Origin of the sequence: Oceaniovalibus guishaninsula JLT2003, from assembly GCF_000299575.1 — a bacterium.
Lineage (GTDB): Bacteria > Pseudomonadota > Alphaproteobacteria > Rhodobacterales > Rhodobacteraceae > Palleronia > Palleronia guishaninsula.
The window spans coordinates 280,210-374,197 of the sequence record NZ_AMGO01000021.1; the positions used below are offsets into that span (position 1 = coordinate 280,210).

Genomic DNA, 93,988 nt, shown 5'->3' on the forward strand with positions numbered 1-93,988 from the left:
TGTTCCAGCGTCGTCGCCGCCCCCACCGCGGCGCGCTTGTCGCGCGCGGCATTGGCGCGGTATTCGGCGATCTCGCGCGCCTGCGCCTCGGTCTCGACCACGTTCAGCACATCGCCCGCTTCGGGCGTGCCGCTGAGGCCCAGAACCTCGACCGGAACGGACGGACCGGCTTCGGTCACGCGCTCGCCCTGGTCGTTCTCCATCGCGCGGACCTTGCCCCATTGCTCGCCGACGACAAAGATGTCGCCCTTGCGCAGGGTGCCGTTCTGCACCAGCACCGTCGCCACCGGCCCGCGGCCGACATCGAGCTGCGCTTCGATCACCGCGCCGCTGGCGGCACGGTCGGGGTTGGCCTTCAGCTCCAGCACCTCGGATTGCAGCGCGATGGCTTCCAGCAGGTTGTCCAGCCCCTTGCCGGTGGTCGCCGAAACCTCGACATCCTGCACGTCGCCGGACATCTTCTCGACGATGACCTCGTGCTGAAGCAGATCGGTGCGCACCTTGTCGGGATTGGCCGACGGCTTGTCGATCTTGTTGATCGCCACGATCATCGGCACCTTGGCGGCCTTGGCGTGGTTGATCGCCTCGATCGTCTGCGGCATCACGGCATCGTCGGCCGCGACCACCAGCACCACGATATCCGTGACCTGCGCGCCCCGTGCCCGCATCGACGTGAACGCGGCGTGACCCGGCGTGTCGAGGAACGTCAGTTCCTGACCGCCATCGGTCGTCACCTGATAGGCGCCGATATGCTGGGTGATGCCGCCCGCCTCGCCGGTGGCGACGCGCGCATGGCGGATCGCGTCCAGCAGCGACGTCTTGCCGTGATCGACATGGCCCATGACGGTGATGATCGGCGCGCGCGGCTTCAGATCGGCGGCCTTGTCCTCGACCTGGTCGATGACCTGCTCGACATCGGCATCGCTGACGCGGACGACCTTATGGCCAAAATCCTCGATGATCAGTTCGGCGGTATCGGCGTCGATGGTCTGGGTCTGGGTTGCCATGATGCCGTTCTGCATCAGCGCCTTGACCACATCGGCCACGCGTTCGGCCATCCGGTTGGCCAGTTCGCTGACGGTGATCGCCTCGGGCAGGTTGACGTTGCGCACGACCTTCTCGCGCTCGACCTTGCCGCCCATCGCCTTCTGGCGCGCGCGATCCTGCTTGCGGCGCATCTGCGCCAGCGACCGCTGCCGGCCGCCCTCGCCGCCAGCAAGCGCTTGGTTCACGGTCAGCTTGCCGGACCGCCGCTTGTCGCCATCGCTCTTGCCGGGTTTGGCCACGCGGTCGCGCTCGCGGTCCTCGGTGGGCTTGCGCGTCGGCACCGGGCCCTTGGCGGCGCGCGCTTCGGCATCGGCGGGGGTGGGCTGGGGTTGCGCCGCGCGTTCGCGGGCCGCGGCCTCGTCGGCCAGACGGCGGGCATCTTCTTCGGCCTTGGCGCGCAGGGCATCCTCGCGCTCGCGCTCCTCGGCTTCCTTCGCCTCGATCTCGGCGCGGCGGCGCTCGCGCTCTTCGGCGCGGGCCTTCTCCTCGGCCTCGCGCTGCGCGGCTTCCTCGCCCTCGCGCGCCCTGGCGGCGGCAAGGGCCTTCATCCGCCGTTCGAGTTCGGCATCGGTGATCCCGGCGGGCCTGCGGGACGGATCGCCCTTGATCGGTCCGGCGGCGCCCGTGGGCTTGGCACCGGCCGCGGGCTTGGGGGCCACCACGCGCTTGCGCTTGACCTCGACCGCGACGTTCTTCGTCCGCCCGTGGCTGAAGCTTTGCTTCACCTGACCGGAACGCGGGCCGCCGGGGCCACGGACACCGAGGGTCTTCTTGCCGTCACTATCGCTCATCGAGTCTTCTTCACCTTTCCGGCAACCCCGTCGGAAGGGACACCGTCGCCTGCGCGAACGCCTGAAAGCCGCACGGCGTCGTCCCTGAATAGATCAGCGAGTCTGCCTGCGGCGAGCGCCGCATGTATCACATGTTCACGTCCGAATGCCAAACCCAATTCCCGGGCCGACAGAATGTCGAAATACGATCCCCGACCGCCCGGCCGGTGCAGCTTGCCCTTGCCGCGTTCGGACCCGTCCGAAGCCTGCAACAGGATCCCCGCCTGATCCTTGCCCAGCCAGTCCTTCACCTTCTCGTAGCCGGCGATCGCGGCACCGGCCTTGCGCGCAAGGGACAGCCGGTCGATCACCCGGCGCACCAGCGCCGCCTCGACCGAGGCGACCAGATCGTCGGGCACGACCACCTGCCGCTTGGCGCCTTTCGAGAACAGGCGCTTCTTCACCGCCATGTCCAGCGCCTCGCGCTCGGCCGCGACATACATGCCCCGGCCCGGCAGCTTGTTGGCCACATCGGGCCAGACGGCATCGTCCGGCCCCACGACAAAGCGAATCAGGCCGCGCCTGGGATTGACCTCGCCCGTTGCCAGACAGCGACGTTCGGGTTCGTCCGGCGCCGGCGCCGGCTTGCCGCGGGTCATGGCGGGACTCTCCGTTCTCAGGCCTGCGCCTCCTCGACTTCGCCGTCTTCCTCGGCCGCGTCCAGATCGGCGGGATCGACCCAGCCAAGCTGGATCCGCGCCGACATGACCATCGCCTGCGCTTCTTCGAGGCTGACCTCGAACGGCTCCAGCACGCCGTCGTCCTTCTTGCGCTCGCCGTTCTCGACCGTCCAGCCGCCGGCCAGTTCCCAGTCGGCGCAAGTGGCGAAATCTTCCAGCGTCTTCACGCCGTCCTTGGCCAGCGCCTCGATCATCTGGGGTGTCAGCCCCTCGAATTCAACCAGGCTGTCCTCGACGCCCAGCGCACGGGCCGCTTCCAGCGCCTTGCGGTTCTGTTCGTCCAGATAGTCGCGGGCGCGGGCCTGCAATTCGCCCGCCGTGTCGGCATCGACGCCGTCGATCACCAGCAGCTCGTCCGCCTCGACATAGGCCACCTCCTCGAGCGAGGTGAAGCCTTCGCTGACCAGAAGCTGCGCAAAGAACTCGTCCAGATCCAGCGTATCCATGAACAGCTTGGTGCGTTCCTCGAACTCGGCCTGGCGGCGCTGGCTTTCCTGTTCCTCGGTCATGATGTCGATATCCAGCCCGGTCAGCTGCGACGCCAGACGCACGTTCTGTCCGCGCCGTCCGATGGCCAGCGAAAGCTGCTCGTCGGGAACCACCACCTCGATGCGCTCGGCCTCCTCGTCCAGGACGACCTTGCTGACCTCGGCGGGTTGCAGCGCGTTCACCAGGAAGGTCGGCACGTCCTCGTTCCAGGGGATGATGTCGATCTTCTCGCCCTGCAACTCGTTCACCACGGCCTGCACGCGGCTGCCGCGCATGCCGACGCAGGCGCCCACGGGGTCGATACTGCTGTCATAGGAAATGACGGCGATCTTGGCACGCGACCCCGGATCGCGGGCGACGGCCTTGATCTCGATGATGCCCTCGTAGATTTCGGGCACTTCCATGCGGAACAATTCGGCCATGAATTGCGGATCGGTCCGCGACAGGAAGATTTGCGGCCCCCGCACCTCGCGCCGCACGTCCTTGATATAGACGCGGATCCGGTCGTTCGGACGATAGCTTTCGCGGCCGATCTTGTCGTTGCGGCGCAGCACGCCCTCGCCGGGGTTCAGATCGACGATGACGTTGCCGTATTCCTCGCGCTTGACCAGCACGTTGATGATCGTGCCGACGCGGTCCTTGTATTCCTCGAACTGCTTGTCGCGCTCGGCCTCGCGGATCTTCTGCAAGATGACCTGCTTGGCCGATTGCGCGGCGATGCGCCCCATCTCGACGGGCGGCACTTCCTCGGCGAAGACGTCGCCGACCTTGGGATCGTCCAGATAGGTGCGGGCCTGTTCGACGGTGAACTCGGCCTGGTAATTCTCGACCGCATCGTCCTCGACCACGGTGCGCACGCGGGTGAAGGTCGCCCGCCCGGTCTTGCGGTCGATCTTCACGCGGATATCCATCTCGGCGCCGTAACGTGACTTGGCGGCACGGGCGAGGCTTTCCTCCATCGCCTCGACGACCAACGCGGGGTCGATCATCTTCTCGCGCGCCACGGCCTCGGCTGTCTGCAAAAGCTCGAGCTGGTTGGCGGATGTGATGGCCATGGGGCTTCAGTCCTTCTGGTCGGGAAGACGGGCATCGTCTTCGCTGTCGATTATCGTCTCGATCTCGTCGAACTGGCTTTCGTCGATCTCGCCCGCGTTCTTGCGCGCGCGCAGAACCTCGCGGATCAGGTCGTCGGTCAGCACCAGCTTGGCGTCGCTCAGCCAGTCGAAGCGCAGCCCGATGGTGCCCTCGTCGATCTCGATCAGCACCTCGTCGCCCTCGACCCCGGCCAGCACGCCCTTGAAGCGGCGGCGGCCGTCGATCATCTCGGTCGTCTCGATCTTGGCGACATGGCCCTGCCAGTCGTCGAAATCCTTCAGCCGGGTCAGCGGCCTGTCGATGCCGGGGCTCGACACTTCCAGCGTATAGGCGTCCTCGATGGGATCCTCGACATCCAGATGCGCCGAAGCGGCAGTCGAGATGCGGCCGCATTCGTCCACCTCGATCCCGCCGCCGGGACGGTCGGCCATGATCTGAACCGTGGGCGTCTTGCCGCCCATATAGCGCACGCGCACCAGCTCGAATCCCAGATCCTCGATCACGGGGGTCAGAATTTCGGCAAGCCGTCGGTCGATGCTGGCCTTGGCGATCAGGTCGGACATGGGCATTCCCGAGATTCAAAGCACAAAAAAAGGGCCAGCGGCCCGTCATGCTATCCGGTGGGTATCGGGTTTGGACCCCGACGCGCCGCTGTCAGACGATCAGATAAGGAATTGCCCTGCCGGATGCAAGTCCGCGATTGCCGGCGAAAGACACGCGATCTTAACGCATCGCCCCTAGACCCGGCGTGATGGGCAACAGGTGGACATTCAAGGCGCGGCCGTCCGACCCGGACACGACCCGCCTGCAAATCGCGGCGATCGTGCGCGAACGGCCCAAACGCCTTGCGGCCATCGCCGCGGCGTCCATCGTTGCGATGCCCTTTCTGCCGCCTCATTGGCCCGCAACCTTCGGCCTTCTCTATTTCGCGATCGACCTCGGCGGCATCGCGGTGGAACGGCGCATGCTGTCATCGGGACGGCGGCGGTATTTCCTGCTGCATTCGCTGATGATCTTCGTAATCTCGGGCATCACCATCGCGACCCCCGTCATGCTGATGTCGGACGGGCGCCTTGCCCCCTTCGTCGTCGGCAGCACGATCATGTGGGGCATCGTGATCCATTGCGTCGTGATCCGCTCGTGGAACGTGCAGCTTTACGTTCTGGCGACCTTGCCGATTCTCGCCGGCTTTGCCGCGATGGTGCCGCCGGTCATCGGGACGGTCGGCAGGGTCGAGATGCTGGCCGTCATCGGCAGCCTGCTGGGCGGCATCGCCTATATCGGCGCGGTAACGCGCGACGCCTTTCTTCTCAAGGCCGACCTGATCGGCGCCAAGCGGCAGGCCGATGCCGCGAACCGCGTCAAGGACCGCTTCCTGACGGCGATCAGCCACGAACTGCGCACACCGCTGAACGGGATCCTCGGCATCGCGCAGATGATGGCCGATGACGCCCGCGACCGGGCCGAGGCCGAGCGGGCCGAGATCCTGATCGCATCCGGCACGATGCTGAAATCGCTGCTCGACGATATCCTCGATCATGCCAAGATGCAGGCGGGCGGATTCACCGTTTCGCCCGCGCCTGCCGATATTCGGCATATCGTCCGCTCGGTCCAGCGCCTGTTCAGAGATACCGCCGCGGCCAAGGGTCTGGTGCTGGAAACCGTCACGCACCATGCCGTCCCTCCCGCGTTAATGCTTGACACCCTGCGGGTAAAGCAGGTGGTCTCGAACCTGGTGGCGAACGCGATCGAACATACCGAACTGGGCTGCGTCGAAATTGGCGTCGCGTGGGACGCCGAAACGGGACGCCTGACGGTCGGGGTGCGGGACAGCGGCGCCGGCATCGCGCCCGACGACCTGCCGCTGCTGTTCCGGTCCTTCGCGCAGCTCGACGACGCATCGGCCCGGCGCGGCATCGGCACAGGGTTGGGGCTGTCGATATCGCGCGATCTGGCGCGGCTGATGGGCGGCGATGTCACGGTGACGTCCGAATTGGGGCAAGGGTCGGACTTCACGCTGTCGCTGCCCGCGCCGAAGGCAGCGGATGGGCAAACGACCGCCGCATCGCCGGCCCCTCTGGCCGGTCTGCGGGTTCTGGTGGTGGACGACAATGCCACGAACCGCCTGATCGCCGGATCCTTTCTGGAAAGAATGGGCGCGCGGCCCGTCTTCGCCGCCGATGGCCGCGAGGCGCTCAAAGCCCTCGATCCGGCGCGTATGGACGTCGTGCTGATGGACATCCAGATGCCGGTTCTCGACGGACATGCGGCCACCGCCGCCATCCGCGCCGATCGCGCCTTCGACGCCATCCCTGTCATCGCGCTGACGGCGGGGGGTGGGCCGAACGAAGGTGACGGCTATCTCGGGCGGGGCTTCGACGGCTTTCTGCCCAAACCGCTGGGACGCAAGGCGATGGAGCGAGAGATCCTGCGCGTCCTGTCGTCGCGCCTTCCAGGTATCGCCGCCGAATGACGGTCAGTCCCCGGCGCGCAGGCGGTCCATCGTGCGCACCAGTTCCGCGCTGATGCCAGGCTCGCTCAGCGCGTGGCCGGCGCGCGGCACCATCACCAGCGTCGAGGCGGGCCATGCGGCATGCAGCGCATGCGCGGCCGCCGGCGGGCAGATCATGTCATAGCGGCCCTGCACGATCGTGCCCGGCACCTGCGCGATCCGCCCCGCATCGCGCAGGATCTGCCCGTCCGTGTCGAGAAACCCGGCATGGGTGAAATAGTGGTTCTCCAGCCGGGCAAAGGCGCGGGCATATTCCGCCGGGCTGTCGCCGCCCGGCCCTTCGTTCGCCATGCTGGCCAGCGAGTTTTCCCAACTCGCCCAGGCACGCGCGAACCGCGTCTCGATCTGCGGATCGCCCGAAAACAGCCGGCGGTGATAGGCGGCGATCAGGTCGCCGCGCTCGTCCTCGGGAACCAGCTCGACGAAGCGGCGCCAGATGTCGGGCCAGAACCGTCCCGCACCACCGCCATAGAACCAGGCCAGCTCCGCCTGCGTCATCAGGAACACGCCGCGCAGCACCAGATGCGCCACGCGGTCGGCATGCGCCTCGGCATAGATCAGCGCCAGCGTGGCACCCCAGCTTCCGCCGAAGACGATCCAGCGGTCGATCCCCAGGGTCGCGCGGATCAGCTCGATGTCGCGCACCAGATGCCAGGTCGTATTCGCCTCGACCGACGCATGGGGCCGCGACCGGCCGCAGCCGCGCTGGTCGAACAGCACGACGCGATAGACGGACGGATCGAAATAGCGCCGCATCGACGGCGAACAGCCGCCCCCCGGCCCCCCGTGCAGCACCACGACCGGCACGCCGTCGGGCCGTCCGCATTGTTCGACATAGACGCGATGGCCGTCGCCCACGTCCAGCATCCGCTGGTCGAACGGGTCGATCCGGGGATAGAGCAGCGCCGCCGCGCCGTTTTGTCCTGCCGCCTTGTCCATGACCGGACTATATAAGCGGCAATTCCGCCCCGCCATGCCCGCAAAGGATAAAACTATGCCGACCACCACCATCGACCCCGCCGAGATCGACAAGTTCAGCGCCATGGCGGCCGAATGGTGGGATCCGCAGGGCAAGTTCAAACCGCTGCACATGATGAATCCGTGCCGGCTGGACTATATCCGCACCCAGATCGCCGCCGAGTTCGACCGCGACCTGACCGCGCCCCGTCCGTTCGCGGGGCTGCGCATCCTCGACATCGGCTGCGGCGGCGGGCTCCTGTCGGAACCGATGGCGCGGCTGGGGGCCGATGTGGTGGGTGCCGATGCAGCGGAACGCAACATCCCCGTGGCGCAGGTTCACGCGCGCGAACAGGGCCTCGACATCGACTATCGCCACACCACCGCCGAGGCGCTGGCCGAGGCGGGCGAACGGTTCGACATCGTCCTGAACATGGAGGTGGTCGAGCATGTGTCCGACCCGCAGGCCTATCTGACCGCCTGTCACGATCTGCTGAAACCCGGCGGGTTTATGGTCTGCTCGACCATCAACCGCAATCCTCGCAGCTTCGCCTATGCGATCCTGGGGGCCGAATGGATCATGCGCTGGTTACCCAAGGGCACGCATGACTGGTCGAAGTTCATCACCCCGGACGAGCTTTGCGCGATGATCGAACGCGCGGGCCTGACGCCGGTGGACCGAACGGGCTTCGTCTTCGACTTCGTGCGCTGGTCGTGGTCGCTGTCCGACCGCGACCTGGCCGTGAACTACGTCACCGCCTCGACCAGACCCGCCTGAAAGGCACTCAGCCCAGCAGCGCGTCCAGCTTGCCGGCGCGGTCCAGCGCCGCCAGATCGTCGTAACCGCCGACATGCCGCCCGTCGATGAAGATCTGCGGCACCGTGCGCCGGCCAGATCGCTGCACCATCGCCTGCTTCTGATCGGCATCGCGCGACACATCGGTTTCGGCGTATCCCGCGCCCTTGGCATCCAGCAGCCGCTTGGCCGCGTGGCAATAGCCGCAGGTGGGGCTGGTATAGATCTCGATGCTGGCCATCTAGCACTCCTTCATTCCTTGCCGACGATCTAGGCGTCCTTCACCACCCGCGCCAGTACGGTCATGTCCACCCGCGCGGCACCCGCCGCAAGACACGCATCGGCGGCGGCGGCCAGCGTCGCGCCCGAGGTCATCACATCGTCCACCAGCAGCACCTCGGCCCCGTTCAGCGCGCGGCCGTGGCGGGGATGGGCCGCGATGGCGTCGCGCAGGTTCTCGAACCGAGCGGCCACGCCGCGCCCGTCCTGCAACGGCGTCCGCCTGCGCCGCACCAGCGCCTGCGGCAGACAGACCAGGCCCTGCGCCCTTGCGATCTCGTGCGACAGGATCGCGGCCTGGTTGTATCTGCGCCGAACCATCCGCGTCCAGTGGATCGGCACCGGCACGACGACCTGACCGGGCCGCAGGGGCGCGACCTTGCGCATCCAGGCGGCGGCCGGGCGGGCGAAATCCAGCCGGTCGCCGTGCTTCAGCCCCAGCACCATCCGCCGCGCCTTGTCGCGATAGATCAGCGCGGCACGTCCCTGCGACCAGGGCCGCGCCATCGCCAGGCAATCGTCGCACGATTCGGCCCGGTCGGACTGGCCCGGCAGGGGCGCGCCGCATCGGTCGCAGCACAGTCCCAGGATGAACGGGGTCTGCCGCCAGCACGGGCCGCACAAGCCGCCCGCATCCTCGACCTGCGCTTCGCACATCACGCATTGATGCGGATAGACGAAATCCAGCACCGTTTGCATTCGCATCCGCGTCTCCTAAATGCGACCCATGCCGACCGCCCCCCGCATGACCGATACCGCCGCGCTGGCCCGCCACCGCGCCCGCAGCGACCCCGCGGCCCTGTTCCTGCACGACGCCGCCGCGCTGGAAATCGAGGAAAGGCTGACAGAGGTTAACAGGTCGTTTACCCGACCCGCTGTTGTGACCGGACACCCCGCCTTCTGGTCCGCGCGTTTCCCGCAGGCCACTATCGTCCCCGACGACGAGGTGCTGGCGCTGACGCCAGGCGCGCATGACCTCGTCATTCATGCGATGGCGCTGCATTGGGCGAACGACCCGGTGGGACAGATCGTCCAGTGCCGCCACGCGCTGCGGCCCGACGGGCTGTTTCTGGGCGCGGCGCTTGGCGGGCAGACCCTGGCCGAACTGCGCGCGGCGCTGGCCGAGGGCGAATCGCGCGTCGCCGGCGGGTTATCGCCGCGCGTCGCCCCGATGGCCGAAATCCGCGATTGGGGCGGTCTGCTGCAACGGGCCGGGATGGCGCTGCCGGTGGCCGACACGCTGCCGCTGACGGCCAGTTACGGCGACATGATGGGCCTGCTGCGCGACCTTCGGGCCATGGGCGAAACCAACGCGATGCAGGATCGCCTGCGCCGCCCGACGCGCCGCGCCGTCTTTGCGGCCGCGTCCGACATCTATGCGCGCGCTTTCCCCGATCCCGACGATCCCGCCCGCATCCGCGCCACGTTCGAGCTGGCCTTCCTGACCGGCTGGGCGCCCTCCGACAGCCAGCAAAAGCCGCTGCGCCCCGGTTCGGCCAAGGCGCGTCTAGCGGATGCCCTGGGCACCCCTGAACGGCCCGCGGGCGATCCTGCGTCGTCCGGTCCGGTTTGACGCGCGGGCGCTGTCGTATATCAGACCCCGATGCGTTCCCTGACGCCGTATTCGGAAAGGCCCCCCATGCTGGATGCAAGATCGACCCACCGCGCCGTCCGGCCCGAGCATGCCCCCGCCGACCATCCGCCGGTCCCGCCCGCGCGCACCGGCGTCCTGCTGGCCAATCTCGGCACGCCGGACGGGCACGATTACTGGTCGATGCGGCGCTATCTGAACGAGTTTCTCAGCGACAAACGGGTCATCGACTATCCCGCCTGGAAATGGCAGCCCCTGCTTCAGGCCGTCATCCTCAGCAAGCGGCCCTTCTCCAGCGGGGCGAACTATCGCCTGATCTGGAACGAGGAGCTGAACGAAAGCCCGCTGCTGACCATCACCAAGGCGCAGACCGCCGCGATCCGCGAGACCCTGGCCGATTGGTATGGCGATGACGTCGTAGTCGATTTCTGCATGCGCTACGGCAATCCCTCGACCGCCTCGAAGGTGCGCCAGATGATCGACGCGGGTTGCCAGCGGATCCTGTTCTTCCCGCTCTATCCGCAATATGCCGGCGCCACGACCGCCACCGCCAACGACCAGTTCTTTCGCGCCCTCACCGCCGAAAAGTGGCAGCCCGCGATCCGTACCGTTCCGGCCTATTTCGACCGCCCCGATTTCATCGACGCGCTGGCGCAGTCGGTCGAACGAAGCTGGGCCGACCAGCCGACGCCGCCCGACCTGCTGGTCGCGTCCTATCACGGAATGCCGCGGCGTTATCTTATGGAGGGCGATCCCTATCATTGCCAGTGCCAGAAGACGACGCGCCTGCTGCGCGAAAGGCTGGGCTGGCCGGCCGACCGCATCGTCACCGCCTTCCAGTCCCGCTTCGGACCCGAGGAATGGCTGAAACCCTATACCGTCGAAGAGGTCGCGCGCTTGGCCGAAAAGGGCGTGAAACGTATCGCCGTCATCGCGCCCGCCTTTTCCGCCGACTGCATCGAGACGCTGGAGGAGATCAACGGCGAGATCCGCGAAAGTTTTGAAGAGGCGGGCGGCGAAAGCTTTACCTATATCCCCTGCCTCAACGACGACGCCGCGCATGTCCGGGCGTTGTGCAACACCATCGCCGACAACCTGTCGGGCTGGGCGGTCAGGGCGGAATCGCAGGCATGAAAAAGGCGGCGGGGCACCGCCACGCCGCCCTTCGCAACTGACCGGATGGGATCAGTCGGTGATGGCAACCGCGGCGATGACGGCCAGCAGCAGCAGCGGGATGACGAAACCGCCCGAAGCGTTGGACGATTCTTCGACGACGACGGTGGGTTCCATCATCGGTTCGGCCATGCCACCCGCAAAGGCACCGGTCGCGGCGACGGAAAGGGCGGCGGCGAGAGCGATCTTCTTCATATTCTTCTCCAGTATTCGCCTGGTGCCTAATGGATCGTGAGGCGGCAGCAGGCACCCAAGACTGTACCTCATGCTGTTGTTAAAGCAGCAACGATCACATTTTGGAAAGCCCCCGATACCGGCGCCGGTTCCAACTCGGAGGTTAATCGTCAAATAAGCAACACCTGCGTTCCCTCGCGGGTCAGGGCGTAAAGCTCGGCGATATGCTCGTTGTAAAGGCCGACGCACCCGTTGGACGACCGCCGCCCGATCTTGCGCGTGTCCTGCGTTCCGTGGATGCGGTAATATTGCCAGGTCAGCCACAGCGCATGAGTGCCCAGTGGATTCTGCGGGCCGGGACCGATGAAGTCCGGCCATTCGGGGTTGCGTTCCTTCATCGCCGGGGTGGGCGACCATGACGGGCCTTCCACCTTCTTGATGATCTCGGTCCGGCCCTTGCGCGTCAGATCGTCGGTCAGCGGAACGGAGGTCGGATAAAGCTTGTAGGTCGATTCGTCCTCGCTCCAGAAATGCAGCGCGCGCGAGGTGATATCGACCAGAACCGCGCCGTTCGTGAGGGTGTCGAAATAGGGCCGCCAGTCGAGCAGCCGAAAGCTGGATGCGTTGCGCCGGTTGTCATCGGCGACACCGGGCACGAATTCGGTCGTGTCCTGCGCCATCTGCGCCAGCGACGGGCCCGCCGCGATCCCGGCCGCGGCAGCGCCGGCGGCCCCCAGAAAACGGCGGCGATTCAGCAAGGTATCTTTCATCCGGCAGGTCCTGCTCTCGATTCTTCTTTTCGCCCCGTTATCCAAGGTCGCCCGACTGCGCAAATCAAACCGGCGTCATGCGGAAGCGTTTGTGCAGCGCATCCATTCTCGCTAAGGCAGCGCGACATCGACATTTCGAGGCAAGGCACAGATGACCCGGTTCGGCATGATAGTTCTGGCGGCGACCGTCGGATTGGCCGGTTGCGCGACCACCACGCCGATCGCACTGGATCCCTCGGGCCGCCCCCTGCCGCAGCGCTATGATATCTCGGCGGCCGATTCGGGCGCTATCGTGCTGCGGATGCAGGACGGGGTTAATGCCGTCCGGCAGGCGGCGGGCGCGCAGCCCGTGGCGCTGAACGCACAACTGAACGCCGCCGCCGCGACCCATTCGCGCGACATGAGCGTGCAGAACCGCCCCTGGCACTTCGGATCCGACGGCTCGTCGCCGCTCGATCGCGTGCGGCGCGTCGGCTATGCGGGCACTCTTTTGGGCGAAAACATCTCGGAAACCTATGAAACCGAGGTCGAGACGCTGGCCGCCTGGATGGCCGATCCGGCCACGCGCGGCGTCGTGCTGGACCCGCAGGCGCGCGAGATGGGGTTCGCCTGGTTTCAGGAACCCAACGGCAAGATCTGGTGGACGCTGCTGACCGGCTACTGACCGACGCGCAGCCCGTCAGGCGTCATGGCGGCGTCGATGCAGGTCCCGCAGGATCCGGTCCAGCCCCTCTATCGGCCCTTTGATCGGAATGCCGGGGGCGACCTCGCGGATCGCAAGCGACGCGACGGGCGCGGCTTCGACGCCGATCTCCGACAGCCATTCGCCCAATTGCGCGGCCGAGCTGATATAGACGATCCGCCCCAGACCCGCCCAGGCATGTGCGGCCGAACACATCGGGCAATGTTCCCCGGACGTATAGACGACGGCCTGACGGCGCTGGTCCGGCGTCAGATTCTGCGCCGCCCAGCGGGCAAGCGCGAATTCGGGATGCCGGGTCGGATCGCCCGTCACCGCGCGATTGCGCGCTTCGTGCAGGACGCGGCCGTCGCCATCGGTCAGCACCGACCCGAAGGGCTCGTCGCCCGCTTCCAGCGCCTCGCGCGCAAGGGCGATACAGCGGTCCAGATGCGGGCGATCCCTGGGGTCCATGTCGACGCTCACGGTCGGATCAGAATCGGCGTTCCGTCCTGCACCATGGCATAGATCTGTTCGATGTCGCGGTCGTCGACCGCGATGCAGCCTGCCGTCCAGTCCTTCGGCATGGTCTTCTTCCAGCTCGGCCCGCGGCCGTGGATGAAAATGTCGCCACCCGGTCGCTTGCCCAGCTCGGACGCAAGCGCACGGTCGAACTCGTTGGGGTAGGAAACGCCGACGGACAGATGGTATTTGCTGGACGGATTGCGGCGGTCGATGAAATACATCCCCTCGGGCGTGCGGCCGTCGCCTTCGTATTGCTTGTGGCCGCTGGGCGCGAAGCCAAGGCCGATATCGTAGGTCTTCAGCACCTCTGCATTATGCAGAAGGTAAAGACGCCGTTCGCTTTTCACGACCAGCAACTGGGTGACTTCGGGGCCGTCGTAACTGCGGAACTTGGAACCGCAGGCCGCCAAGCCCAACATGACCACGAGGAGGAAAAGATTTCGCATTGCCCGACCTTATGCCCGATTCTTTTTTACAAACCGTTACCCGACGCAAGGTCGTCCGCAAAGGCCTGCCGGCCGCAATTTCGGCGGTGCATCATCCTTGCCGTGTCAGACGGGCCACGATCTCGACATGGGAAGACCAGCGGAACTGATCGACGACGCGCACCCAGTCCAGCACGAATCCCGCATCGCAAAGGATCCGGGCGTCGCGCGCGAAGGTAACGGGGTCGCACGATACGGACGCCACCGTCTTAATCGGGGACGCGGCAATCTGGCGCATCTGCGCCTCGGCCCCCGCGCGGGGCGGGTCGATGGAGACGGCGTCGAAGCCGGCAAGCTCGGCCGCCAGCAGCGGACGCCGGAACAGATCGCGCGTCTCGGCCATCAGCGGGCGCATGCCGGGCGCGGTGCGCCAACCGCCCAGCAGCGCGGCGGTCAGATCGGCCGCGCCTTCCACGGCGTGAACCTGCGCTTTCGCGGCCAGCGGCAGCGCGAAGGTTCCGCAACCGGCGAACAGGTCGGCAATCCGCGCCGCATCGCCCAGAGCATGACGCACGGATGCCAGAAGCGCCGCCTCGCCATGGCGGGTGGCCTGAAGGAACGCGCCGGGCGGCGGGACGACGCGGGCGGGACCGAAGGTCTGGAAGGGTGGCCGGCGCAAGGCAACGGTTTCGCCGTCGCAGGTCAGCCGGGCCAGATCCGCGCTTTCGGCCAGAACCGCCAGGTCCGACATGTCTTGTCCCGAGAGATGGCCCGAACCCGTGACAGCCACATCCAGCCCAGCGGGACCGTCGGTGACCGTCAGGGAAACCTCGCCGTCGCGGCCGGTTGTGGCGCGGACGATTTCCTCCAGTATCGGCAGGGCGTCGGCGATGGCGGGGGTGACGACGCGGCAAAGCGGGATGGCGGCGATGCGGTCGGATCTGGCGGCATGGAAGCCAACCACGACGCTGTCGCCTGTTCGTCGCCCCGTCAGCACCGCCCGCCGGCGGGAGGCGGGGGGCGAGGTGGCGATGCCGGTTATCGGGGCCGGAAGGGATCGCGCCGCAAGGGCCTGGCGGACGATCCCGACTTTCCAGGCGGCGACGAACGCGTCCTCGGCATGCATCAGGGAACAGCCGCCGCATTCGGCGTAATGGGGGCAGGGTGGCGTGACCCGACGGGGCGACGGCGACAGAATGACAGGGGCGGTCATCCGCCCGTCCGTCACTTTTCCTTCGACCTTTTCGCCGGGCAGGGCGCGGGGGATGTAGATGGGACCGGGCGCGATGCCGTCGCCGCGATAGCCGAGCCTGTCGATGGTGACGATGCTCACGGTTTCACGTGAAACATATAACGCTCTGTTAACGAACCTTTACCGACCATGACCCCGCCGCGCCCTATTCCGCCGCTTCGCGGTAGTCGAGGAATCCGCCCGATTGCCGGTGCCAATAGCGCGCATAGACGCCATCGGCGGCGAGCAGGTCGTCATGCGTGCCCTGTTCGACGATGCGCCCGTCCTCCATCACCACGATGCGGTCCATGCGGGCGATGGTGGACAGCCGATGCGCGATGGCCAGCACGGTCTTGCCTTCCATCACGCGGTCGAGCGCGGACTGGATCGACGCCTCGACCTCGCTGTCGAGCGCGCTTGTCGCCTCGTCCAGCACCAGCACCGGCGCGTCCTTGAGGATGGCACGCGCGAGGGCGATGCGCTGACGCTGGCCGCCCGACAGCTTGACGCCGCGTTCGCCCAGATGCGCGTCATAGCCCTTCCGCCCCTTGAAATCCTCGAGTTCCTGAATGAAGTCGTGCGCTTCGGCCTTCTTCGCGGCGGCAATCACCTGATCCTCGGTCGCGTCGGGGCGACCGTAAAGGATGTTGTCGCGGGCCGAGCGATTGAACATCGCCGTTTCCTGCGTGACCATGCCGATATGGCGGCGCAGGCTTTCCTGCGTCACGTCGGCGATGTCCTGCCCGGCGATGGTGATGCGGCCCCGTTCGGGATCGTAGAGCCGCAGCAGCAGCGCCACCAGCGTGGACTTGCCCGCGCCCGACGCGCCGACGATGCCCAGCTTTTCGCCCTCTGCGATGGTCAGGTCGATGTCGCTGATGCCGCCGATCCGGCGGCCATAGGCGAAGCTGACGTGATCGAAGGCGACCGGCCCCGCGCCCGCCAGATCGCGCGCGCCCGGCGCATCGGTCAGGGCATGGGGCGGGGTCAGGGTGTTCATGCCATCCTCGACCTCGCCCACGCTGGCATAGATGGACATCAGCGTGAACGACACCCAGCCCGTCATCTGGGCGATCCGCAGCGATATGGCGCCGGCCGCCGCGATGTCGCCCGCGCTGGCCCCGCCCCGCGACCAGAGCCACAAGGTGCCGCCGATCAGCAGCACCGGCAGGATCCCCGCCAGCGTCATCAGCGCGAACCGGAACGAGGTTGAGACGAGGCCGAAGTCGATCACCCGGTCGCGGAACCGCGCGATGGATCCCAGGGCGGCGGCATCCTCGAACTCGGCATGGGCGAACAGTTTCACCGTCTTGATGTTGGTGATCGTGTCCACGACCTGCCCCGACACCATCGCGCGGGCCGAGGCGCGGGCCATCGACCGCGCGCGGATGCGCGGCATGAACCAGCGGATGAGGCCCAGATACCCCCCCAGCCAGATGGCGAGGCCCAGCGCCATCCATACGTCGATGGTTGCCAGAAACACCGCCGATCCAACCAGCGAGGCCAGCGCGAAGAAGCCCACATTGATGGTTTCGGACGCGACATCGGTGATCGCGCGGCTGACCTGCATCTGTTTCTGCGCGATGCGCCCGGCGAAATCGTCGTCGAAGAATGTGACGGACTGGCCCAGCGTCCAGCGATGCAGGCGCGACAGGACCAGCGGATTGACGTTCGGCCCGACCACCAGCGAGTTGGCGGCCGCCGAACTGCCGAACAGGATCGGCCGCACGATCAGGAAGAAGGCGGCGATGCCCAGCAGCATCGGCAGGTTGGCGTCGAAATAGTCGCCGGGCGCGATGCCGGCCACGCTGTCCACCACCGCGCCCAGCAGCAGCGCCGTCGCCACCTCGGCCACGCCCGCCAACGCCGAGATCGCGGCGGCGATGGCCAGCCAGAACCACGACCCTTCCAGCGCCCACCGGAAGAACGCGCTCAGCGTGCGCGGCGGCGGGCCGGGGGCCGGGCGGAAGGCGTCGATCAGATCTGCGAAGCGCCGGATCATCCCGCTTCCTCCGTATGAATGAAGCCGCCCGATTGGCGGGCCCAGAATTGCGCGTATAGCCCGCCCCTGGCCAGCAGCATGGCGTGCGGCCCGTCCTCGACGATGCGGCCGTCGTCGATCACCACGATCCGGTCGAGCTGGGCGATGGTGGACAGGCGGTGCGCGATAGCGATGACGGTCTTGCCCTCCATGACGCCGAACAGGGTCTGCTGGATCGCGGCCTCGACCTCTGAGTCCAGCGCGCTGGTGGCTTCGTCCAGCACGAGGATCGGCGCGTCCTTCAGCATGACGCGCGCCAGCGTGATGCGCTGACGCTGGCCGCCCGACAGCTTGACGCCGCGTTCGCCCACATGCGCGTCATAGCCGCGCCGGCCCTCCAGATCCTCAAGCTCCAGGATGAACTCATGCGCTTCGGCGCGTTTCGCCGCCGCGATCATCTGTGCCTCGGTCGCGTCGGGGCGGCCGTAAAGGATGTTGTCGCGGACCGAGCGGTGCAGCAGCGCGCTGTCCTGGCTGACCATGCCGATGGCGCGGCGCAGGCTGGATTGCGTAACGCCGGCGATGTCCTGTCCGTCGATCAGGATGCGGCCCCGGTCGGGGTCGTAAAAGCGCAGCAGCAGCTTGACCAGCGTGGACTTGCCCGCGCCCGACCGGCCGATGAGGCCGACCTTTTCGCCCGGATGCACGATCAGGTCGATCCCCTCGACCCCGCCGCGGTCGCGGCCGTAGCGGTGGGTCAGCCGGTCGAACCGGACCTCGCCCGCTGTCAGCCGCAGCGGTTTTGCGCCGGGGGCGTCGGTCAGGGCGATGGGCTGGGCGATGGTTTCCATCCCTTCCGCGACGACGCCGAGATTGCGAAAGAAGCTGGACAGCGCCCACATGATCCAGCCGGTCATCGCGTTCAGCCGCAGCGTCAGCGCGGTCGCCGCCGCCACGACGCCGACGCTGGCCGTGCCGGTCATCCAAAGCCAGATGGCCCAGCCGACGACGCCGACGATCAGCAGCCCGTTCAGCAGCACCAGCGACACGTCCATGATGGTGTAAAGCCGCATCTCGGTCTGGAAGGTGGTGCGCGCGCCCTCGATCGCCTCGCGCCCGTAGGCCAGTTCGCGGTCGTGATGGGCGAAAAGTTTCACCGCATGGATGTTGGTATAGCTGTCCACCACCCGCCCCGTCACGGTCGAGCGGGCGTCGGACGCCGCCTTGGACGCCGCCCCGATGCGCCGCATCGTCCAGCGCACCAGGAACGCGTAAAGCCCCAGCCACACCGCCATCGGCACCAGCAGCAGCGGGTCGGCATCGAACAACAGCACCGCCGCGCCGACCAGATAGGCCAGTGCGAAGGTGATGGCGTCGAAGGCCTGGAACACCGCCTCGCCGGCCGCCGGGGGGGTCTGCATGATGCGGTTGGCGATCCGGCCGGCGAAGTCGTTCTCGAACCAGCCGACGGATTGGCGCATGACGTGGCTGTGCGCCCGCCAACGCCACAGCGTCGCATAGTTCGGCATGATCGACTGGTTCAGCAGCGCCACGTTCAGCGCCTGAAGCAGGGGCCGCACGGTCAGGATGGCGACGGCCACCAGGATCAGCTCGGTCCCGTGCAGCGCCCAGACCGTCGCGGGGTCGTCGCCCGACAGCAGATCGACGACGCGGCCCATATAGGCGATCAGCCCGATCTCGACCGCGGCGACCAGAACGGATGTCAGCGCCGTCCAGACGAAGACGCGCCCGAACGGCCGGCTGTAGGCGCGGATGAACGGCCAAAGCTTGCGGGGCGGCGTGTCGTCGACCTCATACGGCGTATAGGGATCGACCAGATTCTCGAACAGGCGGAACATCGGGGGGCTTTCGTTGGCCCGCCTATATAGGGTGGCCGCCGCGCAAGGGAAACCTGCGCGGCGAACGTGTCACGGCTCGATCCGCACCGGGGTGCCCTTGTAGGCGGGCGTTTTCGATTTCAGGTCGTAGCGGTCCAGCGGGATCAGGGGGTTCACCTCGGGGTAATAGGCGGCGATGCAGCGGTTGGGCAGATCGTAGGGCACCACCGTCAGGCCGCCGACGCGCCGGTCGGTGCCGTCGTCCACATCGCAGATCAGCGTGACCTTCTGCCCCTCGGCCAGACCGGCGCGCTTCATGTCGCGGGGGCTGACCAGCACGATCTCGCGCGGGCCCTTCAGCCCCCGCAGGCGGTCCGAAAAGCCATAGACCGTCGTGTTGAACTGATCGTTCGACCGCAGCGTCAGCAGCGTATAGGCATCCGCGCCCGGTTCGCTTTCCAGCGCCGTCATCGTGTCGGGCGCGGTAAAATGCGCGCGGCCGGTATCCGTCTGCCACTTGCGTTCCCGCGCGGCATTGCCCTTGTAGAAACCGCCGGGCGTGAACATGCGGTTGTTGAATTCGCGGAACTTGTCGGGATAAGTCCGCTCGATCAGGTCGCGCACCAGTCCGTAATCGCCGATCCAGTCGTCCCATTTCAACTTGGGGTTCGGATCGAGCGTGGCCTTGGCGATGCCCGCGACGATGGCGGGTTCCGACAGCAGGTCGGGGCTGGCCGGTTCGCGCTTGCCGACCGATCCGTGGATGTGGCTCAGGCTGTCCTCCATCGTCACGGCCTGCCGTCCGGTGGCCTGCATGTCCTCCTCCGACCGCACGAGACAGGGCAGCAGCCATGCGCCATCGCCCACCAGCAGGTGCGAGCGGTTGAGCTTGGTCGCGATCTGCACGTTCAGATCCAGCCGGGACCAGCCCGGATCGGTGCGCGAATGGTCGGGAATGGCGCGGGCGAAGTTGCCGCCCAGACTGACGAACCCCTTGACGGTGCCGTCCGCCACGCCCTTTGCGGCCTCGACCGTGGTCATGCCGGTATCGCGCGGCGGTTCGAACCCGAACAATTCGGCCAGCTTGTCCAGCGGCACCAGCTTGGGCTTTTCGGATATGCCGACGGTGCGCTGGCCTTGCACGTTAGAATGGCCGCGCACCGGGCTGATGCCAGTCCCCTCGCGGCCGATATTGCCGCGCAGCAGCAGCAGGTTGACCAGCATAGCAATACTTTGCGACCCGTGGACATGCTGCGTCAGGCCCATGCCGTAGATGCCGATGACCTTCTTCGCGCCGATATATGCCTCGGCCACATCGCGCAGGTCGTCCTGCCGCAGACCCGACGCCGCCTCGATCTCGTCCCAGCCGGTGGCGTGCATCTTCGCCGCGAAGTCATCAAAGCGGTCGGTATGTTCGTCGATGAAGGCGCGGTCCAGCACGCCGCCGTAAAGCTGTTCGGCCTCCAGCACATGCTTGCACATGCCGGTCAGCGCGGCGATGTCGCCGCCCGGCCGCACCTGAAGATAGCGTTCGGAGATCTGCGTGGCCTTGCCCACCGTCATCTGCCACGGGCTTTGCGGATCCGCGAACTCGATCAGGCCACGTTCGCGCACGGGGTTCAGGGTGAAGATCCGGCACCCGCGTTCGACCGCATCCTGCAAGGGATGCAGGAAGCGGGGCGAATTGGTGCCGGTATTCTGGCCCAGGAACAGGATCATGTCGCAATGGTCGAAGTCGGACAGGATGCAGGTGCCGACCGGCGACCCGATCACGTCCTTCAGACCCACGCTGGTCGTTTCGTGGCACATGTTGGAACTGTCGGGCAGGTTGTTGTGCCCGTAAAGCCGCGCGAACAGCGCATAAAGATAGGACGTTTCCAGACTGGCGCGGCCAGACGTATAGAACACCGTCGATTTCGGATCGAGCCCGCGAAGCGCGGCACCGATCCCGGCGAACGCCTCGTCCCAAGCGCAAGGCACATAACGGTCGGTCGCCGCGTCGTAACGCATCGGATGGGTCAACCGCCCCGCGCGTTCCAGCTGGTGATCGCTGAGCTTCATCAGGTCGGTCACGGAATGTTCGGCGAAAAACTCGGGCGTGCAGCGCGCCTGCGTCAGATCCCACAGCGTCGCCTTGGCGCCATTCTCGCAGAATTCGAACACATGGGGCTTGGCGGGCTTGGTCCAGGCGCAGGACGTGCACATGTGTCCGCCCGGCTTATTCTGGCGGCGCAGGGTTTCCAGCGCGGCCGGCGACGGATCGTCCTCGCCCCAGATGCTGGCTATGCCCTTGACCGAGCCCCATCCGCCCGCCGGCGCGTCGTAATGCGGGGTGTCGTCTTCGTCGTAATCCATGGCGGTGCCCCTTCTGTCGGTTCAATCGAACAAGAGGCGGGCGGACGCGGTTCCGCCCCGCGACGCCGAGGCTTGAGGCCGCCGCGCGGCAATGGTCAGATGCGCCGACCGCAGACCGGGGGGATCCGATGGCCAATCCACTCTACGATGCGCTGATCGCCCCGCGCAGGCGGGCGCAGACGCCGTTCCTACACCTGCCGGACGGCAGCACGGTTAGTCATGCCGCCTTTGCCGACCGCGCCGCGATGCTGGCCGGCGCGCTGGAGAAGATGGGCCTCGCACCCGGCGACCGCGTGGCGATGCAGGTCGGGAAATCGGCGGATGCGTTGGCGCTTTACGTCGCGTGCCTGTCGGCCGGGGCGGTGCTGCTGCCGCTGAACACCGCCTATACGCCGAAGGAAGTCGCCTATTTCGTGCAGGATTCCGGCGCGCGCATGCTGGTCTGCTCGCCAGACGATGCCGAGGCGCTGCGCGCGGTGGCGGACAAGGCGGGTGCCACGCTGACGACGCTGGATGCGCTGGTGCAGGCCGCGAAGACCGCCGTGCCGTGCCTGCCCGTCCCGCGCGAGGGCGGCGATCTGGCGGCGATCCTCTATACTTCGGGCACGACAGGGCGATCCAAGGGCGCGATGCTGAGCCACGACAACCTGCTGTCGAACGCCCGCACGCTGGCGGACCTGTGGCGCTTTACCGCGGACGATGTGCTGATCCATGCGCTGCCGATCTTTCACACGCACGGTCTGTTCGTCGCAACTAACATCGCGCTGCTGACCGGCGGCGCGATGGTGTTCCTGCCCAGGTTCGATGCGGACGCGGTGGTGGATGCCATGCCGCGCGCCACGGCGATGGTGGGCGTGCCCACCTTCTATACGCGGCTGCTGGATCATCCGGGGCTGGCCGATGCCGCGCGGACCATGCGGCTGTTCGTCAGCGGGTCGGCCCCGCTGCTGGAGGAAACGCACCGCCGGTTCCGGGCCGTGACCGGGCACGCGATCCTGGAACGCTATGGCATGACCGAGACGAACATGAACACCTCCAATCCCTATGAGGGCGAGCGTCGTGCCGGCACTGTCGGCCTGCCGCTGCCGGGCGTCGATCTGCGCATCTGCCGCCCCGGAACGGACGAGGTTCTGCCGCAGGGCGAGATCGGCGTGGTCGAGGTGCGCGGTCCGAACGTCTTTCTGGGCTATTGGGGAATGCCCGAAAAGACCGCCGCCGAACTGCGCGCCGACGGCTGGTTCATCACCGGCGATCTGGGCGTCGTCGGGCCGGACGGCTATGTCACCATCGTCGGGCGGGACAAGGATCTGATCATCTCGGGCGGGCTTAACATCTATCCGCGCGAGGTGGAACAGGCCATCGACGCGCAGCCCGGCGTGGCGGAATCGGCCGTGATCGGCGTGCCGCATCCCGATCTGGGCGAAGCGCCCGTGGCGGTGATCGTGGCCGAACCGGGGGCGGCGCCCGACCTGGATGCCATCGCCGCGGCGATGGGCAACGGGCTGGCGCGCTTCAAGCAGCCGCGACGCTATCTGCTGGCGGACGCCCTGCCGCGCAATGCGATGGGCAAGGTGCAAAAGGCCGCCCTGCGCGCGCAATGGAAGGAGCTTTTCGCATGATCCCCATTTTCGACGGCCACAACGACGTGCTGTCGCGCCTGGCGCAATCGGATGCCGCCGACCCGGTCGCGGGCTTCATCGACGGCGACGACGGCGCCATCGACGCGTCCAAGGCGCGCCGGGGCGGGCTGGCCGGCGGGTTCTTCGCGATGTGGGTGCCGACCGAAGGCGCGCCCGACTACAGCGCGGCGATGCGGCACCCGCCCTATGACGTGCCGCTGCCCGCCCCCGTCGCCGAGGTGGAGGCGATCCGCACCGTCACCCGGCAGGCCGCGATCCTGCTGGATCTGGAACGCCGCGGCGCGCTGCGGATCTGCCGCGACATCGCCGCCCTGCGCGATTGCATCGACACCGGCACGCTGGCCGCGATCCTGCATCTGGAAGGCGCCGAGGCGATCGGCGCGGATCTGCATATGCTGGATTTGCTCTACGCTGCCGGTCTGCGCTCGCTCGGTCCTGTATGGTCGCGGTCCACGATCTTCGGCGAAGGCGTGCCGTTCCGCTATCCGTCCGACGGCGAGATCGGCGCGGGACTGACGGCGGCGGGGCGCACGCTGGTGCGGCGTTGCGACAGGCTGGGCGTCATGGTGGATTTGTCGCATCTGAACGCGGCTGGTATTCGCGACGTGGCCGAGATCAGCAGTCGGCCGCTGGTCGCCACCCATTCCAATGCCCACGCCGTCAGCCCCCATTCGCGCAACCTGACCGACGCGCAACTCGACCTGATCGCCCGGAGCGACGGGTTGGTGGGGCTGAACTTCGCCGTGTCGTTCCTGCGGCCCGACGGGCGCAAGGACACGGACGTGCCGATGGCGGTGCTGCTGGATCACCTCGACCACCTGATCGCGCGGCTGGGCGAGGATCGCGTCGGGCTGGGGTCGGACTTCGACGGCGCGCTGGTGCCGCGCGAACTGGCCGGGGCGGACCGGCTGGACGTGCTGCGGGACGCGATGGCCGTGCGCGGCTATGACGGCGACCGGATCGCGAAGATCTGCCATCGCAACTGGTTGCGGGTGCTGGACCTCAGCTGGCGGCCGGCCCGGTGAAGCGGGGCATCAACCGCAGCAATTCGCGCGTATAGGGATGTTCGGGCGCCTCGAACAGCGCTTCGGTTTCCGCCACCTCGACCAGACGGCCCGCGCGCAGCACGCCCACGCGGTCGCACATCTGCCGCACCACGGGCAGGTCGTGGCTGATGAACAGCATCGTCAGGTTCAGGTTTTCCTGGAGATCCTTCAGGATGTTGAGGATCTGCGCCTGAACCGACACGTCCAGGGCACTTGTCGGTTCGTCGCAGATCAGGAAGCGGGGGCGCGTCGCCAGCGCCCGCGCGATTGAGATGCGCTGCCGCTGGCCACCCGAAAATTCGTGCGGATAGCGCCGCCCGGCCGCGCGGCCCAGTCCCACCCCTTCCAGCAGCGCATCGACGCGGCGGCGAATCTCGGTCCCGTTCATGTCCGACAGATGGTGCAGGGGTTCGGCCACGATGGCATCGACGCGCATCCGGGGATTCAGACTGCTGAACGGATCCTGAAAGATCATCTGAATCTGGCGGCGATAGGCGTTCAGCACCGGGCCGGGCGCGTCCCGCCCAACCGCCTGCCCGTCGAACGTCACGCGGCCCGCATCCAGCGGATAGAGAGCCGCGATCATCCGCGCGACGGTGGACTTGCCGCTGCCGGATTCGCCGACGAGGCCGAATACCTCGCCCGCCGCGATGTCGAAGCTTACGTTATCGACGGCGGTGAAATATTGCCGGCGCGAGGGCAGGAGGCTGGCCTTCTGCACGAACCGCTTGGTCAGCCCCTCGACCCGCAGCAGCGGCCCTTCGGTCGCGGGCGCGGTCCAGCCGCCGGACAGTTCCGCCACATCGACCTGCGGCAGACCGCCGCCATAGGCGATCAGCGGGAAACGGCGCATCTTCACGTCGGGGCGCGGCACGGCGGCGATCAGCGCGCGGGTATAGGGATGCTCGGGCGCGCGCAGCACGCGGTCGGTCGGCCCCGTCTCGACCACGCGGCCCCTATACATCACCGTCACCGCATCCGTCACCTCGGCGATGACGCCCATGTCGTGGGTGATGAGGATGACGCCGACCTGACGTTCGCGGGCGAGTTCACGGATCAGGTCGAGGATCTGCGCCTGGATCGACACGTCGAGCGCGGTCGTAGGCTCGTCGGCGATGATCACGTCGGGGTCGGAACACAGCGCCAGCGCGATCACCACCCGCTGCCGCATCCCGCCCGAAAACTGGTGGGGATACTGGTCGAACCGCGTGTCGGGGTCGTCGATGCCCACGCGCGTCAGCAGGGCTTTGGCGCGGCGCGCGGCCTCGTCCTCGGGCAGGTCCAGATGGAAGCGCATCGTCTCGACGATCTGTTGGCCCACGGTCAGCAGCGGGTTCAGCGCGGTCAGCGGATCCTGGAAGATCATGCTGATCTTCGATCCGCGCAGGCCCCGCATCGCCGCCCGGTCCAGTCCGCCGATCGCCCGGTTGCGCAGGCGGATCGTGCCGCCGGTAATGCCGCCCGGCGGGTCGATCAGCCCCATGATCGCGGCGCCGACGGTCGATTTGCCCGCCCCCGATTCGCCGACCAGCCCGTGAATCTGCCCCGGCGCGACGGTCAGCCAAGCATCCTCGACCGCCTGCACGGTGCCGCGCCGGGTGGGATAGGCGACCGACAGATCCTCGATGGATAGAAGGCTCATCTCAGCCTCGGATTCAGGGCGTCGCGCAACCAGTCGCCCAGCAGGTTCACCGCCAGCGCCAGCACCAGGAGCGTCAGCGCCGGAAAGGCCAGGATCCACCATTCGCCCGAGAACAGATAGCCCTGACCGATGCGGATCAGCGTCCCCAGGCTGGGCTGCGTGGGCGGCGCGCCGACACCGAGGAACGACAGGGTTGCCTCAGCAATGATCGCCAGCGCGAGGCTGATCGTGGCGATGACCAGCACCGGCGACAGCACGTTGGGCAGGATGTGGCGCAGCATGATCGCGCCGCCCGACCGCCCGATCAACTGCGCGGCCTGCACGTATTCCTTGCCGCGCTCCACCATCGTCGCGGATCGCACGACGCGCGCGAACTGCACCCAGTCCGACAGGCCGATCGCCAGGATCAGCACCCAGATCGCCACCTGATCGCGGAACTGCACGGGGATGATGCCCTTGGCCAGCCCGAAGATCAGCATCGCCACCAAGATTGCGGGAAAGGTCAGTTGCACGTCGGCGATCCGCATGATGACCGCGTCCAGCACGCCGCCCGCATAGCCCGCGACAAGGCCCAGCGCGATGCCGATCAGCATCGCCAGCGCCACTGCCGACACCCCCACGAACAGCGAGACGCGCATGCCGTAAAGGATGGTCGAAAACACGTCGCGGCCCTGATCGTCGGTGCCCAGCAGGAAGGTGTCGCCGGTGAACGCGTTGGGTTCCAGCGGCGGCGTGAACCCGTTGAGCAGGTTCAGCGTGCCCGGATCGAAGGGATCGTGCGGCGCCACCCAGGGCGCCAGCACCGCCCCCAGCACCAGCAGCAGCACCAGCCCGGCCGAGATCAGCGCCGTGGGCGAGTGGCGGAACGACCAGGCCAGATCGCTGTCCCAGGCGCGGCCGAGACGACCGCGCGGGCCGGCCAGCGCCTCGGCCGAGGTTTCGCGGGGGGCATCCGGCGCGCCGATGTCCTGCGCGCCGGGGGTCGCGTCCTCGGGGCGGGTGTCGATCATGCGTCCCTCACTTCGTGCGCAGGCGGGGGTCGATGGCGACATAAAGCAGATCGACGGCCAGGTTGATCGCCACGAACATCACCGCGACCAGCATCAGATAGGCGCCCATCACCGGAATATCGACGAATTGCACCGCGTTGATGAACAGCAGCCCGACGCCCGGCCACTGGAACACCGTTTCGGTGATGATGGCGAAGGCGATGATCGCGCCCAGTTGCAGCCCCGTGACGGTGATGACCGGCACCAGCGTGTTCTTCAGCGCGTGGCGGAAATTGATGGTGCGTTCGGGCAGGCCGCGGGCGCGGGCGAAGCGGATATAGTCCTGGCGCAGCACCTCCATCATCTCGGACCGGACCAGCCGCATGATCAGCGTCATCTGATAAAGGCCCAGCGTGATCGCGGGCAGGATCAGCGCCTTGAGCCCCGATTCCGTAAGGAACCCGGTTGTCCAGAACCCGAGGCGCACCGTATCGCCGCGCCCGAAGGACGGCAGCCAGCCCAGTTCGACCGAAAAGAGATAGATCAGCAGGATCCCGATCAGGAAGGTCGGCAGCGACACGCCGATCAGGCTGGCCGCCATGACCAGGCTGGCGCCCCACCCGTCGCGGCGGATGGCGGTCAGGATCCCCAGCAGGATGCCGAATCCGATGGCCAGCGCCCCCGATACCGCCGCCAGTTCCAGCGTCGCGGGCGCGCGTTCCAGCAAAATCTCGGCCACGGGGCGGCCCTGACGATAGGAGATGCCGAAATCGCCCTGCACGGCGTTTTGCAGAAACCGCCAGTATTGCACCGCGAAGGACCGGTCGAGGCCCAGCGCCTCGCGCAGGCGCTCCACATCGGTCGCGGTGCGTTCCTGCCCCAGCATCGATTCGACCGGATCGCCGACGAAGCGGAACATGGCGAAGGCCACCAGCCCCACCACCATGAGGACCAGCAGCGATTGCAGAAGGCGCCGGACGATATAGGCGATCATCGGTTGTGCGTTCCGCCCCCTGCAAAGCCGCGCGACAGGCGACAGGGTCGTAACCCGCCGCGCGCGTTCGGGTTCATCGGTCGCGTCAGTTCAGCCGGAAGGTCTTGAACTTCGGCGCGTCCTCGGGATCGACCTCGGCCACGACGCTGTCTTTCAGGCCCCAGTTCAGCACCTGATTGTGCAGCGGCAGATACAGCACCTCGTCCTGCACCCGGTCCCAAATTTCCCGAATGGCGGCGTCCCGCGCCTCGATATCGGTGTTCGAGGCCAGCGACTCGATCTTCGCGTCAAGCTCGGGGTCGGAAAAGCCGGTGGCGTTCCACGAACCGTAATCGCCATCGCGCGAATGGACCAGGAAGTTGAAGATATATTCGCTGTCGAAGGTCGGCACGCCCCAGCCGACCATGTAGAAATCGGTTTCGCCGTTGCCGCTGGTGATCAGCGGGAAATACTGCGCCTTGGGCTTCGCATCCAGGTTCACGTCGATCCCGATCTGCGCCATCATCCCGACAACGGCCTGACAGATCGCCTCGTCGTTGACATAGCGGTCGTTCGGGCAATCGAGCCGGATGCTGAACCCGTCGCCATAGCCGGCCTGCTCCATCAGGGCGCGGGCATCCTCGATGGTGCCTTCGGGCAGCTTGTCCAGCTCCTCGGTCCAGCCGTTGACCAGGGGCGGCGCGATGACGCCGCTGGGGACGGACTGGTCGCGCATGACGACCTGACGGATGGCATCGCGGTTGATGGCAAGGTTCATCGCCTGACGAACCTCCTTGCTGGCCAGGGGATTCCTGCCGTCGATATTGTCGCTGGCGATGTCCTCGGCGCCGCTTTGCAGTCCGAAGAAGATCGAGCGGTTCTGCGGACGGCTGCGCACCTCGAGCCCGGCGGTCTGGCCGACGCGGCCCAGATCCTGCACCGGCACGTCCTGAATGAAATCGACCTCGCCTGATAGCAGCGCCGCGACACGGGTGGCGGCGTTCTGGATCGGCGTGTATTCGATCCGCGTCACCTCCAGCGGGTATTCGTCCTTGCCCCAGTAATCCTCGTTCACCTCCAGCACGGTGCGGACGTCGGGTTCGCGGCTGACCAGCTTGTAGGGGCCGGTGCCATTGGCGTTCTTGGCGGCAAACGTATCCTCGCCCGCGGCGTAATCCTGCACCTCGGTCGCATTGTTCGCCTCGGCCCATTGCTGATCCATCATGAACAGATTGGTCAGGTTGGCGGGCATGATCGGGTTCGGGCCGTCCGTCTCGATCTCCAGCGTCAGGTCGTCGGGCGCGCGGACTTCCTTGATCGAGGCCAGCAGCTCCTTGAAATTGCTGTTCGGACCCCGCGCCCGGTCGAGGCTGAACTTGGCGTCGGACGCCGTAAAGTCGGCGCCGTCGTGAAACTTCACCCCTTCGCGCAGCTTGAAGATCCAGACGTTCGGATCGTCGTCGCTGACCGCCCATTCGGTCGCCAGCGCCGGGACGATCTCGGCGTTCTGGTCTCGGATGACCAGCGGCTCCATGATCTGATGCGACAGCGTGACGGTCGGATTCTCGTTCTGGGCGTGCGGATCCAGCGTCAGGGCATCGCCCGCCCGCGCCCAACGCAGCGTTTCTGCGCCGGCGGGAATGGCCGTCCCGGCCAGCAGCAGGGCGGTCAATCCGATGGCTGCGGCCTTGCGGTGTGTCGTCGGCATGTCGGTGGCTCCGTCTGGTACCGTGGGAAAATATGGCTTCACGACTACCTGTGCCGCGGATCCGGCCGGGTCAATGGCCCCGGCGCATGATCGGGACGCGCATCCCGGCGCCGATGCCAATTGCGGACGCCCATCCCGAAGCCCGGGGCGGTCGCGGAACGTCCATCCCCCGGTCCGAGTTGGCATCGGCCGGACGGGCGCGGGGCCGCCGCCGGTCACGTCCACGCGACCCCGAAGGAAAAGACATGGATCTGTCCGACATCGAAATGGATTGGCAAGTGTTCGCGCGCGAAGGCGGTGTCGGCGTCGGGGCCGTCCGCATGGTCGAGCCCGACCGCCTGATCGTCAACATCGAGGGTTACAGCGACGTCACCATCCTGCCCGAACAGATCGACCACGTGGACGAGGGCAAGGTGATCCTCGACATGGCCCGCCTGCCCGAGGACGTTCGCGCCGCCATCGAAAGCGCCCATTCGCGCGAAACCCGGCCCTGACGGGCACCCGCCCTTCGGAACATTCGCCGCTGGACGGCTGTTCCCGAACCGCGCAAGCTGCGCAGGAACCAGCCGACGGGGGAGATGATGGCAGACACTTGGAAAGACCGCGGGACGACCTTCTGGGTCATCGTGGCGATTGCCGCTCTGGGATGGATCGTCGCCCTCTGGCTCTATGTCGTGCAGGGCAATCAGCAAAGCGCCTATGAGCGTGAACTCGGCCGCGCCCAGGAAAGCCTTGTCGCCGTGCAGCAGCAGCTCGACACGCAGGTCGCAACGGCCGGAGAGCTGGACGTGCTGCTGGTGCAGGTCGAAGATCTGACGACGCAGACCACGGATCTGACCGCCGAGCGCGACCGGCTGACCGCGGATCTGGAACCGATGCGCCAGCAGATGACCGAATTGCAGCAGCAGTCCGAACAGTTGCAGGGTCAGGTCGCCGCTGCCCAGCAGCGGGTCGATGCGCTGGAAAGCCAGCTCGAGCCGAAGCGCCAGGAACTGGCCCAGATCGAGCAACAGCTGGACGAGACCGGGCAGGCCCTGACCGACCGGACGGCCGAACTGGAGGAAGTGGGCCTGCGGCTGGAAGAAGCCCGCGTTCAGGAAGCCGAATTGCAGCAGATCGTGTCCAGCCTGTCGGACGATGCCGCGCGGCTGTCATCGGAAGCCGCCGATGCCGAGGCCCGCGTTCAGGAAGCCCGTTCCGCCGAAGCCGAAGCGCAGGAAAGCATCGAGGCGATCCGCCAGGAAGTTGCCGATCTCGACACGCGCCAGACCACGCTGACCAGCGCGGTCGAGAACGCGACCGAACGGTTGCAGGCCCTGCAGACCGACATCGCCAATGCCGAACGGCAGCGCGAGGAGGTGCAGGACAGGGTGACATCGCTGACCCAGAACCTTGCCGACCGGGCGCAGCAACTGGCGCAGGTCGAACAGCGCATCGCGCAGCAACAGCAGCAGGCCAACGCGCAATCGGCCATCGTGGCGGCGGCGATCCGCGATGTCGTCAAGCCCGGCCAGTACCGGGTGGGCGATGTCGTCGCCACCTTCACCGCCGACGGGCGGTTCCGCATGACCGATCCCAACGGCCTGCGCAGCGTGCGCGGAAGCTACGAGGTCAGCGACGGCGCGCTGCGTCTGACGGATGTGGACGGCAACACCGGTGCCGCCAGCTTCCCCATGACCTGCAACGTGTCGCAGGCGGATGGCGGCGGCTTCACGCTGGAACAGACCGACGGGTCCTGCGCGGTGTTCGACGGGCAGACCTTCGCCCCGGTGAACTGACGCCGCATGGCCAGGATCGTCGTTCTGGGCATCTTCGTCGCCGATGCCACCTATCGCGCGCAGCGCCTGCCGCGCATGGGCGAGACGGTGCTCGGCGACGCGTTCTCCCTTGGACCGGGCGGCAAGGGGTCGAACCAGGCCGTCGCCGCCGCCCGCGCCGGGGGCGACGTGGCGATGCTGACCCGGTTGGGCCGCGATCCTTTCGCAGACATGGCGCTGGATGTCTGGGCGCAGGCGGGCGTCGCCTTTGCGGGCACGCGGCATGACATCCCGACCGGCTCGGCCTTCATCTTCGTGGACAGCGCCAGCGGCGACAACGCCATCATCGTCGCCCCCGGCGTCGCCGCCACGATCGAACCATCGGATCTCGACGGTTGGGCGGACGAGATCGCCAAGGCCGCCGTCTTCGTGACCCAGTTGGAACAGCCGCAACGGGCGGCGCAAAGGGGGCTGGAGATCGCGCGTAACGCAGGCGTTCGCACGATCCTCAACCCCGCGCCCGGTGCCGACCTGCCCGACGCGATGCTGGCGCTGGCCGATATCGTCACCCCGAACGAGACCGAGGCCGAGGCCCTGACCGGCATCGCCGTCACCGGCATCGACAGCGCCGAACGGGCAGCGAGGCGGCTGATCGAACGCGGCGCGGGCGCGGTCATCGTCACGCTGGGGGCCAACGGCGCGCTGTGCCATGCGGACGGCACGACGACGCATATCGTGGCCCTGTCCGCCGGTCCGGTTGTCGAAACCACGGGCGCCGGCGATGCCTTCAACGGCGGTCTGGCCACCGCGCTGTCCGAAGGTCTGCCGCTCGACCGGGCGGTGCGGTTCGCCAATGCCACCGCGGCCCTGTCGGTGACGCAGGCCGGTGCGGCGGCGTCGATGCCCCCGCGCGCCCGGATCGACGCGCTGCTGGCGCGGGGCTAGCTGGCGTGCGCGGCCAGCAGCGCGTCGCGCGACAGGGCAAACCCCGAGGCGATCCACAGATCCTGAAGCCGCGCCAGTTCGGCGGATATCTCCGGCCCGCGCAGATCCGGCAGGTCCCGGCCCGTCAGCGGAAACCGGGCCGTCGCGCCCTTGTCGATCCGCGCGTTCAAATCTGCGGGCAGCGGCGCTCCATAGGCCGTGGCGCGCAGCAATTCGATGTCGCGCGCCGCATCGGGCCCAAGCCGCCAGGCCAGTTCCGCCGTTCCCGCCTCGGATCGCGCATGAACGCGCAGCGTCTTCAGCAGACGGCCTTGCGCGCGCGACAGACGCAGGCGCGTCGCCTCGCCGCCCAGGGCCGCCAGACGCCGGATCGGTTCGGGCGGGACGCCGGCCACCCCTTCCAGATGCACCAGCACACCCAGCGATGCGGGATCGCCCCCCGCAAGCACCCGCGCCAGGATGCCCGCCTGCGCCATGCCGCCGACCGACGGCGCGGGGTCCGGCGCGGCAAGCAGCTTGAGCATCTCGGCCGTCACCCGTTCGGCCGGCAGAATCTCCAGCCCGTCGGCCAGGGCCGCACAGGCGGCCAGCGCCTCGGCGTCCAGGCCGCCATCGGCATCGCCATACCAGGCATGAAACCGGAAATAGCGCAGGATCCGCAGATAATCCTCGCGGATGCGCGCTTCGGCGTCGCCGATGAAGCGGACACGCCCGGCGCGCAGATCGGGCAGACCGCCCAGCGGATCGACAACGGTGCCGTCCGCCCGCGCATACAGCGCGTTCATGGTGAAATCGCGCCGCATCGCATCCTCGCGCAGCGTATCGGCAAACGCCACCACCGCCCGTCGCCCATCCGTTTCGACATCGCGGCGGAATGTCGTCACCTCCAACGGGGTATCGTCTGCGATGACCGTGACCGTCCCGTGGGCGATGCCGGTGGGCACGGTGCGCAGGCCCGCCGCCTGCGCCAGCGCCGTCACCCGGTCGGGCCGCGCGTCGGTCGCAATATCCAGATCCGTGACCGGCGCCCCCAGAAGCGCGTTCCGCACCGCACCGCCGACCAGAAACGCCTGATGACCGGCATACTCCAGCAGTTTCAGCACGGCCTGCGCGCCCGGACCGTCCAGCCAGTCGCCGCTGACGCGCGTCATGCCGTCAGCCTGTCGGCCAACCCGCGCAGGATGCGCGCGGTCGCGCCCCAGATGTAATAGGGTCCGTAAGGCACGGTGAAATACCGCCGCTCGCGCCCCCGCCAGAGCCGCGACTGCACGGCATAAAGCGCAGGATCGGCGACATGCGCCAGCGGGACGGTGAATATCTCGGCGACCTCGCCCGGTTCGGGCCGCGCATCGAAGGGATCGGCGACCCAGCCCAGAACCGGCGTGATCTCATAGCCCGTCACCGTTTCGTGCACGGGCATGCATCCCAGCACCTCGACCGCGGCGGGGGGCAGGCCCGTTTCTTCCCACGCCTCGCGCAGGGCGGCGGCGGTCGCGTCGGCATCGTCCGGTTCGATCTTGCCGCCCGGAAAGGCGATCTGGCCGGGATGCTGCGCCAGATGCGACGCGCGCTTGGTGAGCATCAGCCGCGCCGCCCCGTCGCGCCACAGGACCGGCACCAGAACCCCCGCGCCGCGCAGCCCCGCACCGGGCGGCGGCTTGCCCGCATTCAGGTCGTAATCGGACGAGGGCGGCAGATCGCAAGCCAGCGCGCGGCACAGCCGGTCGCGCGTTTCAGCCGCGGTCATCTGGCGCGATCTCGGCCTCGAACCCCAGCGTGCGGGGGTCGAATTCGTAATGCGCGCCGCAGAACTGGCAATCGGCGGTCACAACATCGCGGTCCGTGGTCATGTGGGCGATGTCGCGGGCCGAATAGATCGACAGGCTTTGGCGCACCTTGTCGGCGCTGCATGAACAGCCGAAGGCCACAGGCTGCGGGTCGAAGACGCGCGGCGATTCTTCGTGGAACAGGCGAACCAGCAGCTCGGTCGGCTGAACGTGCGGTCCGACCAGCTCGGTCTGCTCGACCGTATCCAGCAGCAGGTTGGCGCGGGTCCAGTCTTCGGCCTCGTCGCCGTCAAGGATATCCTCGGGCGCCAGCAACCCTTCGGTCCCGGTGGCCCCGTCATCCGACGAAGGCGTGGATGCCTTGGGCATGTGTTGCAGCATCACGCCGCCCGCCCGCCAACGCTCCTCGGCGCCTGGTTCCTGCGCACGGCCATAGGCCATGGCAAAGCGCGTCGGCAATTGTTCCGACTGGGCGAAATAGGTGCCCGCGCAGGCCGACAGCGACCCACCGGCCAGCGGCGTGATCCCCTGATAGGGCTGCGTTCCGTCCCCCTGGTCGAGAAGCACCGCGAAATATCCCTGGCCGATCTGCAGGAACGGATCGCCGCCTTGCAGCCTTTCGGCGTCATAGCTGGCATAGGCGCGGATGCGTCCCGGCGTGCCGTCGGCGCCCGGCGCATAGTAATCCGCCGCGATCAGCCGGGCCGGCCCGTCGCCCCGGACCTGCAACGACAGTTTCCAGCGCAGCTTGATCGCCTGCCCGATCAGCGCGCAAAGCAACGCCGTCTCGGCCACCAGCGCCTCGATCTGCGGGGGATAGTCGTGCTGGCGCAGAACCTGTTCCAGCACACCGTCCAGCCGTGCGACACGCCCCCGAATGTCCGAACGGTCGAGCTGAAACGGCAGGACGGTATCGTCCCAGGCGATCTGAGTGGTGGTCGTCATGACTTTTCCTGAAGGCGCATACGGGGCATATCGGCCCTATATAGGCCGGCAGGCCGGGCGTTGAAGGCATGGACGCACGATCCGCCCCTGCCGTCTGTCCGTATCCCCTTGTCGTCCCCAGCGTCCTGCCGCGCCGCGGTCACATCCCCTGGCCCGGCGGCTCGACGCCATATTCCAGCAGCGCGCCGGATACGTCGTCGGGAAGGTCGCGGTCGTCGGTCAGCGCGGACAGTTCCCATTTCAAGGCCTCGAACAGACCGGCACCGCAAATATCCGCATGCCGCCGCATGAGGTGCTGCACGCCCTCCTCCTCCAGCATGCCGCCTTCGGGCAGCGGACATTCAGACAGCCCGTCCGAATAAAGCATCAGACGGTCGCCCGGACGAAGCCGCAGTTTCAGCACCTCGTATTCCGCTTCCGCCATCAGACCGACCGGCATGCCGCCCGTTCCCACCAGTTCCGTCGCGCCGCCCACGCGCTGGACGATCGGGGGCGGGTGGCCGGCAAGGCACAATTCGACCGCGCCGGTCGCAAGCTCGATCTGCGCCAGCACGATGGTGAAGTAATGTTCGGTCTCGATCTCGGCCATGAACATCCGGTTCAGCCGCGCGGCGATCTGGTCGGGCGGCCGCAGCACGATCCGGTCGTCCTGCCACATCAGCGCCGCGTTCTGGTCGGGCCTGTCCCCGCTGAGCCACGCCGACAGCCGCGCCGTGATCAGCGCGGATGCGATGCCGTGCCCCGATACGTCCAGCGCGAACACCCCGATCCGGTCCGTCCCGGTGCCGTATCGCCCGACAAGATCGCCGCCGACATGCCCGCTGGGCTGCAACAGGAACGACACCGCGGCGGGGCCCATCCGCAAGGTGCCGCGCGGCACCAGCGACATCTGAAGCTTGCGCGCTTCCAGCAGGTCGCGGTCCAGCACGGCGTTCAGCGCCTGCATCTCGGTCAGGGTCTGGGTGACGAGGCGGTTCTTTTCCGTCAGTTCGCGTTCCATCCGCAGGATCCGCTCGCCCGCCGCGATCCGTCCGCGCAATTCGTCCGAGCTGATCGGCTTGGTCAGGAAATCGTCGGCGCCCTGCTGAAGGGCCGAGGCCAGTTCGCCCTTTTCGGACTTGGATGTCAGGATGATGAAATAGACATAGCGTTCCGCCTGGATCCCGCGCACGGCACGGCACAGATCGACGCCGGTCATGCCGGGCATCATCCAGTCGCTGAGAATCATGTCCGGCATCCGTCGCGCGCAGGCTTCCAAAGCGGCCTCGGCGCTGTCGGCCTCCTCCACGATATAGCCGGTGTTCTTCAGCGCCGAAATCAGGATGCGGCGTTGCAGGCGGCTGTCGTCGACGATCAGGATCCGTTGCAGCGCGGGCCGGGCACCGGCGGGGCCGGCCGGCTGGATGGGCCTGTCATGCATCATCGGGTTTGGTCCGCTGCTGGTCATGGGCGCACCATCGCCCGGACCCCTTAACATCGGGTGAAGTCTGTCTTTCCGCTTTGTTAAACCTTGGCGCCTATACCTTGCCCCGCAGGAGGTGCGCCAATGATCGCTTGGGACAGGGTCCGCGAATTGCGGGCGGAAATGGACGAAGCCGACTTTGCCGAGGTGGTCGATCTGTTTCTGGATGAAATGGACACGGCCATCATGGGGCTGAACGACACGGGCGCGCCGCCTTCGCCCGAGGATCTGCACGCGATCAAGGGATGCGCGGCCAATCTGGGGTTTCTGTCGCTGGCGCAGATGTGCCTTCGCGCCGAACGGCAATCGGGCGGTCCCGCCTCGGGTCAGGTGGTGCCGGGCGACATCGTGGCGTGCTATGTCGGTTCGCGGGCCGAGTTCCTGGAAGGGCTGTCGCGCCGCGAGGCGTGCTGATCCGTCAGACCAGAAACTCGGACAGCATCGCGTCGCCGGTGATGTCGCGCCAGACGAAATCGCCTTCGTCCAGCCGCTTGTAAAGCCGGTCGAAGCTGCCCGCATCGTCGGTTTCGATCCCGATCAGGACAGACCCGAAATTGCGCGCCGACTTCTTGAGATACTCGAATCGCGCGATATCGTCCCCCGGCCCCAGCAATTGCAGGAAATCGCGCAGCGCGCCGGGCCGCTGCGGCATCCGCAGGATGAAATATTTCTTCAGCCCCAGATGACGCTGGGCGCGTTCCTTCACCTCGGGCAGACGTTCGAAGTCGAAATTCCCGCCCGACGTAACGCAGACGACGCGCTGGCCGCGGATGCGGTCCCGCAGATCGGTCAGCGCGTCGATCGACAGCGCGCCGGCGGGTTCCAGCACGATCCCCTCGACGTTCAGCATCCGCAGCATGGTGGTGCAGATGCGGTCCTCGGGCGCGACGATCACATCGCCGGGATTGGCCTTGCGCAGAACGTCCCAGGTCAGCGCGCCGATCCGGGCCACCGCCGCGCCGTCCACGAACGAATCCACGCGGTCCAGCGTCACGGGGCCACCGGCCGCCAGCGCCGTGACAAGGCTGGCCCCGCCGCGCGGCTCGACATAGTTCAGCGCGACGTCGGGCGCGCGTTCGGCCAGATACCGCATGACCCCCGCCGACAACCCGCCGCCGCCCACCGGCAGCACGATCCGGTCGGGCGCGGCGGCCATCTCGTCCAGGATTTCGACCGCGACGCTGGCCTGCCCCTCGATCACATGCGCGTCGTCGAATGGCGACAGGAACGTGCCGCCCGCTTCGGCGCACCATTCCTGCGCCGTGCGCAGCGTATCGTCGAAATAATCGCCGATCAGCCGAATCTCGACCGCATCGCCGCCGAAGACGCGGGTCTTGTCAATCTTCTGGCGCGGCGTGGTCACCGGCATGAAGATCACGCCGCGCACACCGAAATGGCAGCAGTTGAAGGCCATGCCCTGCGCATGGTTGCCCGCGCTGGCGCAGACGAACAGCCTGTTTTCGGGACGCGCGGCCAGCGACGCGCCCATCGCGTTGAAGGCGCCGCGGATCTTGTAGGACCGGACCGGCGACAGATCCTCGCGCTTGAGCCAAATATCGGCGTCGAACATCCGCGACAGGTGATCGTTGCGTTGCAGGGGCGTCGGCGCGAACAGATCGCGCAGGCGGCGCGTCACGTCGGTCGCTCGGTCGGCAAAGCTGTCCATGTGCAGCATCTGCCCTGCAAAGCGGGCGCGCGCAACCGTGCCGGACGCCCCGACGCTTGCGATGACGGGGCGAAACGGCTAGGCGCAAGGCGCATTCAGCCGATCCGAGGAACGTCCATGTCCGCCCCCAAGAAAGTCGTCCTGGCCTATTCCGGCGGTCTGGACACGTCGATCATCCTGAAATGGCTGCAAACCGAATACGGCTGCGAGGTGGTGACGTTCACCGCCGATCTGGGCCAGGGCGAGGAACTGGAACCGGCCCGCAAGAAGGCCGAGATGATGGGCGCCAGCGCCATCTATATCGAGGATCTGCGCGAGGAGTTCGTGCGCGACTTCGTGTTCCCGATGTTCCGCGCCAATGCCGTCTACGAGGGGCTTTATCTGCTGGGCACGTCCATCGCGCGGCCGCTGATCTCCAAGCGGCTGGTCGAGATCGCCGAACGCGAGGGTGCCGATGCCGTGGCCCACGGCGCCACCGGCAAGGGCAACGATCAGGTCCGGTTCGAACTGTCCGCCTATGCGTTGAACCCGGCGATCAAGGTCATCGCCCCGTGGCGCGAATGGGATCTGACCAGCCGCACCCGCCTGCTGGATTTCGCCGAACAGCACCAGATCCCCATCGCCAAGGACAAGCGCGGCGAGGCTCCGTTCAGCGTCGATGCTAACCTTCTGCACACCTCGTCCGAGGGCAAGGTGCTGGAGGATCCGGGTCAGGAAGCGCCCGGATACGTCTACCAGCGCACGACCGACCCCGAGGATGCCCCCGACACCCCGCAGATGGTCGAGATCGGGTTCGAACGCGGCGATCCGGTCAGCATCGACGGCGAGGCGCTGTCGCCCGCCGTCCTGCTGGCGCGCCTGAACGATCTGGGCGGCGCGCATGGGATCGGACGGCTCGATCTGGTCGAGGGACGGTTCGTCGGCATGAAGTCGCGCGGCGTCTATGAAACGCCCGGCGGCACGCTGCTTCTGGAAGCGCACCGGGCGATGGAATCGATCACGCTGGACCGCGGGCAGGCGCATCTGAAGGACGAGCTGATGCCGCGCTATGCCGAACTGATCTATAACGGTTTCTGGTTCTCGCCCGAACGCGAGATGCTGCAAGCCGCCATCGACCATTCGCAACGGCACGTCACCGGCACCGTGCGGCTCAAGCTTTACAAGGGCAGCGCGCGCACCGTCGCCCGCTGGTCGGACCATTCGCTCTATTCCGAAGCGCATGTCACGTTCGAGGACGACGCCGGCGCCTACGATCAGAAGGACGCGGCGGGCTTTATCCGGCTCAACGCGCTGCGGCTGAAGCTGATCGCCGAACGCAACCGCCGCGTGAGCTGACCGCGTCGCAACGATCCTCAAGCTGTCGTGAGATGGCGCGCAGATCGCTTGCCTGCGGATGCCAGCGGCGCACATTTGTCGGCAAAAGAGGAGAGAGCGATGAACACGACCTCCATCCGTCCGCTGCTGGCGGGCATGGCCCTGATCACGGCGGCCGCGGCACAGACCGCGCAGGCGCAATCGACCGAAACGGCGCTGGTCGCCGGCGGCTGCTTCTGGTGCGTCGAGGCCGATTTCGAGAAGGTCGAGGGCGTGAAAGAGGTCGTGTCGGGCTTTGCCGGCGGCAGCGTCGCCAATCCGACCTATGAACAGGTCGTGCGGGGCGGCACCGGCCATTACGAGGTGGCCGAGATCGAATACGACCCGTCCGTCATCGACTATCGGCAGATCGTCAACCTGTTCTTCCGTTCCATCGACCCGACCGATGCGGGCGGGCAGTTCTGCGACCGCGGCGACAGCTATCGCACCGCCATCTTCGCGCTGAACGACGAACAGCAGCGCATCGCCGAGCAGGAAAAGCGGCAGGCGCAGCAGGCGCTCGGTCAGACCATCGTGACCCCGGTGCTCGGCGCGGCCGAATTTTATCCCGCCGACGACTATCACCAGGATTATTACAAGAGCGACGACCGCATCGCGTTTTCGTCCGTGGGGCTGGGCGTGCCGAAATCCGTGGCCTACGACCGCTATCGCGACCGCTGCGGGCGCGACCAGCGCGTGCGCCAGCTTTGGGGCGACGCGGCACCCTTCACCGGCTAGGCCCAAGCCGCTAGGATGGCCGCCGGAACCGGGGGGCCATCCATGAACGTCGTATCCGCCGTCACGCCGATGATGGCGCAATATCTGTCGATCAAGGCCGACCATCCGGGCGATCTGCTGTTCTACCGGATGGGCGACTTCTACGAGCTGTTCTTCGACGATGCCGTGGCCGCCGCCGCCGCGCTGGACATCGCGCTGACCAAGCGCGGCAAGCATCTGGGCGACGACATTCCGATGTGCGGCGTGCCTGTTCACTCGGCAGAAAACTATCTGCTGACGCTGATCCGCAAGGGCTTTCGCGTCGCCGTCTGCGAACAGATGGAGGATCCCGCAGAAGCGAAGAAGCGCGGTTCGAAATCGGTCGTCCGCCGCGCCGTGACGCGTCTGGTCACGCCCGGCACCCTGACCGAAGAATCGCTGCTCGATGCGCGCCGGCACAACTATCTTGCCGCCTATGCCCGCATCCGCGACACCGGCGCGCTGGCCTGGGCCGACATTTCCACAGGCGAATTGCGCGTGGCACCGTGCCCCGCCGTGCGCCTCGGCCCCGAACTGGCCCGTCTATCCCCCAGCGAGGTGCTGCTCAGCGATGCGGACGAAGGCGATCTGGCCGCCATCGTCACCGACACAGGTGCCGCCGCGACACCCCTTTCGCGCGGCAGCTTCGACAGCGTGTCGGGCGCGGCCCGCGTCGCGCAGGTCTATGGCGCCGAGACGCTCGACGCTTTCGGCAGTTTCGAACGGGCCGAGATCGCCGCCCTGGCCGGTCTGGTCGCCTATCTGGAGATCACCCAGAAGGGTCGCCTGCCCTTGCTGCGCCCGCCCGTCCGCGAGGCGCCCGATGGCTGGATGCAGATCGACGCCGCCACCCGCCGCAACCTGGAACTGACGCGCAGCCTGTCCGGCGGGCGCGACGGATCGCTGCTTTGGGCCATCGACCGCACCGTCACGGCGGCGGGCGGGCGGCTGCTGGAACGGCGTCTGACCGCCCCGTCGCGCCACCTGCCGACGATCCGCGCGCGGCACGATGCGGTGGCGCATCTGGTGGACGACCGTGCGACCTGCGACCGTCTGCGCGACGCGCTGCGCGGCCTGCCCGATATCGACCGCGCCTTGTCGCGGATCGCCCTCGACCGGGCCGGGCCGCGCGATCTGGCGGCGATCCGCGACGGTCTGGCCTGCGCCGCCGACATCGCCGCCTTCGCCCCGCCGTTCCTGTCGGCCGACCTGACCGATCTGGACGCGTTGACGGCCCTGCACGACCGGCTGGACACGGCGCTGGTGGCCGAACCGCCGACCTTGGCGCGCGACGGCGGTTTCGTCGCGTCCGGTGCCGACGACGACCTCGACGCCGCGCGCCGCCTGCGCGACGAAGGACGCGGCGTCATCGCCCGGATGCAGGCCGATTATGCCGCCGAGACGGGGATATCGTCGCTGAAGATCCGGCATAACAACGTGCTGGGCTATTTCATCGAAACGACCGCCGCCCATGCCGGAACGATGCAGGCCCGCGCCGACCGGTTCATCCACCGTCAGACCACCGCCAGCGCGGTCCGCTTCACCACCACCGACCTCGCCACGCTGGAAACCCGCATCCTCAACGCGGGCGGCGAGGCGCTGGAGATCGAGCGCCGCATCTTCGCCACGCTGGCGGCGGATATCCTCGACCATGCGGCAGCGCTGAACGACACGGCCCGCGCGCTCGCCCGGATCGACGTGGCCGCGGCCTTGGCCGATCTGGCGCGCAGCGATCGCTGGGTTCGCCCCGAAATCGACGACAGCCGCGCCTTTTCAGTAGCCGGCGGGCGGCATCCCGTGGTCGAACAGGCGCTGCGGCGACAGGGCGGCGCGCCCTTCATCGCCAACGATTGCGATCTGGGGCCGGACACGTCGCACTGGTTGCTGACCGGGCCGAACATGGCCGGCAAATCCACCTTCTTGCGGCAGAACGCGGTGATCGCCGTGCTGGCGCAGATGGGCGCCTTCGTTCCGGCATCGTCGGCGCATCTGGGGCTGGTCAGCCAGCTTTTCAGCCGCGTGGGGGCTGCCGACGATCTGGCGCGCGGCCGGTCCACCTTCATGGTCGAAATGGTCGAGACGGCGGCGATCCTCAACCAGGCCGATCCGGCCGCGCTGGTGATCCTGGACGAGATCGGGCGCGGCACGGCCACCTATGACGGCCTGTCGATCGCCTGGGCGACGCTGGAACATCTGCATGACGTCAACGGCTGCCGGACGTTGTTCGCCACGCATTACCATGAATTGACGCGGCTGGCCGACCGACTGCCGAAACTGGTGAACGCCACCGTCGCGGTCAAGGAATGGCAGGGCGACGTCATCTTCCTGCACGAGGTGCGGCGCGGGGCCGCCGACCGATCCTATGGGGTGCAGGTGGCGCGGCTGGCGGGATTGCCCGCCGCCGTGATCGACCGCGCCCGCACCGTTCTGGCCGCGCTGGAGAAGGGCGAGGCCGAGGGGCGGCATACCGCGATCATCGACGACCTGCCGCTGTTCCGCGCTGCCCCACCGGCCCGGCCGGAACCGCCTGCCGCCCCCGATCCGGTGGCGGCGCGGCTTGCCGATGTGCAGCCCGACTGCCTGTCGCCGCTGGACGCGCTTCAGCTTGTCTACGAGTTGAAGTCGCTGACCTGACCCGCGCTCATTCCGCCGGGGTCGAACTGACGCCGACCTGCGCCGCGCGCAGCAGGCGGTCATGCAGGATGAACCCGTCGGCCATCACCTGAATGATCTCGCCCTTCTTCGTGCCGGGCACGGGCGCCTCGAACATGGCCTCATGCTCGGCCGGATCGAACTTGTCGCCGATGGCCGGCGAAATGGTGCGGATACCGTGACGGGCAAAGACGTTCACCAATTCGCGCATGGTCAATTCGACGCCCTCGATCAGCGCCTTCGACGATTCGCGCTGTTCGTCCGTCACCGAATCGAGCGCACGGCGCAGGTTGTCGAAAACCGGCAGCATGTCCCGGCTCAACTTCGATCCGCCGTAATTCTCGGCTTCCTTGCGGTCGCGCTCGGACCGCTTGCGCGCGTTTTCGGCGTCGGCCAGCGCGCGCATGAAGCGATCGCGCAGTTCGTCGCGCTCGGCGCGCAACTCCTCCATCTCGGCGCGCAGACCGTCCGTCGCCGCATCCTGCCCTTCGGTCAGCATCGGGTCGTCGTCCTGCACCGCCGCGATACGCGGTTTGCGACGCACCTTGCTGGCCGCGCCCTGCTCGGGTTCGGGCTCGCTTTTCAACATCTCTTCGATCGCAGCTTCGATGCTGTCGTCGTGTTCCTGTTTCATTCTGTCACCTGCTACGTTCGTCCCGACAGAAGCCTGCCGATCAGTTGTGCCGTGTAGTCCACGATCGGCACCACCCGTCCATAATTCAGCCGCGTCGGTCCGATCACGCCCACGGCGCCGATGATCCGACGATCCGCGTTCATATATGGGGAAACCACCAAAGAGGAACCCGAAAGCGAAAAAAGCTTGTTCTCGGACCCGATGAAGATCCGCACGCCGGCACCCTCCTCGGCCAGTTCCAGAAACTCGGCGATGTCGCGCTTGCGTTCCAGATCGTCAAAGAGGCTGCGGATCCGCTCAAGCTCGGCCGCTTCGGCGGAACTGCCCAGAAGGTTCGCGCGCCCCCGCACGATCAACCTTTCGTAGGGGCCGCCTTCGTTTTCCCAAACGGCCATGCCCGACGCGATCAGTGCCGCGGCCAGCGTGTCCAGATCGCGGCGGTTCGCGGCGATTTGACGTTCCACCCCGGCGCGCAATTCGCTCAGTGTGCGGCCTTCGGCCATGGCGTTCAGGAAATTGACCGCTTCGCGCATCGACGAAGGGGTCTGTCCGGGCGGCGGGTTGAAGACGCGGTTCTCGACATGGCCGTCCGCGAAGACCAGCACCACCAGCGCCCTGTCCGGGCCCAGCGACACGAATTCGATATGCTTGATCGGCGCTTCGTGCTTGGGTGCCAGCACCAGCGACGCACCCGCCGTCACCCCCGACAGGGCCGATCCCACCCGGTCCAGCAGGCTGGCCACGTCAGGATCGCTGCCCGTCGTCTGGTCGAGGCGCTGGCGATCGTCCTCGGTCAGTTCGCCCACTTCCAGCAGGCCGTCCACGAACATCCGCAGACCCAGTTGCGTCGGGATCCGCCCGGCCGAGACATGCGGCGAATCGAGCAAGCCCAGATGTTCAAGATCCTGCATGACGTTGCGGATGGTGGCGGCACTGACCTTCTCGCTCATCGTGCGGGTCAGGGTGCGCGACCCGACCGGATCGCCGCTGTCCAGATACCCTTCGACCACGCGGCGAAAAACCTCGCGTGTGCGGTCGTTCATCTGCGCCAGAAGATCGGCATGACGGGTCTGCGGGCGGGAATCGGTCAAATCGTGATCGGGGTTGCGTTGCTGGAAACCGACGGCATATGACCCACGGGTTCACAAAAAGGAAACACCATGCGTCCGTCCGGCAGAAATCTAGGGGAAATGCGTCCCATTTCAATCGAGACGGGCGTGACGCGCCATGCCGAAGGGTCGTGCCTGATCCGCTGCGGCGACACGCATGTGCTGTGCACCGCGTCCATCGAGGAACGCGTGCCGCCGTTCATGCGCAATACCGGCCAGGGCTGGGTGACGGCAGAATACGGCATGCTGCCCCGCGCCACCCATACCCGGATGCGGCGCGAGGCAAAGGAAGGTCAGTCGGGCCGCACGCAGGAAATCCAGCGCCTCGTCGGACGGTCCCTGCGCGCCGTTCTGGATCGTAACGCCTTGGGCGAGCGGCAGATTACCGTCGATTGCGATGTGATCCAAGCCGATGGCGGCACCCGCTGCGCCGCGATCACCGGCGGCTGGGTCGCGCTGCGGCTGGCCGTGAACAAGTTGATGAAGGCGGGGCAAATCGTCACCGATCCGCTGACCGACCATGTCGCGGCCGTGTCCTGCGGTGTCTATGCCGGGCAGATGCTGGTCGATCTCGACTATCCAGAAGACAGCGAGGCGGGCGTCGATGGCAACTTCGTGATGACCGGCGCGGGCCGCCTGGTCGAGGTTCAGATGTCGGCCGAAGGCGCGACCTTCACCCGCGACCAGATGAACGGCCTGCTCGACCTCGCCGCCGAAGGAACCGCGGCACTGGTCGCCGCCCAGGAGGCCGCCATCGCATGACCCGCCGCTTCACCGGCGACAGCCTGGTCGTCGCCACCCATAACCGCGGCAAGCTGGACGAAATCGCCGCCCTGCTGGCCCCCTATGGCATCGCGTTGACCTCGAACGCCGATCATGGCCTGCCCGAACCCGTCGAGGATGGCGCGACCTTCGCCGACAATGCCCGCATCAAGGCCCATGCCGCCGCCCGCGCCACCGGCCTGCCCGCGCTGTCGGACGATTCGGGCATCGCCATCGACGCGCTGGACGGCGCCCCCGGCATCCACACGGCCGACTGGGCCGAAACGCCGCAAGGCCGGGATTTCGTCCATGCCATGCGCCACACCCACGACCTGCTGGAAGCCGCTGGCGCGCCGCATCCGCGCACCGCGCAGTTCAACTGCACGCTCTGCCTCGCCTGGCCCGATGGCCATGACGAGGTTTTCGCCGGCATCATGCCCGGTCGCGTCGTCTGGCCGATGCGCGGCAAGCTTGGTCACGGCTATGACCCGATCTTTCAGCCCGACGGATATGACGTGACCTTCGCCCAGATGGACCGCTGGGAAAAGAACCGCATCAGTCACCGCGCCCGCGCCTTCGACAAGCTGATCGCAGCCTGCTTTGCCTGACTTTGGCGTCTATCTCCATTGGCCCTTCTGCCAGGCCAAATGCCCCTATTGCGACTTCAACAGCCATGTCGCGGCCACCATCGACCAGGGCGGGTGGAAGCGGGCTTACCTTGCTGAAATCGCGCGTGTTTCTGCCCTGACCCCTGACCGTATCGTCACATCCGTCTTCTTCGGCGGCGGCACTCCCAGCCTGATGGACCCGGATCTCGTCGCGGCGATCGTCGATGGCATCCGCCGCCATTGGCGCACCGCCAACGATGTCGAGATCACGCTGGAAGCCAACCCCACCTCGGTCGAGGCGGGCCGCTTCCGCGCGTATCGCGACGGCGGCGTGAACCGTGTCTCGATGGGGATCCAGGCGCTGAACGACGCCGATCTGAAACGTCTCGGCCGCCTGCACAGCGTCGCCGAGGCCCGCGCCGCCTTCGACATCGCACGCCGCACCTTCAACCGCGTCAGCTTCGATCTGATCTATGCCCGACAAGATCAGACATTGGCCGCATGGCGCACCGAACTGGCCGAGGCGCTGACGATGGCCGCCGATCACCTGTCGCTCTACCAGCTTACGGTCGAGGACGGCACCGCCTTCGGCGACCGCCTCGCCCAGGGCGGCCTGCGCGGTCTGCCCGACGAGGATCTGGGGGCGGACCTGTTCGCCCTGACCCAGGACATGACCGACGCCGCCGGCTTGCCCGCCTACGAGGTGTCGAACCACGCCCGCCCCGGTGCGGAATCCCGCCACAACCTGACCTATTGGCGCGGCGGCGACTATGCCGGCATCGGCCCTGGCGCGCATGGCAGGCTGACGTTGAACGGCACGCGCCATGCCACCGTCGCGCCGAAAGCGCCCGCCGCATGGCTCAGTGCCGTGGAAACGGGCGAACTACACGACGCCCCCCAGCCGCTTTCATCGAGCGAGGTCGAGGAAGAAAGGCTGATGATGGGCCTGCGTCTTAGCGACGGCATCGACCTTCCGTCGCCCGGTCCGATCCGCAACCGCGTCAGCGCCATGGTCAAATTGGGCATGATGGTCGCGGACGGAACGCGCATGGCCGTCACGCCCCAGGGCCGTCCGTTGCTGAACGCGATCCTGCGCGAATTGCTGGCCTAGCTTTCGCCGTTTCCGCCCGTCAGCAGCGCGCATAGCTCGTCAAGCTGCTCCAGCGTGGCATACGTCACCGTCATGCTGCCCGACCGATTGCCGACCGGATGGTCGATCGTCACGATCATTCCCGTCGCCGAACTCAGATGCTCCTCCAGCGCCAGCGTATCGGCGTCCTTGCCTGCCGACCGCCCCGCGCGGGGCGCTGCCGCCTTAACAGGCCCCAGGGGCCGCTTGACCAGCCGTTCCACCTCGCGCACCGACAGCCCCTTGCGGATGATGTCGCGCGCGATCTCGGACGCGTTGTCGCTTGTCACCAAGGCGCGCGCATGGCCCGCGGTCAGCCGGCCATCCGCCACAAATCCCTGAACGTCCTCGGGAAGGCTCAGCAATCTCAACAAGTTGGCGATATGGCTGCGGCTCTTGCCTAGGGCCTCGCCAAGCTGTTCCTGCGTATGGCCGAACCGGGTCATCAGCGCCTGATACCCTGCGGCCTCGTCAACCGCGTTCAGATCGGATCGCTGGATGTTCTCGATGATGGCGACTTCCAGCACCTCGGTATCGTTCAGGTCGCGCACGATGGCCGGCACGTCATGCAACTGCGCCATCTGCGCTGCCCGCCACCGCCGCTCGCCCGCGACGATCTGATAACGCGCGGGGTCGTCCGGGCTTTTGCGAAGGATCAACGGTTGGATGATGCCTTTGGACCGGATCGAATCCGCCAGATCCTCCAGCGCCGGTTCGCCGAAGGAGCGGCGCGGCTGATCGGGATTCGGGTCGATCCGATCGATCGGAATGCGCGACTCGGCCCGGCGACGTCCCGCCTCGCTTTCGGGGCCGATATCCGCCCCGACATCGGCCATCAGCGCCGACAGGCCCCTGCCCAGGCCCCTGCGCTCCTGTCTTTCCGCCACCATCAAACCTCCACCAGGGAATTGCGGCGGATCAGCTCGGCCGCCAGTTCACGATATGCCATGCTGCCTTTCGACAGCGGATCGTAGTCCAGGACGGATTGCGCGAATGACGGTGCCTCGCTGACCCTGACGTTCCGGGGAATCACCGTCTGGAACACAAGCTCGCCCAGGGTCTCGCGCGCGTCGGCCAGAACCTGCTGCGCCAGGCGATTGCGGCCGTCGAACATCGTCAGCACCACCCCCTCGATACCCAAGTCGGGATTGGCGGACTGGCGAACTTCACGGATCGTCAGCATCAGTTGCGACAACCCCTCCAGGGCGAAAAATTCGCTCTGTAACGGCACCAGCACCGACGTCGCCGCAACCATCGCGTTGATGGTCAGCAGGCTCAAGGACGGCGGGCAATCGATCAGGACATAATCAAGGAACGGACCCTGTTTCGCCGGTTTCAGCGCATCCCTAAGCCGATAGGTGCGCCGCGCATCGGACATCATCTGCAAATCCGCCGAACTCAGATCCGCCGTGGCAGGCACGATCCATAAATCGGGCGTCGCCGTCGTCTGCATGACTTCACTCAATGGGACGTCGTCCAGCAGTAAATCATAAGATGTTTTGACGCGCTCGGCCACTTCCCGGCCCAACCCGGTCGAGGCGTTCCCCTGCGGATCGAGGTCGATCACAAGAACCTTGGATCCTGCCGCGCAGAGGGCGGCACCCAGATTGATGGCGGTCGTCGTCTTACCAACGCCGCCCTTCTGGTTGACGATTGCGATCAGGCGGGTTTCAGGACCCGGATTCGGAAGCGACACGGCGCACACTCCGCAATTTCAGTATCCGACCTTGCGCATCGGTCTGGCTGGGGAAGGTTTCCATGTCGAATTGCCACATTCCACGGGCCTTGACCACTTCCATCTCCCAGTCCCGCCCTTTCGGCAGAAGATAAACCGTCTCCGGGGTCGCATGTCGCGCAGCAAGGCCCAGCAGCTCGCTCAACGGCGCCAATGCCCGTGCCGAGATGATCGCAGCGTTCTGCGGTTCAATCCGCTCGATACGATCCGCAATAACCGTGCAGTCAAGGCGAAGCTGACGCACCACTTCGCGAAGAAAGGCCGCCTTGCGGTTATCCGACTCGATCAAGGTCATCGGAACATCCGGCCTTGCGACCGACACCACGATCCCAGGGAATCCTGCGCCTGACCCAAGATCAAGCCACCTGTAACCTTTGTCAGCGAACTGCACCAACTGGAAAGAGTCCAGGATATGACGGTTCCAAATCTCGGAACTCGTGGAACGGGCTATCAGATTTATCCGCGCGTTCCATTTTTCCAACAGCGCAATGTAGTATCCGAATGCGTCATATGTTTCACGTGAAACATCACCGTCACGCACTTTGACGGAACCCCCGACGTCTGAGATGAAGCAAAATAGCGTTCAGCGCTGCGGGAGTCATGCCCTCAATTCGCCCGGCATGACCTAAGGTTGCTGGCGATACGCTTGCCAGCTTCTCCTTCAGTTCGGATGCTAACCCGGAAATCTGTCGATAGTCGAGATCGGCAGGCAACGCTATATTCTCCTCCCGCTGAAGCCGATCGACCTGAGCCGCTTCGCGCTCGATATAATGCTGATACTGCGCGTCCCGCTTCAGCTGGCTGGCAATACCTTCCGGACATTCTTCCGCAAACAAGGGCGCGAGTGTTCGGAAAGAGACCCCTTCTTGCGACAACACCTCATAGACGGACTTCAACTTGCCCGAGCCGACTGCAACATCCAGTAGGTTGGCCTCCTTAGCGGTAAGCCTGCGCTCTTTCAGCCGACTTCCCCAATCACGAAGAAGCCCTGCCTTCGTCTGATAGGCGTCCCAGCGGGCATCGGCTACGAGACCCCAACTACGACCCCACTCGGTCAAGCGCTGATCCGCATTGTCGGCACGCAAGGTCAACCGAAACTCTGCCCTTGAGGTGAACATGCGATAAGGCTCGGTTACACCACGTGTCACCAGATCGTCGATCATAACCCCGAGATAGGCTTGGGACCGGGACAAGATCCTTTTGTCTTTCTTCTGCGCTACGGCAGCCGCGTTCGTGCCGGCTAGGAGTCCTTGGGCAGCAGCCTCTTCGTAGCCGGTTGTGCCATTGACCTGGCCGGCAAGGAACAAACCGGGAAAGGCGCGGCATTCAAGGGTGTGGTTCAAACACCTTGGATCGATGTAATCATATTCAATGGCATAGCCCGGTTGAACGATTTCGGCATCTTCCAATCCTTTTATAGAGCGGACGTAGGCCTCCTGGACATCCGCGGGGAGGGATGTCGAAATCCCGTTTGGATAGACGACATTGCAATCGAGACCTTCAGGCTCCAAGAAGATCTGATGAGAAGTCTTATCCGCGAAACGGACGATCTTGTCCTCAATGGACGGACAATAGCGCGGTCCCTTTCCCCCCAACTGGCCAGAATACATCGCTGACTTGGAGAGGTTCGACCTGATGATGTCATGGGTGCTCTCGTTCGTATGCGTGATCGCACAATGAATCTGACGGTTAGCGACCGCGTCCGTCATAAACGACATATAGACGGGGTCGGTATCGCCGGGTTGGGACTCAAGGATGTTCCAGTTGATCGACCCGGCAGCAAGACGCGGTGGAGTTCCCGTCTTGAGGCGCCCCATGGGCAAATCCGCTTCATAAAGCCGTTGGGATAGGGCTATCGCGGCACTCTCGCCTTCTCTCCCTCCGGCTTTCCGCTGCTCTCCAATGTGAATGATACCGTTTAGGAAAGTGCCAGTCGTCAACACAACCGCAGACGCCCGGACTTCGGAACCGTCTGCCAAGACCACCCCGACGACTGTTTTATTCTCAAGAAGCAAGTCAGCGACTTCGCCCTCGATAACCTCAAGCTCGGGTAATCCTGCAAGCTCGGCTTGAACCGCTTGCCTGTAAAGAACCCGATCCATCTGCGCGCGCGGGCCCTGAACGGCCGGGCCTTTGCTGCGGTTGAGAAGGCGATAATGAATCGCTGCCGCATCGGCTGCTTGGCCCATGATACCGGCAAGCGCGTCGACCTCGCGGACGAGATGGCCCTTCCCAAGACCTCCTATTGCCGGATTGCAGGACATCGCGCCGATGGAATGTCTGTTCATCGTTATCATCGCCGTTTCCGCTCCCATACGGGCAGCGGCCGCCGCGGCTTCGGTTCCGGCGTGACCGCCGCCAACAACGATGACGTCACAATGTTTCACGTGAAACACTCACTTTCCGATGCAGAAACGAGAGAAGACAATATCGAGGACATCGTCAGGCTGCAATGGACCGATCAGTTCCGACAGAGCGTCCGATGCGTCGCGGATGTTCAAGGCGATCACTTCGGCCTGATGATCGGAGAGGTTGTTGCAGTGATCTAGGGTGGAAAGCGCGATGCGGTAGGCATTCCGATACCTTTCACGTGTGGTCAGGGACGCTTGGGATACCTTATAGGTCAAGCGGTCCGCGATTTTCTGAACCAGTGCGGGCAGCCCGTGCCCGGTTCGGGCCGAGATCGAGTTGTCCAGACGGCCAGCGTCATCCTTGGTCCTGACGACAATGTCATCAGGCAAACCGGGAAAAGGCAGGGCTTCCGAGAGGCTTTCGACCAAGAAAATTCGCAGGTCAGCGGCATCGGCACGTGTGCGTGCCACATCGACGCCCATGCGCTCGATTGGATCGGTAGCTTCACGCAGGCCGGCCGTATCCAGAAGGGTTACGGGAAGGCCGGCAATCTCCATCCGCACCTCGATCACATCGCGGGTCGTTCCCGCAAGGTCGGATGTAAGGGCAACCTGCCGACGCGCCAATGCGTTGATAAGACTGGACTTTCCGATATTCGGCTCTCCGACGATGGCCACTTCGAACCCGTCACGCAAGCGTTCGGCGGCGAACGAGCCGTCGAGTTCATCCTGAAGGCTTTGCCGAGTCCGGTCTATCAGCGCCGACACATCCGGCATCACGTCGACCGGCACGTCTTCGTCAACGAAGTCGATTGTCGCCTCGATCAGGGCGGCGGCTTCAAGCAGATCATTGCGCCATTGAGCAACGCGCGTCGATAGAACGCCGTCGAACGCCTGTTGCGCTTGTTGGCGTTGCAGGTCGGTTTCGGCGTCGATCAGATCGGCCAGCCCTTCGACCTGATCCAGCGTCATCCGATCGTTCATCAGGGCGCGGCGGGTGAATTCGCCCGGTTCGGCAGGGCGGAAGCCGTCAATTGCATCCAGCAACGTCAGGACGCGACCGATGATGGCGGGGCTGCCATGCAGGTGAAGCTCGACCACATCTTCGCCGGTAAAGCTGTGACCTGCTTCAAAGGCGAGAATCAGCGCGCGGTCGATCACCTCTCCATCCGACGAACGGACGGTCCGCAGCGCGTGGGTCTGCGGGGGCGGCAGGGGGCCGATAAAGGGCGTCAGGCCCGGCCGCGCAAGCGGCCCCGAGATGCGAACGATGGCGACCCCGGCTTTGCCCCGCGCGGTCGCCAGGGCAAAGATGGTGTCCATGGCCTAGCCCTCAGGTATTCATCGATTCGAAGAATTCCGCGTTCGACTTGGTCTGCTTGAGCTTGCCCAGCAGGAATTCGATCGCATCGGTCGTGCCCATCGGGTTGAGGATGCGCCGCAGGACGAACGTCTTTTGCAGATCCGTCCGATCGACCAGCAACTCTTCCTTGCGGGTGCCGGATTTGAGGATGTCCATGGCAGGATAGACGCGCTTGTCGGCAACCTTGCGGTCCAAGACGATCTCGGAATTGCCGGTGCCTTTGAACTCCTCGAAAATCACTTCGTCCATACGGCTGCCGGTGTCGATCAGCGCAGTGGCGATGATGGTCAGCGATCCGCCTTCCTCGATGTTGCGGGCGGCGCCGAAGAAGCGCTTGGGCCGTTGCAGGGCATTGGCATCGACGCCCCCGGTCAGAACCTTGCCCGAGGACGGGACGGTGGTGTTGAAGGCGCGGCCGAGCCGGGTGATCGAATCGAGCAGGATCACCACGTCGCGCTTGTGTTCGACCAGGCGCTTGGCCTTCTCGATCACCATTTCCGACACGGCAACATGGCGGGTCGCGGGTTCGTCGAAGGTCGAACTGACAACCTCGCCCTTCACGGACCGCTGCATGTCGGTCACTTCCTCGGGCCGCTCGTCGATGAGCAGCACGATCAGGTAGCATTCGGGATGGTTCTTTTCGATGCTGTTGGCGATGTTCTGCAACAGCACGGTCTTGCCGGTGCGGGGCGGTGCCACGATCAGCGATCGCTGGCCCTTGCCGATGGGTGCCACCAGGTCGATGATGCGGCCCGAGCGATCCTTGAGCGTCGGATCGCTGATTTCCATCGTCATCCGCTCGTCAGGATAAAGCGGCGTCAGGTTGTCGAAGGCGACCTTGTGGCGCGCGCGCTCGGGGTCTTCGAAATTGATCCGCTCCACCTCGGTCAGGGCGAAATAGCGTTCGGTGTCGTCGGGACCGCGGATCACGCCCTCGACCGTGTCGCCGGTGCGCAGGGAATAGCGGCGGATCATCTCGGGCGAGACATAGATGTCGTCAGGTCCGGGCAGATAGTTCGCTTCGGGGGACCGCAGAAAGCCGAATCCGTCCTGCAAGACCTCCAACACGCCGTCGCCGCCGATCACCCATTCATCGTCGGCGCGTTCCTTGAGGATCGAGAACATCATCTCGCCCTTGCGCATGGTCGATGCGTTCTCGATTTCCAGCTCTTCCGCGTAGGACAGCAGATCCTTGGGGGTCTGCGCCTTGAGATCGGCAAGGTTCAGGCGATCTTGGGTCATGGGCATCCTGCGCGGAACGGTGCCGCTGTCGGGGAACGAAGGGAGGGTGCATGCCGGACGGCCGCAGCGCCGACCTAGGCCCAGCGGCGTCCCATGTCAATCATGTGTGAATCAGTCGAAGGGGCGGGCGATGACCGACACGACGATGACGATCAGCAGCAGCGTCGGAACCTCGTTCATCAGGCGGTAGTGGCGGCCGGTATGGCGGAAGTGCCCCTGCCCGAGTTCGCGGCGCTGGCGGGCGCACCACATATGAAACGCGGTCATTCCCAGCACGCCGGCGGCTTTCGTCCAGGGCCAGACCCGATGCCAGTCGACGATGCCCGGAGTCGCCAGAAGCAGCAGGCCGAACACCCATGTGGCGATCATCGCGGGGTTCATGATGCCGCGCAGAAGCCGCCGTTCCATCGTGCCGAACAGTTCCTGCCGGTCGGGAAGATTCTGTGCGGTTTCCGTATGATAGACGAAAAGGCGCGGCAGATAGAACAGCCCGGCCATCCACGCCACGAAGGACAGGACATGCAGCGTCAGCGTCCAGGGATAAAGGGCGGCGAGCATGCGGATCTCCTGCGCGGCTGCTTCTTCCTTTCAAGAAAGAAAGAGAAAGAAAAGATGATGTGGATGTTGGTCGGTGGATAAGTCGGGGGTGGCGGGTTTTCCCCAATGGGCTGACGGATCATCCCCAGTAGGGGTCGGCTGTGGATAATTCGGTGGAGCGTTGCAGGGAGAGCATATTTTCAGATAGCGTTTACAACGATCTGCACGTCTTTCCACCTGTGGATGGGCCGTGTGGTATTCAATAGGGCAATCGCTGGCCTGTGGAGGACGTTCTGAAAAAACACGCGCAATTCTACACGGGGACGAATCGCGGGGATCGGGGGACGGTCGGGGTGGAACACCGGGCGCGACGGTCTGCGGTCGGTTATCCCCAGGATCGCCCCACGGTTTCTACGGGTGCTTATCCACCTGATTGTCCGCAATGATCCTGGCATCGGGATCGGCGATCCGGCGAGAGATGCTGCACCGGGCGGGCGTCGCCTGCGATGTCGTGGTGCCGCGCGTTGACGAGGCCGCGCTGCGCGCCGCGCTGGAGGCCGAGGGCGCCACGCCGCGCGACATCGCCGACGCGTTGGCCGAGGCGAAGGCGGCGAAGGTGGCGGCCCGCCATCCGGACCGGCTGGTGCTGGGCTGCGATCAGGTGCTGGATCATCGCGGCCGGGTGCTGGGCAAACCCGAAAGCCCCGAGGGCGCAGCGCGGCAGCTTCGCGCGCTTTCGGGCGACCGGCATGCTTTGTTTTCGGCCGTGGTGGCGTTTCAGGACGGGCGGCCGGTCTGGCGGCATGTGGGCCAGGTGCGGCTGACGATGCGGGGGCTGAGCGCAGGATATATCGACGATTACATCGCGCGGAACTGGGACAGCATCCGCGACTCGGTCGGAGCCTACAAGCTGGAGGAGGAAGGCGCGCGGTTTTTCACCGCCATCGAGGGGGATTATTTCACCGTTCTCGGCCTGCCGCTGATCCCGCTCTTGTCGTGGCTGATCGACCGGGGCACGTTGCCGGCATGACGCATCCCCGTATTCCGTTGGCCGGGGTGATCGGATCGCCGGTCGCCCATTCGCGGTCGCCCCGCCTGCATGGCCACTGGCTGCGCGTGCTGGGGATCGCCGGACATTATGTCCCGCTGGACGTGGCGCGGACGGATCTGCGCGATACGCTGCGCGCGATGCCGCGGATGGGGTTCGTCGGCGGCAACGTGACCGTGCCGCACAAGGAACAGGTGCTGGAGATCGCCGACAGCGTGACCGACCGCGCGGCCCTGGTCGGTGCGGCGAATACGCTGACCTTCCGCGAGGACGGGCGCATCCTGGCGGACAATACCGACGGCTACGGCTTCATGGAGAACCTGCGGCAGGGGGCACCCGACTGGCAGCCGCGCGCCGGACCGGCGGCCGTCTTCGGGGCGGGCGGTGCCGCACGGGCGGTGCTGACATCGCTGATCGACGCGGGCGTCACCGAGATCCGGCTGACCAACCGCACCCGCGCCCGAAGCGAGGCGCTGCGCAAGGAGTTCGGCGCCAAGATCGTCGTCTATGACTGGACGCAGGCGGGCAATATCGTCGAGGACGCGGCGACGGTCGTGAATGCCAGCGTTCTGGGGATGGTCGGCAAGCCCGAGTTTCGCGTGCCGCTGGACGGGCTGTCGCGCAGCAGCGTGGTGACGGATCTGGTTTATACGCCGGTCGAAACGGCGTTTCTGGCGCAGGCGCGGGCCATGGGATGCACGGTGGTCGATGGCGTCGGGATGCTGATCTGGCAGGCCGTACCGGGGTTCGAGCGGTGGTTCGGCGCCCGTCCGCCCGTCGACGAATCCACGCGCGCGGCGGTTCTGGGACCATGACGCGCCCGTTCCGCATCGGGTTGACCGGATCCATCGGCATGGGAAAGTCCACGACGGCGGCGATGTTCGCGCAGCACGGCATCCCGGTCTGGGACGCCGATGCGGCGGTGCATCGCCTTTATGCGAAAGGCGGGGCCGGTGTCGCGGCGATCGCGGCGATCCGTCCCGAGGCCATTGTCGAACATGCCGTAAGCCGCGAGCGGCTGAAGGCCTGGATCGCCGCCGACCCCGATGCCCTGCCCCGGATCGAAGCAGCGATCCATCCGCTTGTGGCCGAGGATCGCGCCGCGTTCGTGACGGCTTCAGGCGCGCCGATGGTGCTGCTGGACATCCCGCTTCTGTTCGAGACGGGGGGCGACAAGGACGTCGATTTCGTCGTGACGGTCAGCGCGCCCGAGCCGCTTCAACGCGCGCGGGTGCTGGCGCGTCCGGGGATGACCGTCGCGCAATTCGAGGCGCTGAAGGCGCAGCAACTGCCCGATGCCGAAAAGCGCCGCCGCGCCGCCGCGGTTGTCACGACCGAGACGATGGAGGATACCGCGCGGCAGGTGGCCGAGCTTGTGGCCCGTTTGCGGGACCGTGCCCATGCGTGAGATCGTGCTGGATACCGAAACGACCGGGTTCGAGCCCGCGACCGGCGACCGGATCGTCGAGATCGGCGCGGTCGAGCTGTTGAACCACATGCCCACGGGCCGGACCTATCATCAATATATCAATCCCCAGCGCGCCATGCCGCAGGATGCGTTCGAGGTGCACGGGCTGGGCGACGACTTTTTGCGCGATAAACCCGTTTTCGCCGCCGTCGCGCAGGCTTTCGTGGATTTTGCGGGCGATGCCAGGCTGATCATCCATAATGCCGCGTTCGATATGAAGTTTCTCAATGCCGAACTGGGCTGGGCGGGACTGCCGTTGCTGGCGATGGACCGCGCCGTCGATACGGTGGCGATGGCGCGGCGGCGGTTTCCGGGCGCGCCCGCGTCGCTGGACGCGCTGTGCCGCCGCTTCGGCATCGACAACAGCGCGCGGACGCTGCACGGCGCGCTGCTGGACGCGCAAATCCTGGCGGATGTGTATCTGGAACTGATCGGCGGCAGGCAGCCGGATTTCGGGCTGTCGAGCGACGGCGCGCAGCAGACCGATACGGCTGTCGCCTGGCGGCCGTCCCCCGTCCCCGTCCGCTGCCGCCGCGCCTGACCGACGCCGAGGCCGAGGCGCATGCCGCGTTCGTGGCCCGGATCGGCGGCGCGCTGTGGGGAACGCCGCCGGCCTGCTAGGTCAGTTGGCGATCGGGGCCTGCGCCTGCGCCTGCTGCGCGGCCTGCCGCTGGGCCAGCCCCTGACGATAGAGTGCCACGAAGTCGATGGTATCGAGGTTCAGCGGCGGGAAGCCGCCGTCGTGGGTGATGTCGCTGACGATCCGGCGCACGAACGGAAACAGCATGCGCGGACATTCGATCAGCAGGAACGGGTGCATCTGTTCCTGCGGGACGTTCTGGATCGAGAACAGGCCGCCATATTCAAGCTCCAGCAGGAACAGCGTATCGTCGGTGCCCTTGTTCTTCGACGTGACCTTGAACTTGCTGACCACCTCGAACCGGTCCTCGGCCTCGGGGCGCTTCTTGGCGTCCAGGCTGACTTGAACCGAAATATCGGGCGTCACATCGCCGGTGATGCCGCCGCGCGAGACGATGTTCTCGAACGACATGTCGCGGATGAACTGGCCCAGGATGCGCAGTTGCGGCTGTGGCGGAACGGCGCCGTTGGTCTGCGTTTCGGTGGTGTCGGTTTCGGTATCGGCCATGGGAACCTCGGGCTGGGATGCGCGTGGGCGCGGTCGCGGATGGGGTTATCAGGTTCGCGGCGCGGTCTCAACGCCGCAGGGCGTCAGTGGCGCGTCCAGCCGGACGGGCCGCGGTCGGCGCGCGGCGCGGGTTCCTCGGTAAAGTCCCCTTCGATGATGTCGCCGCGTCCGGCAGGGCCGCGCGGTCCGGCACCGGGGGGTGTGGAGGGGCCATAGGCGAAGTGCTGGATCTTCACCCGGCGGCGCAATTCGCGCAAGGCGGCGCGGCGCACGGGCGGGACCAGCAACAGCAGACCGCAGGCATCGGTGAAGAACCCCGGCGTCAGCAGCAGCGCGCCGGCCAGCAGGATCATCGCGCCATGCGCCAGCGGTTCTGTCGGATCGCGCAGATCGTGCATGGACCGGCGCAGATCCGCCATCGCCATCGCACCCTGACTGCGCATCATCGACGTGCCGGCGATGGCGGTCATCACCACGATGGCCAGCGTCGGCCACAGGCCGATCAGGCCGCCGACCTGAATGAACAGCGCGATCTCGATCAGCGGGATCAGCACGAAAGGGACGAATAGCCACATCTTGTTCTCCTCACATCCGGGGGCGGAGGTGGACTTGGCCCGGTCACGACCCTACATAAGGGCAAAGGACGCCGCCTTCCAACTCCCCCGAGGTAACGATGGATTCCGCCGTGATACAGCTTCTGGTTCTCGCCGGCATCGCGATCTTCCTGATCCTGCGCCTGCGCAGCGTTCTGGGCACCCGCGACGGGTTCGAGAAGCCGCCGGTCGCCGGGCCGGGACCGGCGTCCAAGGTGTCGCGCCGTCCCGATTTCGAGGTGATCGAGGGCGGGCCCGACCGCGACATCACCGATCACGTTCCCGAGAAGTCGGACAGCGCCAAGGCGCTGATGGCGATGAAGACGGTCGAGCCGTCGTTCAACGTGCGCGAATTCCTGGACGGCGCGCGCAGCGCCTACGAGATGATCCTGACCGCGTTCGAGAAGGGCGATATTTCCGACGTGCGGGGCTTTCTCGACCCCGACGTGGCCGAGGCGTTCGATGCCGTCATCGCCGACCGGACCGAGCGCGGTCTGACGATCGAGGGCGAGGTCATGGGCGTGCGCGATACCACCCTGGTCGAGGCAAGCTATGACCGGGCGACGGATGTGGGACAGATGGTCGTGCGCTTCGTGGGCGAGCTGACATCGGTGGTGCGCGACAGCGACGGCCAGATCGTCGAGGGCAATCCGGGCGAGATCAAGCGCCAGCGCGATGTCTGGACCTTCGCGCGCAAGATGGGCACGGGCGATCCGAACTGGCAGCTCGTCGCCACGGGCGAATGACCGGCGCGGATCGTCCCCACGCCCCCTGTTGAACGATGGCGCGGCGCGGCCGAACCCGCACCCTGCGGCCGGACGAACAGGCGCTTTGGGCGCAGGTTCAGCGCAGCGCCCATCCGCTGCACCCTGCCCCGCGCCCCGCGCCCGAGGACCCGCCGCCTGCGCCCGTCAAAGCCGCGCCGCCGCCGCCCCGCGTCAGCGTGCCGTCCGATTTCCGCATCGGCGCCGCCGCGCGCGAGGGGGTCGCCACGGCCCTGCCCGCCGCCCCTGCGCTGCGGATGGATGCGCGAACCTTCGGCAAGTTGAAACGCGGCAAGGTCGAGGTCGAGGCGCGGCTGGATCTGCACGGTCTGACGCTGGCTGAAGCGCATCCGCGGCTGATCGGTTTCGTCCATTCGTCCCATGCGGCGGGGCGGCGGCTGGTGCTGGTCATCACCGGCAAGGGGCGCGACCGGGACGGCGACGGGCCGATCCCCGCAAGGCGCGGTTTGCTGCGACATCAGGTGCCGGTCTGGCTTTCGGGTGGCACGCTGGCGCCGCTTGTCTTGCAGGTCGTTCCGGCGCATCGGCGTCACGGCGGCGGCGGGGCCTATTACGTCTATCTTCGCCGCTGATCAGCCGCCGAAAAGGTCTAGGAACATCCGCGCCGAGGTCAGCATCAGGAACGCCCCGAAGGACAGCCGCAGCGTCCGGCGCGGGATGGAATGGGCCAGCCGCACCCCGACCTGCGAGAACCCGGTGCTGAGCGGCACGATGACCGCCGCCGCCAGCAGGTTGACATAGCCGAGCGAGAATGGCGGCAGGCCCGCCGCGCCCAGCCCCGACAGCGCGTAGATGATCGTGCCCGGAACGCCGATCAGGAACCCGATGGCCGCCGACGTGCCGACCGCGCGGCGGATGTCGTAGCCCAGGAAGTTCAGCAGCGGCACACCGATCGTGCCGCCGCCGATCCCCATCAGCGCGCTGATAGTCCCGGTGAGAACGCCGAAGACCGCCCAGACGGGACGCGAGAACCCCTTGGGCTGTGGGTCGGACCGGCCCTTGCGCAGGATCATGTCCAGCGAAACGGCCAGCGCGACGGTGGCGAAGACCGCGATCATCACCTCGCCCGAGACATAGCCCCCCAGAAGACTGCCGATGACCACGCCGGCAAGAATGGACGGCGCCCAGAGCCGCAGCAGCGCGGTGTCGATGGCCCCCCGCCGATGATGCCCCATCCCCGAGGCGAGCGAGGTAAATACGATGGTCGCCAGCGACGTGCCGACCGCGACCTTCATCGTCAGCGTCGGGTCCATGCCGGTCAGCGTCAGCGCGAAATAAAGCGCCGGGACGATGACGATGCCGCCGCCGACGCCCAGAAGCCCCGCCAGGATCCCCCCCGCGATCCCGGCCCCGGCCGCGACCGCGCCCAGTTCGATCAGCGCGCCGGTGGTAATGCCGTCCATAACGCTCGTTCCCCTTGGGTCGGTCTGTCCCCTCTATGGTTGCGTCGCGGGCCAGCGTCCAGCCATCGCAGATCCGGGGTTCGCAGCGGCCGGACGGTCCGCTAGCATCGCGTCAGGCCATTCACGAAAGGCAGTCCCATGTCCCTGACCCGCCGCCATTTCCTTGCCTCGGGTGCCGCGATCGCCGGAGCGACCGCGCTGCACCCTTTCAGCGCCAATGCCCAGGCGGGGCAGGCGCATTTGCGCCTGATGGAAACGACCGACCTGCATGTGCATGTCTTCCCCTACGATTACTATGCCGACAGGCCGGTGGACGATTTCGGGCTTGCCCGGACGGCGGCGCGCATCGCCGAGGTCAGGGCCGAGGCCACCAATTCGCTGCTGCTGGACAACGGCGACCTGATCCAGGGCAACCCCATGGGCGATTACATGGCCTATGAAAAGGGGCTGGAAGGCGGCAATGCCCATCCGATCATCGCCGCGATGAACATGCTGGAATACGACGCGGCGACCTTGGGCAACCACGAATTCAACTATGGCCTCGATTATCTGATGGACGCGCTGGACGACGCGGCGTTTCCGGTCGTCTCGGCCAATGTCGCGCATGTGCCGCTGGGCGCCTCGCCGGTCGAGGACGATACGCTGGTGCCGCCCTACACGGTGCTCGACCGGCAGATCATCGATGGCGCGGGGCAGATGCATCCGATCCGCGTCGGCATCATCGGCTTCGTGCCGCCGCAGATCATGACCTGGGACAAGCGGCATCTGGAAGGCAGGGTGCAGACCCGCGACATCGTCGAGGCCGCGCGCGCCTGGGTGCCGCGATTGCGCGCGGAAGGCGTCGATCTGGTCGTCGCGCTGTCCCATTCCGGGATCGAGGCGCCCTATGAACAGGGGATGGAGAACGCGTCGCTCTACGTTGCCGAGGTGGACGGGATCGACGTGGTGATGACCGGCCACGAGCACCGCCTGTTCCCCGGAGAAAGCTATGAGGGGATCGAGGGCGTGGATGCCGCGCGCGGCACGCTGATGGGCAAGCCCGCGGTCATGGCGAATTTCTGGGGCTCGCATATGGGCCTGATCGACCTGGCGCTGGAACGCGACGGCGAAAGCTGGCGCGTCACCGGCTTCGAGGTGGAGAACCGCCCCATTATGGAACGGGTGGACGGCGACAAGGTGCCGCTGGTCGAGAGTGTGCCGGCGGTTCTGGACGCCGCCCGGCCCGAGCACGAGGAGACGCTGGAATACGTTCGCCGGTCCGTGGGCACGACGTCGGCGCCGCTTTTCAGCTATTTCGCATTGGTGGCGGACGATCCGTCGGTGCAGATCGTCAGCCAGGCGCAGATCTGGTATATCGACCAGATGATGCAGGACACGGTGAATGCGGGCGTTCCGATCCTGTCGGCGGCGGCGCCGTTCAAATCCGGCGGGCGCGGGGGGCCGGATTACTACACCGACGTGCCGGCGGGCGACGTGGCCATCAGGAACGTCGCGGATCTCTACCTCTATCCCAACACGGTGCAGGCGGTGAAGCTGACGGGTGCGGATGTGCGCGAATGGCTGGAACGGTCGGCGGGCATGTTCAACCGGATCGAACCGGGCGCGACCGACGCGCCGCTTCTGAACCCGGATTTCCCCAGCTACAATTTCGACGTGATGGACGGTGTGAGTTATGTCATCGACCTGAGCCAGCCGTCGCGTTACGACAGCGAGGGCAACCTGGTGGACGAAACCGCGCATCGCATCGTCGATCTCACCTATCAGGGCCAGCCCATCGACCCGGATCAGCCGTTCATCGTGGCGACGAACAATTATCGCGCGGGCGGCGGCGGCAGCTTTCCGGGCATCCGCGACGGTTCGGTGATCTTCGTCGGGCCGGACACCAATCGCGACGTCATCGTGCGTTATATCGTCGAGCAGGGCACGATCAACCCGTCCGCCGATGCCAACTGGTCCTTCGCGTCCATGCCGGGCACCTCTGTCACGTTCGAGACGGGACCGAAGGCCAGGGATTACGTCGATCTGGTGCAGGGCGCGGCGCCCGAATACGTGGAAACCACGCCCGAGGGCTTCGCGCTGTTCCGGCTGACCCTCTGACGCCGGGGCGCGTCACAGGACGTAGCGGCTCATGTCGGTGGACCGGCTGAGTTCGCCCAGATGCGTCTCGACAAAGGCGGCGTCCACGGTGACGGACTGGCCGCCCTTGTCGGGCGCGTCGAAGGACAGATCCTCGAACACACGCTCCATCACCGTATAAAGGCGGCGGGCGCCGATATTCTCGACCGACGTGTTCACCTCGGCGGCGATGCGCGCCAGGGCGGCGATGCCGTCCTCGGTGAAGGCGACCTCGACCTGTTCAGTGCCCATCAGCGCCGCATATTGGCGGGTCAGGGCATTCTCCGTCTCGGTCAGGATGCGGACGAAATCGGCTTCTGTCAGGGCGCGCAACTCGACCCGGATGGGCAGGCGGCCCTGCAATTCGGGCAGCAGGTCGCTGGGCTTGGCGACGTGGAACGCGCCCGACGCGATGAACAGGATATGGTCGGTCCTGACAGGGCCGTGCTTGGTGGCGACAGTCGTGCCTTCGATCAGCGGCAGCAGGTCGCGCTGCACGCCTTCGCGGCTGACCTCGCCGCCGCGGGCATCCTGGCGGCCGCAGACCTTGTCGATCTCGTCCAGAAAGACGATGCCGTTCTGCTCGACCGCCTCCAGCGCGGCCTTGGTCACGATTTCATCGTCCAACAGCTTGTCGGCTTCCTCGCCCAGCAGCAGGTCATAGCTTTCGGCGACGGTGATGCGCTTGCGCACGGTGCGGCCCTTGAACGCCTTACCGAAGATGTCGCCCAGATTCATCGCGCCCATCTGGCCGGGCTGCATGCCGGGCAGTTCCATCCCGCCCAAGGGGTTCGAGGTATCAGCGACCTCAAGTTCGATCACGGTATCGTCCAGCTCGCCCGAATGCAGCTTGCGGCGGAACATCTCGCGCGTCTGGCTGCGGGCGTTTTCGCCGGCAATGGCCTGCAACACGCGTTCTTCGGCGTTTTCCTGCGCGCGGGCCTTCACGTCCTCGCGCATGTGTTCGCGAGTCATGGTGATCGCCTGTTCGACCAGATCGCGGACGATCTGTTCCACGTCCCGGCCGACATAGCCGACTTCGGTGAACTTCGTCGCCTCGACCTTGAGGAACGGCGCGCGGGCCAGCTTGGCCAGACGGCGGCTGATCTCGGTCTTGCCGACGCCAGTGGGGCCGATCATCAGGATGTTCTTCGGATAAACCTCGTCCTGCATGGCGGGATCGAGCTGCTTGCGCCGCCAGCGGTTGCGCAGCGCCACGGCGACGGCACGCTTGGCGTCCTTCTGGCCGATGATGAAACGGTCGAGTTCGGAGACGATCTCGCGCGGGGTCAGGTCGGTCATGGCGGACTTTCGGTTCGGATAGGGCAAAATGCGGTGCGCGGCGGATCAGCCGATCGTCTCGACCGTCAGGTTGCCGTTGGTGTAGACGCAGATGTCGGCGGCGATGGACATGGCACGGCGGGCCACGGTTTCGGCGTCGAGATCGGTGTCGATTAGGGCGCGCGCGGCGGCCAAGGCATAGTTGCCGCCCGATCCGATGGCCGCGACGTCATGTTCGGGTTCCAGCACGTCGCCCGCGCCGGTGACGACGAAAAGCCCGGTGCCGTCGGTGACGATCAGCATCGCCTCGAGCTTTTGCAGATACTTGTCGGTGCGCCAGTCTTTCGCCAGTTCGACGCAGGCGCGCATCAACTGGCCCGGCGTCGCCTCCAGCTTGGCCTCCAGCCGTTCCAGCAGCGCGAAGGCGTCGGCCGTCGATCCGGCGAAGCCCGCCACGATGTCGTGACCGCCGGGCGACAGACGGCGGACCTTGCGCGCCGTGCCCTTCATCACCGTCTGGCCCATGCTGACCTGACCGTCGCCCGCGATCACCACGCGGCCACCCTTGCGGATGCCCACGATGGTGGTTCCGTGCCAGCCGGGAAAATCCTGTGACATGCGGCGCGCCGATCAGATCGCTTCGCGGATCCAGCTGTCGAGCGACGCCTTGGGCGCGGCACCGACCTTGTTCGACACGACTTCGCCGTCCTTGAAAAGAAACAGGGCGGGAATGCCGCGCACGCCCAGCCTGGCGGGGCTTTCGGGATTGTCGTCCACGTTGACCTTGACGATCTTCACCCGGCCTTCGTATTCGGCGGACAGTTCTTCCAGCGCGGGGCCGATCTGCTTGCAGGGGCCGCACCATTCGGCCCAGAAATCGACGACGACGGGCAAGTCGGACTGGCGGACCTCGGCATCGAAGGTGGCATCGGTTACGGCTTGGGTGGCCATGGTCTTCTCCTGAATGGGTGCGGCGTTGTCGGGCTGACCTATGCAGACCCCCCCGGTGCGTCAAGGTCGCGCCATCGGTCCAGCGCAGCCAGCACCACGTCATGTGGCAGAGGCATGAGGCTGGCCGTCCGCGTCCACAGCAGCGCCACGTCCACGCGGCGGTCGGGATAGATCTGGCGCAGGGCGACCAGATACGCGCCCATCTGGCGCAGCAGGCCCTCGGGCACTTCGGCCGGCGTCGCGGGAACGACGGCGTTCGATTTGTAGTCGATGGCCAGCACCGCGCCGTCGCGCAGGATCAGGCGGTCGACAATGCCCGATAGCGGCCGGTCGCCCAGCCGCGCGACCAGTTCGACCTCGGCCAGGGCGGGTTCGCCCAGCAGGTCGCGCAGGGCGGGGGCCGCCAGCACACCGCGCGCCTCGTCCAGAAGCGCCGTGATTTCGGGGGCGGTCAGGGGCGGGTCGGCGACAAGCAGGCGGGGGGCGAGACCGGGCCAGTCGGCGGGACGGTCGGGCGGCAGGTGTTCCAGCAGCGCATGGATCAACGTGCCACGCCGCTTGGCATCCGCCGCATCCAGCGCCGCGGGCCCGCGCAGCGCCTTCTCGCCGCCCAGATCCGACGGGGTGATCGTGCGCGGCGGCTCGGTCGCGGGCGGGGCGGGCCGGCGGATCCAGTCGGGCAGGGCCGATGGTGCATCCGTGGCGGCGGCGACCTGCACGGCGCAGCCCTTGTCCCAATCGCCCACGGCAAAGCGGCGGCCGGGGCCGGTGGGCGTGTCGATGGCGTCGGTATCCAGCGCGTCCAGCGCCGCCGCGACCTGACCGTACCAGAGGTTAGGCGCATCCTTGTCGTCGCCCGCGCCGCAGACGATCAGCCACGTTTCGGCCCGCGTCATCGCGACATAAAGAAGGCGATCGCGTTCCTCGGCGGCGGCCTGTTCCTGCGCCGCGACCGAAGCGCCCAGCACCGGATGCCGCTGCGCCTTGGCCACCTTCCACAGCGGCGGGGCATCGGCCGCGACGACGATCTGACCGGACGATTCGCGGGGCTTCTTCATCGTTTCGGGCAGAATGACGATGGGCGCCTCCAACCCCTTGGCGCCATGCACGGTCATCACCCGGATGCGCGATCCGCGTCCTTCGGCCTGGCGTTTGGCCTCGACATCGGCGGCGTCGAACCACGCCAGGAACCCCGTAAGGCTGGGAATGTCGGCGCGTTCATAGGCCATCGCCTGGGTGAGCAATTCGTCGATGCCATCCTCGGCCTCGTCGCCCAACCGCGCCAGAAGGGCGGAGCGCCCGCCATGCCGCAGCAGGATCCGCTCGATCAGGTCGTAGGGGCGCAGATAGTCGGCATTGCGACGAAGATCGTCCAGCATGGCGCGGGTGTCGGGGCGCATCGGGGACCGGCGGAGGGCCTGCCACAGGAACGCGCCTTGCGGGCGGTTCGCGGCCAGGGTGAAAAGCTCGCCCTCGGTCCAGCCGCAGAGCGGCGAGCGCAGGGCGGTGGCCAGCGACAGGTCGTCCTCGGGCGTTGCGAGAAAGGCCAGCAGCGCGCGGATATCGCGCACGGCGCGCTCGGCCTGAAGTTTCAGCCGGTCGGACCCGGCGATGTTCAGCCCCTCGGCCTTGCAGGCCAGGATGATCTGGCGAAAGATCTGGCGGCGCGACCGCACGAGGATCAGGAAATCGCCTTCGGTGACGGGCCGCCTGGTGCCGTCGGGCAGCGGGATCGTCGCGCCGCCGTCGATCGCCTGCCGGATGCCCTGCGCCACCGCGCGGCCAAGGCGCACCGACGCATCGACGGGCGACATGACATCCACCGGATCGTCGAAGGCCGGCGGTTCGGGCGCGGCTTCGGGCCGGACCAGCGGCCACAGATCGACGCGACCGGGCAGCGCGGTGTGAAAGGCGATATGCCGCGCGGCGGTCCCCATGCCGGGCGTGTCGGCGAACACACGGTCCACGACGGAAAGGATGGCCTCGGACGAGCGGAACGAATGCAGCAGATCGTGCGATACCAGCGGCGAGACGGGTTTCAGCCGCCGGGCGAACCTGTCGCGCCGCAGCTCGAACCCGGTCGGATCGGCGCCCTGAAACGAGTAGATCGACTGCTTGCGGTCGCCCACGACGAACAGCGTGCGTTCCCCCGCACGGCGCACGCCGTGGCCTGCGGCGAATTCCTGCGCCAGCGCCTCGATCACCTCCCATTGGGCGGGGCTGGTATCCTGCGCCTCGTCCACGAGGATATGATCGATGCCGCCGTCCAGCCGGAACAGGACCCATGCGGCGACCTGCGGATCGGTCAGCAGATCGCGCGCCTTGAGGATCAGGTCGTCGAAATCCAGCCAGCCGCGCGCCGCCTTGCCACGCTCGTAAACCGGCAGGAAGGCAGCGGCGAAACGGTGCAGCGCCAGCGTCCGGTCCAGCGCCAGAAGCCCCAGACGCAGGTCGCGCGCGTCCTGCACGGCCAGCATCAGATCGTTCAGCGCGTCCAGATCGTCGCCGAGCATGGCCTGGACGGCCTTGGTGGGCACCGCGCCGATCTTGGCGGAGAAGGGTTGCTTGGCGCCGTCGCCGGTCAGAAGGCAATCCTCCAGCACCTCCAGATGGGCGACCGTGAAGGGGGGCACGATCGCCGCAAGGCGCGGGGCCAGCTTGGCGTCGGTCTTGCCGCCCGATGCCGCCATGATTGCGGCGATGCGCGGCAGAAGGTCGGCGTCCATCCCGTCGAACACACGGGCCGGCACGGCGTCCATACCGATTCCCGGCGGGAGGCTCAGCAGGGCGCGCAAGGCGGTTTCGTCGGGAATTGCGCGGAAATCGTCGCGGCGGTCGGCGATTTCCTTTCCCATCAGGTCCAGCGTGTCGCCGGTGAAATGACGCGCCAGATCGTCGAGCGGCGCCGGTTCGTCCAAAGCCAGACGTTCCATGCATTCGGCCCGCAGCAGGGCGGCGGCGCGGTCGTCCATTTCGGTGAATTGGGGTGTGACGCCGGCCTCCAGCGGGAAGCGGCGCAGCAGGACCGCGCAGAAGGAATGGATCGTCTGGATGCGCAGGCCGCCCGGCGTCTCGATCGCGCGGGCGAAAAGGCGCCGCGCCGCGGCAAGACGGTCGGCGTCCAGCGGTCCGTCCACCCCCAGCGCGGTCAGGCGTTCGGCCAGATCCGCATCGTCCGCCATAGACCATTCGCCCAGCCGCCGGAACAGGCGGTTCTGCATCTCGCTGGCGGCGGCCTTGGTATAGGTCAGGCACAGGATGTTCTGCGGCGACGTGCCGTCCAGCAGCAGACGCGCCACGCGGTCGGTCAGCACGCGGGTCTTGCCCGATCCCGCATTCGCCGAAAGCCAGGTCGAGGCGCGCGGATCGGCAGCCGCGATCTGGCGCAGCGTCGCATCGTCCTGCGGCAGCGGGCGGGGGCGGTTCATGGCACGTCCTGGGCGAATGGCGCATCGCTGTCGGACCATTCGCCGAACCGCGACAGATCGTCGTAATCGCCGGCATAGGCGACGTTCTTCGGTGCCCGCCGCGCCATGTAGCCCTGCGCGCCGTCGCGGTAGGCGTTCAGCAGCTCGCAAAGTTCCGTCAGCACCCGTTCGGGCCAATAGACCCCGTCGCGCCAGGAAATCCGCACGACCTTGGGCGACGTGCCGACGCCGATATAGGCCAGTTCGGATACCCGCCCTGCCGGCAGGCCGTCGAACGCGCCCGCCTCGGCCATCAATCCTTCCAGCAGCAACTGTCGGGCGAAATGCTGCACTTCCTTGTCCGAAGGCGGTGCCGACGTTTTGTAGTCATAGATCGCCAGTGTCGCGTCGTCGCGCAGGTCGATCCGATCGGCCTTGCCCGTAAGCGTGACGCCGGTGCCGGGCACGGGCCATTCGCCCGACCGTTCGATCGCGTGGGGGGCGGCATTGCGGCGGCGGTTCAGTTCGGTGGCCAGAAAGAACGGCACGGTGCGTTCGAGGCGCGCGCGCCAGACCCGGCGGGCGGCGGGCCAAGCGACCTGCGCCTGCAACACGTCGTCGGCGATGCCGATCAGCAGCGATGCGGCGGCGGGGTCATCGGGGGCGACGCCGTCCTTGACGAACCGCTCGAATATCTCGTGGACCACGGTGCCGCGAAGGGCCGCCCCCGGATCCTGCCGCAGCGGGTCGAGCGGGCGCAGCCGCAGCACGTGGCGCGCATAGACGGCATAGGGGTCGCGGCGCAGCCTTTCGATGTCGGTGATCGACAGCCGCGTCGGCCTGCTGGCGACGGGGGGGCGGGGCGCGGGCCGCGGGGCCGGGGGCAGGCGATGCGGCACGGATTCGATCCTTCGGGCCATACTCAGCCATTGCTCACCCCGCGACCGCATGGCCGCCAGCGCCTCGGGACCGTTGCGCGCGGGCAGGCCCGATATGAGGTTCGTCAGCCGGTTCAGCCAGCGCGACATGACGGTTTCGGCTTCCGCGTCGCGTCGCGCGCGGCTGAAGATGACGCGGGGCGCGGCGGCGGCCTGCTGGAAGTCGTGGGCCGACAGGCCGATGCGCCGTTCGGGCAAAAGCAGCCCCGCGGCCCGCCGCATCGCGCGGTTCAGCCACGGATCGGGGGCGGGCGCTTCGGGCCAGACGCCTTCGTTCAGACCGGCGAGGATCACCAGATCGGCGCCCTGCACCCGCGCCTCGAGCGTGCCCCAGATGGCGATATCGGGGCGCGGGCGGACCGGATCGCGCACCTCGACCCCTTGAAGCAGGGTGTCGATCAGCGCGGCATAGGCGGCGGGCGTGTGATCGCCGCCCGCATCGGCGGCGGCGCGAAGGTCGGTCATCGTCTCGGCTGCCCTGATGCCGGCCGCCTCCAGCCACAATTCGCCGCTGCCCGCGGCACCGCAGCCGGCTGCCAGCGTTTCGGTCAGCGCGATATGGCGTTCCACCCAGTCGGGAAGGCTGCGCGGACGGGGATCGGCCAGGGTGTCCATCGCCCCGGCCAGCCACGCGATCCAGCCGGCCAGCTGCGGATCCGGGTCGGGTTGCCAGTCAGCCAGCGTGGCGGGGCGCAGAAAGGCCGGCCCGCGACGCCGCAGCCAGAGTTCCAGGTCGCGCGTATGGCGCAGGTGTTCGCCCCGTTCGGCGCCGGTATGCGTCAGCGGATGCTTGAGCAGGACCAGCAGATCCTCGGATGTCAGATCGCGGCCGGCGGCATGGGCGACATGGCGCAGCAGGCGGCCCGGCGCGGATTGAGCCAGCGGCCGCCCGGCGCTGTCGTCCGGCTCGATTTCCCAGCGGTCCAATGCGGCGGTCACGCGGCGGGTAAGGTCGCGGTCGGGCGTGACCAACGCGGCGGTGCGGCCTTCCTCGGCGGCGTGGCGCAGCGCCAACGCGATGGCCAGCGCCTCGGTCCGGGCATCGGGCGCTTCCATCAGGCTCAGGCCTGCGGTGCAATCGGTCAGATCCGGCAGACCGGCCCCCTCGGACCGCCACTGGTCGGTGACGGGCGCAGGACGCAGAGCGAGCGAGATCAGTCGGTTGCGACGCGGCCGCGGGTCTGTCGGCGTCCAGCGGCCGATTCCTTCGGGCGCAATGCCGAGACGGCGCATCAGCGCGGCATAGCGGTATTGCGGATGGTCCTCGGCGGTGGTGTCGTCCAGTGTCGCCCAGATGGATGGCGGCAGGCAGAAATCGTATCCCGGCAGGATCAGCGCGCCCTGCGGCAGATCGGCGACGGCCTGCATCAGCAGCGACGTGGCGCCGCGCGATCCGGTCGAACCCGCAACGATGACCGGATGGCGGGGCGGATCGGCACGCCAGCGCATGGCCAGACGTTCGATCGCCCGGCGCTGGCGCGCTTCGGGATCGGGCGGCGCGTCGGGGTCCAGATAGCGCCCGACGAGGCGGATGAAGCGCAGGCTGCGGTCCCAATGCCCCGAGAGGTCGCTGACATCGAGATCGGCCAGCGCCTCCAGCGGCACGCCTTCGCCCTGCATCTCGTCCAGGATCGCGGCCAGGCTGTCCGCCAGATCCTGCACGGCCGCGCGCGGCGCAAGGCCCGGATCGGCCTCGACCAGCGCCGAGACGAGCTGTGCCAGTTCCAGCCGCCGCCGCAGGGGCGAGACGGGGGGTGCAATGTCGGCGGCCGGATCGGACGCGATGTCCGTCACCAGCCGCAGGCGCGGCAGCAGACGCGGCGGCCCGGCGGCGAAAAGCTCGCGGATCCGTCGCTGCATCCGGCGGGTATTCACGAAGATCTCGACCCGCGCCCAGTCGTCCGGGGCGTCGGTCAGCCGGTCCGCCAGCCCGGCGATCAGGTCTGCCGGAAAGTCGGCGCCCGGCGGCAGGCCATAGACATGCGGATCGCCCGGATTCAGCATGGCGCAAGCGACTTGAGACGCGCTGCCCATCCGTCATTCGCGGATGACAGGACAAGGCGACGGCCCTCGCCGTCCTGCGCCAGCGTGACATGCAGCGCGTCGCGCGGTGCGGCGTCGCCCAGACGGTCGGGCCATTCGATCAGGCACAGCGCCGTGTCCCAAAGATCGTCCAGCGCCAGTTCGGTCGCTTCGCCCGGCCCCGCCAGGCGGTAAAGATCGGCGTGGACGATATGCAGCGCGCCTGCCTGATATTCCTGCACCAGCGTATAGGTCGGCGACGGAACGTCCTCGGGGGTGCCGTGCGCCGCTTGCAGGGTCTGGATGATCGCGCGGGCGAGCTGTGTTTTCCCGGCGCCCAGCGATCCGGTCAGCAGCAGCGCGTCCCCGCCGCGCAGCAAGGGGGCCAGCCGTTCGGCAAAGGCATCCGTTGCCGCCGCGTCGGGCAAGGCGAGGTCGAGCAGGGGCAGGGGGGCGGGGCAATGACGCGGCATCGCCGCAATCTGGCCCCGCCGCCCCGCCACCGCAAGCCCGTCACGCCTTCAGCCGCTCGGCAATGGCCGTCTGACGCTGGGGCGGAACGATCGTGCGGCGCTTGCGCGCGGTCAGCAGTTCGAAGCGCACCATCGTCGCCCCGCCCGCAAGCGGCAGGAAGTGGCACTTCATCCCCCGCCCGTCCAGCAGCCGCGCGGTTCCGGACCAATCCGCCCGCTCGGCCCCGTAACCGAGAAACCGGGCCGCATCCTGCCACAGCGGCGAAGGCGCGGTCGCCCCGGTCCAGGCGGCGACGGCATCCGCGGCGCGGACGGGTTGGTCGCCCTGCGGGTTTGTGTCGGGCCACAGCGCGTCATAGGCGGCGTTCGTCATGCATTGCAGTCCCGTAGCGTCGAACACGGCGATGGCGTCGTCCAGCCGGTCGAGCACGGACTGGCCCATGTCGATCCTGGCGCGGAAGTCGCGGGTCAGGCCGATGCCGGCGCTGACATCCTCGATCAGAAGGGCGACGGCGCCGTCGGGCTGGGGCCGTCCGGTGACGCGGAAGGTGCGCGAGGACGGAAGGTGCCACAATTCGGAATAGGTGCCGTTCTTGGCGTCGCGTTCCAGATCGGCGATCTGCCGGCGCCACGCGGCATAATCGCGCGGCTCGGGCATCATCGACCGGGCGCGCAGCGCGTCGAGGAAGCTGGCCAGCGTCGGCTGGCCCAGCAGCGTGGCGATGGGCAGCGTCGTCAGATCCCCCAGGGCGGGGTTGAACATCGCCAGCCGGCCCTTCCGGTTGAAGACGGCCAGGCCGATGGACAGGTCCGCGAAGGTGCGCGACAGGGTCTGCACGAAATCGCGCAATGTGGTTTCGGCCGAAACGATGGCGTCGGCCTGCATTGCCGAGACGAGAAGGCCGTCCTTCTGTTCCGTGACATGGCATTCGTACCAGCCGTCCTGACCCGCCGCATCGCCAGGAAGACGCACCCGGTGCAGCCCGTCCTTTTCGCGCGCGGCGGCGATGTCGAACAGGGCAGGGGGCGGCCAGGTGCCGGGGGTGCCGCGTCCGCTGGCGGCGACGACGTCCAGATAGGCCCGATTGGCCCAGACGATCTGTCCGCCCGCGTCCTGCTTCCAGACGATGAACGGCATCGTCGCGGCGGTGTCGCGCAGCGTCTGCAACTCGGCCAGAAGGCTGGCATGGCTGCACCCGTCCAGCGTGACGGACCGCCGTTCGGCATCGCAAAGCGTCAGCCGCAGGCGCGTTCCCTGCGGCTCGATCCGCAGCGATCCGGTACCGTCGGTCGAGATCAGATCGCCTGCGACCCCCGCCTTCGCCCGGATCAGGGCGGCGGAGAAGCCCGGAAAATCGCGGGCAAGCGCGCGTTCGGCCTGTTGCAGATCGTTCGCGGCGGGTTCTTCCGTTTCCAGCCCGGCAAGCCATGCCCGGCCGCGTTCGGTGGCGTCGATCACCGCGTCGTCCTCGATCAGGATGGCGGTCGTCGCCGGTTCGGCGGCCATTCCCGACCGGTCGCCGGCAAGACGGCGGCGATGGGTTCCAAGGGCGGCCGTCAGGGCCGCGGCGAAGAGTGCGGCGGCGCAGAGCCCCGCCAGCCAGATCATGTCGTTCACGTCACCTGTCCCGAGGTCGTTCAACCCGCTCAGGTTGCAAAGCGAATCTTAAGGTAAGATTAACCGCTATCGGCCCGTGGCTTCACGGCAACATCGGGCGGTTCTCGCCCAGCGGACGCCCTGCCTCGGCACCTTCGGTCAGGCGGTCGCGCGGCCAGGCGACGGTGACGATGGCGCCGGGGGTGCCGATGGCCTGGCCGCCCGGCGCCTGGTCGGGACCGTTGGCGAACCGCACCTCGGCCCCGGTCCTTTCCAGCAGCGTCTTGGCGATGAACAGGCCCAGACCCATGCCCTGATAATGCGGGCGGCGCGGCTTTTCCCCGGCTTCGCGGCGGCGGCGCAGGAACGGATCGCCTAGACGCGGCAGAAGTTCGGGCGGATAGCCCGGCCCGTCATCCGAGATCCGCAAGGTGACCGCGGCGTCGGACCAGGTGATGTCGATCCACACGGTCGTGGCGGCATAGTCCACCGCGTTCTGGATCAGGTTGCGGATGCCGTGGATGATTTCCGGCCTGCGCAGGATCACCGGCTGGGGCGTGTCGCTGCCGGGCGACGGAGACAGGTCGTAAAGGACGGACTTGCCACGCGCGATGTGGGGTTCGGCGGCTTCCTCGACCACGGAGGCGACGGGCGCGGTGCGCAGGTGCAGATCCTCCTTGCCGGCGCGACCCATCGACCGCAGGATCAGGCGGCAGCGTTCGGCCTGTTCGCGGATCAGGCGCGCATCCTCGTGCAGCACCGGATCGTCGCGCAATTCGTCCAGCATCTCGCCCGAGACAAGCGCGATGGTGGCCAGCGGCGTTCCCAGCTCGTGCGCGGCGGCGGCCACCACGCCGCCCAGATCGGTCAGCTTCTGTTCGCGGGCCAGCGCCATCTGCGTTGCGGCCAGCGCCTCGGACATGGCGGCGGCCTCGGCCGTGACCCGGCCTGCATAGGCGGTCTGGAACACGATCCCCAGCACCAGCGCGACCCAGAAGCCCAGAAGAAACATGTCGGGCAGAACCAGGATCTGCCCCTGGATCGTCGTCAGGTTCACATGCCAGACCCCCAGCACCGTCACCAGCACCACGGCAAGCGCGCCCAGCAGGACCGTGCCGCGCAGCCGCAGCGTCGTCGCGCCGATCGTCACCTGCGTCAGCATCAGCACCGCGAACGGGTTGTGCAGACCGCCCGACAGCGCCAGCAGAACGCTGAGCTGCACCATGTCGAAGGTCAGCAGCCAGGCCAGCTCCAACTCGGTCAGGCGCTTGTTCTCGGGATAAAGGAAGGTCGCCGACAGGTTCGACACGATCGCCGCGCAGACGGTCAGGTAAAGGGCCGCCGAATGCAGTTGCAGGTCCAGCGCCACCGGCGCCACCGCGATGACGACGAGCTGTCCGGCAATCGCGATCCAGCGCAGGATGACGATGGTGCGCAGCCGCACCCAGCTCGACCGCGACGCGTGGGCGAACAAGGCGCCGTCGTCGGCAAGGGTCTGGCGGGTCTGGGTCATCGGGGCTAGTTGTAGGGTGGCGCCGCCCCCGCGATCAATGCCGGGCGGCAGGACGAAAGGACGCAAGCCATGAGACGCGCAACGCTTCTGGTCACGGTCGCCGCGGTTGCCGCGGCGGGGCTGCTGGCGGGCACATGGTATTCCACGACGCGCGCAACCGATGTCTTCGCCGATTGCCGCAGCGCCAGCGTGGCGGGCGGCACCGGCGCCATCGGCGGGCCGTTCACGCTGGTCGATCAGGACGGGCGCACCGTGACACAGGACGATGTCTTCACCCGGCCATCGCTGGTCTATTTCGGCTATACCTACTGTCCCGATGTCTGCCCGCTGGATGCGGCGCGCAATGCCGAGGCGGTCGATCTGCTGACGGAACGGGGTTACGACGTGCAGCCGGTCTTCATCACCATCGACCCCGAACGCGACACGCCCGAGGTGCTGAAGGCGTTTGCCGGCTACATGCACCCCGACATGATCGGCCTGACCGGCACGCCCGATCAGGTGCGCGCGGCCTCGCAGGCCTACAAGACGTATTATTCCAGGCGCGAAACCGACGACCCGGACAATTACCTGATGGATCACTCGGTCTTCACCTATCTGGTGCTGCCCGAACACGGTTTCGTCGATTTCTTCCGGGGCGCGCCCAGCTATGGCGGCGAAGGGGTCGAGGCCGACGAGGTGGCCCAACGCACCGCCTGTTATCTGGACGCCGCCTGACGCGGCTGCGCTGGAAGTCCTCCGGCACCCGGCTATGTCCTGAAGCCTGAGAGGGAGGTAGGGACGATGCCCGATACCGTTGCCGCGAAACTGGGGCCCGACAAGACCTTGCTGCTGGTGGACGACGACGAGTCCTTCGTCCGGCGTCTGGCCCGCGCGATGGAAAAACGCGGCTTCGACGTCCAGACGGCCGAGACGGTGGCGGATGGAAGGGCCATGGCGATGGCCCGCCCCCCCGCCTATGCGGTGGTCGATCTGCGGCTGGGCGACGGCAACGGGCTGGACGTGGTGGAAGCCATCCGCGAACGGCGCGACGACAGCCGCGTCGTCGTGCTGACCGGATACGGGGCCATCGCCACGGCCGTCGCCGCGGTCAAGATCGGCGCGACCGATTATCTGTCCAAGCCCGCCGACGCGAACGACATCACCGCCGCCCTGCTGACCGAGGGCGAGGACCTGCCGCCGCCGCCCGAAAACCCGATGTCGGCCGACCGCGTGCGCTGGGAACATATCCACCGCATCTACGAACAATGCGACCGCAACGTCAGCGAAACGGCCCGCCGGCTGAACATGCACCGCCGCACCTTGCAGCGGATCCTGGCCAAGCGGTCGCCCCGCTAGAGCGTCGCCAGCAGATCGGCATGACGCGCGGTATAGGCCGCGCGAACCTCCAGCGGCGGGCGCAGAACGATGTCGAGGCCGTCGATCACCGCCGGGTCGGGCGCGCCGAAAAAGCGCGTCGCCTCGGTATCCGTGAACCCCGCGATGCGCACCGCTTCCAGCCAGGCCGAGATGCGGTCTGCGCGCTTGATTTCGCGCTTGACGGTGGCGGGCAGGACGGCGGGCAGCCCGAAGCGCAGATGGATCGCCGCCGACAGCCGGTCGTCGAGCGCGCCGTAGGCCGGCCCTATGGCGGCCTTCACGGGCGAAATCATGTCGCCGATGACGTATTCCGGCGCATCGTGCAGCAGGGCGGCCAGACGCCAGCGCGGCTGCGGCGACCGGGCGAGCCGGGCGAAGATCGTTTCGACAAGCAGCGAATGTTCGGCGACGGAATAGGCGTAATCGCCGCGCGTCTGCCCGTTCCAGCGCGCGACGAAAGCAAGCCCGTGGGCGATATCCTCGACCTCGACATCGAGCGGCGCGGGATCCAGCAGGTCGAGCCTGCGTCCCGACAGCATCCGTTGCCAGGCGCGGGGGGGTCTTGGGGGCATGGACGTCTCCGGGGTGGGGCGGTGCAGGGCATAGGCCGGGACGCGGGCGATTTCCACCGCCGGAATGCCGTGCGCCATGCGCGCAGTTGTTCGCGTTGGCGAACGCTGCTAGGGCGCGCCGAGGATTAGCGAAGGGCCCCGGAAATGTCGCACGACCATATCGTCAAGGATATCGCGCTGGCCGCCTATGGCCGCAAGGAACTGGACATCGCCGAGACCGAGATGCCTGGGCTGATGGCCCTGCGGGCGGAATACGGCGAGGCGCAGCCGCTGAAGGGTGCGCGCATCGCGGGCAGCCTGCACATGACCATCCAGACCGGCGTGCTGATCGAGACGCTGGTGGCGCTTGGCGCCGAAGTGCGCTGGGCGTCGTGCAACATCTTCTCGACCCAGGACCACGCCGCCGCGGCCATCGCCGAGCGTGGCATCCCCGTCTTCGCCATCAAGGGCGAAACGCTGGAGGAATACTGGGACTATGCCGACCGGATCTTCGACTTCGGCGACGATTCCGCGAACCTGATCCTCGACGACGGCGGCGATGCCACGCTTTACATCCTGCTGGGCGCGCGGGTCGAGGCGGGCGAGGACGACCTGATCGCCGTGCCCAAATCCGAGGAGGAGGAGGCGCTGTTCGCGCAGATCCGCAAGCGGTTGAAGGCCAGCCCCGGCTGGTTCGCCCGCCAGCGCGACGCCATCAAGGGTGTGAGCGAAGAGACGACGACCGGCGTGCATCGGCTTTACGAATTGAAGAAGCAGGGACGTCTGCCCTTCCCCGCGATCAACGTGAACGACAGCGTCACCAAGTCCAAGTTCGACAACAAGTATGGCTGCCGCGAAAGCCTGGTGGACGGCATCCGGCGCGCCACCGACACGATGATGGCCGGCAAGGTCGCGCTGGTTTGCGGCTATGGCGACGTGGGCAAGGGCAGTGCCGCGTCGTTGCGTGGCGCCGGCGCGCGCGTGAAGGTGACGGAAGTGGACCCGATCTGCGCGCTTCAGGCGGCGATGGACGGATTTGAGGTGGTGCTGCTGGAGGATGTGGTGGCGTCCGCCGACATCTTCATCACCACGACGGGCAACCGCGACGTCATCCGCATCGAGCATATGCGCGAGATGAAGGACATGGCCATCGTCGGCAATATCGGCCATTTCGACAACGAGATTCAGGTCGCCAACCTGCGCAACCACAAATGGACGAACATCAAGGAACAGGTGGACATGATCGAGATGCCTTCGGGCAATCGCATCATCCTGCTGTCCGAAGGGCGTCTTCTGAACCTCGGCAACGCCACCGGCCATCCGTCCTTCGTGATGTCGGCGTCGTTCACCAATCAGGTTCTTGCGCAGATCGAGCTTTGGGTGCGTGGCAACGAATACGACAGCGACGTCTATATCCTGCCCAAGCATCTGGACGAAAAGGTCGCGCGCCTGCATCTGGACCGGATCGGCGTGCGCCTGACCAAGCTCGACCCGGAACAGGCCGCCTATATCGGCGTGTCGCCCGACGGCCCGTTCAAGCCGGAACACTATCGCTACTAGACGGAACGTCCGTTACCTTCGCGGCATGAACCCGCGAAGGAGGACCGCATCATGGGACGACGCGACGAGCTGATCGAGAAATATGCCGAGGATCTGCGCACCAAGTGCGACATGGATCCCGACATGGACCTTCTGCGCAAGGTGACGATCGGCTGCGGCCCGACGATCTATAACCGCGACAGTTCCACCATCTCGCAGGGCGACACGGACGAGCTGAAAACGATCCGCGACAACTTCCTGATCAAGAAGCTGGGCCTGCCCGACGACGAGCATCTGATGGGCGGCATCCAGTCTGTCCTGACGACCTATGGCCGCGAGAACCGGCAGAAATATCGTGCGGTTGTGTATTACCTGCTGGTCAAGCATTTCGGCAAGGAAGACGTCTATGCCTGACGCGTGGCGGTGCTGAGCGGGCTGAGGCAAAGGCAGCCCGACCTTTACGGGCTGCTGACGACCCTGACGATGGGTCTCGTCGCGTTTTTGATCGTCCTTGCCTCGGGCCGGGGGATGCCGATGGCGGGTGTCGCCTTGGCCGCGGGGCTGTGGCTGGGCGACAGCACCTTGCGGCTGGAAACGGCGGCGATCTATCCCGACGTGCTGCCGCGCCTGAAGAAGGCCGTCTGGGGCATCGGGAACGCGCTGTCGTTTCTAGCGGTTCTGGTCATCGTCCTTGCCGGGCCGGTCACACAGCGATCCGATCTGATCGCGCCGCTGATCGTCATGCCAGTCTATGGCGCACTGATGGCCTTCGTCGTCAGGCCGCGCGGCGCGAAGGCGGAACCGTTCTACGATCCCGCGCCCGCGCTCTGGCCCGGCAGATGGGCGCGCTGGACGGGGCCCGGTCAGATCCTGCTGATGATCCTGCCGCCGCTGATCTTCCTCTGGCCGGTCGTGGTCGACGGGACGCCCAGACGAACGGCATTCGTTCTGTTCGGTCTCTGCCTGGGGCTGAGCGCCGTGCTGCCCCTACATGCCGCGCTGCCCCGCCGGCGGCGCGGGGCAGACCGCGTCTGGCGGGTCGTTCGTGGCGGTCTCGTCGTCGGGGCGGTCGTCTGGCTGGTGCTGGCCTTCGCCCAAGGGCATGCAGGCTAGACGCCCGCAAGGTCCAGCACGACGGTCCATTCCTCGGGTTCGACCGGCTGGACGGACAGGCGCGGCAGACGCACCAGCGCCATCCCGGCCAGACGGCCATCCGCCTTGCACGCGGCCAGCGTCACGGGCCGGGGCAGCGGCGCTTCGGCGCTGACGGTCACGCAATCCCATCGGCCGGTGTCATCCGTCGGATCGGGATGAGCAGGCGCGATCACACGGACGATGCCGACGATGGCCCGCTCGGTCTGGGAATGATAGAAGAACGCCAAGTCGTCCACGGCCATCTCGCGCAGCATGCGGCGGGCCTGATGGTTGCGAACGCCGGTCCAATCCTCGCCCTTGGCACCGCGCGCGACCTGATCGGCCCACGACCAGTCGGACGGTTCGGATTTCAACAGCCAAAGCTTCATACCTTCGCCCCCCGCTTGCCCGATCCGATGCGCGGGGCCTGCGTCGCGTCCAGCGGCCAGCGCGGGCGCGCCGTCAGGCCGGGGTCGTCGCGATGGCCAAGGCGAAACCGCTCGATCCCCGCCCATGCGATCATCGCGGCATTGTCGGTGCAAAGCGCCAAAGGCGGCGCCGAGAACGGCAATCCCGCCTCGTCGGCGACCCGGACCAGCGCCGCGCGGATGGGGCCGTTCGCCGCCACGCCGCCCGCCACGGCGAAGGCGCCGGCCCCGGCGTCGCGCGCCAGCGCGATGGCCCGACGCGACTTTTCGGCCAGAACGTCGCAGATTGCTGCCTGAAAGCCGGCGCACAGATCCGCCCTGTCCTGCCGGGCAAGCGCGCCGTCCCGCATCAAGGCGTCGCGTTCGCGCAACACCGCCGTCTTGAGGCCCGAAAACGACAGATCGCATCCGGGCCGATTCAGCAGCGGGCGCGGCAGCGCGAAACGCCCCGGATCGCCGCTCCGCGCCTCGGCCTCGACCGATGGGCCGCCCGGCTGGGCAAGGCCGAGGATCCGGGCGGTCTTGTCGAACGCCTCGCCCGGCGCGTCGTCGATGGTTGTGCCCAGGCGCATGAAATCGTCGGCCCCGCGCACCAGCAGGAACTGGCAATGGCCGCCCGAGACCAGCAGCATCAGATAGGGAAAACCGAGGCCGTCGGTCAGCCTCGGGGTCAGCGCGTGACCGGCCAGATGGTTGACCCCCAGCAGCGGCAGGCCGGCCGCGGTGGCCAGGCCCCGCGCGAACATCACGCCCGCCAATACCCCGCCGATCAGCCCCGGCCCGGCGGTGACGGCGACAGCGTCGCAATCGGCAAGCCGCAATCCGGCATCGGCCAGCGCGGTTTCGGTGCAGAGATCCAGCTTTTCGACATGGGCGCGCGCCGCGATCTCGGGGACGACGCCGCCGAACCGCGCATGCAGGTCGGTCTGGCTGGAAACCACGTTCGACAGGATTTGCGCACACTCTTCCGGCCCCAAGCGCACGATGGCCGCGGCGGTATCGTCGCAGCTGCTTTCCAGTCCAAGGATGGTCAATGTATCGGGCATGGGCATCGGGTTGCGGCAAGGGTTCGGCGGGCGTAGCAAAGCGCGAACGCCCCGACAATGGCAGGCGCGCGATGACCCGAACCCCGTCCCTGTTGCTGACACGGCCCTTTGCGGCGTCGCGCCGCACCGCCCACGACCTGCGCCGCGCCGGACTGACGGTGCCGATCCTCTTTTCGCCGGCTTTGCGGATCGTGCCGCTTGCGGGCGACATTCCCGCGCGGGGGACGCTGATCTTCACCTCCGAAGCGGGCGTTGCCGCCGCCGCCGCGCGGGCCGACCTGCGCGGAAGGCGGGCCGTCGCGGTCGGCGACTGGACGGCCGCCGCCGCCCGATCCGCGGGAATGACGTGCCTTTCCGCTTCGGGCGACGCGACCGCCCTGAGCGCGCTTCTGCTGTCCCTTCCGCGCGAACCGGAACCGTTCGTCAGGATCCGGGGCCGTCACGCGGCGGGCGATCTAGCGGGGCAACTGAAGCGCGCCGGCATCGCCGTGATCGAGACGACGCTTTACGACCAGCGCCCCTGTCCGCCCACCGATGCCGCCCGGCGCGCGGCAGATACCGGCCGGACGGTCCTGCCGCTCTATTCGCCGCGCAGCGCCGCCATCGTCGGGTCGTGGTGGCCGCATGGTGCGCATGACCTGCATGTCGTCGCGATGAGCGATGCGGTCGCCGTCGCGTGGGGAGCCACCGTCGCCGCCGTCGCCCCGCATCCCGACGCCGCGGCCATGAACGATGCGATCCTCGCGGTTGCCGGCGCACTGGACTTGCGATGAAGGGGAACGATAAGGTTCGTGCGGACCTGTTCTTTCGGCGGTTGGACGCCGGACGACCGGAAGGGGAATGATAGAGTGGCAAAACCGACGCAGACCGGCACCGGCAGGGCGGGCGATCCCGCGACCGATCCCAACGTCGAGGACGCGGAACTTGCGCCGACCGATCCGGCAACCGTTCCCGAACCTGTCGAGCCGGAGAATGCCGGGACGGATCGCACCGCGCCCGTGGCCGACGATGCCGCGCGCTACGACACGACGGGCGAGGGCACCGCGTCGGCGGCTGCCGATCCCGGCACACCGTCCGATCCGCCCCCCGAGGATACCGGTGCCGGTGCCCCCGCAGCCGGAACCGCGCCTCCCCCGCGTGGCCCCGGCTTTTTCGTCCTGCTGCTGGGCGGTCTGGTCGCGGGCGGGATCGGCTATCTTGCGGCGGCGTATTTCACGCCGCAGGACGACGATGCCGCGGTGATCGCACGCCTCGACGCGGTCGAGGCGCAGCTTTCCGCCCCTGCCGACCCCGACGACACGCCGGAACGGCTGGCCGCGTCCGAAACCGGCATCGGCACCCTGCAATCCCGTGTCGATGCCATCGAGGAAGCGCTCGCCGCCGCCCCCGACAGCGATGCCGCCACCGCCGATGGCGATACGACGGCGATCGACACGCTACGCGCCGATCTTGACGGGCTGACCCGGCAGCTCGGCGATCTGTCGAACCGGCTGGACAGCAGCGTTTCGGATGCTACCGACCGTCTGGCGGCGCTCGGCGACGATCTGAACGGCCTGACGACCCGGATCGACGATCTGGAAAGCGGCCTGTCCGATCTGCGCGATCAGGTGCAGGAGAACGCCGCCGGCCCGACCGAGGACGATATCGAGGCGTTGAAGACCCAGTTGAGCGATCTGTCGGCGCAGTTCGACGAGCAGGTCGAGGCGCAGAAGGCCGCCATCGCCGAGGCGCAGCAGGCGGCCACCGCGGAAACGCGGCGCGTCTCGGCTGCCGCCGCGATGTCGCGCATCCAGTCGGCGGTCGAGAACGGTCGCCCGTTCCTCGAATCCATCGCCGCCTTTCAGGAAGCGTCGGACATCGTCGTGCCGCAGCCGTTGATGGCCACGGCATCGGACGGCGTCGCGTCGCTGACGGAGTTGCAGCGGTCCTTCGACGATGCCGCGCGCGACGCGCTGGAAGTGTCCTTGTCGGAAACGGCCGGAGACGGGGTCGGCAATCGCCTGACGGCGTTCCTGCGCGCGCAGACGCAGGCGCGGTCGCTCGACGAACGCGCGGGGGCCGATCCCGATGCCGTCCTGTCGCGGGCCGCCGCCCGTGTGGCCGAGGGCGACCTGCCCGCGGCCCTGGACGAGATCGCGAACCTGCCGCCCGGCGGTCAGCAGGCGATGGCGGAATGGACCCGCAGGGCCCAGGCCCGTGTTGACGCGCGGGCTGCGGCGGACCAGCTGTCCGCCGCGCTGAACAGCAACTGAAGGACGTTTCATGCTCTGGTCCCTCCTGAAGATCGTCCTTTTCATCGTCGCGGTGGCGCTTCTAGCGGTGCTCGCGCAATGGCTGATGGCCGCCGACGGCGCGCTTCGCGTGTCGTTCGCCAACATGGAATTCACGCTCGGCCCGTTGCAGGCGACCATCGCGCTGCTGCTGCTGCTGCTGACGGGCTGGATCGTGTTCAAACTGATCGGCCTGCTTTTCGCGTTCATCCGCTTCCTCAACGGCGACGACACGGCCATTTCGCGGTATTTCTCCCGCAACCGGGAACGCAAGGGCTATCAGGCGCTGGCCGACGGCATGCTGGCGCTCGCCTCGGGCGAGGGGCGCGAGGCGATGGCACGGGCCGACCGGGCCGAGAAGTATCTGGGCCGACCCGAGCTAACGAACCTGATCACCGCCCAGGCGGCCGAGATGATCGGCGACCGCAAGCGTGCCGAGGATGTCTACAAGCGCCTGCTGGCCGACGACCGGACCCGGTTCGTCGGCGTGCGCGGCCTGTTGAAGCAGAAGCTCGACCAGGGCGATACCCAGACCGCGCTGCGGCTGGCGGAAAAGGCCTTCGCTCTCAAGCCGCGCCATCCGGAAACGCAGGATATCCTGCTGCGGCTTCAGGCCGGACAGGAAGACTGGCGGGGCGCGCGCCGCACGCTGGGGGCCAAGCTGAAATACGGCCAGCTTCCCCGTGACGTTCACAAGCGGCGCGATGCCGTGCTTGCATTGAGTGAAGCGAAGGACATCCTCGACGAAGGCAAGAGCGTGGAGGCGCGGATGGCCGCGATCGAGGCGAACCGCCTGTCGCCCGATCTGATCCCGGCCGCCGTGATGGCGGCCCGCGGCTATGCCGAGAACAACCAGCAACGCTATGCCGTCCGCGTCCTGCGCAAAGCATGGGAGGTTCAGCCCCATCCCGATCTGGCCGCGGCCTATGCCGACCTGGAGCCGGACGAGACACCGCAGCAGCGGATCAAGCGTTTCGCCAAGCTCACCCGGCTCAAGCCCGACCACCCCGAGACGAAGATGCTTCTGGCCGAGCTGTACATCGCGGCCGAGGACTTTCCCGCCGCGCGCCGCGCTTTGGGCGATCTGGCCACCACCGCGCCGACGGCCCGGTCGGTCACGATCATGGCGGCCATCGAACGGGGCGAAGGGGCCGACGACGCCGTCGTGCGCGGCTGGCTGACCCGTGCGCTGAATGTGCCGCGCGGTCCGCAATGGGTATGCGACAATTGCCACACGGTGCATGGCGCCTGGGGCCCGATCTGCGGCAATTGCGGCGCTTTCGATACGCTGGCCTGGACGGAACCGCAGAACGACACGCTGGCCCTGCCGGTCGAATCGGGGATGCTTCCCCTGCTGGTGGGCCGCGTCGAAACCGCCCCGGTCGAAGTCGAGCCGTTGCAAACCCGCGATCCTGTCGTCACGCCGACCGACGGTGCGGACAACATGCCGGAAACGGTAGCGGCGACCCGGCCCGAACCGCAACCTGCGCCGGACCTCGAAGGCGACGATCTGCCCCCGCGCGACGGGCCCGATCTGGTCATGCCCAAGGACGCGCAGACGCCCGGCGCGGACAGGAACGGCGCAAGACCGCCCAAATAGACCTTTCCCCCCTGCGCGATCCTTGCTAGGAACCGCGCCGGAACGGGGCCGCTGTAGCTCAGCTGGTAGAGCACGTCATTCGTAATGATGGGGTCGGGGGTTCGAGTCCCTTCAGCGGCACCACTTTCCACTTGGGCCGGCCCGCCGCGCCGCGAAAACAATCCCGCCTATTTTAACCGTTAGGTCATCCTTCACCGCGCCATGCTAGATCGGCTGTCGGGGGAAGTGAGGCTGCCATGACGACGCGTTCCAACGCGCCGGTTATCATCAAGCGCAAGAAGGTCATCGCTGGCGGCGGCCATCACGGCGGCGCGTGGAAGGTGGCCTATGCCGACTTCGTGACGGCGATGATGGCCTTCTTCATGCTGATGTGGCTGCTGAATGCGACCACCGAAACCCAGCGCAAGGGCATTGCCGACTATTTCAGCCCCTCGATCCCCGTGGCGCGCGTGTCGGGTGGCGGGGACGGTGCGCTGTCGGGCCACACTGCCTTTGCCGAAATCAAGGCCGCGCATGCCGGCAGGATCGGTGAAAAACAGGTTCCCGACCCCGGCGTTTCCGGCGACGACGCCCTGGCGGACATCGAAGATCGGCTGAAGGCAATGTCGGGCGAAAGCATGGCTGCCGACGATCTGCTGCGCCACATCGTCACCCGCGTCACCGACGAGGGGCTGATCGTCACGCTGATGTCGCTGCCGGACGAGCCGCTGTTCGACGGCCGCACCGTCGAGCCGACGCAGTTGCTGAAGGATCTGGTCGATGTCGTCGGTCAGGTCTTCGCCATGGCGCGGAACGGCCTGGCTGTCGAAGGCCATCTGCGGGCCGCGCCGGTGGTGCTGCGCGACAACCCCGTCTGGGACATCTCTGTCGCGCGGGCCGGGGCCGTGCGCGACCTGATCACCGAACGGGACGTCAGCGAATCGCGGATCGTCCGCATGACCGGGCATGGCGACCGCATGCCTTGGCAGGACGACCCGATGGACATGCGCAACGACCGGATCGAGCTGATCCTTCTACGGACGCCCGACACGTCCCGAATCCGTTAGTCTCACGTTAAGCCCATTGCCCTAGCAAGAGGTCAGACGGACGACTCGCAAAGGGAAGGCGAACCGCATGACCATATCCTCCTCACTGGCCGCAGGCGTTGCCGGGCTGAACGCCAATGCCCAGCGGCTGGCCAGCATTTCCGACAACATCGCCAACAGCGCGACATCGGGCTACAAGCGGTCGGTGACGGACTTTCACGCGATGGTGGCCGCCGGGCGGGGAACGCAGGCCTATACCGCGGGGGGCGTCAGGACGTCGACGCTGCAACTGATCGACCAGCGCGGCCAGCTGGAAAACAGCACCAACGCAACCGACATTTCCATTAACGGTCGCGGCTTTCTTCCGGTGACCGATTTCCGCGCGCTGGATCAGGCCGGAACGCCACCGCTTTCGCTGATGACCACCGGGTCGTTCCGGCCCGATGACAATGGCGTCCTGACGAATGCGAACGGCATGGTTCTGATGGGTTGGCCTGCGGCCCCGGACGGCACCTTCCCGCCCGTGTCCCGCGACAGCGGGGCGAACCTGCGGCCCATCAACATTCTGCACAACCAATACAGCGCGAACCCGACGACCAGGGCATCCATCGGCGTCAACCTGCCCGCCGCCAGCGCCGTTCCCGGTGCACCGGGCGCGCCAGAATCGCTGACCATGGAATATTTCGGCAATCTGGGGCAGCCGGAATCCCTGCGCTTCGAATTCACGCCCGCGGCGGCAACGGGCGGGGCGGCGAACACCTGGCGGATGAAGATCATCGACTTGGCCGGTGGAACGCCGACCGATATCGGCGAATACGACCTGACGTTCCGCGACGCGGCCACCGGCGGCGGTCTGCTGGACAGCGTCGTCCCGGTCGGCGGTGCGCCAGCCTATAACGCCGACGGCAGCGTCGAGCTGACTCTGGCCGGTGGCAACAAGATGGAACTGAATGTCGGCAAGCTGGGCGAGGTGGGGGGTCTGACGCAACTTTCCAGCAGCTTCGCGCCGGTGAACCTGGCGAAGAACGGGTCTGCCGTGGGCACGTTGACAGGCGTTGAAATCGACCCCTCCGGCGTGATGAGCGCGATCTACGATTCGGGCTTCACGCGACCGATCTACCGAGTGCCGGTCATCGACGTGCCCAATCCCAACGGGCTTCAGGCGCAGGACGGCCAGACTTACAAGCTGACGCTGGATAGCGGCCCGATGTTCCTGTGGGATGCGGGTGACGGTCCCGTCGGCGGCACGGTGGGCTATTCGCGCGAGGCCAGCACCACGGATGTCGCCAACGAACTGACCCAATTGATCCAGACGCAGCGGGCCTATTCCTCGAACGCGAAGATCATCCAGACCGTCGACGAGATGCTTCAGGAAACCACCAACCTGAAGCGGTGATAACCCGCCCCCGAGGAGACAGCGATGAGCATCACAAGCGCCATGAGCAACGCCCTGTCGGGGCTGAACGCGGCGGGACGGCAGGCGCAGGCGGTATCGTCCAACGTCGCCAACGCGCTGACGCCCGGCTATGCCCGGCGCGAGGTGCAGGTCAGCGCCAACGCCATGGGCGGCGTCACCGCTGGGCGGATCGACCGGCGCGTGGATGCCGCCATCGTCGCCGACCGCCGCACGGCAGAGGCAGAGCTGGGCAATGCCACGCTGACGACGGACGCGCTGCGCCGGCTCGCGGATCTGACCGGCGCGGCAACCGACCCCAACAGCCTGTCGGGGCGCGTCGCCCGCTTCGAAGGGACGCTGATCGAGGCCGCCAGCGCCCCACAAAGCGATACGCGGCTGGCCGCGGCCGTGTCGGCCGCGTCGGAACTGGCCGCGACGCTGAACCGCGCATCGGACGGGGTGCAGGCCGAACGCCTGCGCGCCGACACCACGATCGGGCGGACCGTCGACGATCTGCGCAGGGGTCTGGAACGTGTGGCGGTGCTCAACCGCGAAATCGCTCGGCAGACGGCGTCGGGCCATGATGCCAGCACGCTGCACGACCAGCGGCAGGTCGTGATCGACACCCTGTCCGCCATCGCGCCGCTGCGCGAATTGCCGCGCGATCACGGGCGCGTCGCCTTGATGACGGTGGCGGGACAGCTTCTGCTCGACGACCGGCCGGTTGCGCTGGAATTCACGGCATCGAACGCGATGGATCCGTTCGCGGTGCCCGGCACGCCCCTGTCCACGTTGAAGATCGACGGGCGCGAAATCGACATGACCCGCCCTGACGGTGCGATGGGCGGCGGATCGCTGGCCGCGGCCTTCGATCTGCGGGACAGGGCCGGGCCCGACGCGCAGGCGCGGCTGGATGTCTTTGCCGCCGACCTTCAGGCGCGTTTCGTGTCGCTGGTCCCCGCCGGTTCGCCCGCGCTGTTCACCGATCCCGGTCCCGCCTCGGCCGCCGCGCCGCATCGGGGGATGGCGCAAAGGATCGAAGTGAACAATCTGGTCGATCCGTCCCGCGGCGGGGATGCCTGGCGTTTGCGCGACGGGCTGACCGCCTCGGCCCCCGGTCCGGCCGGCGATGCCCGGCTGCTCGATGCGATGGCGAAGGTCATGGCGCAGCCCCGGCCCGATCCGGTCACGTCCCCGACCGGCCTGTCCCGCAGCCTCGGCGCGCATGCCGACGGGGTTCTGTCGCTGGCGCATGGTGCGCTTTTCAGGGCCGAGGACGGGCAATCCTTCGCCGCCGGGCGCGCCGACGCGCTGCGCCAGCAGGAAATGGAACTGGGCGTCGATACCGACCAGGAAATGCAGTCGCTCCTGCTGATCGAACGCACCTATGGCGCCAATGCGCGGGTGTTGCAGGCGGCGGATGCGATGCTTCAGCGCTTGATGGAGATTTGAGACGATGGGACCGATGGCATTTGGCGATCTCGCACAGAACTTCCTGCTCAAGCGGTCGGGGGTCAGGCTTAACAGCGACCTGGCGCGGCTGTCGAACGAACTGGCCACCGGGATGAAGTCACGGCCCGGCGCCAACGCCACCAACGATGTCGGCGGAATCGCCGGCATCGACGGGTCGCTGGCCAAGCTCGACGCCTGGAAGACCGCCACGGCCGAGGCGCGCATGACCGCCGGCGCGATGCAGGCGGCCCTGGGCCGCATCGGCAACGAGATGACCGGCCTTCAAAAGCAGCTTGCCGTGACCGAAAACCAATCCGACGGGCCGGCAATCGCCACCGTCGCGCGGGCGGGCAGGGCGGCTTTCGCGGCGATCGTCGGAACGCTGAACACGAAGGTGGGCGGTGTCGCGGTATTCGCTGGGATCGACACCGACGGTCCCGCCCTGGCGGATGCCGACACGATCCTGGCCGCCATCGAAGCCGACATCGCGACCATTCCCGACCCGGCCGACAAGGCCCGCAGGGTCGAGGAGTGGTTCGCGCCGGCGCCCGTCGGTCGGTTCGATAGCGGTGCCTATGCCGGATCGACGACCGGCAAGGCGCCGCTGAACCTGTCGCCCGACGACACCGTGCCCCTGGACGTGCGCGCCGACGCGCCCGAGCTGCGCCGGGCCATGGCGGCGACGGCCAGGCTGGCCCTTGCCGCCCCGCCTGCCGCCCCGGCGACGGCGGCTGCGATGATGAAGGGATCACTGGCCAACCTTGTCGGCGCGATCGACGGCACGACCGGACTTCAGGCGAAACTGGGAATCGTGGAGGCGAAGATTGGGGCGGCCGAACTTCGCAACGACACCGAACGCACGGCGCTGATGCAGGCCCGCATCGACCTGGCCGGCGCGGATCCCTACGACACCGCCGTCCGGTTGCAGCAGACCGAGGTGCAGCTTGAAACGCTCTATGCCATGACCGCGCGGATGTCGCGGCTCAGCCTGGTGAACTACCTGTGATCCGCGGCGCGCTTGTCGTCATCGGCATGGTTTTCGCCCTGTCGGCCCATGCCGGGCCCGTCCGCATCAAGGATCTGGTCGAATTCGACGGTGTCAGGGGCAACGATCTGGTTGGATACGGTCTTGTCGTCGGTCTGAACGGCACCGGCGACGGCCTGCGCAACGCGCCTTTCACCGAGGAGATCATGTCGAACATCCTCGAACGGTTGGGTGTCAATGTCAGCGGCGAACAATTCCGCCCCAAGAACGTGGCGGCGGTCCTGGTGACAGCCGATCTGCCGCCTTTCGCCCGCGCGGGCAGCCGGATCGACATCACGGTGTCGGCCATCGGCGATGCGGGTTCGTTGCTGGGCGGAACGCTGATCATGACGCCGCTGAACGCCGCGGATGGCCAGATTTATGCTGTGGCGCAGGGAACGGTGATCGCCGGCGGGGCCGTGGCCGAGGGCGAGGCCGCATCGGTCACGCAGGGCGTGCCGACCTCCGGGTCGATCCCCGGCGGCGCGCGGGTCGAGCGCGAGATCGATTTCGACTTCACCACGCTGACCAGCATCCGGCTGGCCCTGCGTACCCCCGATTTCACTACGGCCGGACGGATCGAACAGGCGATCAACGCCGATCTGCGCCGCCCGGTCGCCATGATGCTGGATGCGGGAACCGTGCTGATCGACATTGCCGCGACCAACATGCCGTCGCCCGCCCACGCCATGGGCCGGATCGAGAATATCTCGGTCCAGCCCGAACGCCGCGCGCGCGTCGTGGTGGACCAGCGATCCGGCACCATCGTCATGGGCGAGGACGTGCGCATCAGCCGCGTCGCCGTCAGCCAGGGCAACCTGACCCTGCGGATCGAGGAAGCGCCCCAGGTCGTGCAGCCCAACCCGTTTTCGCCGGGTGAAACCATCGTGGTCCCGCGCACCAATGCCGCGATCGACGAAGAACCGGGCATCGGTCTGGCCGAGGTTCCCGATGGCACGTCCCTGTCCGAGGTGGTGGCCGGTCTGAACGCGCTTGGCGTCGCGCCCCGCGACATGATCGACATCCTCAAAAGCATCAAGGCGGCGGGTGCCCTGCATGCGGATTTCGTCGTGCGATAGGGCGGCAGGACTTCGCAAGCGGCTTGATCCATGACAAGGACAAGCCCACGCCGGTGGCGGAAGATGGGCGGGATGCAGGGCGGAGACGGCGATGAAGAACGCGACGGTGCTGGTGCTTTCGGGCGCTGACGATGTGGCCGAAGGGCAATTCGCCGGGCTGGCGGACGACGCGCGCGACATGCGATTGCGGATCGACCGGCTGATCGTGGGGGCCACGCCCGACCTGCCGGTTTCGGCGGCGCTGGGGCCGATGGGCGGGGCCATCGTGATGCCTGCGGGCTGGGCCGACGAGGTTCAGGAAATGACCGACAAGGTGGCCGAACGCGCCCGCGCGGCCGAGGAACGGATGGCCGAGGCCGGCCTGTCGGGCAACGTCACCGCGCTGTCGGGGCCGGACGCGACCATCGCCGCCTATGCCGCCCGCCATGCGCTGGTCAGCGACGTGGCGGTCATGGGAAACGATTTGCGCCGGGACGCTCAGCTTTTTCAGGTGATCCTGACATCGCTGCTGTTCCAGACATCCTGCGGCGTGCTGCTTAATCCGCCTGCCACCCGTCCGCTACGGCCCCGTCGTGTGCTTTTCGCATGGAACGCCTCTCCGGCCTCGGCTTGCGCCCTGCGCGCGGTGCTTCCCCTGCTGGACGAACCGACCGAGATCACCGTCGCCTGCATCGACCCGGACGGTCTGCCCTTGGGGCAGGGGCTGGAACCCGGTGCCGACGTCGCCGCCTTTCTGGCGCATCGCGGCCATGATGTGACGGTCGTGCCGATGCCGGGACAGGGGCGGCCCGTGTCGGATACGCTGCGGCGCCTTGCGACGGACGTGCAGGCCGACCTGACGGTCATGGGCGCCTATGGTCGGTCGCGGCTGCGTCAGGCGATCCTGGGGGGCACCACCCGCGCGATGGTCGAACAGACCGACCGGCCCGTCTTCTTGGCCCACTGACCGGCGCCGCCGGGTCATCATAGCCAACATAGCACGGGCCGCACCGCCCTTCCGGCAGCGCCCGACCGCCCCTTGCCTTGTCAATCACCGTCGGACAGGGCTAGGGGTCGGGGATGACCGACCTGCAACCCCCCGCCAGCCATTTCATCGACGGCGCGTTCACCGAGGACGCGGCGGGCGATCCCATCGACAGCATGTTCCCCGCCACCGGCGAAACCGTCGCGCGGCTTCACGCGGCCACGCCTGCAATCGTCGAGGCGGCGCTGGCCTCGGCGACCGCGGGGCAGGCCGCCTGGGCGGCGATGGACGGCGCGGCGCGCGGGCGCGTCCTGTGCCGGGCGGCGGGTCTCATGCGGGACCGCAACCGCGCCCTGTCGCTGCTGGAAACCTACGACACGGGCAAACCCTTGCAGGAAACGCTGGTCGCCGACGCCGCCAGCGGGGCCGATACGCTGGACTATTTCGGCGGGCTGGCGGCCGATCTGACGGGCACGACCCTGCCGCTGGGGCGCGACTGGGCCTATACGCTGCGCGAACCGCTGGGCGTCTGCGTCGGCATCGGCGCCTGGAACTATCCGACCCAGATCGCCTGCTGGAAGGCCGCCCCGGCGCTGGCCGCCGGCAACGCGATGGTCTTCAAGCCCAGCGAGATCACGCCGCTGGGCGCGCTGCAAGTGGCTGCAATCCTGCACGAGGCCGGTCTGCCGCCGGGCGTCTTCAACGTCCTGCAGGGCGGGGGCGATGTGGGCGCGGCGCTGGTGGACGATCCGCGCGTGGCCAAGGTGTCGCTGACCGGGTCGGCCGAAACGGGGCGGCGGGTCTATTCGCTGGCCGCCCAAGGCATGAAGCAGGCGACGATGGAACTGGGCGGCAAGTCGCCGCTGATCGTGTTCGACGATGCGGGCCTCGACGATGCGGTGGCCGGCGCGCTGCTGGGCAACATGTATTCAGCCGGGCAGATTTGTTCGAACGGCACGCGGGTCTTCGTGCAGCGATCCGTTCTGGCGCCGTTCCTCGACCGCCTGAAGGCGCGGGTCGAGGCGATGATCGTCGGCGATCCGCGGGACGAGGCCACGCAGCTCGGCCCGCTGGTCAGCGAGACCCAGATGCACCGCGTGCTGGGCTTCGTGGATCGCGGGAGGACGGCCGCGCGGCTGGTGACGGGCGGCCACCGGCTGGACCGTCCCGGCTTCTACGTCGCGCCGACGGTGTTTGCCGATGTCACCGACGACATGGAAATCGCGCGCGAGGAGATTTTCGGCCCCGTCATGTCCGTCCTGTCGTTCGAGACCGAGGCCGAGGTCACGGCGCGCGCCAATGCCACGCCTTACGGGTTGTCCGCCGGGATCTTCACCGCCGATCTGACGCGCGCGCATCGGATGGCGCAGCGGTTGCAGGCCGGGACGGTCTGGATCAACGCCTATAACCTGACGCCGGCGGGAATGCCCTTTGGGGGGGTCAAGGCATCGGGGTTCGGGCGCGAGAATGCGCGCGCCGCCATGGAATCCTATACCCGGACCAAAAGCGTCTATGTCGGGATGGGGCCGGTCGATGCCCCGTATTGAGGCGGATTTCGTCATTGTCGGCGCCGGTTCGGCAGGCTGCGCAATGGCTTACCGGCTGTCGCAGGACGGGCGGCACAGCGTCGTCGTGATCGAGCATGGCGGCAGCGATGCCGGACCGCTGATCCAGATGCCGGGGGCGCTGTCCTATCCGATGAACATGGCCCGCTATGACTGGGGCTACCGGACCGAGCCCGAGCCGCATCTGGGCAACCGCGTGCTGGCCACTCCGCGGGGCAAGGTGATCGGGGGGTCGTCCTCGATCAACGGGATGGTGTTCGTGCGCGGACACGCCAAGGATTTCGACCATTGGGCCGAAAGCGGGGCGCGGGGCTGGGGTTATGCCGATGTTCTGCCTTATTTCAAGCGGATGGAGACGTGGGACGATGCCGGGCATGGCGGCGATCCGGCCTGGCGGGGCAGCGACGGGCCGCTGAACGTCACGCGGGGTCGGCGCGAGAACCCGCTTTTTCACGCCTTCGTCGAGGCGGGGCGGCAGGCGGGCTATCGCGTCACCCAGGATTACAACGGCGAGCAGCAGGAAGGCTTCGGCCCGATGGAGCATACGATCCATCGCGGCCAGCGCTGTTCGTCCGCCCGCGCCTATCTGCGTCCTGCTTT

Annotated in this window: 86 protein-coding genes, 1 tRNA gene and 1 pseudogene (1 of these 88 cut by a window edge); 41 read left to right on the forward strand and 47 right to left on the reverse strand. The window is 67.2% G+C overall.

All coding sequences use genetic code 11. The annotated features are described in order from the left end of the window. The 4 genes in view from infB to rimP are tightly spaced (at most 17 nt apart) and all read right to left on the reverse strand, a layout consistent with a single transcriptional unit that may run on beyond the window. A protein-coding gene (infB, locus tag OCGS_RS07380) for a translation initiation factor IF-2 (RefSeq protein WP_007426614.1) crosses the window boundary here: on the reverse strand, positions 1–1,838 show its 5' portion. Its footprint begins 649 nt before the window's first position; 1,838 of the gene's 2,487 nt are visible here — the first part of the coding sequence; the start codon lies at positions 1,836–1,838; its stop codon lies beyond the left edge, outside the window. Then, positions 1,835–2,476 carry an RNA-binding protein gene (locus OCGS_RS07385; protein ID WP_007426615.1) on the reverse strand — a complete coding sequence of 214 codons (642 nt, stop codon included), beginning with the start codon at positions 2,474–2,476 and terminating at the stop codon, positions 1,835–1,837. The genes infB and OCGS_RS07385 overlap by 4 nt, the downstream gene beginning before the upstream one ends. A 17-nt stretch (positions 2,477–2,493) precedes the next feature. Continuing rightward, a complete protein-coding gene (nusA, locus tag OCGS_RS07390) occupies positions 2,494–4,101 on the reverse strand; it encodes a transcription termination factor NusA (RefSeq protein WP_007426616.1) in 1,608 nt (535 codons plus the stop codon). A gap of 6 nt (positions 4,102–4,107) precedes the next feature. Next, a complete protein-coding gene (gene rimP / locus OCGS_RS07395) occupies positions 4,108–4,704 on the reverse strand; it encodes a ribosome maturation factor RimP (RefSeq protein ID WP_007426617.1) in 597 nt (198 codons plus the stop codon). A 188-nt stretch (positions 4,705–4,892) separates the two neighbouring features. On the opposite strand from rimP, the gene OCGS_RS07400 reads away from it, so the two are divergent. Beyond that, on the forward strand, positions 4,893–6,614 hold the full coding sequence (locus tag OCGS_RS07400; protein WP_007426618.1) for an ATP-binding protein: 1,722 nt from the start codon (positions 4,893–4,895) through the stop codon (positions 6,612–6,614). 3 nt (positions 6,615–6,617) lie between these two features. Here OCGS_RS07400 and pip read toward each other — a convergent pair whose 3' ends face one another. Continuing rightward, on the reverse strand, positions 6,618–7,592 hold the full coding sequence (gene pip, locus OCGS_RS07405) for a prolyl aminopeptidase (RefSeq protein ID WP_007426619.1): 975 nt from the start codon (positions 7,590–7,592) through the stop codon (positions 6,618–6,620). Between the two features lie 55 nt (positions 7,593–7,647). Here pip and ubiG point away from each other — a divergent pair, with 55 nt between their 5' ends. Continuing rightward, positions 7,648–8,388, forward strand: coding sequence for a bifunctional 2-polyprenyl-6-hydroxyphenol methylase/3-demethylubiquinol 3-O-methyltransferase UbiG (gene ubiG / locus OCGS_RS07410; RefSeq protein WP_007426620.1), 741 nt, complete (start codon positions 7,648–7,650; stop codon positions 8,386–8,388). A 7-nt stretch (positions 8,389–8,395) separates the two neighbouring features. Here the strand turns inward: ubiG and grxC are convergent, their stop codons facing one another. Both grxC and OCGS_RS07420 read right to left on the reverse strand, forming a co-directional pair. After that, positions 8,396–8,647 (reverse strand): glutaredoxin 3, encoded by a 252-nt coding sequence (gene grxC / locus OCGS_RS07415; protein ID WP_007426621.1) that lies wholly within the window; start codon positions 8,645–8,647, stop codon positions 8,396–8,398. 29 nt (positions 8,648–8,676) lie between these two features. Beyond that, the gene (locus OCGS_RS07420) at positions 8,677–9,390 is read right to left on the reverse strand and encodes a ComF family protein (RefSeq protein WP_040610666.1); all 714 of its coding nucleotides are present in this window, start codon (positions 9,388–9,390) and stop codon (positions 8,677–8,679) included. Positions 9,391–9,412: 22 nt separating this feature from the next. Here OCGS_RS07420 and OCGS_RS07425 point away from each other — a divergent pair, with 22 nt between their 5' ends. Beyond that, positions 9,413–10,258, forward strand: a complete 846-nt coding sequence (locus OCGS_RS07425) for a methyltransferase domain-containing protein (RefSeq protein WP_007426623.1) — start codon at positions 9,413–9,415, stop codon at positions 10,256–10,258. 66 nt (positions 10,259–10,324) lie between these two features. Then, on the forward strand, positions 10,325–11,410 hold the full coding sequence (gene hemH, locus OCGS_RS07430; RefSeq protein WP_007426624.1) for a ferrochelatase: 1,086 nt from the start codon (positions 10,325–10,327) through the stop codon (positions 11,408–11,410). 51 nt (positions 11,411–11,461) lie between these two features. On the opposite strand, the gene OCGS_RS07435 is transcribed toward hemH, so the two are convergent. Beyond that, entirely contained in the window at positions 11,462–11,644 is a 183-nt protein-coding gene (locus OCGS_RS07435) for a hypothetical protein (protein ID WP_007426625.1), read from the reverse strand. A 149-nt stretch (positions 11,645–11,793) separates the two neighbouring features. Next, positions 11,794–12,393: a L,D-transpeptidase gene (locus tag OCGS_RS07440; RefSeq protein WP_007426626.1), complete on the reverse strand. Its 600-nt coding sequence runs from the start codon at positions 12,391–12,393 to the stop codon at positions 11,794–11,796. A 151-nt stretch (positions 12,394–12,544) separates the two neighbouring features. On the opposite strand from OCGS_RS07440, the gene dalA reads away from it, so the two are divergent. Beyond that, positions 12,545–13,057: a divisome-associated lipoprotein DalA gene (dalA, locus tag OCGS_RS07445; RefSeq protein ID WP_007426627.1), complete on the forward strand. Its 513-nt coding sequence runs from the start codon at positions 12,545–12,547 to the stop codon at positions 13,055–13,057. Positions 13,058–13,072: 15 nt separating this feature from the next. Here the strand turns inward: dalA and OCGS_RS07450 are convergent, their stop codons facing one another. From OCGS_RS07450 to OCGS_RS07475, 6 genes are all read right to left on the reverse strand, one after another. Continuing rightward, positions 13,073–13,558: a nucleoside deaminase gene (locus OCGS_RS07450; protein WP_202948657.1), complete on the reverse strand. Its 486-nt coding sequence runs from the start codon at positions 13,556–13,558 to the stop codon at positions 13,073–13,075. Beyond that, on the reverse strand, positions 13,555–14,043 hold the full coding sequence (locus OCGS_RS07455) for a L,D-transpeptidase family protein (protein WP_040610667.1): 489 nt from the start codon (positions 14,041–14,043) through the stop codon (positions 13,555–13,557). Before OCGS_RS07455 ends, OCGS_RS07450 begins: the two co-directional genes overlap by 4 nt. Before the next feature lie 91 nt (positions 14,044–14,134). Beyond that, the gene (locus OCGS_RS07460) at positions 14,135–15,355 is read right to left on the reverse strand and encodes a class I SAM-dependent RNA methyltransferase (RefSeq protein ID WP_007426630.1); all 1,221 of its coding nucleotides are present in this window, start codon (positions 15,353–15,355) and stop codon (positions 14,135–14,137) included. A 64-nt stretch (positions 15,356–15,419) separates the two neighbouring features. Then, a complete protein-coding gene (locus OCGS_RS07465; protein WP_007426631.1) occupies positions 15,420–17,255 on the reverse strand; it encodes an ABC transporter ATP-binding protein in 1,836 nt (611 codons plus the stop codon). Next, entirely contained in the window at positions 17,252–19,093 is a 1,842-nt protein-coding gene (locus OCGS_RS07470) for an ABC transporter ATP-binding protein (RefSeq protein ID WP_007426632.1), read from the reverse strand. The genes OCGS_RS07465 and OCGS_RS07470 overlap by 4 nt, the downstream gene beginning before the upstream one ends. A 69-nt stretch (positions 19,094–19,162) precedes the next feature. Then, positions 19,163–21,427, reverse strand: coding sequence for an FdhF/YdeP family oxidoreductase (locus tag OCGS_RS07475; protein ID WP_007426633.1), 2,265 nt, complete (start codon positions 21,425–21,427; stop codon positions 19,163–19,165). Between the two features lie 128 nt (positions 21,428–21,555). Here OCGS_RS07475 and OCGS_RS07480 point away from each other — a divergent pair, with 128 nt between their 5' ends. Together OCGS_RS07480 and OCGS_RS07485 are read left to right on the forward strand one after the other, a co-directional pair. Further along, positions 21,556–23,046: a malonate--CoA ligase gene (locus OCGS_RS07480; protein WP_007426634.1), complete on the forward strand. Its 1,491-nt coding sequence runs from the start codon at positions 21,556–21,558 to the stop codon at positions 23,044–23,046. After that, the gene (locus OCGS_RS07485; protein WP_007426635.1) at positions 23,043–24,092 is read left to right on the forward strand and encodes a dipeptidase; all 1,050 of its coding nucleotides are present in this window, start codon (positions 23,043–23,045) and stop codon (positions 24,090–24,092) included. Before OCGS_RS07480 ends, OCGS_RS07485 begins: the two co-directional genes overlap by 4 nt. On the opposite strand, the gene OCGS_RS07490 is transcribed toward OCGS_RS07485, so the two are convergent. The 4 genes from OCGS_RS07490 to OCGS_RS07505 form a co-directional block, all read right to left on the reverse strand. Continuing rightward, the gene (locus OCGS_RS07490; protein ID WP_007426636.1) at positions 24,070–25,755 is read right to left on the reverse strand and encodes a dipeptide ABC transporter ATP-binding protein; all 1,686 of its coding nucleotides are present in this window, start codon (positions 25,753–25,755) and stop codon (positions 24,070–24,072) included. The two genes, OCGS_RS07485 and OCGS_RS07490, sit on opposite strands and share 23 nt — an antisense overlap. Further along, positions 25,752–26,765: an ABC transporter permease gene (locus OCGS_RS07495; protein ID WP_007426637.1), complete on the reverse strand. Its 1,014-nt coding sequence runs from the start codon at positions 26,763–26,765 to the stop codon at positions 25,752–25,754. The genes OCGS_RS07490 and OCGS_RS07495 overlap by 4 nt, the downstream gene beginning before the upstream one ends. 7 nt (positions 26,766–26,772) lie before the next feature. Continuing rightward, on the reverse strand, positions 26,773–27,738 hold the full coding sequence (locus OCGS_RS07500; RefSeq protein WP_007426638.1) for an ABC transporter permease: 966 nt from the start codon (positions 27,736–27,738) through the stop codon (positions 26,773–26,775). An 85-nt stretch (positions 27,739–27,823) separates the two neighbouring features. Next, on the reverse strand, positions 27,824–29,425 hold the full coding sequence (locus tag OCGS_RS07505) for an ABC transporter substrate-binding protein (protein WP_007426639.1): 1,602 nt from the start codon (positions 29,423–29,425) through the stop codon (positions 27,824–27,826). Positions 29,426–29,670: 245 nt separating this feature from the next. On the opposite strand from OCGS_RS07505, the gene OCGS_RS07510 reads away from it, so the two are divergent. The 3 genes from OCGS_RS07510 to OCGS_RS07520 all read left to right on the forward strand — a co-directional run bounded on the left by OCGS_RS07510 (position 29,671) and on the right by OCGS_RS07520 (position 32,127). Then, a complete protein-coding gene (locus OCGS_RS07510; protein WP_007426640.1) occupies positions 29,671–29,919 on the forward strand; it encodes a hypothetical protein in 249 nt (82 codons plus the stop codon). An 87-nt stretch (positions 29,920–30,006) separates the two neighbouring features. Next, entirely contained in the window at positions 30,007–31,203 is a 1,197-nt protein-coding gene (locus OCGS_RS07515; RefSeq protein WP_007426641.1) for a coiled-coil domain-containing protein, read from the forward strand. A gap of 6 nt (positions 31,204–31,209) precedes the next feature. Next, a complete protein-coding gene (locus tag OCGS_RS07520; RefSeq protein ID WP_007426642.1) occupies positions 31,210–32,127 on the forward strand; it encodes a ribokinase in 918 nt (305 codons plus the stop codon). Here the strand turns inward: OCGS_RS07520 and OCGS_RS07525 are convergent. From OCGS_RS07525 to OCGS_RS07540, 4 genes are all read right to left on the reverse strand, one after another. After that, a complete protein-coding gene (locus OCGS_RS07525; protein WP_007426643.1) occupies positions 32,124–33,278 on the reverse strand; it encodes a CCA tRNA nucleotidyltransferase in 1,155 nt (384 codons plus the stop codon). The two genes, OCGS_RS07520 and OCGS_RS07525, sit on opposite strands and share 4 nt — an antisense overlap. Beyond that, the gene (locus OCGS_RS07530; protein WP_007426644.1) at positions 33,275–33,874 is read right to left on the reverse strand and encodes a CoA pyrophosphatase; all 600 of its coding nucleotides are present in this window, start codon (positions 33,872–33,874) and stop codon (positions 33,275–33,277) included. Before OCGS_RS07530 ends, OCGS_RS07525 begins: the two co-directional genes overlap by 4 nt. Further along, positions 33,861–34,859: an Hsp33 family molecular chaperone HslO gene (hslO, locus tag OCGS_RS07535; protein ID WP_007426645.1), complete on the reverse strand. Its 999-nt coding sequence runs from the start codon at positions 34,857–34,859 to the stop codon at positions 33,861–33,863. The genes OCGS_RS07530 and hslO overlap by 14 nt, the downstream gene beginning before the upstream one ends. 139 nt (positions 34,860–34,998) lie before the next feature. Then, positions 34,999–36,306 (reverse strand): PP2C family protein-serine/threonine phosphatase, encoded by a 1,308-nt coding sequence (locus OCGS_RS07540; protein WP_238538234.1) that lies wholly within the window; start codon positions 36,304–36,306, stop codon positions 34,999–35,001. Between the two features lie 99 nt (positions 36,307–36,405). Between OCGS_RS07540 and OCGS_RS07545 the strand changes: the two genes are divergently transcribed. Further along, positions 36,406–36,735, forward strand: a complete 330-nt coding sequence (locus tag OCGS_RS07545) for an Hpt domain-containing protein (RefSeq protein WP_007426647.1) — start codon at positions 36,406–36,408, stop codon at positions 36,733–36,735. Positions 36,736–36,739: 4 nt separating this feature from the next. Here the strand turns inward: OCGS_RS07545 and ilvA are convergent, their stop codons facing one another. Next, a complete protein-coding gene (gene ilvA, locus OCGS_RS07550) occupies positions 36,740–37,987 on the reverse strand; it encodes a threonine ammonia-lyase IlvA (protein WP_040610757.1) in 1,248 nt (415 codons plus the stop codon). A gap of 117 nt (positions 37,988–38,104) precedes the next feature. Here ilvA and OCGS_RS07555 point away from each other — a divergent pair, with 117 nt between their 5' ends. The 3 genes from OCGS_RS07555 to mutS all read left to right on the forward strand — a co-directional run bounded on the left by OCGS_RS07555 (position 38,105) and on the right by mutS (position 42,730). Next, complete coding sequence (locus OCGS_RS07555; protein WP_007426649.1) at positions 38,105–39,322, forward strand: argininosuccinate synthase; 1,218 nt, start codon at positions 38,105–38,107, stop codon at positions 39,320–39,322. A 99-nt stretch (positions 39,323–39,421) separates the two neighbouring features. Then, positions 39,422–40,078 (forward strand): peptide-methionine (S)-S-oxide reductase MsrA, encoded by a 657-nt coding sequence (gene msrA / locus OCGS_RS07560; RefSeq protein WP_007426650.1) that lies wholly within the window; start codon positions 39,422–39,424, stop codon positions 40,076–40,078. 42 nt (positions 40,079–40,120) lie between these two features. Then, positions 40,121–42,730 (forward strand): DNA mismatch repair protein MutS, encoded by a 2,610-nt coding sequence (gene mutS / locus OCGS_RS07565; RefSeq protein WP_007426651.1) that lies wholly within the window; start codon positions 40,121–40,123, stop codon positions 42,728–42,730. A gap of 7 nt (positions 42,731–42,737) precedes the next feature. Here the strand turns inward: mutS and OCGS_RS07570 are convergent, their stop codons facing one another. Together OCGS_RS07570 and hrcA are read right to left on the reverse strand one after the other, a co-directional pair. Continuing rightward, positions 42,738–43,247 (reverse strand): nucleotide exchange factor GrpE, encoded by a 510-nt coding sequence (locus OCGS_RS07570; RefSeq protein WP_052026149.1) that lies wholly within the window; start codon positions 43,245–43,247, stop codon positions 42,738–42,740. A 146-nt stretch (positions 43,248–43,393) separates the two neighbouring features. Next, the gene (gene hrcA / locus OCGS_RS07575; protein WP_040610759.1) at positions 43,394–44,425 is read right to left on the reverse strand and encodes a heat-inducible transcriptional repressor HrcA; all 1,032 of its coding nucleotides are present in this window, start codon (positions 44,423–44,425) and stop codon (positions 43,394–43,396) included. A gap of 117 nt (positions 44,426–44,542) precedes the next feature. Here hrcA and rph point away from each other — a divergent pair, with 117 nt between their 5' ends. Genes rph through hemW form a run of 3 tightly spaced genes read left to right on the forward strand, consistent with a single transcriptional unit; the run spans position 44,543 to position 46,972 of the window. Further along, a complete protein-coding gene (gene rph, locus OCGS_RS07580) occupies positions 44,543–45,253 on the forward strand; it encodes a ribonuclease PH (protein WP_007426654.1) in 711 nt (236 codons plus the stop codon). Continuing rightward, positions 45,250–45,861: an RdgB/HAM1 family non-canonical purine NTP pyrophosphatase gene (rdgB, locus tag OCGS_RS07585; protein ID WP_007426655.1), complete on the forward strand. Its 612-nt coding sequence runs from the start codon at positions 45,250–45,252 to the stop codon at positions 45,859–45,861. Before rph ends, rdgB begins: the two co-directional genes overlap by 4 nt. Beyond that, positions 45,854–46,972, forward strand: a complete 1,119-nt coding sequence (gene hemW / locus OCGS_RS07590) for a radical SAM family heme chaperone HemW (RefSeq protein ID WP_007426656.1) — start codon at positions 45,854–45,856, stop codon at positions 46,970–46,972. The genes rdgB and hemW overlap by 8 nt, the downstream gene beginning before the upstream one ends. Here the strand turns inward: hemW and OCGS_RS07595 are convergent. The 7 genes from OCGS_RS07595 to OCGS_RS07625 form a co-directional block, all read right to left on the reverse strand. Next, a complete protein-coding gene (locus tag OCGS_RS07595) occupies positions 46,969–47,880 on the reverse strand; it encodes a ParB/RepB/Spo0J family partition protein (protein ID WP_007426657.1) in 912 nt (303 codons plus the stop codon). The two genes, hemW and OCGS_RS07595, sit on opposite strands and share 4 nt — an antisense overlap. Then, the gene (locus tag OCGS_RS07600; protein WP_007426658.1) at positions 47,880–48,686 is read right to left on the reverse strand and encodes a ParA family protein; all 807 of its coding nucleotides are present in this window, start codon (positions 48,684–48,686) and stop codon (positions 47,880–47,882) included. The genes OCGS_RS07595 and OCGS_RS07600 overlap by 1 nt, the downstream gene beginning before the upstream one ends. Next, a complete protein-coding gene (gene rsmG, locus OCGS_RS07605; RefSeq protein WP_040610670.1) occupies positions 48,661–49,266 on the reverse strand; it encodes a 16S rRNA (guanine(527)-N(7))-methyltransferase RsmG in 606 nt (201 codons plus the stop codon). Before rsmG ends, OCGS_RS07600 begins: the two co-directional genes overlap by 26 nt. Further along, positions 49,259–51,112 (reverse strand): tRNA uridine-5-carboxymethylaminomethyl(34) synthesis enzyme MnmG, encoded by a 1,854-nt coding sequence (mnmG, locus tag OCGS_RS07610; RefSeq protein ID WP_007426660.1) that lies wholly within the window; start codon positions 51,110–51,112, stop codon positions 49,259–49,261. The genes rsmG and mnmG overlap by 8 nt, the downstream gene beginning before the upstream one ends. Positions 51,113–51,121: 9 nt before the next feature. Beyond that, positions 51,122–52,399, reverse strand: a complete 1,278-nt coding sequence (gene mnmE, locus OCGS_RS07615) for a tRNA uridine-5-carboxymethylaminomethyl(34) synthesis GTPase MnmE (protein ID WP_007426661.1) — start codon at positions 52,397–52,399, stop codon at positions 51,122–51,124. A 10-nt stretch (positions 52,400–52,409) separates the two neighbouring features. Further along, a complete protein-coding gene (gene rho, locus OCGS_RS07620; protein WP_007426662.1) occupies positions 52,410–53,681 on the reverse strand; it encodes a transcription termination factor Rho in 1,272 nt (423 codons plus the stop codon). 111 nt (positions 53,682–53,792) lie between these two features. Then, the gene (locus tag OCGS_RS07625; protein WP_007426663.1) at positions 53,793–54,239 is read right to left on the reverse strand and encodes a CopD family protein; all 447 of its coding nucleotides are present in this window, start codon (positions 54,237–54,239) and stop codon (positions 53,793–53,795) included. A 421-nt stretch (positions 54,240–54,660) separates the two neighbouring features. On the opposite strand from OCGS_RS07625, the gene OCGS_RS07630 reads away from it, so the two are divergent. The 4 genes and pseudogenes from OCGS_RS07630 to dnaQ all read left to right on the forward strand — a co-directional run bounded on the left by OCGS_RS07630 (position 54,661) and on the right by dnaQ (position 57,355). Further along, on the forward strand, positions 54,661–55,248 hold the full coding sequence (locus OCGS_RS07630; protein WP_007426664.1) for a Maf family protein: 588 nt from the start codon (positions 54,661–54,663) through the stop codon (positions 55,246–55,248). Next, complete coding sequence (locus OCGS_RS07635) at positions 55,245–56,081, forward strand: shikimate dehydrogenase (protein WP_007426665.1); 837 nt, start codon at positions 55,245–55,247, stop codon at positions 56,079–56,081. The genes OCGS_RS07630 and OCGS_RS07635 overlap by 4 nt, the downstream gene beginning before the upstream one ends. Then, entirely contained in the window at positions 56,078–56,674 is a 597-nt protein-coding gene (gene coaE / locus OCGS_RS07640; protein WP_007426666.1) for a dephospho-CoA kinase, read from the forward strand. The genes OCGS_RS07635 and coaE overlap by 4 nt, the downstream gene beginning before the upstream one ends. Further along, a pseudogene (dnaQ, locus tag OCGS_RS07645) lies at positions 56,667–57,355 on the forward strand (DNA polymerase III subunit epsilon). The gene coaE and the pseudogene dnaQ overlap by 8 nt, the downstream one beginning before the upstream one ends. 1 nt (position 57,356) lies before the next feature. Here the strand turns inward: dnaQ and secB are convergent. Further along, entirely contained in the window at positions 57,357–57,881 is a 525-nt protein-coding gene (gene secB / locus OCGS_RS07650) for a protein-export chaperone SecB (RefSeq protein ID WP_007426668.1), read from the reverse strand. An 83-nt stretch (positions 57,882–57,964) separates the two neighbouring features. Then, the gene (locus OCGS_RS07655; RefSeq protein WP_007426669.1) at positions 57,965–58,456 is read right to left on the reverse strand and encodes an FxsA family protein; all 492 of its coding nucleotides are present in this window, start codon (positions 58,454–58,456) and stop codon (positions 57,965–57,967) included. A gap of 98 nt (positions 58,457–58,554) precedes the next feature. On the opposite strand from OCGS_RS07655, the gene OCGS_RS07660 reads away from it, so the two are divergent. Both OCGS_RS07660 and OCGS_RS07665 read left to right on the forward strand, forming a co-directional pair. After that, entirely contained in the window at positions 58,555–59,220 is a 666-nt protein-coding gene (locus OCGS_RS07660; RefSeq protein ID WP_007426670.1) for a Tim44/TimA family putative adaptor protein, read from the forward strand. Positions 59,221–59,255: 35 nt separating this feature from the next. Next, positions 59,256–59,831, forward strand: a complete 576-nt coding sequence (locus tag OCGS_RS07665) for a Smr/MutS family protein (RefSeq protein ID WP_007426671.1) — start codon at positions 59,256–59,258, stop codon at positions 59,829–59,831. Here OCGS_RS07665 and OCGS_RS07670 read toward each other — a convergent pair whose 3' ends face one another. Further along, positions 59,832–60,662 carry a sulfite exporter TauE/SafE family protein gene (locus tag OCGS_RS07670; RefSeq protein ID WP_007426672.1) on the reverse strand — a complete coding sequence of 277 codons (831 nt, stop codon included), beginning with the start codon at positions 60,660–60,662 and terminating at the stop codon, positions 59,832–59,834. Between the two features lie 138 nt (positions 60,663–60,800). Here OCGS_RS07670 and OCGS_RS07675 point away from each other — a divergent pair, with 138 nt between their 5' ends. After that, complete coding sequence (locus OCGS_RS07675) at positions 60,801–62,759, forward strand: bifunctional 2',3'-cyclic-nucleotide 2'-phosphodiesterase/3'-nucleotidase (protein WP_007426674.1); 1,959 nt, start codon at positions 60,801–60,803, stop codon at positions 62,757–62,759. A gap of 12 nt (positions 62,760–62,771) precedes the next feature. Here the strand turns inward: OCGS_RS07675 and hslU are convergent, their stop codons facing one another. From hslU to regB, 8 genes are all read right to left on the reverse strand, one after another. Next, complete coding sequence (hslU, locus tag OCGS_RS07680; RefSeq protein ID WP_007426675.1) at positions 62,772–64,079, reverse strand: ATP-dependent protease ATPase subunit HslU; 1,308 nt, start codon at positions 64,077–64,079, stop codon at positions 62,772–62,774. A 45-nt stretch (positions 64,080–64,124) separates the two neighbouring features. Beyond that, positions 64,125–64,676: an ATP-dependent protease subunit HslV gene (hslV, locus tag OCGS_RS07685; protein WP_040610672.1), complete on the reverse strand. Its 552-nt coding sequence runs from the start codon at positions 64,674–64,676 to the stop codon at positions 64,125–64,127. Between the two features lie 12 nt (positions 64,677–64,688). Continuing rightward, entirely contained in the window at positions 64,689–65,009 is a 321-nt protein-coding gene (trxA, locus tag OCGS_RS07690) for a thioredoxin (protein ID WP_007426677.1), read from the reverse strand. Between the two features lie 38 nt (positions 65,010–65,047). Further along, entirely contained in the window at positions 65,048–68,437 is a 3,390-nt protein-coding gene (gene addA / locus OCGS_RS07695; RefSeq protein ID WP_007426678.1) for a double-strand break repair helicase AddA, read from the reverse strand. Further along, the gene (gene addB / locus OCGS_RS07700; RefSeq protein WP_040610673.1) at positions 68,434–71,358 is read right to left on the reverse strand and encodes a double-strand break repair protein AddB; all 2,925 of its coding nucleotides are present in this window, start codon (positions 71,356–71,358) and stop codon (positions 68,434–68,436) included. Before addB ends, addA begins: the two co-directional genes overlap by 4 nt. Then, positions 71,352–71,849, reverse strand: coding sequence for a tRNA (adenosine(37)-N6)-threonylcarbamoyltransferase complex ATPase subunit type 1 TsaE (gene tsaE, locus OCGS_RS07705; RefSeq protein ID WP_040610760.1), 498 nt, complete (start codon positions 71,847–71,849; stop codon positions 71,352–71,354). Before tsaE ends, addB begins: the two co-directional genes overlap by 7 nt. Positions 71,850–71,889: 40 nt before the next feature. Continuing rightward, on the reverse strand, positions 71,890–73,458 hold the full coding sequence (locus OCGS_RS07710; protein ID WP_238538238.1) for a PAS-domain containing protein: 1,569 nt from the start codon (positions 73,456–73,458) through the stop codon (positions 71,890–71,892). Between the two features lie 91 nt (positions 73,459–73,549). Next, complete coding sequence (gene regB / locus OCGS_RS07715) at positions 73,550–74,959, reverse strand: sensor histidine kinase RegB (protein WP_007426682.1); 1,410 nt, start codon at positions 74,957–74,959, stop codon at positions 73,550–73,552. Between the two features lie 69 nt (positions 74,960–75,028). Here regB and OCGS_RS07720 point away from each other — a divergent pair, with 69 nt between their 5' ends. Together OCGS_RS07720 and OCGS_RS07725 are read left to right on the forward strand one after the other, a co-directional pair. Continuing rightward, entirely contained in the window at positions 75,029–75,673 is a 645-nt protein-coding gene (locus OCGS_RS07720) for an SCO family protein (protein ID WP_007426683.1), read from the forward strand. A gap of 66 nt (positions 75,674–75,739) precedes the next feature. Continuing rightward, entirely contained in the window at positions 75,740–76,294 is a 555-nt protein-coding gene (locus OCGS_RS07725) for an ActR/PrrA/RegA family redox response regulator transcription factor (RefSeq protein ID WP_007426684.1), read from the forward strand. On the opposite strand, the gene OCGS_RS07730 is transcribed toward OCGS_RS07725, so the two are convergent. Then, positions 76,291–76,887 carry an HD domain-containing protein gene (locus OCGS_RS07730; RefSeq protein WP_040610763.1) on the reverse strand — a complete coding sequence of 199 codons (597 nt, stop codon included), beginning with the start codon at positions 76,885–76,887 and terminating at the stop codon, positions 76,291–76,293. The genes OCGS_RS07725 and OCGS_RS07730 overlap by 4 nt on opposite strands. 144 nt (positions 76,888–77,031) lie before the next feature. Between OCGS_RS07730 and ahcY the strand changes: the two genes are divergently transcribed. Genes ahcY through OCGS_RS07745 form a run of 3 tightly spaced genes read left to right on the forward strand, consistent with a single transcriptional unit; the run spans position 77,032 to position 79,518 of the window. After that, positions 77,032–78,426: an adenosylhomocysteinase gene (gene ahcY / locus OCGS_RS07735; protein ID WP_007426686.1), complete on the forward strand. Its 1,395-nt coding sequence runs from the start codon at positions 77,032–77,034 to the stop codon at positions 78,424–78,426. Between the two features lie 51 nt (positions 78,427–78,477). Next, positions 78,478–78,819, forward strand: a complete 342-nt coding sequence (locus tag OCGS_RS07740; protein WP_007426687.1) for a DUF2853 family protein — start codon at positions 78,478–78,480, stop codon at positions 78,817–78,819. Positions 78,820–78,822: 3 nt separating this feature from the next. Further along, on the forward strand, positions 78,823–79,518 hold the full coding sequence (locus tag OCGS_RS07745) for a hypothetical protein (protein ID WP_007426688.1): 696 nt from the start codon (positions 78,823–78,825) through the stop codon (positions 79,516–79,518). Here the strand turns inward: OCGS_RS07745 and OCGS_RS07750 are convergent. Both OCGS_RS07750 and tsaD read right to left on the reverse strand, forming a co-directional pair. After that, entirely contained in the window at positions 79,515–79,928 is a 414-nt protein-coding gene (locus OCGS_RS07750; protein ID WP_007426689.1) for an EVE domain-containing protein, read from the reverse strand. The genes OCGS_RS07745 and OCGS_RS07750 overlap by 4 nt on opposite strands. Next, positions 79,925–81,013 carry a tRNA (adenosine(37)-N6)-threonylcarbamoyltransferase complex transferase subunit TsaD gene (gene tsaD / locus OCGS_RS07755; RefSeq protein ID WP_007426690.1) on the reverse strand — a complete coding sequence of 363 codons (1,089 nt, stop codon included), beginning with the start codon at positions 81,011–81,013 and terminating at the stop codon, positions 79,925–79,927. The genes OCGS_RS07750 and tsaD overlap by 4 nt, the downstream gene beginning before the upstream one ends. Before the next feature lie 71 nt (positions 81,014–81,084). Here tsaD and OCGS_RS07760 point away from each other — a divergent pair, with 71 nt between their 5' ends. The 12 genes from OCGS_RS07760 to OCGS_RS07815 all read left to right on the forward strand — a co-directional run. Further along, a complete protein-coding gene (locus OCGS_RS07760) occupies positions 81,085–81,786 on the forward strand; it encodes a uroporphyrinogen-III synthase (protein ID WP_040610674.1) in 702 nt (233 codons plus the stop codon). Between the two features lie 75 nt (positions 81,787–81,861). After that, positions 81,862–83,265, forward strand: coding sequence for a COG4223 family protein (locus OCGS_RS14555; RefSeq protein ID WP_007426692.1), 1,404 nt, complete (start codon positions 81,862–81,864; stop codon positions 83,263–83,265). 10 nt (positions 83,266–83,275) lie between these two features. Beyond that, positions 83,276–84,883, forward strand: coding sequence for a heme biosynthesis protein HemY (locus OCGS_RS07770; protein WP_007426693.1), 1,608 nt, complete (start codon positions 83,276–83,278; stop codon positions 84,881–84,883). A gap of 47 nt (positions 84,884–84,930) precedes the next feature. Beyond that, positions 84,931–85,006: transfer RNA gene (locus tag OCGS_RS07775), tRNA-Thr, on the forward strand. A 113-nt stretch (positions 85,007–85,119) separates the two neighbouring features. Next, the gene (locus tag OCGS_RS07780) at positions 85,120–85,929 is read left to right on the forward strand and encodes a flagellar motor protein MotB (RefSeq protein ID WP_007426694.1); all 810 of its coding nucleotides are present in this window, start codon (positions 85,120–85,122) and stop codon (positions 85,927–85,929) included. 67 nt (positions 85,930–85,996) lie between these two features. Continuing rightward, positions 85,997–87,304, forward strand: a complete 1,308-nt coding sequence (locus OCGS_RS07785; protein WP_007426695.1) for a flagellar hook protein FlgE — start codon at positions 85,997–85,999, stop codon at positions 87,302–87,304. Positions 87,305–87,328: 24 nt separating this feature from the next. Further along, a complete protein-coding gene (locus OCGS_RS07790) occupies positions 87,329–88,756 on the forward strand; it encodes a FlgK family flagellar hook-associated protein (protein ID WP_007426696.1) in 1,428 nt (475 codons plus the stop codon). Between the two features lie 13 nt (positions 88,757–88,769). Further along, positions 88,770–89,762: a flagellin gene (locus tag OCGS_RS07795; protein ID WP_040610676.1), complete on the forward strand. Its 993-nt coding sequence runs from the start codon at positions 88,770–88,772 to the stop codon at positions 89,760–89,762. Positions 89,763–89,788: 26 nt separating this feature from the next. Continuing rightward, a complete protein-coding gene (locus tag OCGS_RS07800) occupies positions 89,789–90,859 on the forward strand; it encodes a flagellar basal body P-ring protein FlgI (RefSeq protein ID WP_052026150.1) in 1,071 nt (356 codons plus the stop codon). Positions 90,860–90,950: 91 nt separating this feature from the next. Continuing rightward, on the forward strand, positions 90,951–91,805 hold the full coding sequence (locus OCGS_RS07805; RefSeq protein ID WP_007426699.1) for a universal stress protein: 855 nt from the start codon (positions 90,951–90,953) through the stop codon (positions 91,803–91,805). A gap of 113 nt (positions 91,806–91,918) precedes the next feature. After that, on the forward strand, positions 91,919–93,370 hold the full coding sequence (gene betB / locus OCGS_RS07810) for a betaine-aldehyde dehydrogenase (protein WP_007426700.1): 1,452 nt from the start codon (positions 91,919–91,921) through the stop codon (positions 93,368–93,370). Further along, positions 93,366–93,988, forward strand: a 623-nt coding sequence (locus tag OCGS_RS07815; protein ID WP_040610769.1) for a GMC family oxidoreductase N-terminal domain-containing protein, incomplete at its 3' end; no start/stop codon positions are given. The genes betB and OCGS_RS07815, both read left to right, overlap by 5 nt.

Coding starts and splice junctions, on each gene's coding strand:
- hemH (WP_007426624.1), top strand. CDS start 10,325: ATGCTGGATGCAAGATCGACCCACCGCGCCGTCCGGCCCGAGCATGCC.
- ilvA (WP_040610757.1), bottom strand. CDS start 37,987: ATGGACAGCTTTGCCGACCGAGCGACCGACGTGACGCGCCGCCTGCGC.
- OCGS_RS07480 (WP_007426634.1), top strand. CDS start 21,556: ATGGCCAATCCACTCTACGATGCGCTGATCGCCCCGCGCAGGCGGGCG.
- hslV (WP_040610672.1), bottom strand. CDS start 64,676: ATGTCACAGGATTTTCCCGGCTGGCACGGAACCACCATCGTGGGCATC.
- OCGS_RS07795 (WP_040610676.1), top strand. CDS start 88,770: ATGGCATTTGGCGATCTCGCACAGAACTTCCTGCTCAAGCGGTCGGGG.
- OCGS_RS07420 (WP_040610666.1), bottom strand. CDS start 9,390: ATGCGAATGCAAACGGTGCTGGATTTCGTCTATCCGCATCAATGCGTG.
- OCGS_RS07630 (WP_007426664.1), top strand. CDS start 54,661: ATGATCCTGGCATCGGGATCGGCGATCCGGCGAGAGATGCTGCACCGG.
- betB (WP_007426700.1), top strand. CDS start 91,919: ATGACCGACCTGCAACCCCCCGCCAGCCATTTCATCGACGGCGCGTTC.
- OCGS_RS07730 (WP_040610763.1), bottom strand. CDS start 76,887: ATGCCCCCAAGACCCCCCCGCGCCTGGCAACGGATGCTGTCGGGACGC.
- OCGS_RS07720 (WP_007426683.1), top strand. CDS start 75,029: ATGAGACGCGCAACGCTTCTGGTCACGGTCGCCGCGGTTGCCGCGGCG.
- mnmE (WP_007426661.1), bottom strand. CDS start 52,399: ATGGACACCATCTTTGCCCTGGCGACCGCGCGGGGCAAAGCCGGGGTC.
- OCGS_RS07455 (WP_040610667.1), bottom strand. CDS start 14,043: ATGCGAAATCTTTTCCTCCTCGTGGTCATGTTGGGCTTGGCGGCCTGC.
- hrcA (WP_040610759.1), bottom strand. CDS start 44,425: ATGAACGACCGCACACGCGAGGTTTTTCGCCGCGTGGTCGAAGGGTAT.
- rph (WP_007426654.1), top strand. CDS start 44,543: ATGCGTCCGTCCGGCAGAAATCTAGGGGAAATGCGTCCCATTTCAATC.
- OCGS_RS07710 (WP_238538238.1), bottom strand. CDS start 73,458: ATGATCTGGCTGGCGGGGCTCTGCGCCGCCGCACTCTTCGCCGCGGCC.
- OCGS_RS07570 (WP_052026149.1), bottom strand. CDS start 43,247: ATGCTGACCGAAGGGCAGGATGCGGCGACGGACGGTCTGCGCGCCGAG.
- OCGS_RS07540 (WP_238538234.1), bottom strand. CDS start 36,306: ATGACCAGCAGCGGACCAAACCCGATGATGCATGACAGGCCCATCCAG.
- OCGS_RS07515 (WP_007426641.1), top strand. CDS start 30,007: ATGGCAGACACTTGGAAAGACCGCGGGACGACCTTCTGGGTCATCGTG.
- pip (WP_007426619.1), bottom strand. CDS start 7,592: ATGGACAAGGCGGCAGGACAAAACGGCGCGGCGGCGCTGCTCTATCCC.
- OCGS_RS07485 (WP_007426635.1), top strand. CDS start 23,043: ATGATCCCCATTTTCGACGGCCACAACGACGTGCTGTCGCGCCTGGCG.
- rho (WP_007426662.1), bottom strand. CDS start 53,681: ATGACCCAAGATCGCCTGAACCTTGCCGATCTCAAGGCGCAGACCCCC.
- grxC (WP_007426621.1), bottom strand. CDS start 8,647: ATGGCCAGCATCGAGATCTATACCAGCCCCACCTGCGGCTATTGCCAC.
- OCGS_RS07780 (WP_007426694.1), top strand. CDS start 85,120: ATGACGACGCGTTCCAACGCGCCGGTTATCATCAAGCGCAAGAAGGTC.
- OCGS_RS07725 (WP_007426684.1), top strand. CDS start 75,740: ATGCCCGATACCGTTGCCGCGAAACTGGGGCCCGACAAGACCTTGCTG.
- OCGS_RS07740 (WP_007426687.1), top strand. CDS start 78,478: ATGGGACGACGCGACGAGCTGATCGAGAAATATGCCGAGGATCTGCGC.
- tsaE (WP_040610760.1), bottom strand. CDS start 71,849: ATGCCGCGTCATTGCCCCGCCCCCCTGCCCCTGCTCGACCTCGCCTTG.
- hslU (WP_007426675.1), bottom strand. CDS start 64,079: ATGACCGACCTGACCCCGCGCGAGATCGTCTCCGAACTCGACCGTTTC.
- rdgB (WP_007426655.1), top strand. CDS start 45,250: ATGACCCGCCGCTTCACCGGCGACAGCCTGGTCGTCGCCACCCATAAC.
- OCGS_RS07805 (WP_007426699.1), top strand. CDS start 90,951: ATGAAGAACGCGACGGTGCTGGTGCTTTCGGGCGCTGACGATGTGGCC.
- rimP (WP_007426617.1), bottom strand. CDS start 4,704: ATGTCCGACCTGATCGCCAAGGCCAGCATCGACCGACGGCTTGCCGAA.
- tsaD (WP_007426690.1), bottom strand. CDS start 81,013: ATGCCCGATACATTGACCATCCTTGGACTGGAAAGCAGCTGCGACGAT.
- dalA (WP_007426627.1), top strand. CDS start 12,545: ATGACCCGGTTCGGCATGATAGTTCTGGCGGCGACCGTCGGATTGGCC.
- hslO (WP_007426645.1), bottom strand. CDS start 34,859: ATGACGACCACCACTCAGATCGCCTGGGACGATACCGTCCTGCCGTTT.
- OCGS_RS07440 (WP_007426626.1), bottom strand. CDS start 12,393: ATGAAAGATACCTTGCTGAATCGCCGCCGTTTTCTGGGGGCCGCCGGC.
- OCGS_RS07545 (WP_007426647.1), top strand. CDS start 36,406: ATGATCGCTTGGGACAGGGTCCGCGAATTGCGGGCGGAAATGGACGAA.
- OCGS_RS07425 (WP_007426623.1), top strand. CDS start 9,413: ATGCCGACCGCCCCCCGCATGACCGATACCGCCGCGCTGGCCCGCCAC.
- OCGS_RS07520 (WP_007426642.1), top strand. CDS start 31,210: ATGGCCAGGATCGTCGTTCTGGGCATCTTCGTCGCCGATGCCACCTAT.
- OCGS_RS07750 (WP_007426689.1), bottom strand. CDS start 79,928: ATGAAGCTTTGGCTGTTGAAATCCGAACCGTCCGACTGGTCGTGGGCC.
- addA (WP_007426678.1), bottom strand. CDS start 68,437: ATGAACCGCCCCCGCCCGCTGCCGCAGGACGATGCGACGCTGCGCCAG.
- OCGS_RS07635 (WP_007426665.1), top strand. CDS start 55,245: ATGACGCATCCCCGTATTCCGTTGGCCGGGGTGATCGGATCGCCGGTC.
- OCGS_RS07475 (WP_007426633.1), bottom strand. CDS start 21,427: ATGGATTACGACGAAGACGACACCCCGCATTACGACGCGCCGGCGGGC.
- OCGS_RS07670 (WP_007426672.1), bottom strand. CDS start 60,662: ATGGACGGCATTACCACCGGCGCGCTGATCGAACTGGGCGCGGTCGCG.
- OCGS_RS07505 (WP_007426639.1), bottom strand. CDS start 29,425: ATGCCGACGACACACCGCAAGGCCGCAGCCATCGGATTGACCGCCCTG.
- secB (WP_007426668.1), bottom strand. CDS start 57,881: ATGGCCGATACCGAAACCGACACCACCGAAACGCAGACCAACGGCGCC.
- OCGS_RS07470 (WP_007426632.1), bottom strand. CDS start 19,093: ATGTTCCGCCTGTTCGAGAATCTGGTCGATCCCTATACGCCGTATGAG.
- OCGS_RS07785 (WP_007426695.1), top strand. CDS start 85,997: ATGACCATATCCTCCTCACTGGCCGCAGGCGTTGCCGGGCTGAACGCC.
- mutS (WP_007426651.1), top strand. CDS start 40,121: ATGAACGTCGTATCCGCCGTCACGCCGATGATGGCGCAATATCTGTCG.
- OCGS_RS07770 (WP_007426693.1), top strand. CDS start 83,276: ATGCTCTGGTCCCTCCTGAAGATCGTCCTTTTCATCGTCGCGGTGGCG.
- OCGS_RS07675 (WP_007426674.1), top strand. CDS start 60,801: ATGTCCCTGACCCGCCGCCATTTCCTTGCCTCGGGTGCCGCGATCGCC.
- OCGS_RS07400 (WP_007426618.1), top strand. CDS start 4,893: ATGGGCAACAGGTGGACATTCAAGGCGCGGCCGTCCGACCCGGACACG.
- OCGS_RS07490 (WP_007426636.1), bottom strand. CDS start 25,755: ATGAGCCTTCTATCCATCGAGGATCTGTCGGTCGCCTATCCCACCCGG.
- OCGS_RS07655 (WP_007426669.1), bottom strand. CDS start 58,456: ATGTGGCTATTCGTCCCTTTCGTGCTGATCCCGCTGATCGAGATCGCG.
- OCGS_RS07530 (WP_007426644.1), bottom strand. CDS start 33,874: ATGACCGCGGCTGAAACGCGCGACCGGCTGTGCCGCGCGCTGGCTTGC.
- coaE (WP_007426666.1), top strand. CDS start 56,078: ATGACGCGCCCGTTCCGCATCGGGTTGACCGGATCCATCGGCATGGGA.
- OCGS_RS07800 (WP_052026150.1), top strand. CDS start 89,789: ATGGTTTTCGCCCTGTCGGCCCATGCCGGGCCCGTCCGCATCAAGGAT.
- ahcY (WP_007426686.1), top strand. CDS start 77,032: ATGTCGCACGACCATATCGTCAAGGATATCGCGCTGGCCGCCTATGGC.
- OCGS_RS07595 (WP_007426657.1), bottom strand. CDS start 47,880: ATGGTGGCGGAAAGACAGGAGCGCAGGGGCCTGGGCAGGGGCCTGTCG.
- OCGS_RS07760 (WP_040610674.1), top strand. CDS start 81,085: ATGACCCGAACCCCGTCCCTGTTGCTGACACGGCCCTTTGCGGCGTCG.
- OCGS_RS07385 (WP_007426615.1), bottom strand. CDS start 2,476: ATGACCCGCGGCAAGCCGGCGCCGGCGCCGGACGAACCCGAACGTCGC.
- OCGS_RS07665 (WP_007426671.1), top strand. CDS start 59,256: ATGGCGCGGCGCGGCCGAACCCGCACCCTGCGGCCGGACGAACAGGCG.
- nusA (WP_007426616.1), bottom strand. CDS start 4,101: ATGGCCATCACATCCGCCAACCAGCTCGAGCTTTTGCAGACAGCCGAG.
- OCGS_RS07495 (WP_007426637.1), bottom strand. CDS start 26,765: ATGATCGACACCCGCCCCGAGGACGCGACCCCCGGCGCGCAGGACATC.
- OCGS_RS07790 (WP_007426696.1), top strand. CDS start 87,329: ATGAGCATCACAAGCGCCATGAGCAACGCCCTGTCGGGGCTGAACGCG.
- OCGS_RS07465 (WP_007426631.1), bottom strand. CDS start 17,255: ATGATCCGGCGCTTCGCAGATCTGATCGACGCCTTCCGCCCGGCCCCC.
- OCGS_RS07660 (WP_007426670.1), top strand. CDS start 58,555: ATGGATTCCGCCGTGATACAGCTTCTGGTTCTCGCCGGCATCGCGATC.
- OCGS_RS07510 (WP_007426640.1), top strand. CDS start 29,671: ATGGATCTGTCCGACATCGAAATGGATTGGCAAGTGTTCGCGCGCGAA.
- OCGS_RS07555 (WP_007426649.1), top strand. CDS start 38,105: ATGTCCGCCCCCAAGAAAGTCGTCCTGGCCTATTCCGGCGGTCTGGAC.
- OCGS_RS07625 (WP_007426663.1), bottom strand. CDS start 54,239: ATGCTCGCCGCCCTTTATCCCTGGACGCTGACGCTGCATGTCCTGTCC.
- addB (WP_040610673.1), bottom strand. CDS start 71,358: ATGCTGAATCCGGGCGATCCGCATGTCTATGGCCTGCCGCCGGGCGCC.
- OCGS_RS07435 (WP_007426625.1), bottom strand. CDS start 11,644: ATGAAGAAGATCGCTCTCGCCGCCGCCCTTTCCGTCGCCGCGACCGGT.
- OCGS_RS07525 (WP_007426643.1), bottom strand. CDS start 33,278: ATGACGCGCGTCAGCGGCGACTGGCTGGACGGTCCGGGCGCGCAGGCC.
- regB (WP_007426682.1), bottom strand. CDS start 74,959: ATGACCCAGACCCGCCAGACCCTTGCCGACGACGGCGCCTTGTTCGCC.
- msrA (WP_007426650.1), top strand. CDS start 39,422: ATGAACACGACCTCCATCCGTCCGCTGCTGGCGGGCATGGCCCTGATC.
- trxA (WP_007426677.1), bottom strand. CDS start 65,009: ATGGCCACCCAAGCCGTAACCGATGCCACCTTCGATGCCGAGGTCCGC.
- OCGS_RS07500 (WP_007426638.1), bottom strand. CDS start 27,738: ATGATCGCCTATATCGTCCGGCGCCTTCTGCAATCGCTGCTGGTCCTC.
- ubiG (WP_007426620.1), top strand. CDS start 7,648: ATGCCGACCACCACCATCGACCCCGCCGAGATCGACAAGTTCAGCGCC.